This is a genomic window from Pseudomonas sp. FH1 (assembly GCF_000510895.2).
Lineage (GTDB): Bacteria > Pseudomonadota > Gammaproteobacteria > Pseudomonadales > Pseudomonadaceae > Aquipseudomonas > Aquipseudomonas azotoformans_A.
Genome location: NZ_AOHM01000125.1, coordinates 1 through 115343, shown reverse-complemented (window position 1 = coordinate 115343; position 115343 = coordinate 1). Strand labels below are relative to the sequence as shown.

The following is a 115343-nucleotide window of genomic DNA, read 5'->3' as shown; positions in this document are numbered from 1 at the left end:
AGCGTCAAATTTAAACACATGGCAATGTGATATCAATCTTTTTTCTTCTGCACATGCACAAACGCCAAACCACTCGAACGAGCCAGGCTTCGTTCCAGTGGTTTGGCGTCTGCTGGTGTGCAGGTTATTGCTGGGTTTTGTGATCCAGTGCGGCGTAGAAGTTGGCGCTTTGTTGCAGGTATTTCTGGGTGTAGGCGCTGGTGCTGGATTTTTTGCCGGAGACTTCCACACTGGCCGCGGCTGGCAGGGCAACAGTGGCGGAAACAGCGGAAGCGGCGATGATGGAGAAGAGATTCAGATTCATGTCGGTAACCCTTGTGTTCGTTTGGTTAAGTGGCCGGGGAAGGCCTTGGAACCAAACTTACGCCCGAGGGCTAAGCCTTAGAAATGCTTTGAAACAGTAGCCGCTATTAACAGAATTAATAGAAAGGCTCAGGCCCCGCATGACGGGGCCTGTGGCTTATTGACGCACCAGGAACTTGAGGTCGCTGGGCGCATCGATCGGCAATTTCTGCACGGTTTTACCCAGCAGGCCGGTTTTGGGGTCGCGTTCGACCACCACGATTTCGTTGCTGTTCTGGTTGGCGATCAGCAAGAACTTGCCGCTCGGGTCCAGGCTGAACTCACGCGGATGATCGCCTTCCACGGAGCGGCGCTGCAGTTCCTTGAGATGCGCGGTGGCCGGGTCGATGCTGAACACCAGCAGTTGATTGGCCGTGCCACGGTTGCTCAGGTACAGGAACTTGCCATCACTGGAGGCATGCAGCGCGGCACCGGCCTTGTCAGTCACCGGTTGCCCGGCGGCGAAATCCACCAGTTGGGTCTGGGTCAGTTGGCCGTCCTTGTAGTCGAACACCGCCACCTGCGCGCTCATCTCGGTGGTCAGCCAGGCATGCTTGCCATCGGCGCTGAACAACAAATGACGCGGGCCACTGCCGGGTGGCAATTGCACCGACGCCGGTTTCTCCGGGGTCAATGGCAGCTCAGGGTTGGCCTTCGGATCGTAGCGGTAGGCAAATACCTTGTCCGCCCCCAGGTCCTGCACAAACACGTATTTGCCATCGGGCGATGACACCACCGAATGCACATGGTTGGACGCCTGGCGCTCAGGGTTGACGCGACTGGCGGGGTGCCCGCTCAGTTGCACCGGAGCCGACAGCTTGCCCGTGGCATCCACCGGCAACACCGCCAGGCTGCCGCCCGGATCTTCCAGCACCGAATAGTTGGCGACAAACAGGTAGCGCCCATCGGCGGCCACGCTGGAATGGGTCGGCTCGTTGCCCAGGCTTTGCACCTGGTTGATCAGGGTCAGCTGATGATTCTGCGGGTCGATGCTGTAGCTGCTCACGCGCCCGACCGGGTCTTGCTGGCCGGGGCCGTTTTCGTTGACCACAAACAGGTGCTTCTGGTCCTTGGAGATCGTCAGCCACGACGGATTGTCCGCCTTGGCCGCCAGCACCGGCTGGCCCTGGAACTGGCCGGTACGGCTGTCGAATTGCAGGCGGTAGATCCCTTCGCTGCTGCCGGCGGTGTAGCTGCCCACCAAAAGTTCATAGGTCTCGGCCGGCGCGGCTTGCACCGACATGGCACCGACACTGCCCGCCATCAGCAGGGGCCAGAATTTACGCATCATCATCCGCTTCATCCTCATCGTTATTGTTGTCGCCCTTGATAGCGCTCAAGCAGACCAGACGGTGTTCGCCGTCTTCGTTGCGCAAGAGCCAGCTTTGCAAGCTGTCATCAAAGGTGGCGGCGTTCAGTTGTTCTGGACTGAACTTCCAACGCTTGAGTTCCCGGCCGTCCATGCTTTCGATCAGCAAGTGCTGGTCAAACGTGAAGTCGAAGGCGTGCAGCCCGTTGATGATCAGCATGTCGCTGTCGGTCAGGGCGGTGCTCAGGTTGGGTTGCGAATCGGTCATGATGTGAAGTCACTGCGGGGGAAAAGACACATGATAGGTCAATTCCCCCGCGGTGCCTTGCGGCAATGGTCTAATCGATCAATGCGCGAAGAGTGAATTGCCCTTCTGCCCTGCCAGTTTCTCCGGCTTGATCAGGAACCGCGCCAGCGCCGGCAGCAGCCACAGCGCGCCGAACATGTTCCACAGCAGCATGAAGGTCAGCATCAGGCCCATGTCGGCCTGGAACTTGATGGCCGAGAAGATCCAGGTGCACACGCCGATTGCCAGGCACAGGCCGGTGAACAGCACGGCTTTACCGGTGGACTTGAGCGTCTGGTAGTACGCCTCTTGCAGCGGCAAGCCGGCGCGCAGGAAGCTTTCCAGGCGGCTGTAGATGTAGATGCCGTAGTCCACGCCAATCCCCACGCCCAGCGCCACCACCGGCAAGGTTGCGACCTTGACGCCGATACCCATGAACGCCATCAGCGCGTTGCCCAGCACCGAGGTCAGCACCAGCGGCAGCACGATGCACAGGGTCGCCGCCCAGGAGCGGAAGGTGATCATGCACATGGTCGCCACGCACAGGTACACCAGGATCAGGATGGTCAGCTCCGACTCCTTGATCACCTCGTTGGTAGCCGCTTCGATCCCGGCGTTACCGGCGGCGAGGATGAATTCCAGGCCGTCCTTGTTGTTTTCCTTGGCGAAGTCCTGCACCGCATGCACCGCGCGGTCGAGGGTTTCGGCCTTGTGGTCGTTGAGGAACACCAACACCGGCGCCAGGGAGCAGTTGTTGTTGTACAGGCCATCGGCACGGGCGATGGAGTTGTTCAGCACGTCCGGGTTACGCGACAGGGTTTCCCATTTCAGGTTGCCCTCGTTCATGCCCTTGATCATCTGCTTGGACACGGTCACCAGCGAGATCGCCGACTGCACGCCCTCGGTGTTCTGCATCTTCCACATCAACTGGTCGATGGGCGCCATGGCTTCATAGCGCGAGCAGCCTTCGGCCTTGGTCTTGACCATCACCACCAGCACGTCGGAGCTGGTGGAGTAGTTGCTGATGATGAAGTTGTTGTCTTTGTTGTAGCGCGAGTCCGGGCGCAGTTCCGGCGCGCCCTGGTCAAGGTCGCCGATCTTGAGGTTCTGGCTGTACCAGAGGCCGCCACCAAAGGCGATCAGGGCCAGGAAGATCGAGACCGGCGCGACTTTGGGGCTGGCGAATTTCGACAGCAGGCGCCAGAACGGGTGTTCGCGGTTCGCGTCTTTCTTGCTCTTGGCGATGGCGCGTTTACTGATGCCGACGTAGGAAATCGCCACTGGCAGCAGGATCAGGTTGGTGAACACGATAACCGCCACGCCGATAGAGGCGCCGATGGCCAGTTCGCGGATCACGCCGATGTCGATGATCAGCAGCGTGATAAAGCCCACCGCATCGGCGAGGATCGCGATCATTCCCGGCAGAAACAGCTGGCGGAAGGTGCGGCGTGCGGCCGTCAGCGCGTTGTCCGCTTCGCTGGATTGCAGGGCGATACCGTTGATCTTCTGCACGCCGTGGGAAATACCGATGGCAAAGATCAGGAACGGTACCAGCATCGAGTAAGGGTCCAGCCCGAAACCGGCGGCATGCATCAGCCCCAACTGCCAGACCACCGCCACCAGGGTGGTGCTCAATACAGCAATGGTGCTGCGCAGGCAGTTGGTGAACCACAGCAGCAGGACCAGGGTGATGCCGAACGCCACGCCGAAGAACAGCACCACCATGATCAGGCCATCGATCAGGTCGCCGACTTTCTTGGCGAAGCCGACGATGTGGATCTGCACGTTGGGGTTCTGCTCCTGGAACTTGGTGCGGATCTTGTCTTCGAGTTCATGGGAGAACTTGCGGTAGTCCAAGGCCAGCAACTTGCCCTGGTCCTGTGGGTCCGGGTAAGACTCCAACAGCGGGATGTCGACGATGCTCGACTTGAAGTCGTTGGCCACCAGGCGCCCGACCTGGCCGGACTTGAGCACGTTGTTGCGCAGTTGATCGAGGCTTTCCGGCGAGCCGTTGTAGCTCTGCGGGATCACTTCACCGCCGGCAAAGCCTTCTTCGGTCACTTCAGTCCAGCGGACGCTGGGGCTCCACAGCGACTTGAGGCCCGAGCGGTCGACCCCGGAAATGTAGAACACTTCGTCGTTGATCTGACGCAGAGTCTCCATGTACTCCTTGGTGAAGATGTCTCCGTCCTTGGCCTCCACCGAAATGCGCACCGTGTTGCCCAGGTTCGCCAGGTCATTGCGGTGCTCCATCATCTTCTCGATGAAGGGGTGCTTGAGCGGGATCATTTTTTCAAAGCTGGTGGACGGGCGAATCAAGGTCGCCTGCCAGAACAGGAAAATACTCACCAGCAGGCAGATCACGATCACTGCCGGGCGGTTGTTGAAGATCAGGCGCTCAAGAAAGGTCGCTTTATCGTTGTGATGACTGCTCATTCTTTCCCCGCCTTCTTATTGTTTTGTCGGTTCGGCGCCATCGGCTTTAGCGACGCGAACGCCCCCCTGCCCGGCCAGAATCAAGTTGCCATTGCCTGCCGCCGTGACGGACGAAAGCGAAATGCGGTCCGCACGGTTGAACACGCTGAAGGTCACGCCGTCGTCATGGCTGACCACCACGCTGCCGCCGTTGCCGACCACGACAATCGAGCCGTCCTCCAGCAAAGTCGCGCCGGACAAACCAAACTCCAGCGCTCCCCGCGCAGCGTTCAGTTCAACTTGCTCCCAGGTATTGCCGAAATCTGTGGAGCGGTACAGGTTGCCGCGCAAGCCATAGGCCAGCAGGGTTTGCGGCTGGGCGGTGCCGATCACGCCAAACAGCGAGCCCTCGTAGGGGCCTTCGAGTTTTTCCCAGGTCTGGCCGTCGTCGCTGGAGCGGAACATGCTGCCCTGCTCGCCAACGATGAACAGGCCGGCGTCCTTGATGTGGGCAATGGCGTTGAGGTGGTATTGGTCTTCGTTGTCGAGGCGGTCGCTGACGTCGTCCCAGGTCTTGCCGCCGTCGGTGGTTTCGATCAACGCACCGTAGGCGCCGACGGCCAGGCCGTGGTTGGCGTCGTTGAACCACACGTCGAGTAGCGGGGCTTCGCGTTTGAGGTCCTGGTACTGCTGGGTCCAGGTGGCGCCGCCGTCGGAACTGGCAAGAATCTGCGCATCATGGCCCACCGCCCAGCCCTGCTTGTCATCGACGAAAAACACTGCCGTAAGCAACTGTCGGGTGGGGACTTTGGCTTGGGTCCAGGTGCTGCCCTGGTCATCGGAATAGAGGATGTGCCCGCGATCACCGACCGCCACCAGGCGCTTGCCCGCGTGGACCACATCGATCATCAGGCCTTTGGCGGCCTTGGGGGATTCAATCGCAAACGAGGTATCGCTGGCGGCCTGGACGGCTGCCGGTAACACGACAGCGCCAAACAGCGAGAGCGCTGCGGCCAGCATCGCAACCCTGCGTGCGGCGCGTGGGCGGCAAACAACCCAACCCATGACAGGCTCACTCATAGACCTTTCTCCCATTTATTATTGTTATCGCTGCCTTCCGGGGCCTTGAAACCTGCAATCTAGAGCGCCTGGAGGAAGCAGGGGCCATCCTATCGGGCTTTCGAATCGTCTGACAATCGGCGCTACGTTATCTTTTGTTAACTGACGCCCTTTCGTCAGCGCCTGAATATAGCTGTATTCGCCGGGGTGATCGCCGAGGCAGCAATGAATTTTTATTCCATCTATTGAAATGTGGGAATTTTTATTCCATTAATAGTGTTCCTGAAAACAATAATCCAAAGGACCACGGCGATGCGTGAACTCGGAATCGGCTTGATCGGCACAGGCTTCATGGGGCGCGCCCACGCCTTGGCCTTCAATAACGCCCGCGCGGTATTCGAGCTGCCGCTGCACCTCAAGCTGGCAGCACTGGCCGACGCCGACACCGAACGCGCCCACCGCTGCGCCAAGGATTGGGGCTTTGCCCAGGCCCATGGCGACTGGCAGGCGTTGATCAATGATCCCAATGTCGACGTGGTGGCCATCACCACGCCCAACCATTTGCACTACCCCATGGCCATGGCCGCCATCGCAGCGGGCAAGGCGGTGTATTGCGAAAAACCCCTGGCCGTGAGCCTGGAACAGGCCGACACCATGCGCCGCGCCGCCAGTGCTGCGGGCGTGGTGACGCGGGTGGGCTACAACTACCAGCACAACCCGATGATCACCCTGGCACGGCAGATGATTGCGAGCGGCGAGTTGGGCGAGATCATCAGCTTCCAGGGTGAGTTCAGCGAAGATTTCATGGCTGATCCGGCCTCGCCATGGTCGTGGCGTTGTGAAGTGGAACACGCGGGCGGCGCCTTGGCAGACTTGGGCAGCCACTTACTGTCGATGGCGCGCTATCTGGTGGGCGACGTAGTGAGTGTGTGTGCCGACACCCAGACCGTCCACGCCCGGCGACCTGCCGTCAAAGGCAGCACCGACCTTAAATCGATTGCGGTGGATGACCAAGTGCACGCCCTGCTGCGTTTTGCCAATGGCGCACGCGGTACGGTGAGCAGCAGCTGGCTCAAGCAGGGCTACAAGAACCACCTGAGTTTCGAGATCAGCGGGACGAAAGGCACCTTGGCGTTCGATCAAGAGCGCTTGAATGAATTGCAGGTCTGTCGCGTTGGCCAGGACGGTTTCCAGCGTTTGCTCGCAGGCCCTGCCCTGCCGGGTTATGCGGTGTTCAGCCCGGCGGCGGGGCATCAGTTGGGCTACAACGAGCTGAAGACCCTGGAGGTGCAGGAGTTGATCCTGGCGCTGGCCGGTCAAGGTGCGGATGGCACGGACTTTGAGGCGGCATGGGAAGTGGAGCGGCTGGCGACGGCGATTCGCGTGGCGGCCAGAGAAGAACGCTGGGTACAGGTCGAAGAGGTTTAACAGCGCCGAACCTTGTGGTGAGCGGGCTTGCCCCGCGCGGGGCAAGCTCGCTCACCACAAAAAGAGAAGTCTAGCGCAGTGCCCGGCGCAGGACTTTACCGACGGTGGTCTTCGGTAACTCAGTGGTGCGGAACTCCACGTACCTGGGTACCTTGTACCCCGTCAGGTACTCCCGGCAATGCGCAAGAATCTGCTCCTGGGTCAGGCTCGGGTCCTTGCGCACCACGATGATCTTGACCTTCTCCCCGGTCACGCCATCTTCTACACCAATGGCCGCCACTTCGGCCACGCCAGGGTGCAGCGCTACCACGTCCTCGATTTCATTGGGGTACACGTTGAAGCCGGAGACCAGGATCATGTCCTTCTTGCGGTCCACCAGGCGGATATAACCACGCGTGTCCATCACGCCGATATCACCGGTCGACAACCACCCCTCGGCATCCAGCACTTCGGCAGTGGCCTCCGGTCGTTTCCAGTAGCCCTGCATCACCTGTGGCCCGCGCACTTGCAGTTCGCCCTGTTCGCCAATCTCAGCCAACTCACCGTCTTCGCGCACAAACCGCACCCAGGTCGAGGGCAATGGCACGCCGATGCTGCCGGTGAATTCCATCTCGCGCATGCGTGCAATGTTGATCGGGCTGATGCTCACCACCGGCGAACATTCGGTGAGGCCGTAGCCTTCGATGATCGGCAGCCCGGTGACTTCCTTCCAGCGCTTGGCCACCGCCGTGTGCGTGGCCATGCCGCCGGCGATCACCATGCGCAGGTCGGAAAAGTCCCGTGCGCAGAACTCCTTGTTCTCGAGCAGGCCGTTAAACAAGGTGTTGACCCCGGCAATCCCGTTGAAGCGCTCCTTGCGCAGGATCATCTGCACGCGTTTCACGTCCCGTGGGTTGGCGATCAGGATGTTGCGCCCTCCCAGGCACATGAACATCAGGCAGTTCACCGTCAGGGAAAAGATGTGGTACAGCGGCAGCAAGGTGACGTTGGTTTCTTGCTTGTCCTGGTCCAACTGATCACCGACCCAAGCCTTGGCTTGCAGCAGGTTGGCGATGATATTGCGGTGACTGAGCATCACACCCTTGGCATCGCCGGTAGTGCCGCCGGTGTATTGCAGGAAGGCCAGGTCGTCGAGGTGCATCTCCACCGGGAAATGAGTGAGCGCCCGTCCCTGTTTCAGCACCTGGTTGAAGCGCAGCGAGCCGCGCAGATTGAACGCTGGCACCTGCTTTTGCACGCTACGCAGGATGAAGTTCATCGCGGCGCCCTTGAACGTCCCCAGCAAATCGCCGATGGCCGCGATCACCACGCGCTTGACGCTGCTGCCGGTGATGACTTTCTCCAGGGTGTGGGCGAAATTCTCGAAGATCACCACGGTTTCCGCGCCGCTGTCCTTGAGCAGGTGCTTGAGCTCATGGGAGGTGTACAGCGGGTTGACGTTGACCACCACCGCGCCGGCCAGGATCGTACCCAACAGGCAAATCGGATACTGCAAGCAGTTGGGCATCATCAGCGCAACACGATCACCCTTCTTGACGCCCTGCCCCTGCAGCCAGGCGGCAAAGGCATAGCCTTGCACCTGCCAGTCGGCGTAGGTCATTTCGGTGCCGATGCTGACGTACGCCACCCGTTCGCGAAACTTCTCCAGGTGCTCCAGGAACACCTCGCGCAGCGAAGGGTAGTCCTCGATAGCGGCGTCGATATCTGCCGGGACGCCGGGCAGGTAAGCGTTCAACCAGATCCGTTCGGTGTGTTCCAGGCTTACAGCGTTCATGGCAGTCTCCTTGTTGTTGTTTTTGATAGAGCTACTTTTCGACGATGGCGGTAATGCCCAGCCCGCCCGCCGCGCAGATGGAAATCAGGCCGCGCCCGCCGCCGTTCTCATGGATGATCTTGGCCAACGCCGCCAACTGCCTGCCTCCCGTGGCGGCAAAGGGATGGCCGCAGCCCAGCGAGCCACCGTTGACGTTCATCTTCGCGCGATCAATGGTGCCCAGCGGCGCCTCCAAGCCAAGACGTTCGCGGCAATAATCCGGGTCTTCCCAGGCCTTGAGCGTGCACAACACCTGGGCGGCAAAGGCTTCGTGGATCTCGAAGAAGTCGAAGTCCTTGAAGCTCAGGCCTTCGCGTTTAAGCATGCGCGGCACGGCGTAGGCCGGGGCCATCAGCAAGCCTTCGGTGCCGTCGACAAAATTCACCGCTGCGGTTTCGCCGGTACGCAGGTTAGCGAGCACCGGCCAGCCGTTGGCGGCGGCCCACTCTTCACTGGCCAGCAGCACCACCGAGGCGCCGTCGGTCAACGGAGTGGAGTTACCGGCGGTAAGGGTGCCGTTCTGGCGGTCGTAGGCTGGAGACAGGCCGGCGAGTTTTTCCAGGCTGGCATCGGCGCGCAGGTTGTTGTCCCTGGTCAGGCCGCGATGGGGGCTGATCAGGTCGTCGAAGAAGCCGCGTTGGTAGGCCGCCGCCAGGCGCTGGTGGCTGGTGAGGGTCAGCTCATCCTGGGCCAGGCGCTTGATCTGCCAGCGCTTGGCCATTTCTTCGCAGTGCTCACCCATGGATAGGCCGGTGCGCGGCTCGCCGTTGCGCGGCAGCAACGGCTTGAAGAACATCGACGGCCGGACCTTGAGCAACGTCTTCAGCTTGTCGCCCATGCCCTTGGCACGATTGGCCGCGAGCAAGGTGTGGCGCAGGGATTCATTAATGCCGATGGGCGCGTCAGAGGTGGTGTCGGCCCCCCCGGCAATGCCCACCTCGATCTGGCCGAGGGCAATCTTGTTCGCCACCAGCAACGCCGCTTCCAGCCCGGTGCCGCAGGCTTGCTGCACATCGTAGGCCGGCGTATCCGGCGACAAGGTGGTGGACAGCAACGACTCACGCGCCAGGTTGAAATCCCGCGAGTGCTTGATCACCGCGCCAGCGGCAAACTCACCGAGGCGTAGGCCGTGCAGGTTGTAACGGTCGACCAGCCCTTGCAGCGCGGCGACCAGCAGGTCCTGGTTGCTGTCGTGGGCGTACACCGTGTTGGAGCGAGCAAACGGGATGCGGTTGCCGCCGATGATCGCCACACGACGGACCGGGGCCGGGTTGAAGCTGTAGTCACTCATTCCAGGTTCTCTTTCCAGATGAAAAGGCCACGCATATGGGGTTTGTCACCGGCAAAATTGCCCACTTCGAATTCGCGGCGCGGGCCAGTCACCGGATGGCTCCACAGCGCGACCTGGCCGGGCAGGAAGATCGGCAGCTTGAAGTCACAATGGGCCTCGGCCTGGTCCAGGCCACCGGGCGGTTGCTGGGCGGCGAGCGCGCGGCCCAGGGCCCACATGCCATGGGCGATGGCACGGCGAAAGCCGAACAGCTTGGCGCCGATCACCGAGGTGTGAATCGGGTTGAAATCCCCTGAGACCTTGGCAAAACGTCGGCCCAGGTCGGCGGGCAGCACCCAGCGCTGGGTGCGTAACAAGCCTTCTTCCTGCAGCGACAACGCGTCACCCCACGGTTCGCCAACCGGGTCCTTGACGTCCCGGCGCAGGTACAGGCTGTCGCTTTCCCATACCAGCGTGTCGGCACCGTAGGCACGAGTGGCGATGCTCAATGCCTGGCCCTTGGGATGGGCGACCCAACGCTCGCAATACACCTCAATGCGCAACGCCTGGTCTTCGTGCAAGCGCTGGTGCTGACGGATGCGATTGGCCAGGTGCACCATGCCGCTGGCCGGGTACGGAAAGCTGGGGCGGGTCAGCAGCATCAAGTGCAAAGGGAACGCCAGCACGTGGGGATAGGACAACGGCACGCCCTGCTCGCGGCGAAAACCACAGGCACGGCCATAGGCGGCGATGTCGGCGGCAGACAACCCCACCGCCGAGCGCACCAGGCGCTCCTTGGGCAGCACAGGCGCACCGTCTAGCTTGGGTTTACGCAGGGCGCGCACGCCATCCAGCAGCAAGCGGCTGCGTGAAGGCGGCGGATCAATGATCTGCGTCACGTAGTCCATGGCTCAGGCTCCCAGCAGACTTTGGCCGCACACCCGTACGACTTGGCCGTTGACCCCGCCGGATGCCGGATGCGCCAGCCAGGCAATGGTCTCGGCCACGTCGATCGGCTGGCCGCCCTGGGACAGCGAATTCATGCGCCGCCCAGCCTCACGGATCATCAGCGGGATCTTGGCGGTCATCTGGGTTTCGATGAACCCCGGCGCCACTGCATTCACCGTCACCTGCTGCGGCGATGCACGCGGTGCCAGGCCCTGCACCAGGCCGATCACACCGGCCTTGGAGGTGGCGTAATTGCTTTGCCCGAGGTTGCCGGCGATACCGGAAATCGACGAGACACAGACAATTCGCCCTCCCGGTTTGAGGCCTTGACTGTCCAACAATGCCTCGCTGAGCTGCAAAGGCGCTTCGAGGTTAACCGCCAGCACGCTACGCCAGGCGGCCTCAGTCATTTTGGCGATGGTCTTGTCGCGGGTGATGCCGGCGTTGTGCACCACCACGTCAAAGGCGCCGTATTGGCTGACGTGGGCCTGCAACAGTGCGGCCGCGTCCAGCGCGGTGATGTCCAGGGGCAGCGCCGAACCGCCGACGCTGTCCGCCGCCTGTTGCAACGCTGCCTGGGCATGGGGCACGTCCACGCACACCACATGGGCGCCGTCCCGCGCCAATACCTGGGCGATCGCCAGGCCGATGCCACGGGAGGCGCCGGTGACCAGGGCGCGACGGCCGGCGAAGGGTTTGTCCCAATTGACCGTGACGTGGCCGTCCACCGGTTTTTCCAGGCGCACCACTTGCCCCGACACATAGGCCGAACGGCGCGACAGGAAGAAACGCAAGCTGCTGTCCAGCGCGTCTTCGGCACCCGGCGCCACGTAGATCAACTGCACCGTGATCGCCCGGCGCAGCTCCTTGGCCAGCGAGCGCACCAAGCCTTCAAGGGCGCGTTGGGCGATGGCCTGGGGCAAATCCTGGCAATGTTCCGGCGCGGTGCCGAGCACCACGACGCGGCCATGGTGGCCAAGGCGCTTGGCGTTGGCGTGGAAGAACACATACAGCTCGTCCAACTGTTGCAGGTCGGCCACGGCACTGGCGTCAAACACGGCGCCTTGCACTTTCACCGTGGACGGTGCCTTGAGCGTCGCCGGGGTGGCGGCAACGGTATCGGTGGCCGCGAAAATCCGCCGTACCTCGGCGGCCAGGCGCCCTGCCCCGGCGATGATCACCGGGTTGACCAAGCCCTGCTGGCCGCTGCGGTGGCGTTGCAGTGGCAGGGGCTGCGGCAAGCCGATGGCTTGCGCCAGGCGACGGCCCCAAGAGGAATTGACGAAGGAAAGGTAGCTGTCACTCATTGATAGATTCACTCACAACACGGTGTTGGCTAATTGACCGAGGCGTTTTCGCTTTGGCTGGTACGACGTTTCGCCGTCGGCTCCAGCGCTTGCTTGCGCTGCTGCAACGCCTCCAGCAAGCCGAAGTCCTGCGGGAAGTCGTCCACCTGGATGCCGTGGTCCGCGTATTCCACGTAGCGGCCGAGCAAGGTGTCTTCGTCGTCGCTGATCAGGTCCAGCGCCCGCGCCTTGACGCGCCAAGCGGTGAAGGCCGTGGCGGAGATCGGCATCGGCTCGATCAGGCCCTGCTTCACGGCGGGCTTGAGCCGGGCGTCGATCAGCTCGACTTGGGGCAGCAGACGGAAACCCAGTTCGCCGTAGGCCAACTTGTCGATTTCCGGACGTGGGATGTAAGAGTTGGCCAACAAGCGGTCGCGGGTTTCGCCCGGGGTCTGCACCACGTCGGCCACCTGGGCCAGCAGACGGTCCGACGGTTTGCGCAGTGGAATCCCGAACGGGAATGTCAGGCCACGTAGCACCGCCGCAGCGGGTTTCGAGGGGTAGTTATCGAGCACTTCCGCCAGTGCTTCGTGGGCCCGCAGCAATGCATCCTGCGCCGCCCAGTGCACCAACGGCAGGTCCGCCTGGGGCCGGCCGTCGTCTTCAAACCGCTTGAGCACGCAGGACAGGATGTACAGTTGCGACAGAATATCGCCCAAACGCCCGGTGATACTTTCCTTGCGCTTGAGCGCACCGCCCAGTACGCCCATGGAAATGTCTGAAATCAGCGCGAGTACCACTGACAGACGATTGGCCTGGCGGTAGTAAGACGCCAGCGCAGGGTCGGTCTTGGCCGGAACGGAAATCAACCGCCCGCCTGTCAGGGAATGCACCGCCGCTCGGACGGTATTGGCCAGCACAAAGCTCACATGGCCAAACATGGCACTGTCGAAGGCTTCCAGCGCTTTACGTCGGTCCGGGTTACGCGCTGCTTCCATTTCGCGGAACACATAAGGATGGCAACGGATCAGGCCCTGGCCAAAGATGATCAGGCAGCGCGTCATGATGTTCGCGCCTTCCACGGTGATGGCGATGGGGCTTTGCTGGTAGGCACGGGCCAGGAAGTTGTTGGGGCCCATGCAGATGCCCTTGCCGGCAACGATGTCCATGCCGTCATTGACGATGATCCGCGCGCGCTCGGTGACGTGGTACTTGGCAATCGCCGAGATCACCGAGGGTTTCTCACCCGCGTCCAGGGACGCCACCGACACCTTGCGCACCGCATCACAGGCATACAGGTGCCCGGCCATGCGCGCCAGGGGCGCCTGCACGCCTTCGAATTTGCCGATGGGCAGGCCGAACTGTTTGCGCATCGCGGCATAGGCGGTGGTGCCGCGCACCGCCACCTTGCCCAGGCCAACGTTGGCCGACGGCAGGGAAATCGCACGGCCGGCCGCCAGGCATTCCATCAACATGCGCCAGCCGTTGCCGACTTGCTCGCGGCCGCCGATCACCCACTCCAGCGGAATGAACACATCCTTGCCGGTGGTAGGACCGTTCTGGAAGACGGCGTTCAGCGGCCAATGCCGGCGGCCGCTGTTGACGCCGGGATGGGAGGTTGGGATCAGTGCGCAGGTGATACCGAGTGAACCCGGAGCGCCGAGCAACCCGTCCGGGTCTTCTGCGCGGAACGCCAGGCCGAGCACCGTGGCAATCGGGCCGAGGGTGATGTAGCGCTTGTCCCAGGTCACGCGAAAGCCCAGCACTTCCTCGCCTTCATGGGTGCCTTTGCAGACGATGCCCAGGTCGGGGATCGCCCCGGCATCGGAGCCGGCATACGGGCTGGTCAGGGCAAAGCATGGGATGTCTTCACCCCGCGCCAGACGCGGCAGGTAGTAATTGCGCTGGGCATCGGTGCCGTAATGTAACAACAGTTCGGCCGGGCCGAGGGAGTTGGGCACCATCACCGAAATGGCGGCCGCCGAGCAGCGCGTCGACAGCTTCATCACCACCTGCGAGTGCGCGTAGTGGGAGAAGCCTTTGCCGCCGTATTGCTTGGGAATGATCATGCCGAGGAACCCGGCGTCCTTGGTGTACTGCCAGCCTTCGGGCGACATGTCTTGCCAGACCTGGGTGGTTTCCCAGTCGTTGGCGATGTCGCACAGGGTTTCCACTTCGTTGTCGAGGAAGGCTTGTTCCTCTGCGCTCAGGCTGGCCGGTGCGGCTTGCAGCAGACGCTGCCAATTGGGCTTGCCGCTGAACAGCTCGGCGTCCCACCACACGGTGCCGGACTCGATGGCGGCGCGTTCGGTGTCAGACATCGCCGGCATGATCGTACGAAACAGGCCCAAAGCCCTGCTGGTCAGCAAGGTGCGGCGCAGGGGTTTGATGGTCATCAGCAACGCGGGCGCCACCACCAGTATCGCCGCGACTGTGGCGCCGAAACCGGCCACGACGTTGAACAGGTAACCCGCTGCCAGCCAGATCAGGCCTGCGGCCAACCACAGGGTGGCGACAGCTTGTCGATATGCCAGAGCGATCGCTGCTGCGAAACCCACCAGTAACCAGATAACCATGGAGATACCTCGATTCGATTCAGGGTACGGCCTACGTGCGCCAGGTCGGATGACATGCGGCGTAACGCCACACTACAAAATTCGAAAACTATATTCAAATTTTGTTTTGAAATTATTATTTAGTGCCTGGGCAAAAAAATGGCGGCTGAACGAGCCGCCTGGTCAAGTCATCACCAAAGGGGAATACAGCCTTGAAACATCAGAACGTATAGGTGGCCGACAGGCTGACGACATCACCGGACGCATTCACCTTGCCATCGAGGCTCGCGGCCCCCAGCCGGTCGACGTTCTGGGTCTTCAACTTCACCGTCTGAGCGAACTGGTGGGAATAGGCAACGTCGAGGGTCAGGCCCTCGATTGCCTTCACGTCGTACCCGGCGCCGAGGGACACAAAGGTGCGATCACCATCCGGGATGCGCGGGTCACGGGTGGAATTGCGGGTTGGCGTCTGGTCAATGGCCACACCTGCACGCAAGGTCAGCTCATCGGTCGCACGGAAGTCGCCACCGAGGGAGTACATCCAGGTGTCCCTGTAGTTGTAGGGAATAGACACGATGGTGATGTCACCCGACTTGAGTGTCAGGTCCTTGAACGAGGACCACTGCGTCCAGACCACACTCGCGCCCAGGGTGAGCCGATCATTGAACGGGTGCACCCAGTCCAAGCCTACGGTGGCAGGGATATCCAACCGGGTGCTGGCATGGGCCCCGTCCGGAAACAGCTCAAGCCCCGGATAGGCCGTGCCCACCAGCGTACCGCTGCCGCCGAAGGGGCTTGGTTGGGTCATGAGGTTGTAGGAAAAGTTATCGGCATGGATGTTGTACTTGCCGGTCATCTTGTTCTTGATCCTGGCGTGGTAGTTCAACCCCAGCGTGTCTTTGTCCGTGGGTTTCCACACCACACCGGTAAACCAGCCGGCTGACACATTGTCGACCTTGACCCGCATCAGCGCGCCGCCGACGTCCGACGGGAAAGCAATACCGCCCAGTTCAGAGTCCGATACCGCCGCCGCCGACAACAAGTCGATGTTCTGGCTGACGAACCCCTTGCTGTGCTGGACGATCACCCCACCGCCGACGGAAAACTGGTCATTGACCTTGAACGACAAGGCGCCGGTCAAACCCACGGTTTCGCTTTTTGGTGTCCACTGCAAACCCACGCAGTTTCGAATCCTGGTCCCAGGTGGAACGCATGCCCTGGGGCACGACCTGGCTCAGGCCGAAGGCAAACCGGTCGCCCAGCGGCATGACCATGAAGCCTGTGGGCAGCCAGGCGGAGAAGCCCCCTTGGCCACCGTCATTGTGGTTCGCGGTCGTCGCGGTGGAATCAGGAAAGCCGTTGTCATCCAGCGGCGTGCTGGAAATCGGCTTGCCAGCATAATCATAGGCGTCGCCTTTGTACTTGATGTTGATGCGCGCGTAATCGACCGTGAACTGCGCAACATTGCGGTCGACAAACGCCATGGCAGCCGGATTGTTATACGCCGAACTCGGATCGTTCTTGAACAGCGAGCCACCCGCGAAGGCCCTGCCCCAACCGGGGGCGCCATAGGTCGGGGTGGAGAAACCACCGGCCTGCACAGGAGCGGCCACCATCCATCCGCCCATTAACGCCAGGCCCAGCAGCACTTCAATCTGTCGTTTATTTAACTTCACACGGCACCTCTACTGCGCTCTTAATCAGCCAGCCGCAACAGACGCCTCATGGGAGGCGCCTGCCTTTTAACGGGCGCTCAGCCCCTTGTATTCACGCCATCCTCAAGGAACAACGGTGAACGCTGGCGTTGGCTTGACGCTCAGGCTTACCGGTGCAGTTGCCTGCCAGGGATTGATTGGTAGCCGTCAACACACCACCGCTGTAGTTGGCGGTGATAGTGGAAGCACCACAATTGGAGACGGGGTACAGAATCGAACCCGCGATGGTGTATCCGACGTTGGTCACCGAACCTGCGGTAGCACCGGTCGAGGTCAACGTCCATGGCAAGCCGGTGATCTTGGGCAGGCTGCAAAGCCCGCCACCCGTGATGGCAACGTCAGTGATTTTGGCAACGCCAGCGGCATCGACATTACCGGTGAAGGTCGCCCCGCAATTGACCGCAGCCTGATAGGAGGATGGCGATTTCACCGAGATCGTGCCGGGTGCGGTGAAGTTGGTGTTTACAGGGGTGATGCTGTAGGCATTGGCCATGGAGGCGGCCCCCATCAGAACAGCCAAGGCAGACAACGATACGACAGTTTTAAAGTTCGTCATTGTTATTCCTCACATAGAAAGGCGAGTTAGTCGCCAGGGACAATGACCATGACTGAGGTGTTGAGGTGAAACTGCAAAACTCCTCGGCCAGGCCAAACTTCAAATTAATGACCGATACCGATGAGAGGGGAACCTTGTAGGAAGTTGCACAGTTAGCGTTCATCCCTTCAAATTGTTTTTTGTTCGGGTAGAACAACTTTCCTGCAACTAAGAAGGCGCCGGTATAGGACTAATCCGAGCGAGGAGAAACATCGTTTTTTTCAGGAAACAATGACGGAATCAGGCAGGAGCTTGAGTACTTGCGAGGGATGATGAAGCGAGAGGTAGAGAATGCCTCAGTGACAATCGAAACGGGTCGCACAGGCGACCCGTCGATGCAGTAACTGCGTGAAACAGCAGAAAGATGCGCTGACTGCCTGTTCCACTACCGCATGCATTAGAACCTGTAAGTGGCCGACAGACTGACAACCTCGCCTTTACTGTCCACTTTGCCATCCAGGCGCCCACCGCCCAAGCGATCAACGTTAACGGTCTTGAGCTTGACCTGCTCGACAAATTGCCGCGAGTAAGCACCGTCGACACTCAAGCCCGGTATGGCCTTGATGTCATAACCAAAGCCAAGCGATGCGAAGTAACGGTCACCATCGGGGATGCGCGGGTCGCGAGTCGAGTTGCGGGTAGGGGTTTGGTCATAGGCTACGCCCGCCCTCAAGGTCAGCTCATCCGTGGCCTTGAAATCGCCCCCCAAGGAGTACATCCAGGCGTCCTTGTAGTTGTAGGGAATGGCGACAATCGTCGAACCTTCGGACTTGAGCGTCAGGTCCTTGAAGGAAGACCATTGCGTCCACATGGCACTGACGCCTAATGTCCAGCGGTCGTTGAGCTGGTGTACCCAGTCGATGGCGGCGGTTGCCGGAATGTCCAACTGAGTGCTGGCATTGGCGCCATTGGGGTACAGCTTGAGCCCAGGATAAGCTGTTTCAACCAGCGTCTTGCCATCACCGAAGATCGTATCGTCTGTCATCAGGCCGTTGTTCAGCGCATCCGCGCGGATCTTGTACTTGCCGGTCAGCTTGTTTTTGATTTTGGCGTGATAGTTCAGGCCCAATGAGTCCCTCTCAGTCGGTTTCCACACCACGCCGCCAAACCAGCCGACGGACACATTGTCCACCTTGACCCGCATCAGCGCGCTACCAACGCCCGACGGGAACGCGCCGTTGCTCAGGCCTGGAGAGACCGACGCGGCCGAGAACAGGTCGATGTTCTGGCTGACGAAACCCTGGCTGCGCTGGACGATCATGCCGCCACCGAGCGAAAGGTTGTCACGCACCTTAAAGGACAGCGAGCCCGTCAAACCGACGGTTTCAATCTTGGTGTCCACGGCGAAGTCACGGAACTTGGAATTCTCATCCCACGTGGTACGCATGCCTTGCGGCACGACCTGACTGAGGCCGAAGGCAAAGCGGTCATTGATCGGGATCACCAGGAACCCGGTTGGCAACCAGGCGGTGAAACCACCCTGACCACCGTTGTTGTTGTTGACGGTGGCCGTGCTCGGATCAAAGCTGCCATCGGGCAATACCGCGGTATTGCTGGCCGGGGCACCGGTGTAATCGTAGGAGTTACCCGTGTATTTGATCTTGATCCGCGCATAATCGACGGTTTGTTGAACCACTGATTGGTCGACAAACGCCATGGCGGCCGGGTTGTTGTACGCAGAACTTGGATCGTTCTTGAACAGAGAACCGCCGCCGAACGCCCGGCCCCAGCCTGGGGCGCCGTAAGTCGGCGTGGAGAAACCACCCGCCTGCACGGGCGCAGTCGTCATCAGCCCCCCCAGTATTGCCAGCCCCAGCAGTGTTCGAGCCTGTTGTTTCTTAGTGATCATGCGGCACTCCTTATTATTATTCGCTTCCGGCATGGCCGGCTTTCCACGGCAGCCGGCACCTCTTTCGAGGCACCGGCCTTTCAGCGGGTGATCAACCCTTTGTTCCGTGACCCATCCCCGTTATGGGTTAACGGTCAGACCTGTGGCAGTGGTGGTCAGCGAGACAATGTTGCAGCCGCCGCTCAGAGGCTGGTTGGCAGCCGTCAGCGTGTGCGTGGTTGGGTTCCAGTCCACGTCGATGGTGGAGATGCCGCAATCAGTAGCCGGAATAACGATGGTTTTTTTGATGGTGTAGCCGACGTTAGCCACCTTGCCCTTCTTGCCATCAGTGCCCGCCGATGCAGTCAGCACCCAACCGGGTGCCGGAATGCTTTTAAGCGTAGGCAAGCCACACAGACCGCCGCCGGTGAGGGCAGCGTTGGTAATGGTGGCAACACCGCCAGTGACCGTGCCGCTGAAAGTAATGCCGCAGGTCACGCTGCCGCCAAATGAGGACGGCGACTGCACCACGATGGAGCCAGCAGTCGTGGTGAACGGACCTTCAGGGCTGATCGAAGCGGCATTCGCCAGAGAGGCTGCGCCCATGCAAACAGTCAAAGCAGTCAACGACACGAGGGTTTTCAAGCTTTTCATTGTTTTTCCTCACATGTTATGGCGAAGTCATTTCGCCAGGGGTAATGGCCATGATCGAGAGGTCACGGTGAAACTGCAGAACTTCCCTTTCCAGCCAAATCTCAATTCAATTACCGCAATAAAATCAGGTAGTTACTCAACAACCTTAAAGTTAGGTGGCATCTTGATAGATACCGTCTTGATCGTGCAGTCTTCGCCGATCGGTACATTGGCGGCCTCCAACTTGCCGGTGGCGTTGTCCCAGGTGCCATCGGCGGTCGAGGGTCCGCATTTGCCGCCCAAGCCAAATGCATGGACATCCACGCTGATCTTCGACATGGAACCGCTCTTGGTGTCTTTGGCGACCAGTACCCAAGGCAGGTTGATGGCTTCGACCCGGCTGCACTTGAGGCCGCCGTCGAATTCGACTTTGTCGACATTCACCGATGAGCCATCCGCCGCGACTTTGCCGGCCACCTTGATGGTGCAATCAGCGCTGATCAGCGCACCTTTTGAAAAGCTGATGGGGCCCTGGGCGGTAAACGTACTGCCAGCCGGTTCGATACGGGCGGCCTGGGCCTGGTGATAGGCAATAAGGCCCAGTGCAGCCAAAATGATATGGGTGGTGAACTTGGCAGGTGCTTGCATGGTGTACGTCCTTCCCTTTAATTATTTTTGTTCGGGTCAAACAACTTTCTGGCTATCGAATTGGAAACTTCCGGGCGATAGAGGCCTGCGCGGCACGCAGGCCCCGAGTACGCAAACGGTGTGACTTGAACTTAAAAAGGCTTGGCGCTGTTGCTGTACTTCTCCAGGTACTTCAACCGTTGTGAGGGCTGAAGATTAGTCAGCGTAATATCTCCCGCATAATGATTCAGTACCCGATGGTCCATGCGCCGCCGCCATAAGTAAGGCACATAGGCCCAGACAATCATGCTCGCATAACCATAAGGAAGTTGCGGCGACTCATCAAAATGACGCAACGATTGATAACTACGAGTTGGATTGGCATGGTGATCGGAGTGCCGTTGCAATTGAAACAGGAAGATATTGGTAACAATCCGATTACTGTTCCATGAATGCCGTGGCGAACAACGCTCATAACGACCATTGGGCAACTTCTGACGTTTAAGCCCGTAGTGTTCTACATAGTTCACGACTTCCAGCAGCGAAAACCCGTAGATGCCTTGGATAATCAGGAACGGAATCACTGCCGCTCCCAGCCAAGCGATCATCGCGCCCCACAGCACCACGCTGTACATCCAGGCACTGAGCACGCCGTTCTGCCAATGCCAGGCCGGCAGGCCGACCTTGCGCAGGCGTTCGCGCTCCAGGTTCCACGCCGAGCGGGCACTGAACCACACCGAGCGCGGCAGAAAGGCCCAGAAGCTCTCCCCCAGCCGCGAGCTCGCCGGATCTTCCGGCGTGGCGACACGGACGTGGTGACCACGGTTGTGTTCGGTGTAGAAGTGACCGTAGAAGGTCGGCGCCAAGGTGACTTTGGCCAGGAACACTTCCAGCGCATTGGGCTTGTGACCCAGTTCATGGGCGGTGTTGATCGCGATGCCGGTGGCGGCGCCGGTCGACATGGCCATGCCCAGGTAAGTGAACCAACTCACTTCGCCATGCAGCTGGGTGCGTGCGGTGATGTAGCTGGCCGCATGGGACAGCCAACTCGACGGCTCCAGGTTCGCGGCAGCCTGCAACAGCCCGCCGTGGATGATCCAGTCGATACCGCCAGCGGCCAGCCAACCGGTGATCACCACCGACGAAATGACAAACAGTACGCCGGTGTAGACGATCCAGCGGTAGTAGCTTTGCGATTCAAGGTGGCTGACGGCGGATTCGGGCGGGTTGCTCACGTCTTCACCGAGCAAACCATCGATCAGCGGGATCAGGCCGAAGATCACCAATACGCCGACCCACCAGAGTTGCTGGATACCGGTGGTGATGGCCAGGGCGCCGGACAACAAAGGCGTGGCCAAGGGCATGATGCCCAACCACCACAGGTGGCGCTTGCCGTCGGTCCATACGCTTGGCGCTGCCAGTGTCTGATTCATGGCAGCCACCGTTGCTGGGCAGTGCAAAACAGGTTCAGGGAGCGTTGAATGCTCCAGGAAATCAACCATGCGATAAAAGACGTTTTTTTCATTTTTATTCGCTCTTAGGCATTTCAAAAATCATTTCAAAATAAACATTGAAATATTTTTTTAAAGAAATAGCGCGGAATCGTTAGGTCGTCAACTACTTTTTCGAGGCCTTTTTTACGTGACCGGACAGTCTCTTTTTCATCCGCTGGGTCAGGTCTCTAGAGCAAGCATTTCGGACGGTACAACCCGCAGTGAGTGCCACGACTATTTGCTTGCCAACGCAAAGGGCGGATGCAGGACCGTAGCGGATTGCGCTGGCCGCGCACGCTTGGCCAGGTGGTGCACCGCCTCTACCACCCGCGCGGTGGCGGTGATCGGCAGCATATGCCCCCGCCCCTCCACCACCTGCAATTTCAGGCCCGGAACCTTGTCGGCCAGGGCCTGGCCGTGCTTGCGAAAGTCCAGGACCTTGTCCTGCGCGCCATAGATCAGGCTGATAGGCAGCGTCAGTTGCGGGTAGCGCTTGACCATGCCCGGTAGGACATCATTGACCAGGGCGATCTCACTGGACGCGGCATAGAAGTTATCGGGGCGCATGCCCAGCAGCCCTCCGCCACGGGTGGCGAAATCGTCAGGGGCACTGTCCGGTGCGAACACCCCTTTGACCACCGCGCGGCGCGTCAACAGGCCAATCGGCACCGTGAGGGTGTGAGACACCCAGCGCCGCAGCCAGGCCGGGCGCACCGCCAGTGACCAGAACACCACGGGCAAAGTCGGTTGTGGATGGGTCAGTGGCGCCACCAACACCAACCCCGACACCGCGTGGGGGTGGTCGAGGGCCAGCGCCAGGGAAATCGCCCCGCCCAGGGAATGCCCCAGCACCACGGGTTTATCCAGGCCCAGCGTATCGATAAACGCCGCCACTTGCCGCGCCTGGGCTGGCAGGTCCGCAGCGGTGCCTTTGTGGCGTGTGGAATAACCCGATCCAGGGCGGTCGAGCGTGATGACACGGAACTGGTCACGCAATTGTCCGGACAAGGCATACGTCAGGTTGCGACTACTGCCCATAAGCCCGTGAATCATCACCAACGGCGGGCCCTTGCCCTCTTCGTAATAATGAAAGCGCTCGCCATTCACCTCCACAAAGCGCCCGTTGTTCGGAACGGCGGCTTCAAACCGTCGCGTCATCCACGCGCTGAATCCCCACAAAACGGCGCTTGCGCCTATCAATACAGCCGCAGCGATAACCCATTCAACAGCCATAGCTCGGTCCTCTGCATCCCTGCGGCTGGCGACCTGACCGGAATTGATCAAGGCCTCAGCCATCGTCCACACCCTGGACCTGAACGTCGTGCCTGTCCGTCGGACAAGTCGCACATGAGGAACCTGGCACTAGCGTAGGCGATATTTTCAGGTAGATTATTTAAAATCTTTTTTAAAATAAGTAATTCAATTTTTCTTTGCAATGGTGTTCTATCTAAAAGACACAACAAGAAAAGGAGCACACCCGATGCCCATGAAGGAATGCTTATGAATGCCCAGCGCGACGCCATCGACATCGCCATCATCGGCTCCGGCTTTGCCGGCCTGTGCATGGCGATCAAGCTCAAGGAGGCCGGGTTCACCGACTTCTTTATCGCCGAGCAGGCCGACACCCTCGGCGGCACCTGGCGTGACAACCACTATCCGGGCTGCGCCTGCGATGTGCAGTCCCACGTGTATTCGTTTTCCTTCGCGCCCAACCCGGACTGGACTCGCCAGTTCGCGCCGCAAGCGGAGATCCGCGCTTACCTGGAGCAATGCGCCACGCGTTTCGGGCTCGCGCCCTACTTGCGTTTCGGCATGGGCCTTGAGCGGGCGGTCTTCGATGAGCAACACCAGCGCTGGCAATTGCGCTTCAGCGATGGTCGCCAGGTCAGTGCACGGGTTCTGGTCTCGGGCATGGGCGGCCTGTCGCGCCCGGCGCTGCCGGATATTCCGGGGCTCGACAGTTTCAAGGGCAAGCGCTTCCACTCACAGCAGTGGGACCACGACTATTCCTTGAAGGGCAAGCGCGTGGCAGTGATCGGCACCGGCGCCAGCGCCATTCAGTTTGTGCCGCAGATTGCGCCGCAGGTGGCTCATCTGGACTTGTTCCAACGCACTCCACCCTGGATCATGCCCAAGCCCGACCGGGCGATCTCGCCTTTCGAACGCTGGTTGTTCAAGTATCTGCCCTTCACCCAACGCCTGGTACGTGGCGCTTTTTATTGGGCGCTGGAAGGCCGCGTGGTCGGCTTTGCCCTGCACCCACGGCTGATGAAAATGGTGCAGAAAATCGCCCTGCGCCACCTGCACAAACAAGTGGCGCGCCCTTCCCTGCGCAAGACCCTGACCCCGGACTACACCATCGGCTGCAAGCGCGTGCTGATCTCCAATGACTACTACCCCGCGCTGTCGCGCAGTAACGTCGAGGTGGTCACCGACACCGTGCAGCGCATCGAAGCTGACGGGGTGATCACCGCCGACGGTATCAAGCACCCGGCCGACTGCCTGATCTTCGGCACCGGCTTCCAGGCCACCGATCCCCTGCCCCGCGACTGCATCATCGGGCGCGGCGGCGTCGACCTGATGGACACCTGGCAAGACGGCGCCCATGCCTACAAGGGCACCACGGTGCCCGGCTATCCCAACCTGTTCCTGATCGTCGGCCCCAACACCGGCCTGGGGCATAACTCGATGATCCTGATGATCGAAGCCCAGGTCACTTACATCCTCGATGCACTCAAGCAAATGCAGCGGCATCGCATCGCCAGTGTGGACGTCAAACCCAGCGTGGAAAGCGCCTTCAACCAACAGTTGCAAGACAAACTCAAGCGCACCATCTGGAATACCGGCGGTTGCCAGAGCTGGTACCTAGACCCTCGCACTGGCAAGAACACCACGTTGTGGCCCGGCTCGACTTGGCGCTTCAAGCAGGTCACGCGCCAGTTTGCGCTCAAGGATTACGTGGCCAGCCTGGTGCCGATCAATGCGCCCGACCGTCCTGTGCCCGCCGCCCATTCCGCTGCCGAAGGAAGCCTGTCATGAAGTCATTCAACGGCCGCGTGGCGGCTATTACCGGCGCGGCGTCGGGCATGGGTCGCGCGTTGGCATTAGCTTTGGCACGAGAAGGTTGCCACCTGGCACTGGCGGATAAAAACAGCCAGGGGCTGGAACAGACGTCGGCGCTGATCAAAACGTCGACCCTGGCGCCTGTGCTGATCACCACCCAGGTACTGGATGTGTCCGATCGCCAGGCCATGGAGGACTGGGCTGCACGCTGCGCGGCCGATCACGGACAGGTCAACCTGGTGTTCAACAATGCCGGGGTGGCCCTGTCGAGCACCGTGGAGGGTGTGGACTACGCCGACCTGGAATGGATCGTCGGCATCAACTTCTGGGGCGTGGTCTACGGCACCAAGGCGTTTCTGCCGTACCTGAAAGCCTCTGGCGACGGCCATATCGTCAACACCTCCAGCGTGTTCGGCCTGTTTGCCCAACCGGGCATGAGCGGCTACAACGCCACCAAGTTTGCCGTGCGCGGCTTTACCGAATCCCTGCGCCAGGAGCTGGACCTGCAACGCTGCGGTGTATCGGCCACTTGCGTGCACCCTGGCGGTATTCGCACCGATATCTGCCGCAGCAGCCGTATCGACGCGAACATGACGGGGTTCCTGATCCACAGCGAACAGCAAGCCCGCGCCGACTTCGAAAAGCTGTTTATCACCGACGCCGACCAGGCCGCCAAAGTGATCCTGCACGGGGTACGCAAAAACAAGCGACGTGTGCTGATCGGCCGCGACGCGTATTGCCTCGACCTGCTCGCCCGCTGCCTGCCGGCGGCCTATCAAGCCCTAGTTGTAACGGCTTGCAAACGAAAACGTCCCGACCTGCAATCAATACGATTTTCGACCGGAATTAACTGCGACTGACCGGCCCGGCAAACCAGTATTAGCTGCGAATGAACCTGCATTTATCCGCGCTGACCTGCATTCCATGGCTACCAACCAGCATTAATTGCAAATGACGGGGCTTATAGGTAGTGAATCGATTGCCTCGTTAGAGCGCATGTCTGCTTGGCATGCGGGAACATCTAGTCTCTTCCGCCCACGAGCCAGATCATTCCAGGCAAACACATGGGGCCTACAGCTTTGAGGCCCACTACGCTATGTGCGGGCTCGGTCTCGCCCAAAGGGTTCGGTCAACTGACCAAGGTAACCCTTGGGATAGTCCCTCTCACGCAAGCCGACATTGGCGTCGCCCTGCTTTCCTGTACTGTCGTAGAACGTCCCGAATAGCCGATCCCACACCATCAGAAATTCGCCGCAGTTCACCTGGGCATCTTCGAAGTCGCGCTTGTGGTGCCAACGATGAATTTCAGCCACCCCGATGACATGGCGCAGCCAACCCAGCCGGTAATCCAGGTTCGAGTGCTGAAAGCCCAAGTGAACGGTCAGAATGCCGAACCAGGTGGCAACCACTGCCGAAGGCGCGCCGGATGCAAACAGCAGCACCAATCCCGGGCCAGCCATGAGCATCGCATGTAGGGGATGCCGGCGCTCCCCATTCATCCAGTACAAGCGCTCGGCGCTGTGGTGAATCATGTGAAAACGCCACAGCCAGGGTACGTGGTGGCTGATGCGGTGCATGGCATACAGGCTCAGATCGAGCACGACGGCGACCAGCAGCAGCTGAACCCAAAGTGGACTCTCGACTGGGAAGAGACGAACTGTAGCCGGCACTGCATCGCCCAGCCTGGCCAGGATTTCGGCGGTGAACTGGATGACGGAAAGATTCACCAGCATATGCACCAGGTCGGTCAGGGTGTCCTGGTGATCCTCCAGCCAGCCCTCCCGGAAAGGCTGGATACGCTCCAGCCCCGCGACGGCCAATAGACCGACTGCGGCTACCAAGGGTGTGCTGGGCCAGTACGGCACCCCGGCGTACAAGGCCCAGACCATGAAGGCGGCGCTGCCACCAAACACGAGCGGATAGCTCAACCAGCGTAGGGCGAATCGAAGAGAAGTGGACATCGCTCAGCTCCTATGTAGAGAGCCTTCACGGTAGGTGCAGAGGACGACGTTCGACTTGAACGAAAGAGCTATGACTTCTGGAGATCGACCGCAGCCAGGGCGGAGGACGGATCGATGCCCAGCAGCGCCCTGAATGTCCGGGAGAAATGCGCCGAGTCGGAAAAACCTGCCGCATGCGCGGCTTCGGTCAGCCGTCCCCCTTTGGCCAGGTGTTGCAGGGCTTGGGTGAGGCGCAGCCATTTGACATAGCTGCGCAACGGCAGGCCGGTTTGCTCCACGAACCAATGGGAAAAACGCGTGGGTGACAAATGCACCAACGCGGCCATTGCCTCACGCCCCATTTGGCCTTCGCGCAGCGCTGCGGTGACCTTGGTCAAGCGCGGATCAGGGATTGGTGGATCGGCAAGCCGCAACAGCCGACGTACCTGCGCCTGCAACTGGACAGGCGAATGCCCCGACGCCCTCAGTGCCTCGACCATCGCAGCAATATCGGCCGCTACGATCTCCATCAGCCTCACGGCTCCGCTCACCCGCAAGGCACGCGCCTCATCGGACAGCACATCCAGGTAGATCGACAGGACATGCCCAGCACTGAGCCGGTGCTTCAAGCCTGCCGGAATCAAGATGGCAGCCCCAGATTGCCCACCCAACGGCGTTTCAACCGTTATCGCGGCGTCGAGCCCCACTGCAATTTGATGTGCTTGATGATGGTGCCAATCCTGGTGGGCGGCATGGCCGAGAAAGACGCCGATACCGGGGCCGACCCAGGCATGGCCTGACCAGCGAGCCACTTCTGCGGCATCCGAGCTTCGCATTATCTGCCCCGGTCCAGTTCCGCGCTTGGACTCAGCACACTGCTCAGGAGCAACATGGCGGCACCGCCCACGATGCCGATGTCCGCCAAGTTGAATGCAGGCCAATGCCAGGATTGCCAGAAAAAATCCAGATAGTCGATCACATGGCCTCGGAAGCTGCGATCGATCAGATTCCCCACTGCCCCTCCCAGTATGAGGCTATAGCCCAGCGCTTCGAGCTTGGCCCTGGGCTTACGCAAGAGCAACGCGAGCCCAATCGAAACAACCAGTGCGAGGAGAATGAAGAAGTAGCGCTGCCAACCGCCCGCGTCAGCTAGGAAGCTGAACGCTGCGCCGGTATTCCAGAAATGGACCAGATTGAAGACTGGGGTCAGAGGAACCACGGCGCCGACCGAGAGCGAACCCTCAATTACATATTTGATCGCCTGGTCGGCCAGGGCAACGGCTAGCGATAGCGTCCACCAGAGCCCGGGAGTGATACGGTGCGCCATTCCAAGTGGCGATTTCATTGTTTCGCTCCCTGAAACAGTCGCTGCAATCCGGGTGAGACGGGCATCGGCGCGAATGCACTGATCCTCGCGCGTCCGGTATTGCCGAGCGGTACCCAGATCTTCGAGAACAACACGGCAGCGATGATCCGTGGTGCTTGGCCGAACATTTCCCGGTAGTCGCGCAACTGCCAGCCAGCCCTTAGCATCAACCAATGGCTCCGCGCATGCAGGACGGGCATGTGCTGGCTCAAGATGTGGGCGCGCTCGAGCCAGGGGAATGCCTCGGTTGGCGCCTTTTCACGGAGTGCTGTCCTTGCCTGGAAAAAGGCTTCATCGATGGCATTGCGGAGGGCGGTATTCATCTGGAACTCACTTGCGCAGCAGTTGGAAGGCCATGATTCTGGGCCGATCGTGCAAGTGAACACCCTGTAGCCGCTATAGGGTCAAGCTCTACGCTTTGAGCAGAAGCGAATGGCACTTTTCTAGCGCGCCTTATGGAAGCCGTTTGCCTCCCTCCACTAGACCCGAAAGTATTCCGCAGTCCAGGCTTTGTCGTTCGTCATCGCAGCAGCTGCGTAACGTCACCAACTGGTTTTCCAGGGCTTGCAAGGATGCGATCTGGGCCCTGACCTGGGCGATATGGCTATCAAGCAGCGTATTGACCGCCGCGCACGGTTGCTGCGGCTGTGCTTGAACGCTCTGCAAAACACCAATTTCGTCCAACGACATGCCAAAGGACCGGCAACGGCGGATGAACAGCAGTTTCTCCACATGATCCGCTTCGTAGGCTCGGTAGCCATTTGCCTGGCGATTGGGCGATGCAAGCAGGCCCTGGCGCTCATAGAAACGAATGGTCTGAATGTCCGCTCCCGTCAGCTGTGCAAGTTGACCAATGCGCATAGGCTGCTCCTCGATAAACAGCCAGTATATCCAGGCTTGACCCTATACCTGCTATATGGTTTTCAATTGCCAGAATTGAACCTGATAGGAGAGGCGGATCATGAGCTCGTGTGAAAAATCCTGTGGCTGCGGTTCAGTGTCAGCGCCTGCTGAAGCAGCGAGCGCGCCCTCGACCGAAGGAGCCTGGGTCAGCCATTTTTCTGTACCCAAGATGGATTGCCCTTCGGAAGAGCGAATGATTCGGCTCGCGCTGAATAGCTTGCCTGAGCTTCGTTCGTTGTCCTTTGATCTGAGCAGCAGGCAGGTACTCGCTTTCCATGACGGGGCGGTTGACCCAATCACTACCAAGCTGGAGTCCCTGGGTCTAGGGGCAGCGCTACTGGGGACTCAACCAGCTAGTCAGGAAGCAGCCTCGACCAATCGCGCTGATGAGGAATTAGCGGCGTCGAAAGAGGCGAGCACCCTGAAAATTTTGCTCGGCATCAACGCTGCCATGTTTGTTATCGAGATGGGCGCAGGGTTGATCGCTCAGTCGACGGGCCTTATTGCCGACTCGCTGGACATGTTTGCGGATGCTGCCGTCTATGGCTTGGCTCTCTTTGCCGTCGGCCGCAGTGCACAGCTGCAAGTTCGCGCTGCGCACCTGGCGGGTTTCTTTCAGATCCTGTTGGCACTGGGCGTACTCGTGGAGGTGGCTAGACGCTTCCACTATGGCAGCGAACCTGAGTCGATGCTGATGATGGGGATTGGCTTAGTTGCACTCGTCGCAAACGCCAGCTGTCTCTTGATGATCTATGGCCATCGCGAAGGCGGTGCACACATGAAAGCGAGCTGGATTTTTTCGGCCAACGATGTGCTCGCGAACATTGGCGTTATCGTCGCCGGCGCGCTGGTTGCGTGGACGGGCTCTCCCTACCCAGACTTGGTGATTGGTACGGTCGTTGGCCTCATCGTATTGAACGGTGCGCGCCGAATCCTGGCATTGAAAGCCTGACCAACCGATCCTGTATTCCATCGCGATGGGCTCACTTTCTACAAGTGAACATCAATGGTACGGACAGTCCAATAAACCTTCGTTTGATAGACGCCTCTGGCGAGGTGTGCTGGGTGCACTCCTGGAAGGATTGAGCTACAATGTAGCTCATCAATCTGGAGGATCAAACCATGTCCGCAAATGCTGTAGTCCGTGCCCGTATCGACGAGCACATCAAGGAAGAGGCGACCGTCGTGCTGGCAGCGATGGGACTCACCGTGTCTGACGCCTTCCGCATCATGTTGACCCGAGTCGCCCGCGAGAAAGCCTTGCCGTTCGAGCCGCTGATTCCGAACGCCACCACCATCGAGGCGATGAAGGAAGCGCGCCGTGGCGGCTTGAAGTCGTTCGCTTCCGTCGAGGATCTGATGGCGGATCTGAATGCGGACGATTGAACAGACCAGCCGGTTCAAACGCGATTATAAACGCGAAGCCAAAGGCCCGCATCGTCAGACGCTGGCGAGCGATTTCATTGCCGTCGTCACAGCCCTGGCGAATAACCAGCCTCTGGCCGAGAAGCACCGTGACCACGCCCTCACCGGCGACTGGAAAGACCACCGGGACTGTCACATCAAGCCCGACCTGGTGTTGATTTACCGCAAGCCGGATGACGCCGTGCTGCAACTCGTGCGTCTCGGATCGCATAGCGAGCTTGGCCTGTAACGCCGGGGTCTGCCCAGGACAAGGAAAGAAGCTACATGACAATCAGCATCACCGACGACGATTGGAACGAACTGACTCCCGAGAGTTTCGATACCACCGCACTGCTGCGGGCAGTCGATGCCGTGGACGAGCTGCGCGGCGATTGAGTGACAACGCAGACGGCGGGCCTCCGCAACTGCGCACCGACCTGTTGAAGCTGCATCAACTGGCGATGAGGTGATCCAGGTGCGGATTCGAGAGCACGTCATCGCCACCAATGACATGCGTCTGTTCGGTCTGCACCTACTGGGGCAGGCGTCGCTGCGCATGGAGCAAGCGCTGTGGCCAGAAGAATATGAGCGGATGACCCGCGAGGTCGAAGAAGCTCTCCGTGAGGCCGACGACCCCAACGCCAAGTCGTACACCCACGAGAAGTCATGCAGGCGATGCAGGAACGAATCGACCAAGCACGAGACAAGCCATGTTGATCGGCCCTGCCCCAACTCCCTCGAACTCGGATGAGTCGGACCTAGCAACGTGGTGACACCGATCATCTAGGGCCGGAGCAGAGCCTGTGTCAGCCCGCGAGGCGGTGCGTCACTTCGCTGAGCTGGGCCGACAGCGTATGCAGGTTCTGGCTGGCTGCCTCGGTACGCTCGACATTGTCCTGGTTGGTGGTGGCGATGGCGGTAATTTCGGTCAGATTGCGCGAGATATCTTCCGCCACGGACGTCTGCTCTTCGGCAGCGGTAGCGATCTGACGGTTCATGTCGCGGATCGCTTCGACTTCTTGGGTGATGCGCTGAAGCATGCTGCCCGCTTCCGTAACCTGTTCGACACCTTCGTTGCTGCGGGTTTGTCCATTTTCAATCGCACGCACCGCATCCACCGCGCCGGTCTGCACCGTGTCGATAATCTGATGAATTTCAGCGGTGGAGTCGGCGGTGCGCCTGGCCAGCGTGCGCACCTCGTCGGCAACGACGGCAAACCCGCGTCCGGCATCGCCCGCGCGGGCGGCTTCGATGGCTGCGTTTAGCGCCAGCAGATTGGTCTGGTCGGCGATGCCGCGAATAACTTCCAGCACCTTGCCAATGCGACCGCTATCGGTCTCCAGACGGCGTATTACCTCGGCGGTGTTGCTGATCTCGCCGCGCATGTGGGTAATGGTCTGGATAGTCGAACGCATCATGGTCTCACCCTGCTGCGCCGAATGATCGGCCGCATCCGCTGCACGCGCGGCTTCGGCGGCGTGACGGGCGACTTCCTGCGCCGTAGCGGACATTTCATGCATGGCGGTAGCGACCTGATCGGTGCGCGAGAACTGCTCGCGAGTGCCTTGGCCCATCAGTGCGGCGATGGCGCTCAATTCACCACTGGCGCTGTCCAGGTCCGAGGTGTTGCGTTGCAGGAGGGTGAACGTATCGGCAAGGAAGTCACGCAGGATATTCGCGGCAACTGCCAGACGTCCCAATTCGTCAGCACGGGACGCATCGACGCGCTGTGCAAAGTCGCCCTGGCTGAGCTTGGCGATGTGGTCGATCAGGTGACGGATGGGGGCGATCAGATTGCGGTTTACCAACCATAGGCTGAGCAAGGCGATGAAAACGCCAGCGGCTAGCATTACCAACGAGCCGACGACTATTTTACGATCTGCGGCTTCGCTGATGGTTTCCGAACGATGCAGCGCCGAATCGCGCTGCTGGATGACCAAACCACTGAGCTGTTCGCTGGTGGCACGGTCGATGCCTTGAACCGCCTCGTCGCCGGCGAATGGATCGTTTCCGCCGGCGATGTAGGCCGCACGGCCCGCGCGGTAGGCGGCGCCGAGGCGCCGGTGCTCCTCGTGCAGGTCGCGGAGCTGCTTTGACAGGGCAGGGTTGTGCTCGCTTCGCTCAACGAGTCTGCCCAGGATGTCCTGGACCTTTCGTTCCTGGTTCTCGAAGCTTTGCCAGTACTTGCTCAAGGCTTCAGGTGATTTGCCACGCAGCAAGACGTTCTTCCACTCCTGCACCTGCACTTTGAATTCCACGTTGGCTTCGTCGATCAGGCGCGACGTTTCGATCGGACCCTTGAGTAGTTGTTGATACTTGGAAATGTCATCCGACAAGAAGGAAAAACTGGCGAAGGCGATCAGCAATATCACCAACAGGCTGCCGCCGATCAGTGTGAGCAGCTGAGCGCGCAGGGATTTTTTCAAGAGCATCTGGGCGGTCTCGTATCGAAAGGGGGGCGCTTGAGTCATACGCAAGATTGAGCGAGCGGTCAGCCAAATGACCGTTCGTTCGCCCCCTTATGTCGGCGTACCGCTGCGATACTTGAACGCTTTCAGACCAGACGCAGATGGTTGTCCCAGAGCCCTGCCGGCAATTGCAGCGCGGTGCTGACGAAGCCCCCGCTGGCGGGGTCGACCGTTAGGACAAGATGTCCGATCCGCGCTCATCGAAGCCTCCGCGCCTGGCCGGGGCACTTCTACCCGTGTGTTCGCGCAGTTGCGACAGCCAACCCGCAGGGAGTTTTTGCGGTTCATCCGCGTGGCTTGAGGAGACCAAGTTTCCGTCGCGGTCAAATAAGCTCATGCGCTTGAAAACCGGGTCCTCGGCGAGCATTCGCGCGGCTCGTCTCTGGTTTGGCCTTAAGCTACCGGCGCCCCTATCTGCCTGGTCTGCACTCTTTACTATACCGAACGACGAATGTCAGATCGAGCGCTCGGCGATCGGGAATATTTTTCGCCAAGCAAGGGCTACGCATGTCGCGAGATTCCAGCGCCTACGACTGGTGTTTAGAGTCGGCCAATACTCCTGTCCGGCCGGTCAGCCATGCGTCCTTGAGTCGTCGTGAATCCTGGCGGGATCGGACCTGGGCCCACAACCGTTCCCACCGAACATTTTCCCCGCCGGCGAGCGGCTTTCTCGCGCAACAAATTGTTCGGAGCTCAAGGTCCTTCTCTACGTTTCGGCTGCATTGGCAGTGCGTTCGGCCCTCACCCGCCGATCGGCTCACAACAAGGACGCGATGGGCGCGACCATGAATCCGAAAGGAGAACACCATGGCCATCATCGGCATCTTTACCACCTCTAAAGACGGGGCTAGTTGCAGTTAATGTGAGTAGGGAACGATGGAATGCAAGCCGGCGCGGCTGAATGCAAGCTCGCTCGCAAATAATCTGAGCCAGACGGCTCCGTCAGTCGCAGTTAATCTGAGCCGGAAATTGCGCTGATTGCGAGCACGGCCGTTTTCGATTGCAAGCCGGTACAGCTACCTGCTCACCCGGAGCGAAGGCACCATCGGCGAGCTTGCACATCTGCTGGTGGCGGCGGCCGTCGCCGCCGTGGAGAGTGGCGAGGAAGCGATCAACCACCGCACGCTCAGCATGGCCGACTACATCGGCCCCAGTGAGCGGCGGCGACAGTTCGAGCGGGAACTGATGTGAAGTCCGCGCCGCGCTGGCCGCTGCATCCGGCACCCAAGGAAGGCGAAGCCCTGTCCTCATGGCTCAACCGGGTCGCCGCCTGCTACCAGATGGACGTGCACGAGCTGCTGGCCCACGATCTTGGTCACAGCCAACTTGATGACCTGGATACCGCACCATCCTTGTCGTTGCTGACGGCGCTCTGCCAGCGCAGTGGCGTCGAGCTGGAGCGGTTGCGCAGCATGAGTCTTGCAGGCTGGGTGCCGTGGCTGCTCGACAGTCTCGACGATTCGGTACCAGCAGCCTTGGAAACCTATACATTCCAATGCGCGGTGCTCCTGCCCAAGCGCACCCGCAAGGTGCGGTCCATCACTCGCTGGCGTGCCTGGCTACCGAGCCAGACGATTCGCCGGGCGTGTCCGCAGTGTCTGAACGATCCAACGAATCAAGCTGTGCTACTCGTCTGGCAGCTCCCCTTGATGCTGAGCTGCCCGCAGCATGGCTGCTGGCTGGAGTCCTACTGGGGCATGCCCGGCCGGTATCTTCAGTGGGAAATCGCCGATGCTGCGCCGCGCCCTGCCGATGACGCAATCGCCTGCATGGACCGGCGCACCTGGCAGGCGCTGACGACGGGTTTTGTGGAGCTGCCGCGTCGGCGTGTCCACGCCGGCTTGTGGTTCCGGCTGCTGCGCACCCTGCTTGATGAGCTGAACACGCCGCTCTCGCACTGCGGCAGTTGCTCGGCGAGCATCCGCCATGTCTGGGAGCGCTGCGGCCATCCGCTGCGCGCCGGGCAGAGTCTGTGGCGTCCCTACGAGATTCTGGCCCCGGCGGTGCAGTGGCAGATGCTGGAGGCGGCGGCCACCGCCATCACGCTGATCGAGTCAAAGGCGCTGATCCCGCGCGGGGAACAGGCCGCGCTGTTTCAGACGGAGCCGCACACTGGTTTCACCAACGGCCTGCCGGCGAAGGTGCCGAAGCCGGAACCCATCAACCACTGGCAACGAGCAGCCCAGGCCATCGATGAGGCCATCATTGAAGCGCGACACAACCCGGAGACGGCCCGCTTGCTGTTCACACTGGCGTCCTACGGGCGACGCGACCCCGAATCCCTGGAACGTTTGCGCGCCACGTTCACCAAGGAGGGCATCCCGCCGGAGTTTTTGTCACATTACGAGCCTGAATGGCCGTTTGCAGGTCTTAGACTAAATGACGGGTTAAGTGACAGTTTTTGACGGCGAGAACTTTCTGGCTCACACTGTCACATAATCGAACGTATATGTGACAGGTACGACATGCTGATAGGCTACATGCGGGTATCGAAGGCGGACGGCTCCCAGGCTACCGATTTGCAGCGCGACGCGCTGATTGCCGCCGGGGTCGATCCAGTACATCTTTACGAGGACCAGGCATCCGGCATGCGCGAGGATCGGCCCGGCTTGACGAGCTGCCTGAAGGCGTTGCGAACTGGCGACACACTGGTCGTGTGGAAACTGGATCGGCTCGGACGCGACCTGCGACATCTCATCAACACCGTGCACGACCTGACTGGGCGCGGCATCGGCTTGAAGGTATTAACCGGGCACGGCGCGGCCATCGACACCACGACCGCCGCCGGCAAGCTGGTCTTTGGCATCTTCGCCGCCCTGGCCGAGTTCGAGCGCGAGTTGATCGCGGAGCGCACGATTGCCGGCCTAGCCTCGGCCCGCGCGCGCGGGCGGAAAGGCGGCCGGCCGTTCAAGATGACCGCCGCCAAGCTGCGGCTGGCGATGGCGGCAATGGGTCAGCCAGAGACCAAGGTCGGCGACCTGTGCCAGGAACTTGGCGTCACGCGGCAGACCCTGTATCGGCATGTTTCACCCAAGGGTGAGCTACGTCCAGATGGCGAGAAGCTACTCAGCCGAATTTGATGCCGGCATGAGGCAACGTAGCGACAGCGTGGTTTGTCTCAATGGGAAGCGCTCATGATCGATCTTTGAAGGCCCGCAGCAGTCGTGTCACAGACAGGACGAACAAACCGGTCAGCGTGAGGGCTGCGATACCCCAGTACTCTCCGATGAACGCGCCGGCCGTCGTGCCGGCCAGCACAATGGCGAGAATCGGCAAATGGCAGGGACAGGTGAGCACGGCCAGCGCGCCCCACAGGTAGCCGGTGATCGGTTTGTGCGTCTCGGACGGCAAGCGCTCGGGGCTGTTCATGGCAGACTCTCCGCGTGCTGTGCCGGCTCGGTCGGCATGGTGGCCAACTGCACCTCCAGATCGGCCAACGCTTCGCGCCGACGCTCGACGAACTGGCGCAGAACGGCAAGCTGCGCGGCCGCTTCATCGCCGTCCGCAGCATCCAGCGCCCGGCACAGCCGCGCCAGCGCGTCCAGGCCGATGCCCGCCTCGAAGGCCGCCCGCACGAAGCACAGCCGTTGCAAGGCGGCATCATCGAACAGGCCATAGCCGCCCGGGGTGCACGCCACCGGACGCAGCAATCCGCGCAGCAGGTAGTCGCGCACGATATGCACGCTCACCCCGGCATCAAGGGCCAGCCGGGACACGGTGTAGGCGCTCATTGAAAACCTCCTTTTTTTATCCAGCGCAGCAGGAAAGCTGCTTCACGTCCTTGTTGAAGGTCTGCGCCGCAAGCTTCAACCCCTCGACCATTGTCAGGTAGGGGAACAACTGGTCGGCCAGTTCCTGCACCGTCATGCGGTTGCGGATGGCGAGCACCGCCGTCTGGATCAGTTCGCCCGCTTCCGGGGCCACCGCCTGCACGCCGATGAGCCGTCCGCTACCTTCCTCGATGACCAGCTTGATGAAGCCGCGTGTGTCGAAGTTGGCAAGCGCTCGCGGAACGTTGTCGAGTGTCAGCGTGCGACTGTCGGTCTCGATGCCATCGTGGTGCGCTTCCGCCTCGCTGTAGCCCACGGTGGCGACTTGCGGGTCGGTGAACACCACTGCCGGCATCGCGGTCAGATTGAGGGCTGCGTCGCCGCCGGTCATGTTGATCGCGGCACGGGTGCCGGCGGCCGCTGCCACGTAGACGAACTGCGGCTGGTCGGTGCAGTCGCCGGCCGCGTAGATGTTCGGGTTGCTCGTGCGCATGCCTTGGTCGATAACGATGGCCCCTTGCGCATTGACAGTGACCCCCGCCGCGTCCAGCGCGAGGCTGCGCGTATTCGGTGCCCGACCGGTGGCAACCAGCAACTTGTCAGCGCGCAATTCACCGTGTCCGGTGGTCAGCACGAATTCGCCGTTCACATGGGCGACCTGGCTGGCTTGCGTGTGCTCCAGCACCTCGATGCCCTCGGCGCGGAAAGCGGCTGTCACGGCCTCGCCGATGGCCGGGTCTTCCCGGAAGAACAAGGTGCTGCGTGCCAGGATCGTGACCTGGCTGCCGAGCCGGGCAAAGGCTTGCGCCAGTTCCAACGCCACCACCGACGAACCGATCACGGCCAGGCGTGCGGGAATGGTGTCGCTGACAAGCGCTTCGGTGGAAGTCCAGTAGGGTGACTCTTTCAGGCCCGGAATCGGCGGCACGGCCGGACTGGCACCGGTGGCGACCAGGCAGCGGTCGAACGTTACCTCGCGCTCGCCACCCTCGTTCAAACGGACGACCAGGCTCTGGTCGTCCTTGAAACGCGCTTCACCGTGCAAAACGGTGATGGCTGGATTGCCGTCCAGGATGCCTTCGTATTTGGCGTGCCGCAGTTCATCGACACGGGCCTGCTGCTGGGCCAGCAGTTTGCTGCGGTCAATCGCAGGCACAGTTGCCGCAATACCGCCGTCGAACGGACTTTCCCGGCGCAGATGGGCAATATGGGCAGCGCGGATCATGATCTTGGACGGCACACAGCCGATATTGACGCAGGTGCCGCCGATGGTGCCGCGTTCGATCAGCGTGACCGTCGCGCCTTGCTCGACGGCCTTCAGCGCCGCCGCCATCGCGGCCCCGCCGCTGCCAATGATGGCGATATGCAAACCGGCGCCCTCAAGTGCATCACGGATTTTTGGTTCATCTTTGAAATCACCAACCCGGATCGAGCCTTGATAACCCAATGCGGCGATGGCGGCCAGCAGTTGGTTGTGGCTCACGGCGGTGTCTGCCATGACTTGCGCGCGGCTTTCTGGATAGGACACCACAGCGGCATTCACGCCGGGAATCTTTTCCAAAGCATCTTTGACATGGGTGGCGCAGGATGTGCAGGTCATGCCATTCACGGTGATTTCGGTCATTTTTTTACTCCATTGAATTTCGGGGTGCAGCAGGCATCGGCTTGGCGTTTTCGTTGGATGGCGTAGATGGTCAAGCCGATGAAAATCGCCAGCGCAGGCAGCAGCACATAGTCCAGATAGCCGGTCAGCGCGGACAAGCCGACCACACCGAGCAAAATGACCAGAACAGGGGTGAAGCAACACAGCGCCACGAGGGTTGTGCCAATGATGCTGACCCGCAGCAGTGTCTTCGGGTCTTTCATGATCAGTTCTTGACTGATGATGGGTAGCCCGCATCCTCGGTAGCCTTGGTCAGTTTCTGCACGCTGGTCTTGGCATCATCGAAGGTGACCACCGCTTCGCGCGTCTCGAAGGTCACGTCAACTTTACTGACGCCATCGACCTTGGAAATCGCCTTCTTGACAGTGATCGGACAGGCCGAGCAGGTCATGCCCGGTACGGACAGCGTAACGGTCTGGGTGGCGGCCCACACGGGGGCAACAACGGCAGCGAGGGCAAGGGCGGAAAGCAGCTTTTTCATGGTGAACTCCTGTGATCAATAGAAAAATGGCACGACGTAGGGAAATCCGAGCGCGACCAAAACCAGCACGGCCACGCCCCAGAAAATGAGCTTGTAAGTAGCTCGCACTTGGGGAATCGCGCAAACCTCACCCGGTTTGCAGGCGGCTGACGGCCGGTAGATGCGCCGCCAGGCGAAGAACAACGCCACCAGCGCCACGCCGATAAAGATGGGGCGATAGGGTTCCAACACCGTCAAGTTGCCGATCCAAGCGCCGCTGAACCCCAAGGCGATCAGAACCAGCGGCCCGAGGCAGCAAGCCGAGGCGAGGATGGCGGCCAGCCCGCCAGTGAAGAGCGCGCCGCGCCCGTTTTGAGGTTCAGACATACGTTTGTCCTTTCGAATCTGAATTGGATAGCTTAAGCTTACTTCCGTAGTTATGTACGGAGTCAAGCGATATGGAAAACAATTTGGAGAACCTGACCATTGGCGTTTTCGCCAGGACGGCCGGGGTCAATGTGGAGACCATCCGGTTCTATCAGCGCAAGGGCTTGCTCCCGGAACCGGACAAGCCTTACGGCAGCATTCGCCGCTATGGCGAGACGGATGTAACGCGGGTGCGCTTCGTGAAATCAGCCCAGCGGTTGGGCTTCAGCCTGGATGAGATCGCCGAGCTGCTGCGGCTGGAGGATGGCACCCATTGCGAGGAAGCCAGCAGCCTGGCCGAGCACAAGCTCAAGGACGTGCGCGAGAGGATGGCTGACCTGGCGCGCATGGAGGCCGTGCTGTCTGATTTGGTGTGCGCCTGCCATGCGCGGAAGGGGAACGTTTCCTGCCCGCTGATTGCGTCACTGCAAGGGAAGAAAGAACCGCGCAGTGCGGACGCGGTGTAGCCCGAGGGAACTACGCCTTAGCGTGCTTTATTTTCCGTTTTCTGAGGCGACTCCAACGTCAGAAAAGACCGTGCGGTCGACTTTTGATATTTCGTGCTGTCGCCTTCTGAAAGTGACACAATTCCCACGCAAACCCGCATCGTTGGCATCCAACTACAGTCTCCATCTTTCAGTATCCGACTACACTGAACTATCGCTGAATAGTTGGACAACGCCATGTTGATTGGATATGCCCGCGTCTCGACCGACGACCAACTCCTCGATCTGCAACGCGATGCTCTGGCGAAGATCGGCTGCGAGCGGGTGTTCGAGGATACCGCCAGCGGTGCCAAGGCTGAGCGGGTTGGCTTGACCGCTTTGCTGGCCACGCTACGCCGTGACGACACCGTGGTGATTTGGCGCCTGGATCGCCTCGGCCGCTCGCTGAAGGATCTGATCCGGCTGGTTGAGCAATTGGACGCCGCCGGCGTCGGCTTGCGCAGCTTGCAGGAAAACATCGACACCGCCTCGATTGGTGGCCGCCTGGTGTTTCACCTGTTCGGTGCCTTGGCCGAGTTCGAACGCAACCTAATCCGCGAGCGCACCCAAGCCGGCTTATCCGCTGCACGGGCGCGAGGCCGCAAGGGCGGACGCAAGAAACGGCTCGACCCGGCCAAGCAGGAGCTTGCCCTGCGCCTCTACCATGAGCGGAAACATACCGTGGCGGAAATCTGTCGGATGATGGGCATCGGCCGCTCGACGCTCTACAACTATCTCACCGAGGCCGAGCGTGATGCCCAGCGGGCGGCGTAAAGCCATCCCGACCGATTCGCTGATGCAGTTGCGGCAGCGGCTCGACCGTCTGCCCAAGAAAAGCCCGGAACGGATTACTCAGGTGGCCGCGATAGCCGAGTTGTACGGCGTGTCCCCAAGCACCGTATACCGGGCGCTGAACCTCATCCATAAACCCCACGCGGCTCACCGCGCCGACCATGGTAAGCCGCGGGTATTGCAGCAGGCCGAGCTGGAGCGCTACTGCGAGCTAATTGCCGCGCTGAAACTGCGCACCACCAACAAACAAGGGCGGCACCTATCTACCCGCCGTGCCATCGAGCTGCTGGAGGGCTATGGGGTGGAAACCGAGCAAGGCTTGGTCAAGGCGCCCAAAGGGGTTCTGACCCGCAGCACGGTGAACGAGTACCTAAGCCGCTGGCACCTGGACCAGTCGCGGCTGTTGCGGCAACCACCGGCCACCCGCTTTCAGGCTGCGCACAGCAATGACTGCTGGCAGTTCGACCTGTCGCCCTCCGACCTCAAGCACATCGATAAGCCGGACTGGATCGATCCGGCTAGGGGCATGCCGACGCTGATGCTGTTCAGCGTGGTGGATGACCGCAGCGGAGTGGCCTATCAGGAGTACCACTGTGTATATGGCGAGGACGCGGAGTCAGCGCTGCGCTTCCTGTTCAACGCCATGACGCTGAAGGCGGACCCGACTTTTCCCTTCCAAGGCCGCCCGAAGATGATCTACCTGGACAACGGCCCGGTGGCCAAACGCCGAGTATTCCAGAACGTCATGCAGGCGCTGGACATCGAATGGCAGACACACATCCCGGCCGGCAAGGATGGCACCCGCACCACGGCTCGCTCGAAAGGCAAAGTGGAGCGCCCCTTCCGCACGGTGAAGGAAGCCCACGAGACGCTGTATCACTTCCACAAACCGGAAACCGAAGCGCAGGCCAATGAGTGGCTGCTGCGTTATCTGGTGCGCACCTACAACGTGCAGGATCATCGCTCCGAACCGCATTCGCGGATTGAGGACTGGCTGGCCAACCTGCCCGTCGAGGGCCTGCGCGAAATGTGCACCTGGGAACAGTTTTGCCGCTTTGCCCGCGAGCCGGAACGACGCAAGGTCGGCGTCGATGCCCGCGTCACCATCGACGGCACGGCCTACGAGGTGGAGCCCGACATGGCGGGCGAAACCGTGGTGTTGCTCTGGGGCTTGTTCGATGACGAACTCTATGCCGAGTTCGAGGGGGAGCGCTTCGGACCTTACTACCCCGTCTCCGGGCCAATTCCCCTACATCGTTACCGCGCCTTCAAACGCGGCAAGGCGGATGAGCGCTCTGATCGCATCCGCTTGCTAGCCGGCCAGCTTGGCCTGCCTATCGCCGCATTGGCTGGCGACGATGTGCGACTCACACCCTCTATTATTCCGACGGCACTGCCACGCCAACCCTTCGATGCCGAGGCGCACGAATACCGGTTTCCCAATGCCATCGCCGCCAAGCTCGCCATTGCCGATGACCTAGCGCAGCCGTTGGCTAAGCTCTCTCCCGACGATCAAGCCTTCATCCATCAGGTGCTGAGCGAAACCCTGACACGCCGCATTGTCTTGGAGCGCGTGCGGGGCTACTTCCGCCATAAGAAAACAGGAGAAGAACATGCGGGCTGAAGTAATGCAGCACTACGGACTGGCGTTGCCACTGAACCAGGCCGGCTATTTTGAAACCGCCCACCATCAGCAGTTGATCAAGGACATCAAGGGGGCGATCTTCGAAGGACGGCTGATTGCACTGTGCGGCGTCATCGGCAGCGGCAAGACCGTAATGCTGCGCCGGCTTCAACAAGCGATGGAAGAGGAAAAGAAGATCACGGTCTCCAAGTCTCTCGCCATTGAAAAGCACAGCATCAAGCTGGCCACTTTCATCGCAGCGCTCTTCTATGACCTCTCCACCGAGAAGCAGGTACGCATCCCCACCCAGGGCGAAAAGCGTGAGCGTGACCTACGCGAGTTGGTGAGGAAGAACAAGCGCCCGGTCGCCCTGTTCGTCGATGAGGCCCATGACCTCAACGGCCATACCCTGACCGGTCTTAAGCGTCTGATGGAGCTGGTGGAGGACGGTGACGGGCGGCTGTCGATCGTGTTGGCCGGGCATCCCAAGCTGCGTAACGACCTGCGCCGACCGACGATGGAGGAAATCGGCTACCGCACCGACATCTTCTCGCTCGATGGCATTGCTGGCAGTCAGCGGGAATACATTCAGTGGCTGCTGGAAACCTGCACTGCGGGGAAGGTCGAACCCGAGTCGATTCTGACCGAAGACGCGATCGACCTACTCGCCACTAAACTGCGCACGCCACTGCAAATCCAACTGCACCTCAGCCTGGCACTGGAAGCCGGCTACCTGACCGGCGAGAAACCCGTTTCGGCGGAACTCGTGCAATCGGTGCTGTCGCGCCAACTGGATGATCTGGAGCCAACCCTCACTCGTCACGGCTACCGCATCAAGGATCTAGTGGAGCAATTCGATGCCAAACCCACCGAAATCAAGGCTCTGTTCAGTAATGCGCTAGACCCGGCGCGGGCGGTTGAGTTACGTGACAAGATGCTGGCAGCGGGCTTGCCTATCTGAGTCCTGTCATTTGCAAATAATGCAGGCTGGCGACGATGGAATGCAGGTCGGCGCGGATCAATGCAGGCTCATTCGCAGTTAATGCTGGTTTGCCGGGCCGGTCAGTCGCAGTTAATTCCGGTCGAAAATCGTATTGATTGCAGGTCGGGACGTTTTTAAATGCAGGCCGCTACACCTAGTGGTGTTTGCCAGCAAACGCATGGCGCCAAAGCCCCGCACGCCGGTACTTGAACCCAACGACGAGCCCCGCCTCTGAACAGGAGCACGCACCATGTTGCCGATCCGCCGTGACATCCGTTTCACCCTGCCCGCCGAGCGCATCAAGGACTGGCATGAACAGGGTCCGTTCATCACGCATTTCTTCAATGCCCTGTCGCTGCTGTTCCCTCAGGGCGAGCTGTTTTTCATGGACAGCGTGCGCCACTACCGCCAACGCATCGACGACCCCGTGCTGAAGAAAGAGATCCAGGGTTTTATTGGCCAGGAGGCGATGCACAGCCGCGAACACGTGGCCTACAACGACTTGCTGCAAGCCGCCGGCTTGCCCGCGCATACCCTAGACCGCCGGCTGAAATTTATCCTGGACCTGCAGAAAAAACACCTGCCAGCGTCCTTCAACCTGGCCGTGACCATTGCCCTTGAACACTACACCGCGATGCTGGCCGAAATCCTGTTGAGCGACCCGTCCCGCTTCGGCGAGTCACTCAAGGGCTACCAACAGATGTGGTACTGGCACGCGCTGGAGGAAACCGAACATAAGGCGGTGGCCTTTGATGTCTGGAACACGGTGATCAAGCCCGGACCCAAGCGCTATTTGCTGCGCACCGGGACCATGCTCACCACCACGGTGTTTTTCTGGCTGGTGGTCTTCGACTTCCACCTGCGCCTGCTGATCGCCGACCGCAAGTGCGGCGGACACCTGAAAGGCTTCTGGCGCATGCTGAAATTTCTGTATGGGCCCAAGGGCGTTTTCCCACGGATGCTGGTGCCGTGGCTGCATTACTTCAAACCCGGCTTCCACCCCTGGGATCATGACAACCGTGCGCGCCTAGCCGGGATTGACGACCTGGTCGAGGAGATCGAGCAGACCCAACGCGGGTATTAGGCTTGCGCCAAGGCGGCGCGTTCACGCACAAAGCCTTCCAACTGATCGCCCGGCAGTGCCTTGCTGAAATACCAGCCTTGGATGATCAATTCGGCGCCGGTGTTGAGGAAGGCCAACTGCTCGGCCGTCTCCACGCCTTCCACCACCACGCCCAAGTTCAGCGCCTCACAGAAGCGCAGCATGCCAGTCATGACCTGGGCCCCCTTGGGGTCGTGCTGGGCCACCACGAAACTGCGGTCGATCTTGATGAAATCCACCGGAAACTGATGCAGGTAACTCAAGGCCGAAAACCCGGTGCCGAAGTCATCGATATAGACCTTGGCGCCAATGGCTTGCAGCTTCTGGATGGTCTGGCGCGTGACTTGGATATCGCTGACCAGTGCGTCTTCGGTGATTTCCACCGAGACCTGCCCGTGGGCCTGGGCCAGGATTTCCACAAGGCGCTCGCCATAGGCGGCGTCGGTCAGGGTCGCGCTGGATATATTGATGGTCATCGGCAAGGCAAAGCCGAGTTTCTGCCACTTCTGGTATTGGCGGACCGCCTGGGACGCTACCCACACATCCACATCCGGCATCAACCGCGCCTGGGCCAGCCATTGCAGGAACTCCCACGGCGAATGCACCTTGCCCTGGGCATCGCGGGCGCGCATCAGTGCTTCACAGCCCGTGCACAAGCCGGTACGGGTCGAGACCTGCGGCTGGAATTCGAGGTAGAACTCGTAGTCACTGATTTGTTGGATGCGGCTCAATTCATTGGCCTGGCGCGCCAGTGTCTTGTGGGACGCGAGCACCGGGTCCAGTTCACGCAGCCGGCCCTTTTCTTCAAGACCCCGGAAAGTCATGTCCAGAGACTTGAGGTAGACCGTGCCCCCCTCGGTTGCCTGGCGATGAATCGCGCGCACATAGGGCGCATACACCAAAGTGCCCAGGCCCAGCAGCGTCAGTTGCAGCGCCACTGCCGCGAGGTCGCCGTGCGTGCTCAAGTAGGCATTGAGTAGAACAGGCGCTGTGAATGGAACGCTGACCACCGCAGGCGACACCCAGCCCATCTGCACCACCGTCAACGCCACCATGGCATTCAATGCGGGTACGATCAGAAACGGGATGAACAAGCGCGGGTTGAGGATGATGGGCAAACCGAACAACAGCACTTCGCTGACGTTGAACAGTGACAGCGGCAGGCTCGCCACCGCCAACAAGCGCATGGACTGGCTTTTGGAAAACAGCAGGATCGCCAGCAACAGGCACAACGCACCGCCGGAACCGCCGATAAACGCAAAGCTGCCGAGCAGCCCGCTGTTCAACATATATTTGATGGGCTCGCCCGCTGCCAGCGCCGTACTGTTCAGCACCACCGCCTGGTCCAGCACATCGAACAGCGGTTGCATGGCGTACACGCCATGAATGCCGAAAAACCACAGCAACGAATTCATCAGGGTCACGAACAGCCCGCTGCCGTAGGGCGACTCCAGGGCATCGAGTACTTGGGGCCCCTGCAGGTGCGCCACATACGGCACCTGCAACAGCAAGGACAGCACCACCACCAATCCCAGAGCGGTGATGGCGCCCGGCACCACCATATTGATCGTGCCCCGCAGGTTGTGGCCTACCAAATCTTCGTTGACCAAGCGAGTCCAGCGGTAACGGTGCAGCCAGGCAATCGCCGGCACATTCAACAGCGGCGAAGCAATCGCAATAAACAGGACGAAGGTGGCCGAAGCACGAGGATATTCGCGCAGGATAAACGTCGCCACCACCACATGGGCCAGACACAGGAACGCCACCGGCAGTTGTGGCAGGCGATACTGGATTGCCAGCATGTAACCGATGGACGCAGCGACCAACAGCGGGATCACTGAGCTGATTTGATTGTGCAAGCCTGCAAGGAACGTCACCACTTGCGGATCGAATCCCAGCACCCGTGCGCATTCAGACAGGATCAGGAAGCCGGCAGACACCAACAGGCATGGCAGGATCCACAACAAACCTTCGCGGATCGCTCGAAGAGACTCAGTGCTGGCCAAGGCGGCCAGACGTTGGGTGAAGAAAAGCTTGAACAGCGTTTGCGCCATGACCCATCCCTCTGCCCATCGCCCACTGTCCCTGGAAGGCAGGGCCGGAAACACGGGGCTAACGCTACACGTCCTGGCACAGTGAGCGAAAGCCTTTTGCCATTCAACCAGGTGTTTTTTCCGTAATAGATGACAGGCAAACCCCTGGATTTTAAAAATAATTGAGTTTTCTGACCTGGGCCAACCGCCGAATCTGCTTCAATGAGTATTATCGGCGCCTGTATTACGCAATGGATTCGCCGTATTCATGGACGGCTGCCTGCGAAGGAAGCAGGCACCAGGGAGAGAAGCTGGATATGCAAGACAAGCTGTCAATAAACGTACGCCCGCTGTTTTTCAACATCCTGCTGTGGGTATTCGGGGTTACGCTGCTGTTGATCAGCAAGGGCGTGATCGAACGAATGACGGGATCCACCGACGAGGGTTCCCTGGACCTGCCCCTGGTGTTGATCGCCTATCTGTTATTGTTTTTACTCACCCCCATACGCGCCTGGACCCACCGCCGACTACGCAAGCGCGCCCGCCGCCTTAGCGCCGGCCACCGTCCAAAGCCTGGCCATTGATTGGAGCAAGCCTTTGTCACCACCCGGCGATAACCACCAACTGGCATTGGACCGGTTTCTCAACGAACACCCCGATGTAGCCGTGGAACTCAACACCCTGAACCCGCTGGCGGCTCAAGCCAAGGGCGAAACCCTGGCGCACTATCGCGCCGAACGGCTGCATGAGGCCTTCGAAGCAGAGGCCGAACGCCAGGGCCTGTTTGCCTGGGAGTTGACCCTTAAACTCACCGCCGAATCCCCCGAAGACTTTGAAGCCCAACGTCTTGAAGTGCATAAGGAAGTGGCACAGATGGCCGGCCTGAGCTGGGACGAATACCGCCAGTTGCATGATTTGGCCGGTTGACCCATCACCCCACGAACCACAAGCGCCGTCGATTGGCCAACCCTTCGCGCAGCTCAGCGACCCCTAAGGTGCGCTGCTCGGGGTCCATGGCCAATGCTGAACGTAACGAAGGCCAGTACTGCCTGGGCAATTGCCTGGGCCGAGGCAGTCGCTGATGACATTGGCACTCCCCAGGCCGCCGGCCCTCTGCCAGCTCATAGAGCACACAGGCCGCTCCGTACAGATCGGCGCTGGCGGACGGCAATCCTCCGACCATCAACTCCGGCGCCGCATACGCAGGGGTCCAGGCATTCAGGCGGCTTCGGCTCAAACCCGGTAATCCTGACCTGACCTGGGCCTCGGCGTGACCCAAGCCAAAATCAAACAGGCGCACGCCCTGCTCGCTCACCATGATATTCGAAGGCTTCACGTCGCCATGCAGGACACCTTGCCGATGGGTGTAGGCCAGTGCATCCAACAGTTGCAGGGCCATGGGCTGCAGCTCTTGCCAGGGCAATCCCTGCGGACACTCCGGGAGCATGCGGTCCAGCGTCAGGCCGGGCATGACTTCCATGGTAAAAAATGCCACTTGGTGCGCCGTGTCCACCTCAAAAGAGAATGCCCGCACCACATGATCATGTCGCAGGCTTCGGGTCAGGGCGAATTCACTGTAGAGAAGCACATGAGCGTCAGCCGACGCGGACAGGCTCTCGCCCAGCAACTTCAGCGCCACGCGGCAGTCTGGCTCGCCAAATGCTTCATGCAGCAGGTCCCGGGCGCGATAGACCACGCCCATCCCCCCAGTACCCAGGATGCGTTCAAGCTGATAACGCCCCGCAAGCAGATTCGGTGGGCCTACCGTCGCGTTCATGGCTGGATCACCACAGCGGTAAGGTCATCTCTCGAAGCGCCGCGCAATACGTCGTGGAACAGCCGGTCCACGACCTGCCGTGGCGTACCGGCGCTCATGGCACGCCCCAACTCCCTATGACTGAGCCCCTGGTACAAGCCATCGCTGCATAACAAAAACACGTCCCCGGGTTGGGTGCATAACTCCAATACTTCCAGCTTCAGCGGCTGCCGGCCTCCGACCGCTCGGGTCAAGGCCCTGCTGCCTGGGTGAGCCTGGGCCAGTTCTGGACTCAACTGCTGGCGGTCGATTAGTTGCTGCTGCAAGGAGTGGTCGCGTGACAGTTGATACAGCCGCTGACCCCGCCAGAGATAGCATCGACTGTCCCCAGCCCAGATACAGGCCGCGCGGTTGGGTTCGAGCAACAGCACAACCACCGTACTGCCCATGATGCCCGCCCCGCCATCGACGGGTTGCAACTGACTGTCGAGGCCACGCAGGCAAAGGCGGACGGCCTCGATCCGTTGGTCAAAGCCGCCCTTGCCTGGCAGTGCGGCAAGGCTGTTGACCACCCACTGGCTGGCGACATTCCCGGCCTGATGACCGCCCATGCCATCAGCGACCGCCCAACAACCCCGTTGTGGACAATCGAGAAGAGCATCTTCGTTGCGCGCACGGCTTTTGCCTTGTGCCGTGCGCCCGGCACTGCGCCATGCGTACGGCCCAGTCACAATTGTTCCGGCAGGCGGAACGTGCGCCATGTCGCCATCTGGAACGGGCTAGGGTTGCGTTGGCTGGTGAGCAGGTAATTGGCCCGCAGGCCTGCCAGGTCAGCCTTGAGAATCTGCGCATCCCGGCCGCTGGCAGACTCGCTTTGCATCAGGTCGAAAAACCGGAACAACGACCAGGCGCCACTGTCCTTCTCGATCCCCAGCGGCCGCTCTGCACCGCGCTCCAGCACCAGGCTGCTGCGACCATTGTCGGCTTCGATCGGCCAGCGGAATGCCATTGGCACGATCGGGCCGTGGCGGTACTCCAACTGCTGATCGCCGACGCGCAACGTCGCCCGGCTGACGGCCTGGTCCAGACTATAGGGCGCCAACGTGAACCGTACAGCCCATTCACCCTGGTCCTCGGTGAAAAAACCCTGGCGAATGGTCTGGGCCCGGGTCAGTTGGTCCAGCACCGAACGCGACATTGGCAGGCTGCGCCCCTCCAGGGCCCGCATGCGATAACGGTCGCCCTCGACACTGACAAATGGCCGCAGGTACCCCTCATAAAAGCGCGCCAGCGCGCCCCGTGGCTTGAAGAACGCCTGAAAATCGCCCAGGGCGACGTCGCTGCCGGTGTGGGCATCGAACGGGTATCGGCGTTGGATGGCTTTCGCATAGAGGCCGTAGACCTCGCTTTGATAACGCTGATTCACGTACCCATACGCATCATCAAGCAGGTGGCGCCAAGTTTGGTCGGCAATACCCTCGAACCAACCTTTGAGCGGCTGCGGGAAGCGGGCCGCCGTATCACGCAGTTTGCCCAACAGCGGCTGCTGCCCATCCATCCGCTGCCTGGCCATTTTGAACGCGGCCTGCTCCGGCGAGCTATCCCGGTTGAGCGCCAGCAATTGCAACTGCAGCTCATCAAGCAAGCGCAATGCCTGTGTCAACTCGCCGCCTGGGTTCTGCTCTTCGTCGAGCAATTGGTGCAAGGGTTCGAAGCGGCGTTGCAATGCACGCCGGGCCGTATCTGGCAGTGGTGTTCTGGCCAGAACCTTGGAAGTCGCAGCGCCCAGTTCGCCAACGTGCGAGCTCACCGCCTCAAACCGATCGGGGATCGGCACTAACCGCGTGTTTTCGCGCACTTGCTGCAGCAACTGCACCAAGGCCGACTGCGCTGATGTGAGGCCCGCAAGTTGCTCCGCGCCTTGGCGCAGGCTGCCGGTGTCCTGCAGCCTGACCCGACCCAGGGCGTCACTCCAGGCATCGGCGTATTCACTGAAATAGCGTTGCTCCAGCGCCAGCATCAACCGGCGTAGTTCCGTGGTGCTGAGGTCGGAGTTTTCCCCAAGTACCCAATTGTCCTGGGCGATGGCATTGACCCATTGAGCGCCCTGTGTTTCGAAAACCTGCAGGTATTTTTGGGTGTAGAACCCCGGTATAGGGGGCCCTGAGCTGGAAAACGCCGGGCCTTCGACTAGACGGTAAGGCTCCAGGCTCCGCGCTTGTTCCCGCAGCGCCCGGTAGACCACCTCTGCCAGCGACTCACCACGCAACACCAAGCGAGCCTGGGCGACCAACTCTTCATTCAATGGCACCAGGAATGGTCGCTCAAGGAGCCGCATAAAGTGCTCGTTCAGACGCTTATGTGTCGAAGTGTCCCCCCGCCACTGACCTGCCACGTGCTCTGCCAGCCACCCCACATCACGCCGCTCGCGCAAATTAAGCATCAGGTAGGCACGCAGGCTGTCCAGCAATTGCCCTCGGTCACCCAGGCTGCCTCGTACTCGTCCTTCGAGCAGCCTGGTCACGTACGGCAGTAAATGTTGCTGCAAGGCTTGGTCATAGGCGCTGGCCAGCAGCGGATAACTCACCTCTCCCTGATACAAGCCAGCCCGATCAATCCAACGTGCTTCGGCCAGCGATGGAAACACTTGCGTTGCAGCCAGGCGACTGTCCAGCAGCGTCAACAGTGCGAGGCTCTCGTCGTCTCCTTGTTGAATAGAGGGTTGGGTGTTGATCAATCCCAGTAGTTGCACCAACCGCTGATGGTTGAAGGTGTAACTGTGCGTCCACAACGCCCCCGCCGTGCCCATGACCACCGACGCAGCCAGCGCCATCAGCCCATGACGCCGATGTATGCGCTGCCGCTCAGGGCTACGCAGTCCGGCAAGATCGGCTTCGGCAAAAATCACGCGATTGAACAGGCCTTGGACAAAATGAGGCCGTACATCGGCAGTCTTCGCACAGGTCAGGTAGAACCCTCGCAAACCATTGATGTGTGGGTAGCGATAGGCGGAAAATCCAGTCTCGATAAACAGGCACAGGCGATCACCGATGTGTGCAACCTGTCGGGGAAAGTCCAGTATCCGGCGCCGACGCGCGATATTTCGCTCCTGATGCAAGCGCGGGATCAGCTCCGCGCCCAGACGCTGCAAAAGGTTCTCGAACGCCTCTCTGACCTGAGCGATGTCTGTGCCGGCGGTACCTGTCACCAGGTGCCCACCCAAGACGACTTCTGCGCTGTCGCCCTGCTGAGCGTCAAAGAACTCGGCAAACCCGGCCAACCGATCAGCCTGGGTCAACACCAGATAGACCGGAACATCCGCATGCAATGTCTGCTGGATGTCCTGCAAGCGGCTACGTACATGACGCGCATGACGCTCCAGGTCGTGCTCATTGCTGCTTGAAAGTGTATCGACAGACAGCGTGACCACCACGCCATTGAGTGGCCGCGCCCGGCGTCGCGACTTGAGCAGACCCAGGAGTGTCATCCATCCCGCAGCATCAACCGAGGGGTCTGGCTGGCCCAAGTAGCGGCCGGCCGTCTCGACCATCACGGCGTCTTCGGCAAAATACCAGTCACAGTAAGGCGTAGTGCCTGGGAGCACGGTTTCTGGTCGCCCGAACAGAGACTGCACGCCGCTGGCAGCCAACAGGCTGGTCTTGCCACTGCCTTGATCGCCAATCAACAGGTACCAGGGCAACTCGTTTCGCCAGCGCTCGCTGCGGTCACCATAGTGTCGGGAGCTTTTCAGCGTGTGCAGGGCCTCCTTGAAGCGCCCCTGCACCTGCTTTGTTTCGTCATTGATCAATGCCTGACGCTGATGTTGCTCGTGGTGCTCGTGTTGACTCAAACGAGCGGTACGGCGAGTACCCACCACGACCATCGACAGTCCCCACAACAGCAGCAACCCGCTGATGGTCAGTAACCGGGATGTCGGGCTCTGCCAGAAACGGTAGTCATCCACCGCCAGCAAAGGCCCGAAAAACCAAATCAGCAGTGCGCTGGACAACACCAGCAACAAGCTCCACAGCCAACTTTTGCGCAGCACCGTCCCCACGCCCTTGAAAAATGCGTTCATCCATTGCTCCCAGCGTTATGAGTGCGTCCGAAACAAACCTGGCACCCAGGATTGAAGAGGTTGCAGCATCGTCTTGCGTTCCTGGCCCAGTACCCAGGCAAATCCTGAATACATCACCAGCAAACAGACCAGCACGCAGATGGCGACCCCTGTGCCGGAGGCAATACGTATCCGTGACCGGGATGCTCTCCCTGCCTCTGGCGAAATGGAGACCGGCAAACGGTCCCCGCGCACATGCCTGATCTGGCGGTACAGAGCGTCATGAAGCGCTTCAAGTTGCGCCCTTCCCCGCTCCATGACGCGGTATTTGCCTTCGAAGCCCAACGACAAGCACAAGTACATGAGTTCCAGCATGGCCAGATGCTTGAAGGGATCGCGGGACAAACGCTCCAGCAATTGGAAAAACTTTTCCCCCCCGAAGGTTTCGTTGTGAAAGCGGCTCAACAGGCTTCTCTTCGACCAATCGCTACTACTGCCCCAAGGCGTGGTCACGACGGCCTCATCAATGACACTGCACAACACGTAACGCGCCGAGATCACCTGACTGTTCTCTACCCCCAAATGCAAGGCATGGGCCTCAAACGCGGTGACACCCGATGAAAGCTGGTCATTGAGCGTCTGCAGGCTTTCCCGACCGGGGCTGGCCTTGAGCAGGGCAACCTGCGACAGCAGTTCCCAGGCTGCGGCCAACAGGCTGTTGGAGCCCATCTTGAAGCTCTGAGCCCCCTGCAGCTGGGCGGTGTAGATCATGCGGTCTTCCAGCTGCTCGAAGCGTGGCGGCGTTGGAAAGTCCGTGACGGGCCCCTGTGCCGGACCGAACCCTTCACGATCAAGCAATATGGTTTTTTCATCCTGCGGGTATTCACTGTCCATCGTCATGGTGTTCAGTTCCTGATAGCCCAGAAGTGGAGTTCCAGCTCGGCGAACTCGCCACTGGCGTGGAAGGCGAAACCCCCCGATTGCTCCAACTGCGAGATGTCACGTGGACTGAGTTCGAGCATGAAATAGGTCTTGCCGGCGTGATACGGAATCTGTCGAGGTGCTACCGGCAGCGGCTTGACCTTGATACCTGCGAGATGCAGGTTCACCAGCTCGCGGATACGTTCCACAGGGCCGATCTTGAGATGCGCCGGCAGGCGATGACGCAGCTCCTCCGTATCACACTGGGCGGTCGCCGCTAAAATGAATGTCGCAGTGCCGAGCAATTTGAGATCGCTGACCGGGCAGACCAGTACCCCGTACTGGCGCTGTTGCAACATCAGCTCGATGGCGTGTTGCTCCAGCACCGACGACAAGACGGTGCGAAGCCCCTCCATCAGCCCGCGAAAGCTCGCCCCCTGGTCGCCGTGTTGGTACTGCACCGCCAATTGCGCACGTTTGTTGTCGCAGGCGAACGTCGAGAGTTCCCCGAGAATCGCCAACAACTCCCGATACAACAACTCCGGCCGCACCTGGGTTTGCCCCTGGTAATGACGCAATATCAACTCAGCACGGTTGATCAGTTGCAGCATCAAAAAGTCGCCAACCTGTGCCCCAGCCGAGGCGCCACTGCCCTGGATGCGTGATGCGATCGCATCGCCACGCGCTGCCAGCAGACTGATCACCTCCTTGAGGCATGAAGACACATACCCCGAACCTTGGAGATAGATGAACGTCGGTACAAAATCCGCCTCCAGCTTTACGCCCCCCTCCTGGGTCGAATCCTGCACCTGGGCGACCTGGAGTCTCACGTAGAACGGATCGCTGGGCCCTTCCCCCAGCATCAGGCGCAAGTCCGGCCGTGCACAGTGGATCTGGCAACGAGCGTCGACGCCGGCATTGGAGTCCCCTATCTCCGTTTCACAGGCGACGTAGCGAGCCAGGACATCGCCTTGCTCCTGCCTGCGCACTTCAACCTGATTCTCTGTTGCCAGCGGCAGCGCCAGGTACACAGCTTGTCTGCCTGCATTGGCAGGCACCTGCAACACCAAAGGCTCCATCGCGCCACTCAGCTCGAACAAACTGCCATCCGGCAAGACACCGCTGGCCCGGTTGACCACGACCTTGCCCAGATTGAGGTACTGCACATCAACTTCCAAGGTCAGAAAACCCCAGGCATCACTGCTCAGCAGGCGGGTACGGTTGAGCTGTCGATGGTAGTAGCGGTCGTTATGCTGCAAGTGCTGGGGCCGCAGCAGCATGCCCTCCTGCCAGATCACGTTATGGACATTCATTTCAATCCTCCGTCCTGTCAGTTTGAGGCGCGACCAGGCGGAGGCCCGTCTGGTCCAGCGCAACTTCGGCCCGCGTCAGTTGCCCTGGCACCACTGGCAGCACCAACCGCCATTGCACGTGGGGCAAGTCGCGGTAGGCCGCCAGCACGCCGACATAACGGCTATGCGGCTCGACACTGAGCTTGAGCGGCACCTGCTCGCCGGGACGCAACTCCCATTCCTCGCTGCTGACCCAATCTTTGGCGAGTGTCTGCTCGGCCCGGCTGTAGAGGCTGAAGAAGTCGGCGTTTTCAAAGGCCACGGGATGCCGCAGCTCCAGCAGTTGCACCACCACGGGTGAGGGACGACCGTGCAGGTCGGGGTTGACTTCATCGCCAGCGGTCAACGTCAAGTCCAGTTTGGTCAACGTCGAAAAAGGTGAAAGCGTGCTACAGCCGGCCAATAGGCCAAGTGCTGACAGCGTTGATATGACAGCGATCCGATACATGAACATCATCCTGGGCACCCGACGTGCAAGGTAGAGACCAGGCGCACCTGCTCCTCGTAGGCTTTGGAAAAATCATTCAGCAACCCCTGCTCGCCCAAGGGCTCTTCGGACGTCAACCGTTGATAGTGGCGTTGATACGCCCGCCAATGGGCGCCATCGCTGAAGAACCTGGGTGGCTTGCCCTCGCGTTCGAAACACAGCAGCAAGTGGCCTGGCGCAAAGGCTGCCAATGCACTGCGCACAGCGGCCCGACTGGCCACGACCAAGGCCAGTTGGTGCACTTGCAGTTCACGACAGACCTGGGCGACGGCGTATTCGGCAGAGTGTTCACCCAGCTCGCCAACACCCAGCAATGACGTCATGGCAGTTGGGCCGTCGGCACAGGCTTTTAACGGGTTGCGGGTATCGAGTCCTGGAGCGGTCAGTGCAGAGTTGATTTCACTGTTCAGCTCGTCGCGGGTTCGCAGGCTCTGCTGCAACCCATCGATGGTTAGCCTGAGCAGACCTGCCACTTTGATCGCCAGGGCCTCACGGCCCAGCGTATCAAGCGTGTCCAGTTGCACGCCCAGCGCTTGCGCGAACTGTGACCAGAATGTTTCCGAGCCACCCGGCGCGGGCGCAGCGGGCACGGTAGGTAGGAGCTCCCTGACGGGGTCAGCCCACTTCGGCACGACCAGATGATCACGATCCACGGCCCCCTGACATAGCGCTTGGGACGGCACCTGCATGGCTGTATCCAAGGCATCAAGCTCTGCCGATGAATCAGCACGCAGTGGCTCGCGATCCAGTGCATCGACAGGGTCAAGTCCCAGGAACGCATCGTCTGGGATCGCGTCATCCCGGGCATATGACCGCCGCTCATTTGCCAGCAAGCGAGCGCGGATCTCCAGCCCGCCCAATTGGTACACGTCACCCTCACTGATCAGCCGTGCCTGCCCCTTTTCCAGGCGTTCCATGCTGCCTGATACACCGATGCCGTTGCTGCTGATATCGGTCAGGAAGTAGCGGCCTTCTCGGTAACTGACCAAGCCGTGATGACTGGAGATCAGGCGATTGGCATCAGGAATGATCCAGTCACAGCCCACCCCACGGCCGATCACGCCACCGACGCCCTCAAACGTCTTGCGAGCAGGCGTCGCAGCGCCTTCGGTACCACAGACTTCAAACACTAGTTGCATGGCGGAGCTCCCCTGCTCACTGCCCACGTCGGGTCGCCTGGGGGTCACCCAACGGACGGTAGTCGGCATCATCAAAGACATAATTGGCGTTACAGCCACTCAACAAACACAGCACCAGCAAAAGGCCTTGCCACGCACGAAAAAACATCAGGTATCTCCCATGAAAATCAGGTGCCAACACGCCCCCATTCAGCCCCCCTCGCAGACATCACCCAGGGGGATCTTCAGGCGCGCCAGGCGATAGAGCAGCGTGCGGCGAGCGACGCCCAACTCACGTGCGGTACGGGTGCGATTGCCACGGTTTTTGTGCAGGCAATCGATCAGGAATACTCGCTCGACCCGCTCCAGGCGTTGACGCAACGTTGCATCGACGGACTCATCGGTGGGGGGTGCAGACAAGGACAAATGCTCGGGCAGGATCACACCGTCATCGCAGAGCAGTACCGCACGTTCCACCAGGCACTTGAGTTCACGGACATTGCCGGGAAAGGCGTGACTCGACAGTTGGTCAAGGGCTGCGCTGGACCACGACACCGGTTCGCGCTCAAGGGCAAGAGAGGCCTTTCGCGCAAATTCACGCGCCAACAACAACACATCGTCGTCGCGCTCGCGCAAGGGCGGCAGTTCGATGGGAAATTGCGCCAGCCGGTAGTAAAGATCTTCGCGAAAACTGCCTTGGGCGACCATCGCGGCGAGATCACGGTGAGTCGCGGCGATGATGCGCACATCCACCTTGTGTGCCGCGCTGGCGCCCAAGGGGCGGACTTCGCCCTCCTGTAGAACCCGCAGCAACTTGGCCTGCAGCGACAGCGGCATGTCGCCGATTTCGTCCAGGAGCAGCGTGCCGCCGTGTGCCGCATCAAACAGCCCGGTGTGGTTGCGTTCAGCCCCCGTGAAAGCACCTTTGCGATAGCCAAACAGCTCACTTTCCAGCAGGCCTTCGGGAAATGCCGCACAGTTCTGCACCACGAACGCTTTGCTGCGGCGCGCCCCCGCAGAATGGATAGCCCGCGCCACCACTTCCTTACCCGTTCCCGTCTCCCCTCGCAGCAATACGGTGTAAGAGGTATGCATGACCTTGCCAATCAGGCGGTATGTCTCATCCATGGCCGTACTGTTACCGACCAAGCCAAATTCTGCACGGGGAGCCGGTGTGCATTGATTCTGTCGGACGACACTTCCCAAGGATGGCTGACAACGCAGCAAAGCCAATTGCATCAAGGTAAAACTACCCAGTTGGCTCAGGGACACGGAGTAGTCCTGCAAGTGTTTCCGGCATTGGCTGGCGCACAGCAACACGCCGCTGATGGCCTTGTCCCGGTTGAACAACGGCACACATGACAGCGCTTCCCAGGCTGTCGCCATGGCTGGCAGGAAGCCGTATTCGTACACGCTGCTCGATAGGTCCTCCAGGCTAAGGGCCGTTTGATGGCTGAGTACGTAGTGCAATACCTGCTCGTGCTGGAAGTCCTGGGTGCCGACCGGATCACCGGGGCACAGCTCCCCGGATAAATGCTGGGCAATCAGTTCGAGTCGGCCTGTAGACTCATTTCGCCAGTACAACTGGCTGAGTTCGCACTGGCTGAGTTGCGCCACCGCCGTCACACACAGGCCGGGCAACGAGGCTTCGACGCCATCGATGCCTAAGCGAATGAACCAGCCGAGCAACACGTCGGCGAAGGCCAGGGGATGGGATAGTTGAGTGGACCGATTATCCCTCATTGGCTGAGCTCACAAATGGGATAGCCGCTACCCTCCAGACGCGCATGCACATTCGCCAAGCATTCACCTTGGGCCATGGCCGACAGCAGCCGATCCGCCACCTGCGGCAACAAACGGAGCTCGATCCACTGGTCAATGTAACGAGCGCCGCTATCTCCGTGGGCACAGTGTTCGGCCATGTGTGCAACCAGCTCTGGCGTATAGCTGAAAGCCAGCTTGCGAAGACGCAACCGTTGTCCCAAGCGTTCCAGCTTGAGTCGCGCCAGGTCATGCAGAACCTCACCCTTGATCGGGTAATACGGCACCACACGCATGCGGGCCAGCAATGCCGGTTTGAAGTGGTCGCGCAACAGCGGATGGATCGCCTCTTGCAGCACTTGCACGTCAGGCCGTTGATCGCCAGCACACAGCTCACCGATACACTCACTGCCGAGGTTGGAAGTCATCAGGATCAGTGTGTTGCGGAAGTCGATTTCCCGGCCTTCCCCGTCATTGACCAGACCCTTGTCGAAAATCTGATAGAACAGGTTCAACACTTCCGGGTCGGCTTTCTCGACCTCATCGAGCAGCACCACCGAATACGGTCGTTGGCGCACGGCTTCGGTCAGTACACCGCCCTCGCCGAAACCGACATAACCGGGCGGTGCGCCAATCAACCGCGACAGGGAGTGTTTTTCCTGGAACTCCGACATGTTGAGCGTCGTGACGAAACGTTCACCGCCATACAGTAGATCGCCAAGGGCAAGTGCTGTCTCGGTCTTGCCTACACCGCTTGGGCCGACCAGCAGGAACACACCGACCGGTGCGTCGGCTTTGTTGAGCCCCGTGGCAACGGCGCGCAAGTTGCGGTCCAGGGCCTGCACCGCCTGTTCCTGGCCAAGAATGCGCGCGCGCAGCGCATCGGCAAAGCCCAGCGCCCGTGCGCTGTGCTCGAGTGCCAGTTGTTCAACCGGGATACCGGTCCAGGCACTGATGACCTGGGCCACCATGCGCGGGCACACCTGCTGCGGCACGGCCTGTTGCTCAAACCAGCGCTGTTCCAGCTCCAGGCGCTCACTTTCCATTGCATCCCTGCGCAGTTTCAACGCGTGCAAGATCTGCTCATCCACGGCAAACCCTGCGTCCCTGTCACGACTTAATGCCTGATGCTGCCGCATACCTTCCGCCTGCTCCGCGTACAGGCGTTGTAATGCCTCCGGTGCGGTCTCCCGTCGGGTACGCAAGCGAGCACAGGCCGTGTCCAATACATCCACCGCCTTGTCGGGCAACTGGCGCCCGGACAGGTAACGAGCGCTCATTTGCGCCGCCGCCACGACGGCATCGTCACGCACATAAACGCCGTGGCTGCGCTCATACACCGAAACCAGTCCGCGCAAGATGGAAACCGCCTGCTCGACGCTGGGCTCGCCCACCCGTACAGGCTGGAAACGCCGCGCCAATGCCGGGTCCTTTTCGAAGTATTTTTTGTATTCCGACCAGGTAGTGGCAGCGATGGTGCGCAGTTCGCCACGCGCCAGGGCTGGCTTGAGTAGATTGGCGGCGTCGGACGCGCCTGCCTGGGCGCCTGCCCCGACCAAGGTATGCGCCTCATCGATAAACAGGATCACCGGCGGCACTGAAACGTTGACCTCATCGATCAAGCCCTTGAGGCGCCGCTCGAATTCACCCTTGATACTGGCACCGGCCTGGAGCAAGCCCATGTCCAAGGTCAGCACCCGGACATCCTGCAGTGGTCCCGGCACCTGCGCAGTGGCGATGCGTAGCGCGAGGCCTTCGACAACGGCCGTCTTGCCGACCCCGGCTTCGCCGACGAGTATTGGGTTGTTCTTGCGGCGGCGCATGAGGATGTCAATCAACTGGCCGATCTCGACATCCCGGCACAACACCGGATCAATACGCCCTTCATGGGCCTGGCGCGTCAGGTCGTGGGTGAAGCGTTCCAGCAGTGACTCACCCTTCGGGGCAGGGTCAGTACCAGGTGCCTGGCTCCGCACAAAGTCGAGCACACGCTGCGCATCCAACCGATTCAATAAAACCTGATAGACACTCCCCGCGTGGTGCAGCGGATGACGCAGCAATGCCAGCAACAGGGCGCCGTGATCGACCTCGGTCTGTCGCAGTTCCAGATGGGCAACCATCAGGGCCTGTTGCAGCCACTCTACAAGCGCCTGGGCAAACACCGGATTGCGCGAAGCACTCGCCTCCCCTTTGGGTTGCAGTGCAGCTTGCAGCTCGCCGGTTTCGATGCTCGCATCTGCCAATGCCCTTGCCAGAAGGCCGTCGTGATGCTCCAGCAGGGCCAACAGCAGGTCTTCCACCAATACCTCCCGGCCGCCGCGCGTTACGCAGCGTTCAGCAGCGCGCACCAAATCGCGACGAGCCTGGGGGGTCAAGGTCTGGATAAGTTGTTGCAGGTCCACATTCATCATAATGATTCATCCCTCATGAGCGTTGCTCGGCACCATGACCACACCATAGGCGTACTCATGTGCCAGCCAGCTGGTCCAGCCGAGACGACAGACGTTGTGCTCGCCAATGTGCAACGGTCGGATCTCTTCTTTGGCAAGCACCAGGCGCAGGTCATATTCCAATGGGTCCCGCGCCGTCAGCCGCACCAATGAGCACAGCAGCGGGTAGTCCGCACCCGTGGGCAGAAACCCATGGAGTTGCTGCCAGCGCAGGCCCTGCAGATGCACCCTGAACTTGCCACTGCGGTCGGCCACCTGGCTGCCCAATACCTGGTCATGGCCAAGCACACTGTTCGCGACGCCGAGCCGGTTTCGCTGTGAGTCGGCGATGACAACCGTGCGCAGCACCCATTGCTCGATGAACAGCCGGTTGTGCTTGAAGTAGTAGCGCAGCACCGTCTCGATCAAGGCTGCCGAATGTGCCCGCAGGCCTAGCAGCCCCAAGTAGGGCAACAGCCGCTGGCAGTTCAATTGCGCGACACTGCGAATCTGCCGCCCCCTCAGCCCGATCAACGCAAACATCTGCTCGGAAAAGGCGTCACGCGCGCCCGCCTGGAAACACGCCCGATAACGATATTTGCGCCAGATCGGCAGCATCAGTCGTTGCAGGCGGTGATGAAACACGTCCAGGAAATCTCGCGTAGCGTTGCCGCCCACCCCGTCGCCATAGGCCTGCTCGCCATAAAACGCAGGTAACGGCGACCCCGCGCCACACAAGCCCAAGACGTTGAGGCGAAGGCGTGCGCGCAGCTGTTCGTGCTCGACAAAAAATTCCACGCGATCAATATCGTGACCGGGAAAACCGAGGCCAGGATTGGCTTGAAACTCCAGCAAGTCATACAGCGCGTCGTCATCCAACAGAGGATGGGCATCGCGCAGACGCTTGATCACCTGCAAAACCGCCTGGAACAGCGAATATTCGCGGATGATCCGCGACAGTCGCGTCAAAGCAGGGGCTGCTGCCCCATCCGTGGTGGCCATAGATACACGTCTCCTTGTGTGCTGATGACTCTTAGTTCGTGATAAGCATTGAGGCTGGCGTAGAGCGCAAAGAACTCGTTGAGTACTGACGCAAAAATGAACACTTCGCCCGGCCCCAAGAAACCCTGGGGATCAATCTTCAAATCAATTCGTACTCCGCGACACGGCAAGCCGCGGTGCAATCGGTCGACCGATGAATGACTGACGGATCGCATTGCACCCAACTTCCTCTCACTGACCTTTTGCGCCAGTCGGTCGTGATAGCGCGGCAAGTCATAGGTTTTGAGAATCACCTTCAAGGCGTCGATATCGCTCAATGACAGGTAGTTGAGCGACATGTTGCTGATAAGCCGCCAGAGAAAATCCTGGTCCAGAGGCGGAGACAGACTGGCTGTCGGCGCGCAGATATTGCGAAACGACAGCCCCTCTGGCGTCTGCTCGCAAGGCCGGTTGATGTCGCCTAACTGCAACAGTCGAGGTAGGTTGTGATTGGTGCACGTCAACTCGATCGACAGTGTTTGCTGGTCCGACTCGAGGCCGTTGCCAATCCCAAGCCAGGTTTCCAGCCCGGCATGCTGTGTCGATGGCCGTTGGCGAACGCTGTAGCTGGGCGGGTTTTCCGGTACGTCGGTATCGCCACCATGTTCAAAGGATTCGAACGGCACATAGGCCTGGTATCCACGCCCACCCGGCTGCCAACCCGTTACACGGTCTACGGAAAACACACTCGCGTTCTCCCGCGAATACTCGCCGGGAATGAGCAGGTACTCATCCTGCTTCCCGTCCAGGCGAATGGGCACCGCGTCATGCTTGAACAGATTCACGATGGGCGTGCAGTAGAGCTTCACGTTATCCAGGGTGGGCTGTTGGGACTCACGCCATGGCGTGCGTAACTCAAAGCGCATTATCAGGCCACGTACCTGCTTGAGCTGCTCACCGGGCAATCTGTGCAGCACGTCCATGCCCCCCACATCGACAAACAGGAACTTGTCAGGAAAGGCAAAATACTCCTGCAGATGGCGATACCCCGGGAAGGTATTCTGCGGATAGGGGATCAACGCCTGTTCCTCACTGAAACCCACCGGCTGTACCTGTTCGGCACCCAGTCGCAGTGATATTGCCTCACCGTCGGGCCCGCTGACGGGCAGTCCATCGTGGCCCAAAGGCAACAGCTCGATACCTTCGAGGTGGCGCAGCAGGCTCAGGTATAACGCCTGGCTGATGTAGCTATCCCCGGCCAGATGCAGGCGCAACTGATCAAAGGCCCAGTCACTGAAATTACCGGCGGCGCTCATGTGCAGGCGCAGACTCAACACGCCCTGCCCTGCCTGTGCGCTGTACTCCAGGACGCTCAGTTGCAGCGGTAGAACCTGTGTGGCGTAGCAGGTACGAAAACGGCATCGCTCACCGTTGACTGCGGCGCTTTCCACCGGTGTATCACGCGCCACCCACACACCGGGACCTGAGTGCTTCAACGGGTCAAATTGCAGCATGCTGAACGCTGGCATTGGGCGCATGTAGTTGGGCCACAGCAAATGCATCAGCGAGTGCGTGAGCTCTGGAAATTCGTCGTCGAGTTTTTGCCGCAAGCGCCCCGTGAGAAATGCAAACCCCTCCAGCAGCCGCTCGACATCGGGATCCTGGCCAGACTCTGCGAGAAAAGGGGCCAGCGCAGGATTGCGCTCGGAGAACTGCCGTCCGAGCAGTCGCAACGCACTGAGCTCACTTTGGTAGTAACGGTTAAAAGACATCCGGCAAAACCTCTACCTGACCGGCGTCACAGAGTCGCGCGGTAAACACAACAGGTTGCTTGATACCCTTGACCGTCAGTGTGCCTTCGATAGCGAACGCCAGCGCCAATGGATCCTGGTCCCGCGGCAACGTCGTGACCCGCACATGCTTCAAGCGTGGCTCGTACGCCCGGATAAATCGCTCGATCAACAAACGCGATTGAGTCAATGACTCATGCAAGCTCTGGTTCATGTCGTTGAGGTCGGGCAACCCGTAATCCGGAAGTGTCTGCACGCTGCCGGCACGGATACTGAGCATTTTTCCCAGATGCATCGCGACAGATGTCACGCCACACGCGGGAGTAGCCGCCGGACGTTCAAGACGCTCGAAAAGGCGTTGGTGGTGGGACACTCCCTGGCCGCTGCTCATTCTTTATCGAGCTTGCCGACCAGGGACAGCGTGAAGTCGGCCCCCATGTACTTGAAGTGCGGCCGTACACTCAGGTTGACGCGGTACCAGCCGGGCTCGCCGTCGACATCACTGACAACGATGCGCGCCGCGCGCAATGGCCGTCGTCCACGCACTTCGGCACTGGGGTTTTCCTGATCGGCGACGTACTGGCGAATCCATTTATTGAGTTCCAGCTCCAGGTCTGTGCGCTCCTTCCACGAACCCAATTGCTCGCGCTGAAGAACCTTAAGGTAGTGGGCCAGGCGATTGACCACCATCATGTAGGGCAATTGGGTACCCAAGCGGTAATTCAGCTCGGCTTCCCTGCCCTCGGGACTGAGGCCAAAGTGTTTCGGCTTCTGCACCGAACTGGCGGAGAAAAACGCGGCATTATCGCTGCCTTTGCGCATCGTCAAGGCAATGAAGCCCTCTTGCGCCAGCTCGTACTCACGGCGGTCGGAAACCAGCACTTCCGTCGGGATTTTGGTTTCGATCTCACCCATGCTCTGGAAGTGATGCAGCGGCAAGTCTTCCACCGCACCACCGCTTTGCGGGCCGATGATATTCGGGCACCAGCGAAAGCGCGCGAAGCTGTCAGTCAGGCGCGTGGCAAAGGCGTATGCCGTGTTGCCCCACAGGTAATGTTCATGGCTGTTGACCACGTTTTCCTGATAAGCGAAGGTCTTGACCGGACACTCAACTGGATCGTAAGGCGTACGGAGCAGAAAGCGCGGCACGGTCAAGCCGATATAGCGTGCGTCTTCGCTTAGGCGAAAACTTTGCCATTTGGCAAATTGAGGACCTTCGAAGTGGTCCTTCAGGTCTTTCAGGTCCGGCAGGCCGGTAAAACTCTCCAACCCGAAGAACGCCGGCCCGGCAGCGGCGATGAATGGCGCATGGGCCATGCAGGCCACGCTGGATGCGTACTGCATCAGTTTCACGTCGGGTGCACTGGGAGACAGAAAGTAGTTGGCGATAATCGCGCCCACAGGCTGACCACCAAACTGACCATACTCAGCACTGTAGATATGTTTGTACAACCCGGACTGGGTCACTTCCGGTGAATCCTCGAAATCTTCCAACAGGTCTTGCCGGGAGACGTTCAGCAGTTCGATCTTGATGTTCTCGCGGAAGTTGGTACGGTCAACCAACAACTGCAATCCCTTCCAGGCGGCTTCCAGGGCCTGGAATTGCGGGTGGTGCAAAATCTCATCCATCTGCAGGCTGAGCTTCGTGTCGATCTCGGCAATCATCCGGTCGACCAAGCGTTTCTTGACGGGCTCACCACGATTCTGCGGTTTGATCAGCTCTTCGATGAACGCCGAGACGCCCCGCTTGGCAATGCCATACGCCTCGTCGTCTGCACTCAGCAGAGTCTGGGCAACGATGTTGTCGAGAATGCTGAATTGATCATCGGTGGGTGCTGGCAGTGTGTGTTGTTGTGTCGTCATGCGGTCAGTGTCCTTTTACTGAAAAATGTCAGGCGTCGGGGCTGTCCAGACCCAGCTCAGCCAGTACCCTGGCGCGGGACTCGTCATCCGCCAGGGCCTGCTCGATAGCCTTGCGAAAGCTCGGGGTGTTTCCCAAGGGTCCCTTGAGCGCCATCAGTGCCTCGCGCAACGCCATCAACTTGTGCAATTCGGGCACCTGCTCAACCAGGTTCGCGGGATTGAAGTCCTTCATTGCATTGATGCGCACCTGAATGGCCAACTCCTCAACACCTGAATCCTCCTGCAGGCGGTTGGGCACGTTCAGCGTCAGGCTCAACGCCTGCTTGGCCAGCACGTCATCAAGGGTGTTCTTGTCGATCGCGATGGGCTTGCGATCTTCGAGCTTGCGCACGTCCTCACGTTGGATGAAATCGCCCAGCACCAACAGTTTCAGTGGCAGTTCGACTTCTTCCTGCGCTCCGCCGATAGCGGGTTTGAACGTGATATTGATGCGTTCCTTGGGGGCGACCGAAGCTTCTTTGGCCATGGTGTCTCTCCTTTTTCAAGTGGCTCGAAAGCCTATTCAAGTACCGCTTCCAGATCGAAGAGGCACAGCCTGCGATGGGTGTCTTCCTTGCGCTCGCGCACGGCGTGGTTTTGTGGCAGCAGGTCGCAGCAGCGATACAGAAGCTGGGCAACTTGAAGTGCCAGCTCCGGTTCCCGGCGCTCAAGGCCTGTGCGTTGCAGTTCGTGGTCCAGGTGTTCGAGCTGGATCTTCGCCAGCTCATGCTTGCCCGCCTGCACACACAGGCGCGCCTGTGCCAGCCGCCAGTGAAAACGCGCGCGATCACTGCGAGCGGCGAGGCTGCCTTGCTTGAGTTCATGGATCGCGGCCTTGAGCCCATCCTTGCGCAACCTGGGCGCTACCGCCTGCAAGGCGAGCTCCCAGGGCTCGGCTTCGGAATCCACCACGGCGGCTGATTCGGGTACTTGCAAATGCCGGCTGACCTGCAGCGTGATCCAGTCACGGCTGGCGGCGTCGGCAAAAGGAACGCGGTCGTGAAAGCAGAACGACGGCAGGTCCGGCAAGCGTTGCAACAACAAGGCGAAGACAACTTCCAACTCGAGCATGGCCTGTTCGGCCTGCAAGGCTTCCAGGCATTGCCAGAGCATGCGCAACCCATCGAACCAGAACATGGCACCGGCCAGACTGGCCTCGAGTTCAAGTACCAGGTCGGCGTAATGCCCTTGGGCAAAACGCTCCTGATAACGCTTGAGCTTGTCAGGGGCAGGCCCGCGCAACGCGGTCACCCGTTCGTTGTCGGCATCCGGGTAGCTGGCCAGTACCAACCAATTCAATGTTCGGTTGAGGCGCAAGGCGCGCAGGTCGGTAGCGTTCTGGCGCAACCACCAGGTACACAACGGGCGGGCCTGCTCCTGCAAGGTACGTAGCAACTTGCTGGCGTCTTTTTCGTTATTCACAACGGCTTCGGGTTTGAGCAATTGGCTGGCCGCTTGCTGGACCTGCGCAATGACACCGCTTAACCCCGCCGCCGGGGTATCGTCCTGAGCCGCACGCTCCAGTCGTTGAGCCAATTGCCTGCGAATCGGCAGCAGCAACGGCGCGTCATCCGCGAAGTGCTTGGCCCATAGCTCATCGAGACCTTTGAGTTGCTCCAGTACAGCGCGAAACAAGGGCTGCTGGTTCTGCAACGGCAAGCCTTGCGCGAACAAAGGCTCGAGGCGCAACACCAACCAAGCGAATGCTGCGCCACGGGTACGCAGCTTTTCGGGGTAGGCCACCGACCAATGATGCTCGCAGAGATAGCGCAACATCCCGAGCCCCGCCAGCAGCCCTGGATAGGATTCGCGCTGGTGCAAGGCCCAGGTCAACCAGACCGCCACGCGTAGATCCTTGGATTGTTGCCGTAACAGGCCTTCGCTGGTTTCCAAAACCTTGTGCCAATCCGGCTGACTGCTGCCATGGATCGATTGCGCCTTTGCCAGCTCGGACTCCAAGGTTTCATACTCACTCGAAAAGCGCATATCGCTGCCCGCAAAACTTGTTTGCGCACAAGGCAACCTTGCAACTTCAAGATAGTAATCACACAGCTTGTCCGAATACGACATTCAACACCTGGCGCAACTAACCAAAACAGGGAAAAGCCAACTAGCGACACTTAAAAAGCACACCAACAGGCCATCTTAACCTTGCTGTAATTCCTGCAAAGCTCCCAAACCTTAGCCACGCCAAAAGCATTCAGCAAGCGACAGAATAATACTTAATCCTTTTCCTACAACCCCGCAAACAAAGCCACTGCGCAGCATTTTGCGCACTGACGCAGGGGTGCGATTTAAACTCTATTACGACCTCCCTATTTAACCCGCGTGTGCACCGAGCAATTAAATGCACACCTCTGCGCAACTAAATACGCCATATAACAACCAAAACCATCTCGTTTGATTAGCACCCCAGACTTATTTAGCGCCAACCCCCCGTATTTATTAATCCACCCACTTTCAGGCACGCTTCTTGTAGTAACAGGGACTTGCCCAACCGGTGTCATGATCGGTTGGGACTACCTCTTCAATCAGACAAGGAAACCCGTCATGCCAACACCCGCCTATCTTTCCATCACCGGTGTCAAACAAGGTTTGATCACGGCAGGCACGTTTACCCAGGACTCGGTAGGTAATATTTACCAGGAAGGCCATGAGGACCAGATCCTGGTCCAGGCGTTTGCTCATCAGGTGATCATTCCCCGCGATCCTCAATCCGGCCAGCCCACCGGCCAGCGGGTCCACAAACCCATGATGATCAGCAAAGTCTTCGATAAATCCTCCCCATTGCTGTTCAGCGCACTGACCAGCGGCGAAGAGGTCAAGTGCCGGCTGGAATGGCTGCGCACCTCGTCCGCCGGCACCCAGGAGCACTACTTCACCATCGAACTGGAGGGCGCGACCATCGTGGATATCCAGTCACGCATGCCCAACTGCCAGGACCCGGACAACGCCCACTTCACCCACTTGGAGGATGTGTATTTCACCTACCGCAAGATCGTGTGGACCCACGAAGTGTCCGGCACTTCCGGGTCCGATGACTGGCGCAGCCCGGTTACGGGTTAAACCGGATTAACCAGGGAACGGTGCCAAGGGAGGCGCCGTTCCTGACCGCGGGCTAAACCATCGCCAGAGGGTGCTTGCGCTTGGGTGCGCCAAACACGCGGTCAATCGCGTCGAGGTCGTGCTCATCCAGCACCAGCTTGGCGGCGGCTGCGTTGAGCCGCACGTGCTCTGGGGTGACCGCCTTGGGGATCGCGATCACACCGTCTTGGCGCAACACCCAGGCCAGTGAGACCTGGGCGGGCGTGACCTCATGTCGACGGGCGATCTGCTTGAGGGTCGGGCTGGACAACAACTCGCCACCCTGGGCAATCGGACAGTACGCCATCAAGGGCAAGTGATGCTGTTGCCACCACGGCAGCAGGTCAAATTCGATGCCGCGCTCTTCGATGTTGTAGAGCACCTGATTGGTGGCGCACGCCGGGGATGCGAGTTCCTGCAGATCGGCCACATCGAAATTGGAGACGCCCCAGCGGCCGATCTTGCCGACTTCACGCAGGCGTTCGAAGGCTTCGACGGTTTCCTCAAGGGGGTGTTGGCCGCGCCAGTGCAACAGATAGAGATCAATGTAGTCCGTGCCCAGGCGCTGGAGGCTGGCTTCACAGGCCCGGGGCACGCCCTTGTGGCTGGCATTATGCGGGTAGACCTTGCTCACCAGGAACACCTGGTCGCGCCTGCCGCGAATGGCTTCGCCGACGACCGTTTCGGCGCCGCCCTCACCGTACATTTCGGCGGTATCGATCAGGGTCATGCCCTCGTCGATGCCCAGTTGCAAGGCCGCGACTTCGGCGCGGTGCTGGTCGGGATTTTCGCCCATGCGCCAGGTTCCCTGGCCGATGACAGGGACGGGGACGCCCGCCAGATCAATGGTACGCATGACAACCTCCTGATGAGTTCGCGGATTAACAGTGTGGCATTGACCGGACAAAAGGGTTCAATCGAAGTAAGGTTAGCCTCTGCCAAGCCACCAGGAAGAACCTGTAATGCTGTTTGTCGTCATGCTCGGGGGCAAGCACCCACGGGCAAAGATTGAAGTGCACGATGTGGTGTTTGCGGTCGCGGACACGCTGGAAGCGACCTACCCGCAACTGCGCGCCGACTGGTTCGGCAGCCCCAAGGGTGTACATATCGATGCCTGGATGGCCGTGGAGGGCGTCGACGGCTGGAAAGTCGAACTCAGCCATCTGGCCCCTGCTGCTGGGGCGCACCACCTGTACTTCATCAACCTTGGCGGTTACGAGTCCAATAGCTTTGGTGAAGCCCACCACTACCTGCTGGTGGTCGCCCGCAACAAACAGGAAGCCATGAGCAAAGGCAAGCAACAGATGCTGCGCCACTGGTCCCAAGCCCACACCGATGGGGTGCTGGACATCGACGACTGCCTGCCCATTGATCTGGTGAGCGGTCGCTATATTCATCTGGTGCAGGGCCCGCACCGGCCGATCATCCAGCAGAACGACTACATCGTCCTGAGCTGAACCCTACCCGAACGGGGTATGGCGCCCACCGGCCACCTGCCTGACAGTGCAATCAGTCCCTCAGCCTGATAACAAGCACAACTCAAGGTGGGTCCCCATGCGTAAAGCCTTTATCGCCCTGTTCAGCGCCGCATTGCTTGCATCCTGCACCTTGAGCCAGGCCGCCGACGACCCAGGCAATACCTTGCGCATCTACAACTGGGCGGACTACATCGGCGACACCACCCTGGCCGATTTCGAGAAAGCCACGGGGATCAAGGTGGTCTACGACACCTACGACTCCTACGAAACCGTGCAGGGCAAGTTGCTTTCCGGACGCTCCGGGTATGACCTGGCCCTGCTCAACGCTTCCCTGGTACCGCTGCTGATCAAGGGCGGCGTCTTCCAGCCACTGGACAAGTCCCAGTTACCCGACTGGAAGAACCTTGATCCATTGGTGCTGAAAAGCCTGGAAGCCCACGACCCCGGCGTCACTTATTCCGCGCCCTACACCTGGGGCAGCAATGGCGTGACCTACAACGTCGACATGATCAAGGCGCGCATGCCGGACGCGCCTATCGGCTCCCTGGCGATGATTTTTGACCCGAAAGTGGTGTCGCGCTTCGCCGATTGCGGCATCACGTTCATGGACTCCCCCACTGACATGATTCCCCTGGCGCTGACCTACCTCGGCCTGGACCCCAACAGCGTCGCCCCAAAAGACCTCAAGGCCGCCCAGGACGTGTTGATGGCGGTGCGCCCGTACATCCGCAAATTCGACTCCAGCGGTTTCATCAACGGTTTGGCCAATGGTGATCTGTGCCTGGCCACCACCTGGTCCGGCGACTACGCCACGTCTCAGGCACGGGCAACGGAGGCCGGGGCCAAGATCACGCTGGACTATTTCATCCCCAAGGAAGGCTCGCTGATCTGGTTCGATAACTTCTACATCCCCGCCGATGCGCCCCATGTGGCCAACGCCCACCGGTTCATCGAATTCCTCCTGCAACCCAGCACCATGGCCGGCGTCAGCAACACCATCCACTACGCCAACAACAACCTGGCCGCCAAGCCCTTGGTGAATGCCGATATCCGCGACAACCCGGCCATCTACCCCGATCCGACGACGATGCAGCGCCTGTTCACCCAGAAAAGCCAGCCGCCGGCCGCTGTACGCCTGATCACCCGCACCTGGAACGCCGTCAAGACCGGCAAGTGACCCCCAGCCATTGAAGGTAAATGCCATGACTCTGCCAAATCCCGCTTTCTTCGCCCAGTTCGACCACGACAAACTGGACGCCGCCGACAAAGCCCACTACATGCACGGTTTCCACATGTTCGACGAACACCGTGAACAAGGCTCGTTGAACATCGCGATGGGCGACGGCGCCTACATCTATGACACTCACGGCAACCGTTACCTGGATGCGGTCGGCGGCATGTGGTGTACGAATATCGGCCTGGGCCGCGAGGAAATGGCCGACGCCATCGCCAACCAGGTGCGCCAACTGGCGTACTCCAACCCGTTCTGTGACATGGCCAACGTCACCGCCATCGAACTCTGCGCCAAGCTCGCCAGCCTGGCGCCCGGCGACCTTGATCATGTGTTCCTCACCACTGGCGGCTCCACGGCGGTGGACACGGCCTACCGACTGGTGCAGTTCTATCAGAACAGTCGCGGCAAACCGACCAAGAAGCACATTATCTCGCGCTTCAGCGCCTACCACGGCAGTACGTTCCTGACGATGTCGATTGGTAACAAGGCCGCTGACCGCGCGCCGGAATTCGATTTCATGAGCGACCTGTTCCACCACATCTCCTGCCCCAACTACTACCGGGCGCCGGAGGGGATGAGCGAGGCTGACTTCCTCGACTTCCTGGTGAACGAGTTCGAAGACAAGATCCTCACCCTCGGCGCGGACAATGTGGCGGCGTTCTTCGCTGAGCCGATCATGGGCTCCGGCGGCGTGATCATTCCGCCGCAGGGCTACCATCGGCGCATGTGGGAAATCTGCCAGCGTCATGACCTGCTGTACGTCGCCGATGAAGTGGTGACCTCATTCGGGCGCCTCGGTGCGTTTTTCGCCTCCGAAGAGGTGTTCGGCATGCAGCCCGACATCATCACCACCGCCAAGGGCCTGACCTCCGGCTACCTGCCGCTGGGCGCGTGCATTTTCTCGCAGCGTATCTGGCAAGTCATCGGTGAACCGGGCAAGGGTCGCTGCTTCACCCACGGTTTCACCTACAGCGGGCATCCGGTGAGTTGTGTGGCGGCACTGAAAAATATCGAAATCATCGAGCGGGAAAACCTGCTGGCCCATGTCGAAGAGGTTGGCGTGTATCTGGAACAACGCCTGAAAACCCTGGCCGACTTGCCCCTGGTAGGCGACATCCGCTGCCAGCGCCTGATGGCCTGCATTGAGTTCGTGGCGGATAAACGCACCAAGGCGCTGTTGCCGGACGCGGTCAACATCGGCGAAAAAATCCACCTGCGCGCCCAGGCCAAAGGCTTGTTGGTGCGCCCCATCGGCCATCTGAACGTGATGTCACCGCCACTGATCATCACCCACGCCCAGGTCGATGAGGTGGTGGAGACCCTGCGCCAGTGCATCCTCGACACGGCAGCCGAACTGCGCGCCAGCGGCGAGTACCAGGGCCGATGACCTATAGCGCCGAGCCCGTCTCGGCGTTGTGGCCTGGGCATCGACGGCCGGGTAGACTGGCCGTCATGACAACCACCAGCCCCGCCCCCTCCCTGCAGCAACTGGAAGCCTGGCACCACGCCCTGGGCCAGGCGCTTATTCATGTGGACGAGGCTTCGTTCCTCGAACACCTGGCCAGCGCGCTCTGCACGCTCACGCCCATCGAATCGATGATGATCAGCCTGGAGCGTCAGGGCCTGCCGCCGCACTTGCTGTACCAGCAAGGCATTCCCCGCACCTACCAGGACGAGATCATCCACCGCTACTTTTCCCGTGGCTACTTGCTCGATCCCTTTTGCCTGGCAGTGGACAAAGGCCTGGCCGAAGGTTTCTACCCCCTGGCCGAGATTGCCCCGGACGATTTTTTCAACAGCGAGTACTACAAGACCTATTACCTGCGCAGCGGCGGCGCCCAGGAGAGCTACTACATTGTCGACCTTTGTCCCCAGAGCAAGATTTCTCTGTGCATGTTCCAAGGCTTGAGCGCCGGGCAATTCACTGAGCCACAACTGGCGCTGCAGAAAGCCACCCAAGCCATGGTCCGCGAATTACTGCGCCGTTTCGGCACGAGCGGTGGCCTGACCAAAGTGATCAGCGACGACGCCTTCACCCAGACCCAAGCCCATCAGCAGATTGAAGCTGCATTCATGGAGTTCGGCAGCGGCGTATTGACCGTGCGGGAGCGTGAGATCGCCCACTTGATCCTGCGCGGGCATTCGGTGAAATCCACCGCGCAAGTGCTGGGCATTTCGCCGGAAACCGTGCGCATGCACCGTAAGAATCTGTACACCAAGCTGGCGATCAATTCCCAGGCCGAGCTGTTTGCGCTGTTTATCGAATGGCTGACCCGCAGTGGCGCCATGGCCCGCAGTTGAACCACTCAGGCAATCGGCGGGAACTTTGCCAGGAAATAACCGCCTGAATCCGGTAGGCTCACCCTTTTCATTCAAGGAGTTACTTCCCATGGCCAAAGCCACCGCCCGTCACATCCTCGTTTCCACTGAAGACAAGTGCAACGAACTCAAGGCCCAAATCGAAGGCGGCGCCGATTTCGCAGAGATCGCCAAAGCCAACTCCAGCTGCCCGTCCAGCCGCGACGGCGGCAACCTGGGTTCGTTTGGTCCAGGCCAGATGGTCAAGGAATTCGACACTGTCGTCTTCAGCGCCCCGGTCAACACCGTGCAAGGCCCTGTGAAAACCCAGTTCGGCTACCACCTGCTGGAAGTCACCAGCCGCCAGGACTGATCCAGTCCGCGCTGATGCTTTAAACAACGGCCCGCCTTTTGGTGGGCCGTTGTGCATGTGATGACTGGCGACGCTGATGCCGTTAGCGTACAAATCCCTTTTCTACTTCACACGGCGTTCAAGGCTGACAATGCGATTGGCTTTTTCCTACATTTTGAGTTCGACCCTGGCCCTGCTGCTGGCCAGCACCGCCGTGATCGCGGCACCTCAACCGTACCTGACCGTGTACGGCGAACCGGCCAAATACCCCGCCGGCTTTACCCATTTTGACTATGCCAACCCGAACGCCCCCAAAGGCGGCAGCCTGCGCCGCTCGGCCATCGAGATCGGGCGCTTTGACCACGTGTTGCCCTATATCGACAAAGGCATCGGCGTTTCCCAGGTCGACGGCTGGCTGTATGCGCCCCTGGCCCAGCGCTCCCTGGACGAGCCCTACACCGTTTACGGCCTGGTGGCCGAAAAGATGGAGCGCGCCGACGACGGCCTGTCGCTGCGTTTTTTCCTCAACCCCAAGGCCCGCTTTGCCGACGGCAAGGCCATCACCGCCGAAGATGTGCGCTACAGCTTCGACCTGCTGATGACCCAAGGCAGCCTGCGCTTTCGCACCCTGTTTGCCGACGTCAAGCACGTCGAAGTCGAGGGCGAACGCCAAGTGCGTTTCGATTTCTCCAGCAATGAAAACCGCACCCTGCCCCTGGACATCGCCACCCTGCCGGTCTTCCCGGAACACTGGTGGAAGACCCGCGACTTCGCCAATGGCGGCGGCTATGAAGCGCCTCTGGGCAGCGGCCCCTATAAAGTCAGCAAGATCGACTCCGGCAGCACCATCACCTTTACCCGCGATCCGAACTGGTGGGGCAAGGACCTGCCCGTCAGTCGTGGCCTGTATAACTTCGATCACCTGAGCCTGGAGTACTTCGGCGACACCGAAGTGGCCCGCCAGGTATTGCGCGGCGGTGCCTACGATTTCAACCGCGAGTTTTCCGCCACCGGTTACTCCATCGGCTACAACGGCCCGGCCTTGGATGACGGTCGCCTGCAACGCGCGCACCTGGCCAAGGAAATGCCGCAACCGGCCCAGGGTTATGTGTTCAATGTGCAAAAGCCGATGTTCAAGGACCGCCGCGTGCGCCAGGCCCTGGCGATGCTGTGGGACTTCGAATGGGCCAACCGACAGATGATGCGCAACATGTACATCCGCCAGCAGAGCTTCTTCTCCAACAGCCCGCTGGCGGCCAGCCAGCCGCCGACCCCAGAAGAACTGGCGATTCTTGAACCCTTGCGCGGCCAGGTGCCGGACGAAGTGTTCACCCAGGTGTTCAAGGCGCCGGTCACCGACGGCAGCGGCATGATCCGCGACAAGCAATTGCAGGCCCTGGCCTTGCTGGAGGAAGCCGGCTGGAAACCGGACGGCGACAAACTGGTGAATGCCGAGGGCGAACCGCTGGAATTCACTTTCCTTAATGCCCAAAGCGGCATGGAACGCCTGCTGCTGCCGTACAAGCGCAACCTGGCGCAAATCGGTATCACCCTGAATATCCGTCGTATCGACTCCTCCCAGTATGTGAACCGCGTGATGGCACGGGACTACGACATGATCGTCACCGGTTTCCCGGTCACCACCTCGCCCGGTATGGAGCTGTACAACTACTTCGGCTCGGCCGCCGCGTTCGATCCCGGCGCCAACAACTACATGGTGCTCAAGGACCCGGCCGTCGATAGCCTGATCAAGGGCCTGGTCAAGGCCGACACCCAGGCGCAGATGCTCACCTACGCCCATGCGCTGGACCGGGTGCTGCAATGGAATTACCTGTGGATCCCCAACTACTACCCGCCCGGCACGTCCGCCGCGTGGTGGAACCGCTTCGGCCGCCCGGCCATCGAGGCGAAAAACGACGAAGCCCTGGAAACCTGGTGGGAAATCAGCCCCACCCCACTGACCAACGAACAAATGAACGCTGAGCTGAAAAAACGCGGAGGGGCGCGCTGATGTTTGCCTATATCGTGCGGCGCCTGCTGCTGATCATCCCGACGCTGGTGATCATCCTGCTGGTGAATTTCGTGATCGTACAAGCGGCCCCCGGCGGCCCGGTAGAACAGGCCATTGCTCACTTGCAAGGCATTGGCGGCGGTGGCGTCGGTGGTTCCTCCGGCGAAGGCATCAGCGGCGGCTCCCGCGCCAGCCGTGGCCTGGACCCGAAGTTGATCGCGGACATCGAAAAACAATACGGCTTCGACAAGCCGGCACCGGAGCGCTTGTGGCTGATGCTCAAGAGCTACGCGCAGCTGGACTTTGGTAACAGCTTCTTTCGCGGCAAGACGGTGATTGACCTGATCCTGGAAAAGATGCCGGTGACCATCTCCCTCGGCCTGTGGGCCACGCTGATCACCTACCTGGTGTCGATCCCCTTGGGGATTCGCAAGGCGGTGCGCCATGGCAGCAGCTTTGATGTGTGGAGCAGCACCGCGATTGTCATCGGCTATGCGATGCCCGCGTTCCTGTTTGCGATGTTCCTGATCGTGGTGTTTGCCGGCGGTACCTCGCTGAACTGGTTTCCGGTGCGCGGGCTGGTGTCGGAGAACTTCGAAGAACTCAGCACCGTGGGCAAGATTGCCGACTATTTCTGGCACCTCGTATTGCCAGTCACCTCGCTGGTCATCGGCGGGTTTGCCACGCTGACCATCCTCACCAAAAACTCGTTCTTGAACGAAATCACGCGCCAGTATGTGGTGACCGCCCGTGCCAAGGGCCTGAGCGAACGGCGCGTGTTGTACGGCCATGTGTTCCGTAACGCGATGTTGCTGGTGATCTCGGGGATTCCCCAGGCATTCATCGCCGTGTTCTTCGCCGGTTCCCTGTTGATCGAGGTGATCTTCTCCCTCGATGGCCTGGGCCGCATGAGCTACGAAGCCGCCGTCTCCCGTGATTACCCGGTGGTCTTCGGTTCGTTGTTTATCTTCACGTTGTTCGGCCTCTTGATAAAACTCATCGGTGACCTCTGCTACACCCTGGTGGACCCGCGTATCGACTTTGCCGCGAGGAACGCCTAATGCTTAACCTGTCTCCGGTAGCGCGCCGCCGTTTCGAACGTTTCAAGAAAAACCGACGCGGCTGGTGGTCGCTGTGGCTGTTTATCGGCCTGTTTATCCTGACCCTCGGCGGTGAGTTGATCGCCAACGACAAACCCCTGGTGCTGAGTTTCAAGAACGAACTGTATTTCCCGGTGTTCAAGCGTTACACCGAGCAACAGTTCGGCGGCCAGTTGCCCTTCCAGACTGACTACCGCAGTGACTACGTGAAAAAGCTGATCGAGCAGGACGGCGGCTGGATGCTGTTCCCACCAATCCCGTTCAGCGACGACACGCCCAACTACGAACTGACCCGCCCTGCCCCCAGCCCACCCTCGGCGGTGAACTGGCTGGGCACCGACGATCAGTCGCGGGATGTGTTGGCGCGGGTGATCTTTGGTGCGCGGGTGTCGATCCTGTTTGCCCTGGCGCTCACCGCGATCAGCGCCGCCATCGGTATTGCAGCCGGTGCGTTGCAGGGTTATTACGGCGGCTGGGTGGATTTGATTGGCCAGCGCGTGCTGGAGGTGTGGTCCGGGCTGCCGGTGCTGTACCTGCTGATCATCCTGTCCGGTTTTGTCGAGCCCAATTTCTGGTGGCTGCTGGGGATCATGGCGCTGTTTTCCTGGCTGGCCCTGGTGGACGTGGTGCGCGCCGAGTTCCTGCGCGGGCGCAACCTGGAATACGTCAAGGCCGCACGGGCCTTGGGTTTGGGTGATGGCAAGATCATTCGCCGGCATATCCTGCCCAATGCCATGACCGCGACCTTGAGCTACCTGCCGTTCATCCTGACCGGCGCGATTTCTACCCTGAGCGCCCTGGATTTCCTCGGTTTCGGCATGCCGGCAGGCAGCGCCTCCCTGGGCGAGCTGATTGCCCAGGGCAAGCAGAACCTGCAAGCGCCCTGGCTGGGCCTGACGGCGTTCTTCACACTGGCGCTGATCCTGTCGCTGCTGGTGTTTATCGGCGAGGCATTGCGTGATGCCTTCGACCCACGCTCATGAGTGACCGCCTATGAACCTGATCGAAATCCGCGACCTCAGCGTCGCCTTCAGCGGCCAGACCGTGGTGCGCAACCTGAGCCTGGACGTACGCCCCGGCGAGTGCCTGGCGCTGGTGGGCGAGTCGGGCTCGGGCAAGTCGGTGACCGCCCACTCGATCCTGCAATTGCTGCCCGAAGCCGGCACCGAAACCACCGGCTCTATCCGCTACCGCGGCCAGGAACTGATCGGCGCATCGGCGGCGACCCTGCAGAAGCTGCGCGGCAACCGCATTGCGATGATCTTCCAGGAGCCGATGACCTCCCTGAACCCGTTGCACAGTATCGAAAAGCAGATCGGTGAAACCCTGCTGTTGCACAAGGGCCTGGGAGGCAAGGCGGCCCAGGCGCGCATCCTCGAATTGCTTGACCTGGTTGGCATTCAGAAACCCCAGGAACGGCTCAAGGCCTATCCCCATCAACTGTCCGGCGGGCAACGCCAGCGCGTGATGATCGCCATGGCCCTGGCCTGCGAGCCGGAACTGCTGATCGCCGACGAACCGACCACCGCGTTGGACGTGACCGTGCAGCGCAAGATCCTGCTGCTGCTCAAGTCCCTGCAACAACGCCTGGGCATGTCGCTGCTGCTGATCAGCCACGACCTCAACCTGGTGCGCAGCATTGCCCAGCGCGTGTGCGTGATGCGCGCGGGTGAGATTGTCGAGCAGGCCGACTGCCAGAGCCTGTTCAATGCGCCGCAACATCCGTATAGCCGTTTGCTGCTGGATGCCGAGCCGGACGGTGATGCGCTGTGCAGCGATGAGCGCGAAACGGTGTTGCAGGTAGACGACCTGACCGTACAATTCCCCCTCGGCGGCGGCTTGTTCCGGCGCAAGACCTACCTGCGTGCAGTGGACGGCATCAGCCTCAGCGTGCAACGCGGCAAAACCCTGGGGATTGTCGGTGAGTCCGGCTCGGGCAAATCCACCCTGGGCCAGGCGATCCTGCGGCTGCTGGACTCCACCGGCAGCATCCGCTTCCAGGGTGAAGCCCTCGACCCGCTGAGTAACCAGCAGATGCGCCCATGGCGCAAGCAGATGCAGGTGGTGTTCCAGGACCCTTACGGCAGCCTCAGCCCACGCATGACCGTGGAGCAGATCATCAGCGAAGGCCTGGAAGTGCACGCGCCGTGCAGCCTGGCCGACCGCGACGCGCAAGTGGTGCAGGTGCTCAAGGATGTGGGCCTCGACCCCGCCAGCCGTCACCGCTACCCCCATGAGTTTTCCGGCGGCCAGCGCCAACGCATTGCCATCGCCCGCGCCTTGGTGCTCAAGCCGGCGCTGATGCTGCTCGACGAACCCACCTCGGCCCTCGACCGCACCGTGCAGAAGCAAGTGGTGGCGCTGCTGCGTGAACTGCAGGAGAAATACGGCCTGACTTACCTGTTCATCAGCCATGACCTGGCGGTGGTGCGCGCGATGGCCCACGACATGATCGTGATCAAGGACGGCAAGGTCGTTGAGGCTGGCGCAAGCCATCGGGTGTTTGACGCGCCGCAGCATCCCTACACCCAGGAATTGCTGGCGGCCGCCTGCGGATTATCCTCATGAGTACCAGCCTCACGGATTACCAACAGGTTCGCGGCCTGGCCATCCAGTCGCTGTTCGAGATCATCGAGCAGTCCAGCGAAGGCACGGTGATTGTCGACCGCGACGCGAACATCGTGTGGATGAACGAGCGCTACGCCAAACGCTTTGGCCTGAAAAGTGCCGACGAAGCCATCGGCCAGCCCTGCGAGCAGGTGATTTCCAACAGCCTGTTGCGCCAGGTGGTGCGCAATGATCAGCCGATCCTGTTGGACATCCAGGACACGCCCAAAGGCCCGCTGGTGGTGATGCGTTTGCCGATCCACAACGATGCCGGCGCGGTGATCGGCGCGATTGGCTTTGCATTGTTCGATGAACTGCGCAACCTGTCACCGCTGATCGAGCGCTACCTGAGCATGCAGCAGGAGTTGGCCTCGACACGCTCGTTGCTGCGCTCGCGCCAGAGCAAATACAACTTCGCGCACTTTATCGGCACCAGCGCCGCCAGCCTCGAAGTCAAGCGCCGGGCGCGGCGCAGTGCCAGCGCCGAGTCGCCGGTGTTGCTGCTGGGCGAGACCGGCACCGGCAAGGAATTGCTGGCCCAGGCGATTCACGGCGCTTCAAGCCGTGCGCATAAGGCCTTTGTCAGCATCAACAGTGCAGCGATTCCCGCTGACCTGCTGGAGGCCGAGTTCTTCGGCACCGCACCGGGCGCGTTTACCGGCGCCGACCGCAAGGGTCGTGCGGGCAAATTCCAGATTGCCCAGGGCGGCACGCTGTTCCTCGATGAAATCGGCGACATGCCGCTGCCGCTGCAAAGCAAATTGCTGCGGGTGTTGCAGGAGAAGGAATTCGAGCCGGTGGGCTCCAACGAGATGCTGCACAGCGATGTGCGGGTGATTGCGGCCACGTCCATGGATCTTGAAGCGGCGATCAAACGCGGTGAGTTTCGCGCCGACCTGTATTACCGGCTGAATGTGCTGCCGATCCAGGTGCCGCCGTTGCGTGAGCGGCTGGAGGATATTCCAGCGTTGAGCGAGGCGATTCTTGAGGAGTTGCGCAGCCAGCATGAGTTGGACCGCGAAGCCTTGGCCCTGCTGGCGCAGCATGCGTGGCCGGGAAATATCCGAGAGCTGCGCAATGTGTTGGAACGCGCGGCGCTGCTGAGTGATGACCTGGTGCTGAATGCCAGGGAAATACGGGCGGCCATTGGTACCTTTACGCCGGTGGCGCGTAGCAGCGCCGTCGCGACGGTTGAGGGGGAAAGTTTCAACACAGCGCGGGAACGGTTTGATCGGCAGATCATCACGGCAGCGTTGAGGGCATGTGAGGGCAATGTGGTGGAGGCAGCCAAGCAGCTCGGGCTTGGGCGGTCGACGCTGTACAAGAAGATGGTGGCGTTGGATCTTGCCCAGTCTCAATAGAGAGACACAATTCCATATACGAAGACATTTCAATGTGGGAGCGGGCTTGCTCGCGAATACGGTGTGCCAGCCGCCTGATTCTTGGTTGATACAGCGCATTCGCGAGCAAGCCCGCTCCCACATTTGATCTTCATAAGTCTCAAATAAGGGACAAATCTGATAGCGCCAATCCAATATCTGAAATTTATTCATATATTTCAAAAGCTTAGCTAGTTGGCACATATCTCGCTATAGCCCCTTCCTACAGCAACACCCCACAAAAATAACAATCCGATGGAGACACACCATGAGTGTGATCATTGCCCTGGCAGCGCTCGCGTTGCTGATGCTGGCTGCCTACCGTGGCTATAGCGTTATCCTGTTTGCCCCCATTGCCGCCCTAGGCGCTGTGCTGCTCACTGACCCCTCCGCCGTCGCGCCTGCCTTTACCGGGGTGTTCATGGAGAAGATGGTCGGCTTTATCAAACTGTATTTCCCGGTGTTCCTGCTCGGCGCGGTGTTCGGCAAGCTGATCGAGCTGTCGGGCTTTTCGCGCTCCATCGTTGCCGCAGCGATCCGCTTGCTCGGCACGCGCCAGGCGATGCTGGTGATCGTCCTGGTCTGCGCCCTGCTCACCTATGGTGGCGTGTCGCTGTTTGTGGTGGTGTTTGCGGTGTACCCGTTCGCGGCGGAGATGTTCCGCCAGAGCAATATCCCCAAGCGCCTGATCCCGGCGACCATCGCCCTCGGCGCGTTCTCGTTCACCATGGACGCCCTGCCCGGCACGCCGCAGATCCAGAACATCATCCCCAGCACCTTCTTCAACACTACGGCCTGGGCCGCGCCATGGCTGGGCCTGATTGGCACGATCTTCGTGTTCTGCGCCGGCATGCTGTACCTGGCACGCCAGCGCAACAAGGCGCAACGGGCCGGTGAAGGCTACGGCACCGAGCTGCGCAACGAGCCGGAAACGGCCGACAACCTGGCGCTGCCCAACCCCTGGATCGCGCTTTCGCCGCTGATTCTGGTGGGCGTGATGAACCTGCTGTTCACCCATTGGATCCCGCAGTGGTACGGCAAGACCCACAGCCTCGCCCTGCCAGGGATGACCACGCCGGTGACCACCGAAATCGCCAAGCTCACCGCGATCTGGGCGGTGCAAGCGGCGTTGCTGGTGGGCATCGTCATGGTGTTGGTGTTTGGCTGGTCGGCCATCAAAAGCAAACTCGCCGAAGGCAGCAAAAGCGCGGTCAGCGGTGCGTTGCTGGCGGCGATGAACACCGCTTCCGAATACGGCTTTGGTGCCGTGATCGCCTCGCTGCCAGGCTTTCTGGTGTTGGCGGACTGGCTCAAGGGCATCCCTAACCCACTGGTCAACGAAGCGATCACCGTAACCCTGCTGGCCGGTATCACCGGCTCGGCGTCGGGTGGGATGAGCATCGCCCTGGCGGCCATGTCCGAGAGCTTTATTTCGGCGGCCCATGCGGCCAATATCCCCCTTGAAGTGCTGCACCGCGTCGCGGCCATGGCCAGCGGCGGCATGGACACCCTGCCCCACAACGGCGCGGTGATAACGCTGCTGGCGGTCACCGGCCTGACGCACCGCGAAGCCTACAAGGACATTTTCGGCATCACGATCATCAAGACCCTTGCGGTGTTCGTGGTGATCGGTACTTTCTACGCCACCGGCATTGTGTGAGGTTTTCATGACGACATTGAACGGCAAGACCGCCCTGGTCACCGGCTCCACCAGCGGCATCGGCCTGGGGATTGCACTGAGCCTGGCCAAGGCCGGCGCCAACCTGATCCTCAACGGCTTCGGCGACGCCAGCGCGGTGATCGCCCAGGTACAGGCGTTCGGCGGCAAGGTCGGCCATCACCCGGCGGACGTCAGCGACCCGGCGCAAATCGCCGACATGATCGCCTACGCCGAGCGTGAATTCGGCGGCGTGGATATCCTGGTGAACAATGCCGGCATCCAGCATGTGGCGGCGGTGGAAGACTTTCCGGCCGAGCGCTGGGACTCGATCATTGCGATCAACCTGTCGTCGGTGTTCCACAGCACACGCTTGAGTTTGCCAGGCATGAAAGCCAAGGGCTGGGGGCGTATCGTCAATATCGCCTCGGTGCATGGCCAGGTCGGTTCGGTGGGCAAGGCCGCCTATGTGGCAGCCAAACACGGTGTGATTGGCTTGACCAAGGTCGTCGGCCTGGAAACCGCCACCAGCAACGTGACGTGCAACGCCATCTGCCCCGGCTGGGTGCTGACGCCGCTGGTGCAGAAGCAGATTGATGACCGTGCCGCCGCCGGCGTTGACCCGCAGCAGGCGCAGCATGATCTGCTGGCGGAAAAGCAGCCGTCCCTGGAGTTTGTCACGCCGCCGCAACTGGGCGAGCTGGTGCTGTTCTTGTGCAGCGAAGCCGGCAGCCAGGTGCGCGGCGCCGCGTGGAATATCGACGGCGGCTGGCTGGCACAATAACAAGAGGCCCACTATGTCCGAGATCCTCTGGCAACCCTCCCCGGAACGCATCGCCCACACGCGGATGGACCAGTTCCGGCGCTACATCAACCAGCGCTACAGCGTGCAACTGAGCGACTACCCGGCGCTGCATCAGTGGAGCATCGACCAGCGCGCGGATTTCTGGCGGGCGATCGTGGAATACTTCGACGTGCAATTTCGCAATCCGCCCACGGCGGTGCTGATCGAAGACGCCGAGATGCCCAGCGCCCAATGGTTTCCCGGCGCGACCCTGAACTTCGCCGAACACCTGTTGCGCCGCCGCGACGATCACCCCGCTGTGGTCGCCCTCAGCGAAGACGGCCAGCGCGAGCAATTGACCTACGCCGAACTGGCGGCCCATGTCGCCGGCCTGCAAAACAGCCTGCGGGCCGCCGGTGTCGTGCAGGGTGACCGCGTCGCGGCCTGCATGCCCAACACCTGGCAAACCCTGGTGGGCATGCTTGCCACCACCAGCCTGGGCGCGATCTGGTCATGTTCGTCGCCGGACTTCGGCACCCAGGGCGTGATCGACCGGTTCGGCCAGATCGAACCCAAGGTGCTGATCACTTGCGCCGGTTATCGTTATGCCGGCAAAACCATCGACCAGACCGCCAAGCTCAATGAAATCCTCGAACGCCTGCCGTCCCTGGAGCAGTTGATCGTCGTGCCGTACGCGCGGCACCAGGCAAGGATCGAGGACTATCAAACCCACGCCCGCGTCGCGCTGTGGCCGGACTTCTACCAGCCCGGCGGCGCGCCTGAATTCGTCGCGGTGCCGTTCGACCATCCGCTGTACATCCTCTATTCCAGCGGCACCACCGGCGTGCCCAAGTGCATCATCCACGGCACCGGCGGCGTGCTGCTCACCCACCTCAAGGAACACGGCCTGCATGCCGACCTGTCCCGCGAGGACTGCCTGTTCTACTACACCACCTGCGGCTGGATGATGTGGAACTGGCTGGTTTCGGTCTTGGCGATCGGCGCCACGGCGGTACTGTATGACGGTTCGCCGTTTCATCCGGGGCCCGAGCGTTTGATCGACCTGATCGATGTCGAGAAGATCAGCGTGTTCGGCACCAGCCCCAAGTTTCTCGCCACCTTGGAAAAGGCCGGCTTGCAACCGCGCCTGAGCCACGACCTGAGCAGTCTCAAAGGCTTGATTTCGACCGGTTCGCCCCTGTCGCCGCAGAGCTACGACTACGTGTACCGCGAGATCAAGGGCGAGCTGTGCCTTTCCTCCATGTCTGGCGGCACCGATATCGTCTCCTGTTTTGTGATCGGCAATCCGGTGCTGCCGGTGCGTCGCGGCGAAATGCAGTGCAAGAGCCTGGCGATGGCCATTGAGGTGTGGGACGACCAGGGCCAGCCGTTGGTCGGCGAAAAAGGCGAACTGGTGTGCACCCGGCATTTCCCGGCCATGCCGATTGGCTTGTGGAATGACCCGGAGCGTAAAAAACTGCGCGCTTCGTATTTCAGCCAGTTTCCCGGCGTCTGGGCCCAAGGGGACTACGCCGAACAGCGCCCCAACGGCAGCCTGCTAATCCACGGGCGCTCCGACGCCGTGCTCAACCCCGGTGGCGTGCGGATCGGCACGGCCGAGATTTATCGCCAGGTGGAAAAAGTCCCACAGGTGCAGGAAAGCCTGGCCATCGGCCAACGCTGGCAGGACGACGTGCGCGTGGTGCTATTCGTACGTCTCAACGAGGGTGTCGAGCTGGACGACGCGCTGGAGCAGCAGATCCGCCAGGTGATCCGCGCCAACACCACACCGCGCCATGTGCCGGCGAAGATCCTCGCTGTCACCGATATCCCCCGCACCATCAGCGGCAAGATCGTCGAATTGGCGGTGCGCAATGTGGTGCACGGTGAGCCGGTGAAGAACACCGACGCCCTGGCCAATCCGCAGGCGCTGGAGCAGTTTCGCGACCGGCCTGAACTGGCGAACGGATGAAAGGTTTCAGCGCTGACGCACTCATTTGAAGACAAACCCCGAATGCATGCTATTTTTCGGGGGTAGTCACCCATTCCCAAGTCACGGGATAATGGGTGTTGTCATCTTTCAAAGCGTTACGCTCAGGGCTTTTTCATGATTGGAACATCCACCGGTAGCGAAGCCGCTGCATTGATTGCGCGGCTGGACTGGGCGCAAAGCCCGCTCGGTGAGGCCACTGATTGGCCGCAAAGCCTGCGCACCGCCGTGGATATCGTTGTCCACTCGCCGATGCCGATGCTCCTGCTGTGGGGCAGCCAGCTCACGCAGCTTTACAACGACGGCTTCGCCCAACTCGCCGGCAACAAACACCCTGAAGCGATGGGCCAGCCGGCGCATCAGACCTGGCCGGAGCTGGAAAGCTTTACCGCGCCGATCTACGACGCCGTTCTCAGCGGCCAGGTGCGCACCTTCAGCGAGCAGCGGTTCGTGCTGCAACGCAACAATCGCGACACGGAAATCTGGCTGGACCTGACCTACAGCCCGATCCGCGATGAAAGCGCGCGCGTGGCCGGGATTCTGGTCACCGCCATCGAAACCAACGAACGCCGCAAGGCCCAACACAACACCGAACAACGCTTGCAGTTGGCCTTGGCCGCCACCGACGCGGTAGGCACCTGGGATTGGGACATCGGCGAAGACCGCTTCATCGCCGACGCGCACTTCGCCTACTTGCACGGCGTCGACCCCAGCGATGCGCGTTCGTTGCCGATCAGCGATTACCTGCACGGCGTGCACCCGGAAGACCGTGGCATGGTGGCGCGCAGCATCAAGCACTGCATCACCTTTGGCACCGAGTACGCCGAGGAGTATCGCTTGCTGCAAGCCGACGGCCAGGTACGCTGGGTGTTCGCCCGTGGCCGTTGCTACAAGGATCATCAAGGCCGCCCGGCACGTTTCCTCGGGGCCGCGCTGGACCTCACCGAGCGCAAGAACACCGAGCAGGCCTTGCGTCAGAGCCAGACCGAATTGCAACTGATCATCAACGCCATGCCGGTGTTGATCGGTTATGTCGACCATGCACAGCGCTTTCGCCTGAACAACAGCGCGTACCTGGAATGGTACGGCATGACGCCCCAGGAGCTGTACGGCAAGACCATCCGCGAAGTGCTCGGCGAGGAGGTGTACGCCGGGCGTGAAGACAAGATAGCCGCCGCGCTCAAGGGTAAGGCCTGCAGCTTCATGACCATCACTCCGCACCACGATGGCCGTCCGCGCCATGCGTTGATGAAGTACCTGCCGCGTTTCAGCAATGACGGTTCAGTCAATGGTTTCTACATCTTCGTGATCGACGAGACCGAACGCAAACTCACCGAAGAAGCCCTGCGCCACCTCAACGAAAACCTTGAAGAGCGGGTGGCTCAGCGCACCCAGGCCCTGGCCGAAGCCAATCAGCGCCTGCAAAACGAGATGTACGAGCGTGAGCGTGCCGAAGACGCGTTGCGCCATGCGCAAAAGATGGAAGCCGTGGGCCAGCTCACCGGTGGCATTGCCCATGACTTCAACAATATGCTCACCGGTATCATCGGCAGCCTGGACCTGATGCAGCGCTACATCGCCGCCGGGCGCAGTGACGAGATCGGCCGTTTTACCGATGCCGCCGTGTCCTCCGCCCATCGTGCGGCCGCTCTCACCCATCGGTTGCTGGCGTTCTCGCGCCGTCAGTCGCTGGACCGACGCCCGCTGGACCCCAACCAATTGGTCGCCTCCCTGGAAGACTTGTTCCGTCGCACCAAAGGCGCGCACATCGGGCTCAAGGTGCAACTGGGCCACGACATCTGGCCGGTGAACACCGACGCCAGCCAACTGGAAAACGCCCTGCTCAACCTGGTGATCAACGCGCGCGACGCCATGCCCGACGGCGGCGAACTGCTGATCGAAACCGCCAACAGCTACCTGGACGGCACCGACATCACCACCCTTGAACCGGTCAAGGCCGGCGACTACGTGATGCTCGGCGTGTGCGACAACGGCACCGGCATGGCGCCGAAAATCCTGGCCAAGGCGTTCGACCCGTTCTTCACCACCAAACCCATCGGCCAGGGCACTGGCCTGGGGCTGTCGATGATCTACGGGTTTGCCCAGCAGTCCGGTGGTCATGTGACCATTCATAGCGAGCCGGGCCAAGGCACGTGCGTACGTCTGTACCTGCCGCGCCTGTATGGCACGGCGCTGGAAAGCAGTTTACCTGCCAGCCTCGGTGAAGCACCGGTGGCCCTGGCCGGCGAAGCGGTGGTGGTGGTCGAAGACGACCCGGCAGTGCGCATGCTGGTGGTCAATGTGCTCGACGAACTGGGCTACACCGCGCACCAGGCGGCGGATGCGCGGGCGGCACTTCCGCTGCTGGAGTCGGACCTGCGCGTCGACTTGTTGGTCACCGATGTTGGCCTGCCGGGCATGAATGGCCGGCAATTGGCGGAGATTGCCCGCCAACACCGGCCTGGCTTGCGCGTCTTGTTCATGACCGGTTATGCCGAAAAAGCCGCCGAACGCCAGGGATTCCTGGAGGACGGCATGGACATGGTCGCCAAACCGTTCTCCATCGACCTGCTGGCCACCAAAATCCGTAGCATGATCAGCGTCGACGCATGAGTTCAGGCATAATCGCGCGCCGTCGCACACCTGGTAGAGATCAATGAAAGCCCAAGCCCGTCACATCCTGGTGAAAACCAGCGAAGAAGCCGAACAACTCAAGCAGCGCATTGCCAAGGGCGAAGCCTTTGATGTGCTGGCCAAGAAGTACTCCACCTGCCCGTCCGGCAAGCGTGGCGGCGACTTGGGTGAAGTGCGGCCGGGGCAGATGGTGGGGGCGATTGATGCGGTGATCTTCAAGAAGCCGGTGAAGGTGGTTCACGGGCCGATCAAGAGCAAGTTCGGGTATCACTTGGTGCAGGTGTTTTACCGCGACTGATAAACCGGTGCCAAACCTACCTTTTGTGGTGAGCAGGCTTGCCCTGCGCAAGCCCGCTCACCACAAGGGTTCGGTCTACACTTTGGGGATGAGTGCGCCAGGCACTTGGATGACCCGGCTTGCCAACCGATGTCCCGCTAACGCGGCTTGCTCAGGCGAACAACCTTTAAGCCGACTGGCCAAATACGCCGCACTGAACGAATCCCCCGCCGCTGTCGTGTCCACCACCTTTTCCACCTTCAGCGCCGGCACCGCAAAGTGCTCGCCGTTGCAACGGATCAGACATTCATCCGCCCCACGCTTGAGCACCACTTCTTCAATCCCAGGATACGCCGCGAACACCTGCTCGCTGTCGGCATAACCAAACAACGCACGCTCGTCGTCCTCGGTCAGCAAGGCGATATCCACCTCGACCAACACACGGTGATACGCCGTGCGCGCCGCGTCCACACTGGCCCACAGACGCGGCCGATAGTTGTTGTCGAACACCACCTTGCCCCCTCGCCGACGGGTCTCGACCAAGGTTTGCAGCAAACGCTCACGGCCGATATCACCCAACACCGCCAGGGTGATGCCGCTGAAATACACCACGTCGTAGTCCGGCAAAGCGGCCAGGATCGGCTCGGCGGCGGGCGTGGTGAAACAATCACGCACGGCGGCTTCGTTGCGCCAGTAGAGGAATTTGCGTTCGCCATTGGCGTCGGTCTGGATGCAGTACAAACCCGGCAGGCGTCCGGGCAGGCGCTGGACCCTTTCCAGGCCCTGGCCTTCCTGCGCCCATTGCTGGCACATGGCATCGCTGAAGCTGTCATCGCCCAGGGCGGTGACGTAATCAACGTTGCCCGTTTCGCCCAGCTCGCGGCGCAGGTACACCGCCGCATTTAAAGTGTCGCCGCCGAAGCTCTGGTGCAGGCTGCCATCGGCGCGGTGTTGCAGTTCGATCATGCATTCGCCGATGAGGGCGATGCGTGGGGACAAGCGGGTCATGGCTTTACACTCAGAATCGGGTTTCCAGGGATTCGATCACCTGCAACTGCTCATCCACCAGGCAACCCACCTGCCACTTGTCGAACGTCAGGCAAGGATGGGAAGTACCGAACGAAATGATGTCGCCAATACGCAACTCAACCCCCGGCGCCACGGTCATGAACGCATGCTGGTCCATCACCGCCGTGACCTTGCAGGTCCCCACGTCATCACCTTCCGCCGGCAAAATACCGGCCTTGTAGCGTTTGAGCGGCACCGGCAAACCGGCGTCGTAGGCCACGTCACGTTTGCCCAGGGCGATCACCGCAAAGCCCGGTTCGGGCAACGATTGCACATGAGCCCAGACTTCCAGGGCCGGGCGCAGGCCTTCGCTGAGGTCGCTGCGACGGTCGAGCACGCAGCATTGCGCCTCTTTGTAGATGCCATGGTCATGAGCTACGTAGCTGCCAGGGCGCAATACGCTGAGGAAGCGGCCAGCAGCGTTCTGCTCTTCGAAAGACTCGGCAATCAGGTCATACCAGGCTGAACCCGATGCCGTGACGATGGGCTTGGGCAGGTCGAAAGAACCGTTGTTCTGCAGGTCTACCGCCAGCCGCACCAGGCTGGCGGCGAAATCGCGAATGCCGCTGATGGCGTGTTCGCCATGAATAACCCCTTCGTAGCCTTCGATACCGGTGAGGGCCAGGGCCGGTTGGGCCTTGATCGCCTTCGCCAGGTCACGCACTTCCTGCTCGCTGCGGCAGCCGCAACGACCGCCGACCACACCGTATTCGATCATCACGTTCAGGCGCAGGCCACGGGCGGCGAAGAACAGGCCCAGGTCGGCGACGTTGTCCGGGTGATCGACCATGCAGTGGAAGTCGAAGTCCTTGTCGGCCAACAGGTCAGCGATCAACGCCATGTTCGGCGCGCCTACCAGTTGGTTGGCCATCAGCACGCGACGCACGCCACCGGCATAGGCGGCACGGGTCTGCACGGCATTGGCCAGGGTGATGCCCCAGGCGCCCGCCTCGATCTGGCGCTGAAACAGTGCCGGCATCATGCTGGTCTTGCCATGGGGCGCCAGCTGCGCGCCGCTGTTGCTGACGAAGTCCTGCATCCAGCGGATGTTGTGTGCCAGGGCGTCACGGTGCAGCACCAGGGCAGGCAGGCTGACGTCACGGACCAGGTGGGCCCCAAGGGCGGCGGCGCCCTTTTCAACGGCATTGATGGCAGACATGGAAAACTCCTATTCGTTGATACGCCGGGCCAGGTTGTTGGCGCTGTCGATCAACACCCGGCGATAGTCGTTGTAGTTTTTTGTGGCATCGGCGCGTGGGGCGACGATGCACAGCGTCGCGATGCTGATACCTTGCGCGTCCCGTACCGGGGCGGCAAAGCAATGGGTAAAGGTGTCGGCTACGCTGTCGAAGGAAAAGAAGCCATCGAGGGTGGCCTGACGGATTTGCGCCAGGAAGGTCTCCAGCGGCAGGCGCTGGCCGTCCGGCAGGATGAAGTCATCGTGATCGATCAGGTGGATGATCTGCTGGTCGCTCAAGTGCCCCAGCAACAGGCGTCCGGAAGCGGTCCACGGAATGGGAGCGTTTTCGCCGATGTCCGAAGAAATACGGAAATGCCGCTCGCCCTCACGCATCAGCGCCACCGTGTATTTGCGCCCGTTGAGCAGGCACATCTGCGCGGTTTCGTGGGTCTGGCTGACGATCTCCTGCAGGGCGTGATCGGCCTCGCGGGTCAGGTCGAAATGACGCAGGTGCGCCTGGCCGAGAAAATACAGCTGGCGGCCGAGGTAGACGTGACCATCCTTGCCCACCGTTTCCAGGATGCGCCGCTCAAGCAGCGACGCCACCAGTTCATAGACGGTGGACTTGGGGCTGCCGATGCCGCTGGCAATATCATTCGGGCGCAGGGGCTGGCCGATTTCCTTGAGAAAATCGAGGATATCGAATGCACGGTCCAGGCCTTTGGCGCGGCGTTTGATGGTGTCTTCGGTCATGGCAGTTGTCGGTCCGGTCAGAAGGTTGCTATCAACACATATCCCCTGTGGGAGCGGGCTTTAGATCCAGGCATTTAGCCTTTTTTCTTGTACGCCACGCAATCGATCTCCACCTTGCAATCGACCATCATATTGGCCTGCACGCAGGCCCGCGCCGGGGCGTGTTCCGGGGTGAAGTACTCACCGAAGACCTTGTTGAAACTCCAGAAGTCCCGCGGGTCTTCCAGCCACACGCCGACGCGCACGACATCCTTCAATTCGTAGCCGGCTTCTTCGAGGATCGCCACCACGTTGCGCATGGTCTGGCGGGTCTGTTCGATGATGCCCCCAGTGATGATTTCGCCGTCCACCGCAGGCACTTGGCCTGAGACGTACAACCAACCATCGGCTTCCACCGCACGGGCGAAAGGACGGGGCTGACCACCGCCGGCTGTGCTACCGGCACCGTAACGAGTAATGCTCATAAAAAAGGCTCCTGATTAAAAACGAATGTTCTTGAGAAATTCCGCCAGGCGCGGCGATTGCGGGCGTTCGAAGATGTCCTTCGAGGTGCCCTGCTCTTCAATGCGGCCCTGGTTCATGAAAACGATCTTGTCCGAGACTTCGTAGGCAAAACGCATTTCGTGGGTGACCAGCAACATGGTCATGCCCTCTTCCGCCAGGCCCTTGATCACGCTGAGCACTTCGCCCACCAACTCCGGGTCGAGGGCCGAGGTGACTTCGTCGAACAGCATCAGGCTGGGGTTCATGGCAATGGCGCGGGCAATCGCCACACGCTGTTGCTGACCGCCGGACAGCTGACCGGGGAAGTGATTGCGACGTTCCAGAAGGCCGACGCGGTCCAGCCATTTTTCCGCCAGTGCGACGGCTTCGTCCTTGCCCATCTTCTTGACCTTGAGCAGGCCAAGGGTGACGTTCTGCAAGGCCGTCAGATGCGGAAACAGGTTGAATTGCTGGAACGCCATGCCGGTCATCGCACGGTGCTGGGCAATCACCCGTTCGGGATGGCGCACGCGCTTGCCGGCGATTTCGCTGTAGCCGATGGACTCGCCATCCAGGGTGATCTGCCCGCCCTGGAACTCTTCCAGCAGGTTCACGCAGCGCAACAGCGTGGTTTTGCCCGAGCCGCTGGAGCCGATCAAGGTCACCACGTTGCCGCGCTGCATGGACAGGTCGACGCCCTTGAGTACTTCCACTTGGCCGTATTGCTTACGCAGGCCGCGAATGTTCAGCAGCGGTTGGTTGGTTTGAGATTGATTCATGGCAAGGCCACCCGCTTTTCAATGTAGCGCCCGAATAACTCGATGGCGTAGTTGATGACAAAGAACATAAAGCCTGCGAACAGGTAGAACTCCAGGGTCATGAAGGTGCGCGCGATCACTTGCTGGGTACTGAGCAGCAACTCGGCCACGCCGATCACCGACAGCAAGGTCGAGGCCTTGACGATTTCCGTGGAGGAGTTGACCCAGGTCGGCAAAATCTGGCGCAGCGCCTGGGGCAGCAGCACGTAGCCCAGGGACTGGTAGAACGTCAGGCCGATCGCCTTGCCCGCTTCCAGTTGCCCACGGGGAATGGCTTGCAGCGCGCCGCGCACAATCTCGGAGACGTGGGAGCCACAGAACAGCGTCAACCCGACCGCACCGGCCTGGAACGCGGTGATCTGCCAACCGAGCGCCGGCAGCATGTAGAAACACGCGAGCACCAGCACAAACACCGGCGTACCACGGATCAGGTCGACATACAGCCGGAATGGCGCACGCATCCAGAACTTGCCGTAGGTCAGGATCAACCCGGCGACAATGCCGATCAGGGTGCCAAAGATAATTGCCAACGCAGGCACATAAACGCTGGCTTGAAAGCCCGCCCAGAGGGTGTCCCGGGCGATCCACAACTCATGCAGCCAGCTTGGGGACTCGTACATGAAAGCCCTCCTTAACGACGGATCGCCAGACGCTGTTCCAGGTAACGGAGCAGCATGGCAATGAGGTAACAGGCAGCCACGTAGAGCGCGGTCGTGACCAGCCAGGTTTCAATCACCCGGTAGCTTTCGACGTTGATCTTGCGGGCGTAGTAGGTCAGCTCCGGCACCGCGATGGCGGCCGCGAGCGAGGTGTCCTTGAACAGCGAAATGAAGTTGTTCGACAGCGCGGGCAGTACGTTGCGCAGCATCACCGGTACGGTGATATAGGCGCGGATACGCCACTCACCCAGGCCGATGGCCAGCCCGGCTTCGCGCAAGCCCTTGGGAATATTCAACAGCCCGGCGCGGAACACTTCGGTCAAGTAAGCGCCGGCGTACAGCGACAAGGTGATGATGAACGACGGGATTTTGTCCAGACGGATCCCGAGGCTGGGCAACGCAAAGTAGATCAACAGGATCAACACAAGGATCGGCGTATTGCGCACCACCGTCACGTACACCGAGGCAAAGACCCGCAACGCCCGGTGCTTGGACAGCATGGCAAAGGCCATCATCAGGCCGATCACACAGCCGATGGCGATCGACAGCAGCGCCAGCTCAAGGCCCAGGCCGAGCCCCGCCAGCAAGCTGGGGAAGTCGCGCCACACGGCGGCAAAGTTCAACTGATAGTTCATGGTCAGCAGTACCTGATTGGGGCGCCGTCAGCGACGCCCCAGGGTTTCGATTTACTTGAACTCAACCGGGAAGCCGATCGCAGGTTCCGGCAGGTCGACACCGAACCATTGCTTGAACGAGGCCTTGTAGGTCGGGAACTCGACACCGGTCATGGCTTCATGCAGCGCAGTGTTGACGAAGTTCAGCCAGTCCTGGTCGCCACGCTTGACGGCGCACGCGTAGGTCTGCGGGCTCCAGGCGTACGTCGGGCTGCGGTAGCGGCCTGGGTTCTGCACCATCAGGTACTTGACCGAGGACTGGTCGGTGGCGGCAGCATCGGCGCGACCGGAGTTCACGGCCTGGTACATCAGGTCGACGCTGTCGTACTGGTCGACCTTGGCCTTGGGCAGCGCCTGGTGCACCAGTTCTTCGGCGTATACGTTTTGCAGCACAGCTACGGTGACGCTGTCGCCGGCGGCTTGCAGGTCTTCAATCTCTTTGTACTTGCTGTTGTTCGGCAGCAGCAGGCCCACGCCTTCGCGGTAGTACGGCAGGGTGAAAGCCACCTGCTGGGCACGGCTGGCAGTGACGGTAATGAACTGGCAACTCATGTCGACCTTATTGGTCAGCAGGTTGGGAATCCGTGCGTCAGACGACTGCACCACGAACTCGACTTTGCTCGGGTCATTGAACAAACCCTTGGCCACGATGCGGCCGATGTCGATATCAAACCCCTGCAACTTGCCATCCGCTCCCTGGAAGTGCCACGGCGCATTGGTACTGCCTGTACCCACGATGAGGTGCCCACGTTTGAGCACATCATCGAGCTTGCTGTCCGCCGCCTGCACGATGCTGGCGAGGGAAGCCGATGCGGCGAAGAGAAAAACACACGCTTTAAACACGGAAGGTCGGTGATGCATGACAAGCACTCCAGGAGTTGTGTATTCCGCTATACCGGAACCTAGTATGTAACAACGGAATAGACAGCAGAAAGTGTGCCACACGCGGTAACAGAAAAAAACGATATGGATAAATTTGTTTTAAATCAGATAGATAAAAGATTATGTGGAGTAAGGCGTTGAGCCAGCACCTGAAATCACTTTGCTACCCAAGGCCCCACACAGCGGTGACAGCCCCACTTGCGTGCGCCACAAAGGCGTTACCGCGCACCGTTGCAGTGCGCTTGGCGCGTGGAAAAATCCCCACGCTGGGCTAGCCTTGGCACATTCATTTCGACAAGGACTCCGCCCTGATGAAGTTGCGCCTCACCCTGGTTTTGCTCTCCTTTCTGGTGGCTGGCAGCGCATTGGCCAGTAACGACCGCCGCGAGTGCAAGGAAGAACTACGCAAGCTCAACGCAGCCCTGAGCACCAATTACACCAGCCAGAATCATCATGGCTATCGCCAGGCAAAGGCTTCGAGGGACAACCTTGAATACAAGAAATGCGCAAGCCAGGCGCGCAAGGCACGGGAACGCCTGGAGCGCGATAGCGACCTGTGAAGGTTGACAGTAGACGGTGATGATCCCTCGACTTAGCGTTGGCAGACACCAGCGCTATCTAAAGAGGGATCACCATGGGGACTGCTACCTGGAAAATTGCCGATGCGAAGGACTTTCAACGAATCCTCAATACACCACGCCCCGTGTTCATCCTGTTTGTTTCAGAACACTGCCCCGCCTGTGGAGAGTCCGCCCCCTTGTTCGAACAGGCCGCCTGGAAGCACCCATGGATAGTGAGCCTGGTAGTGGATTGCGCGAGCACACCCCGGCACCCCGACGTCACGGGCACTCCAACGCTACTAATCTATTGGAACGGCGTATTGAAGGAAAAACTCAAGGGCTTCGGCCCACGGGAGAACCAGGCGCAAGTGGTTGAGGCTACGTTCAAGCGCTACAACCGCATCCACCGCCCCACCACATCCGCGCTTGCACACCCTTGACCACGGTCTACGCTGCTGAGTGCCGTCTCAGCCGAACCAGGGTCAGCAATGCTCAAGACCATTGAAGCCGAAGTCCTGAAGAAACACCCCTCACCCGCCCTGCAACGTGAGTTCGCCCAGCATGATTTCGAGCGACTCAAGCCTTTCTGCCTGCTGATCTACACCGCGAGCATCTGCATCTGGCTGGTGTTCGACCTGATCGTCAGCTTTCCGGGCGGCCAGGGTTTTACCGGGCTTTCGATGCTCTTTCTCGCGCTGCTGACCATCAACACCATTACCTTGGGATTTACCCGCGACGCCCAGCACTTCCAGTGGATCAACCTGATATTCGTCGCGATCATCGCCCTCGGCACCCGCCTGCTGATCGAAGGCTTACCGATGGACCTGCACCCCAGCTGGTTGATCCTGGCCGCTTCGAGCATCCTCTATAGCGCATCGGTGCTACCGCTCAAGCATTGGTCGTTCGTCACGACGATGCTGATCACCTGGGCATTGCTCAACCCGTTTCACCTGGCCCAGCTCTCATTGCTGGAAGTGCGTGGCGCCCTGGTGACCTTCTATTCGGTGTTCCTGACCTTCCTGACGCTCTACAGCTTCCTGAAACTGCGCCAGGCCAAACTGCATAACTTCATCATGTCCAAACTGCTACTGGAACAGGCCTACCTCGACACCCTTACCGAAATCCCCAACCGTCGCGCCTTCATGACCAGCGCCGGGAAAAAGCTCAGCCAACAGCCCAAGGCGCACGATCACTACCTGGCGATGATCGACATCGACAACTTCAAGAAAGTGAATGACGTGTATGGCCACGACATCGGCGATGACGTCCTCAAGCGCGTGGCCCAGGACATCAAGACGGTCATGATCGACTTCGATTACGCCCGGCTGGGCGGCGAAGAGTTCGGGATCTACTTGGCGGGCGTGCGCCGCGAGGACGCGGCGCACTTGGCGAACCTGCTCTGTGCCCGAGTGCGTGAGGAAGCGACCCAGCACCCGGTGACCATCAGCATCGGCCTGGCCCGGGTGGAGGACGGCGAAACCCTGAACCAGGCACTGATCAAGGCGGACCAGGCGCTGTACGTATCAAAGCACTCGGGCAAGAACCGCTTTACGTTTCACGCACCATAGACACCTGGGTCACGCGCCGCTCCTCGACGGCCGCCACACTCAGGCGCCAGCCTTCATGCACCAGGCTGTCGCCCACCACGGGCAGGCGGTCCAGCAGGCTCATCACCAGGCCGGCCAAGGTCTGGTAATCGTCGGTCGCAACCGCGTTGAAACCCGTGCGCTGACGCACCTGATTGAGGTTCAGCGCACCGTTGGCGCGAAAACCTGCGCCCTCTTCGACGATATCCGGCCCCTCGATTTCGCTGGCGTCCGGCAGTTCACCGGCGATGGACTCGAGAATGTCGGTCATGCTCAACACACCCATGAAGTCACCGAATTCGTTGATCACGAACGCGATGTGGGTAGATTCCTGACGCATCTGCTCCAGGGCGTTGAGCACCGAAAAGCTGTCCAGCAGGTTGATCGCCCGGCGTGCCAGGTTCTCCAGGTTCGGCTCGTGACCGGCCAGGTATTCCTTGAGCAACTCCTTCTTGTGCACAAAGCCTAGCGGCTCATCGACCGCGCCATTGCGGATCAACGGCAGTCGCGAGTAGGACGAATGCATCAGTTTCAGGCGAATACTCTCGGGATCGTCCGCCAGGTCGATGCAGTCGACCTTGGCCCGAGGTGTCATCAGCGTGCGGATCGGCCGTTCGGCCAGTTGCAGCACGCCACTGATCATCACGCGCTCGCGTCGATCAAACACCGGGCCTTGCGCCGCATCCGGCTCGCCCAGCAGATCGGCAACCTCATCGCTCACCTCTTCCACCGCCAGACTCCGACCACCCAGCAAGCGCATCACCGCATGAGCCGTGCGCTCACGCACCGGCAACACACCTTGCGCCGACTTCTTGCGGCGGGCCCGTGCGATCTGGTTGAACAATTCGATCAGGATCGAGAAGCCGATCGCCGCGTACAGGTAGCCTTTCGGGATATGGAAGCCCAGGCCTTCGGCGGTCAGGGCGAAACCGATCATCATCAAGAAGCCCAGGCACAACATGATCACCGTCGGGTGCGCATTGACGAAGCGAGTCAATGGCTTGCTCGCCACGATCATCACACCGATGGACACGATCACCGCGATCATCATCACCGCCAGTTCGTCCACCATGCCCACGGCGGTAATCACCGCGTCCAGGGAGAACACCGCATCGAGCACCACGATCTGCGCCACGATCGGCCAGAACATCGCGTAGGCGGCATTGCCTGTGCGCTGGGCCACGTGACCTTCGAGGCGTTCGTGCAATTCCATGGTGGCCTTGAACAACAGGAACACACCACCGAACAGCATGATCAGGTCACGGCCCGAGAAGCTCTTGTCGAACACCTCGAACAGCGGCTGGGTCAGGGTTACCAGCCAGGAAATACTCGCCAACAGGCCCAAACGCATCAGCAATGCCAGGGACAGGCCAATCAACCGCGCACGGTCACGCTGCTCCGGGGGCAGCTTGTCCGCCAGGATCGCGATAAACACCAGGTTGTCGATGCCCAGTACCAGTTCCAGCACAATCAAGGTCAACAGGCCGAGCCAGGCCGTTGGATCCGCTAACCATTCCATTTATTAAGTCTCTTCAGTCATCGATTTTCAGAATGCCGGACACGGCAAGGCGCGGTCAGTGGACCGGTACAAGGTTAGCAGTCGGAATACGGGGTGCTTCAGAGGGAACAGCGGCAGCGGTTGTCTTGGAGAAAGACGACTGGGAGGCTCCGAGAGGGTGTTCATGCAAATCCTGCGATGACAAAAGGACTTGAATCGTACAGCCGAAACAGAAAATTCCCACAACGCAAAACTATTACAAGATCTGTAACTGTTGCCAGATCTGTACGATCATATGATCACCTATTGAATTTTATATCACACAAACAACAACAAAATGCATGCCACAAATCGCCACCCCATTCATGAAAACCCACAAAACACGCTATTTAAGCATTTTTAGCGAAAGCGTTTGACTGATCAGATTTTCATTTGATAAACATATGATCAGTGCAAGGCAATGAATGACCGACTGACTACAACAATAAATGGGGTGCTCATCATGAAACTCGGTACGACCTTCGCCGCCGCTGCGGCCCTCTCCCTCCTCGCCAGCAGCATCGCCCTGGCCGCCGACGGCAAGACCTACAAGGTCGGCGCGGCGGTCTACGGCCTCAAGGGCCAATTCATGCAAAACTGGGTGCGCGAGCTCAAGGAGCACCCTGCCGTCAAAGATGGCACCGTGCAGCTCACGGTGTTCGATGGCAACTACGACGCGCTGACCCAGAACAACCAGATCGAAAACATGGTGACCCAGCACTACGACGCCATCCTGTTCGTGCCCATCGACACCAAGGCCGGCGTGGGCACCGTCAAGCAAGCCATGAGCAACGACGTGGTGGTCATCGCCTCCAATACGAAAGTAGCCGATGCCTCCGTGCCTTATGTGGGCAATGACGACGTGGAAGGTGGCCGCCTGCAGGCCCAGGCCATGGTCGACAAGCTCAACGGCAAGGGCAATGTGGTGATCATCCAGGGGCCGATTGGCCAGTCGGCACAGATCGACCGCGAAAAAGGCGAGCTGGAAGTGCTGGGCAAGCACCCGGACATCAAGATCATCGAGAAAAAGACCGCCAACTGGGACCGCGCCCAAGCCCTGACACTCACCGAGGACTGGCTGAACGCCCACCCCAAAGGCATCAACGGCGTGATCGCACAAAACGACGACATGGCCCTCGGCGCCGTGCAAGCGCTCAAGTCCCACGGCCTGACTTCCAAGGATGTGCCAGTCACGTCCATCGACGGCATGCCGGACGCGATCCAGGCGGCGAAAAAAGATGAAGTCACCACCTTCCTGCAAGACGCCCAGGCCCAGTCCCAAGGCGCCCTGGATGTGGCCCTGCGCGCATTGGCCGGCAGCGACTACAAGCCGCAATCGGTGATCTGGGAGCGCTACGCCAAAGACGTGAAATGGGGTGACGGCACCGCGAAAAACTACATCCTGCCCTGGGTGCCGGTCACCAACGCCAACGCCGACGCGCTGTACAAACAAGTCAGCGGCGCCAAGTAAGTCGTGTCGAATTATCGCTCCCCGCGCGGGAGCGATAGGTTCATCTTTGTTGTGAGGCCAGCCATGTCCACCGTCACCGAACGCCCGCAAGAACAACTGTCCCCGATCATTCCGAAAACCATGCAGGCCGTGGTCTGCCATGGCCCGGAAGACTACCGGCTGGAAACCGTCGACGTGCCCACGCCCGGCCCTGAGGAAGTCCTCACCAAGGTCGAGCTGTGCGGCATCTGCATGGGCGACATCAAGACCTATCGCGGCGCGCCCTCGTTCTGGGGTGATGCCGAACAACCGCGCTATGTGAAACCGCCAATGATCCCCGGCCATGAGTTCGTCTGCCGCGTGGTCGCCCTCGGCCCTGGCGCGGAAAAACGCGGCGTGAAGATTGGCGACCGGGTCATTTCCGAGCAGATCGTGCCGTGCTGGGGCTGCCGCTTCTGCAACCACGGCCAGTACTGGATGTGCCAGAAACACGACCTGTATGGCTTCCAGAATAATGTGCAGGGGGCCATGGCCCAGTACATGATCTTCACCAAGGAAGGCATCATCCATAAAGTCCCCGACTCCATCGCCCCGGACGAAGCCATCCTGATCGAACCGCTGGCCTGCTCGCTGCACGCCGCCGAACGCGCCAATGTGGATTTCGATGATGTGGTGGTGGTCGCCGGCGCCGGCACACTGGGCCTGGGCATCATCGGCGCGGTGCGCATGCGCAACCCGAAAAAGCTCATCGTGCTGGACATGAAGCCCGAACGCACCGCCCTCGCCCTGCGCATGGGCGCCGACGAGGTGTGGAACCCCGCCGAAGTCGACGTGCTGGCCAAGATCCGTGAAATCACCGACGGCTACGGTTGCGATATCTACATCGAAGCCACCGGTCATCACAAGGCGGTCAACCAGGGCCTGGCGATGCTGCGCAAGCTGGGGCGCTTCGTCGAGTTCAGCGTGTTCAATGACGAGGCCACGGTGGATTGGTCGATCATTGGCGACCGCAAGGAGCTGGATGTACTCGGCTCGCACCTGGGGCCCTACATGTACCCGCGCGCCATCGACTTTATCGGCAACCGCAAGATCGACATGCGCGACGTGGTCACCCACAAGTTCGCCCTGGCGGATTTCAAGGAAGCCTTTGCCGTGATGGAGCGCGGCGACAAATCCCTCAAGGTTGTGCTTGAGCCCTGACCTGCTGGATGTACCGCACCACCGCCGGCGCTTTTTCGAAGCGCCGGTGAATCAACGACAGCCAGGACGACGCGTCACTGCCTTGGATCGTGCGATACACCACGCCCGGCAAGCTGGCATGCCCCACCACCGACGCCGGCACCACGGCCACGCCCTGCCCCAATGACACCAATGCGACCACCGCCACCAAACCTCCGGGTTGCGGCCCCAGGCGCGGCGCAAAATCGCCTTGGGCGGCCACGTGCAGCGTGCCGCTGATCTGTTCCGGCAGGATGAAGGTTTCGTTTTGCAAATGCTCACAGTGGATGGCTTTCAACCCCAGCAGCCACGAATCCTGCGGCAGCGCCAGCACAAAGCCTTCACTGTCGAGGCGTAGCGCTTCCACACTCTCCGGCAAGGTCATCGGTGAGCGGATATAGCCGATATCGCAGCGCCCGTCCGCAACCGCACCCGGCAACGTGGCCATGGCGCATTCGCGTACGTTCACGCTGACATCGGGAAACGCCTGGCAAAACCCGCGCATCTGCCGCTGCAGCACCCCGGAATACACCGCCGATGCCACATAGCCCAGCTCAATGTGGCCGATCTCACCACGCCCGGCGCGCTGGGCATTGCGCTGGGCGAACTCGAACTGACGCACCGTCGCCTCCGCCTCGATCAACAACGCAGCACCCGCCTCGGTGAGGCTGACTTCGCGTTGCTGACGGATAAACAGCCGTGTGCCCAGGCTGGTTTCCATGTCCTGAATCTGTCGACTCAACGTCGGCGGAGCAATCCCCAGTTGCTCGGCAGCGCGGGTGAAATTGCGCTGCCGGGCGACGGCCAGGAAGTAGCGAAAGTGGCGGATGTCCATTGCTGGATTAGCTCAAAGGTAATGAAGTGGTTCCGCCTGGCTAACAAGGACTTTGGGCAGCGCGGATATGCTGGAGCGACTAGAACAGTAGAGAGCCCTTGCGATGTCCGTCAACTGCATTTTCTTTGTTGCCTTTGAGGTAATTCAATCATGAGCCGGGTCAGCCCACGCCTTACCTTGCTGACCGCTTCCGGTGTTTGCTCACTGATTGTGCTCGACACCAATATCGTCGCCGTGACCCTGCCGAGCATTGCTCGCGACCTGGGGGCAAACTTTGCCGACATCGAGTGGGTGGTCAGCGCCTATATGCTGGCGTTTGCCGCCTTACTACTACCGGCGGGCAGTATCGCCGACCGCTTCGGGCGCAAGAAAACCCTGATCTGGGGCTTGAGCCTTTTCATCCTCGCGTCACTGGGTTGTGGTGCAGCGCCCACTGCGCTGTTGCTGGATATCGCTCGTGCCATCAAAGGCGTGGGCGCGGCGCTGTTGCTGACGTCAGCCCTGGCATCCATCGGCCACACCTTCCACGATGAAGCGGAACGGGCCAAAGCCTGGGCCTTCTGGGGCGCGTGCATGGGCGTGGCGATGACTGCCGCACCGACACTCGGCGGCCTTATTACCCAGTATTTGGGCTGGCGCTGGATCTTCTACCTCAACCTGCCAGTGGGCCTGGCGCTGATGAGCCTGGTGCTGCGCGCCATTCCGGAATCCCGCGATACCCAGTCCGCACGGCTCGATCCTTGGGGCAGCCTGGCGTTCAGCGCGAGCCTGTTGTGCCTGATCTGGGGGTTGATCGAGGCCAATCGGATTGGCTGGGATAACCGGCTGACTTATGCGCGGCTGATCGGCGGCGCGGCATTGCTGGGCGTGTTCGTACTGGTTGAACGCCTGCAGCAGCGGCCCATGGTCGACCTGCAATTGTTTCGCCACCCACGCTTTATCGGCGCTCTGCTGGGCATGTTTGCCTACGCCGGTTGCGCTCAGGTGATGATGACGTTGCTGCCGTTTTACCTGCAAAACGGCTTGGGTTTCTCCGCAATTGCCTCGGGCCTGGGCATGCTGCCGTTTGCCTTGACCATGCTGGCCTGCCCACGCATTGGCGCGCGCCTGGCCGAACGCTTTACGCCCGCGACGATGATGTCCACCGGATTGACCCTGGTGGGTTGCGGCAATTTGCTGAGTGCCTGGGCGGTCAATCTGGGCGGCTACCTGCCCTTTGCCCTGGCCATCGCCGTGACGGGCGCCGGTGCGGGCCTGCTCAATGGTGATACGCAGAAAAACATCATGGCCTGCGTGCCTCGGGACCGCGCAGGGATGGCTTCCGGCATGAGCACCACCATGCGTTTCAGCGCGATCATGTTGGCGATTGGCGTGTATGGGGCGTTGCTGAGCAGCCACAGCGAACAGCTGCTGAGTGCAAGCATCGACACGCAATGGCAGGCGCACGTGAACGGGATTGCTTCACGCGTGGTGGCCGGGGATATGCCGGCGGCGATGGGATTGCTACCGGAGTCGGCGCGAGAGGTGGTGCAACCGCTGGCACGGCAGGCATTTGTGGGTGGGTTCAGTGGTGTGCTGTGGGTCGCGGGCTTGCTGGGTTTGCTGGGGGCTCTAGTCGTAGGGACATTGATGAGAAACCCAATACCAGCGGTGCAACAGGCCTCCACGAAACCTGTACACCGCTGATCAGCCTTACCAGAACCGCTGCTGGGTCAACCGGCTCCACCAGGTCAACAGCACGCGGTCCACCGAGCCACTGGCGGCCAGGCCCACGCGCTCCTGCAAACTCTTGCGCTCGGCATAGTGCAGGTGGAACACCTCGGCGGTCTTGGCCTTGGTGGCCAGGTATTCGTCGCTGGTTTGCAGCTCATCGACCAGTTGCTTGTCGAGGGCTGCAACACCCAGCCACACTTCTCCAGTCGCAACATCGTCGATCGCCAGCTGCGGGCGGTAACGCGAGACAAAGTTCTTGAACAACTGGTGAGTGATGTCCAGGTCTTCCTGGAACTTCTCGCGACCCTTCTCGGTGTTTTCGCCAAACACGGTGAGGGTGCGTTTGTACTCACCGGCGGTCAGCACTTCAAAGTCGATGTCGTGTTTTTTCAGCAGGCGGTTCACGTTAGGCAGCTGTGCGACCACGCCGATGGAACCGAGGATGGCAAACGGTGCGCTGATGATCTTCTCGCCGATGCACGCCATCATGTAGCCGCCGCTGGCCGCGACCTTGTCAATGCACACGGTCAAGGGCACGCCCGCCTGGCGGATACGCGCCAGTTGCGACGAGGCCAGGCCGTAGCTGTGGACCATGCCGCCGCCACTTTCCAGGCGCAGCACCACTTCATCCTTCGGCGTGGCCAGGCTCAGCAAGGCGGTGATTTCATGGCGCAGGCTTTCAGTGGCCGAGGCCTTGATGTCACCATCAAAATCCAGCACGAACACCCGTGGCCTGGCCTCGGCTTTCTGCTTGCCTTTCTTCTTTTCAGCCTTGCCTTCGGACTTGCGCAGGGCCTTGAGCTGATCCTTGTCGAGCAAGGTCGATTCCAGGCGCTCACGCAGGCCTTTGTAGAAGTCATTGAGTTTGCTGACCTGCAATTGGCCGGCGGATTTGCGACGACCTTTGCTGCGCAGCGACGCAAAGCTGATCAGTACCACCAGAATAGCGACCACCAGGGTGACGGTCTTCGCCAGAAAGCTCGCGTATTCGGCCAAAAAATCCATGGTTCTCCTTACAAGTGCAGTGCGCCAGGCGCGGATTGACCAAGCATACCGACGGGGCTTGCCGGGAGCCAGTGCTCAAACCGCCACCAAGCGCCCTCTAACGAGCTTTTAAAACAAGCGTATGTTTTTTCATTGACAGCTCGCAGGCATCCTCATAACCTCGCCAGACTTTCAACGTACCGGGAAAACGGACGTGGGCAGCATCTATCTGATTCGACATGGCCAGGCCTCCTTCGGTGCAGACGACTATGACGTCCTGTCGCCCGTCGGCGTGGAACAGGCACAGGTACTCGGCCGCCACCTGGCGGAAATGGGCCTGGTGTTCGACCGCTGTGTGGCCGGCGACCTGCGCCGCCAGCAGCACACCGCCACCGCTGCGTTCGATCAGTACAGCGCCCTGGGCCTGCCGGTACCGGCACTGGAAACCGACAGCGCCTTCAACGAATTCGATGCCGACGCAATCATCCGCGCCCTGCTCCCCGACCTGCTCACTACCGAACCCGAAGCCCTGGAGATCCTGCGCAACGCCGCGCAGAACCGCAGCGAATTCCAGCGCATTTTCGCCCTGATCATCGAGCGCTGGCTGGCCGGCACCTACGACCCGCCAGGGCTGGAAAGCTGGCTGGGCTTTGTGGAACGTGTCCAGGGTGGCCTGCAACGTACTCTTGAAGCGGCGGACAACGCGCAGAAAATCGCCGTGTTCACCTCCGGCGGCACCATCACCGCCCTGCTCCACCTGATTACCCGGATGCCTGCTGCGCAAGCGTTCGAACTGAACTGGCAAATTGTTAACACCTCGCTCAACCAGCTGAAATTCCGCGGTCGCGAGGTGGCACTGGCTTCCTTCAACAGTCATGCCCACTTGCAACTGTTGAAGGCGCCGCAGCTCATCACGTTCCGATGAGCTGCGGCCAACCGTGACCCCAAGGTCACTGGACTCTACCCTAAAGGATCGAAACCATGACTGACGTAGCCAAAGCTGTAGAAGCAATGAAAGCCAAATTCAACCCAGCCGCCGCCGACGGCCTGGACCTGGTGTTCGGTTTCCGCATCGACGACACCCAGAACTTCTCGCTGGTGGTGAAAGACAACACCTGCGAACTGCTGGAAGGCGAAAACCCAGACGCCCAGGTCACCCTGGTGATGGACGCTGACACCATGAAAGGCATCGTCAGCGGCGAGACCGACGGCATGCAGGCCTTCATGGGCGGCAAGCTGCGCACCGAAGGCGACATGATGCTGGCGATGAAGCTGAGCGAACTGTTCCCGGCTTGATTCACGGGCAACCCTGAATCCGATCCCGCCTTTACAGGCGGGATTTTTAGTTGGGCTGTAGCAACAACACAACCAACGCACTCCATCCCGTCTGATGCGAAGCCCCCAACCCGCGTCCGGTCTCGCCATGAAAATACTCATGGAATAACACCAGGTCGCGACTCTCCGGGTCAGCCTCCAGCTGCGCATACCCGGCCATCGACGGCCGCAGGCCATTCTCATCGCGTAGAAACAACCGGGTCAGTCGCTGACTGAGGCTGTCAGCCACTTCCTCCAGGGATGACAGATAACCACTGCCCGTCGGGTACTCCACCGAGAAGTTATCGGCGTAATAGCGGTGAAATTCGCGCAACGATTCGATCAGCATGTAGTTCACCGGCATCCACAACGGCCCGCGCCAGTTGGAGTTGCCGCCGTACAGCCGCGAGTCGGATTCGCCCGGCTGGTAACTCGCACACAGGGTATTGCCGTTCATCTTCAACGCCAGCGGTTGTTCGGCGAACGCCTTGGACAAGGAGCGCACGCCAAATGCCGACAGGAACTCATTTTCATCCAACATGCGTCGCAACAGGTCCTTGGTGCGTTCACCGCGCAGCAGCGCCAGCAACAGGCGATTGCCCTGCCCCGGCTCGTTCCAGCGCGAGACCAGTTTGGCCAGGTCCGGCCGGTGCTTCATGAAGCCCAGCAAACGCTCGCGCAACCCTTCCAGGCCTTCATGCTCACGCTGCTCCAGCACCAGCACCGCAAACAGCGGCATCAGCCCGACGATGGAACGAAGGCGCACCGGCTCGTTCTGGCCATCGGGGCGGTGCAGCACATCGTAGAAGAACAGGTCCTGCTCATCCCACAGGCCTTCGGCGCCGTCGTCGACGCGGTTGATGGCGCCGGCGATATACAGGAAGTGCTCGAAGAACTTCACCGCGATGTCGACATACACTCCGTTGCGCTTGGCCAGCTCCAAGGCGATGCGCATCAAGTCCAGCGCATACGCCGCAACCCACGCCGTGCCGTCGGCCTGATCCAACTGGTAACCCGGTGGCAACGCGGCCGAGCGGTCGAACAAGGCGATATTGTCCAGCCCGAGGAAGCCGCCCTGGAACAGATTGCGCCCCTCGGCATCCTTACGATTGACCCACCAGGAAAAATTCAGCAGCAGCTTGTGGAAAATCCGCTCCAGGAAATCCATATCGCCGACGCCGGTCAGCGCCTTGTCCTGCTGATAGACGCGCCAACTGGCCCAGGCATGCACCGGCGGGTTGGCGTCGTCGAAGCGCCATTCGTAGGCCGGCAACTGGCCGTTGGGGTGCATGAAGCGGTCTTTCACCAGCAACAACAGTTGCTGCTTGGCATAGCCCGGATCGATCAATGCCATGGCCACTGCCTGAAAGCCTTGGTCCCATGAGGCGTACCACGGGTATTCCCAGGTGTCGGGCATGGAAAGGATGTCGAAATTCGACAAGTGCCGCCAATGGGTATTACGGATATGCAGGCGTTCGGGCGGCGGCGCGGGTTGTGCCGGGTCGCCGTCGAGCCACTGGTTCACATCGAAATAGTAAAGCTGCTTGGACCACAGCAACCCGGCCAGGGCCTGACGCTGCACATTGCGCGCGTCCTCATCGGCGATACCGTGTTGCAAGGCGGCGTAGAAGTCATCGGCCTCTTGGCGGCGTTGCTCGAACAGCTTGCGGACGTTGACTGGCGGCGCGTCGGCCGGCGCAAAACGCAGGTAGAGGGTTTTGCTTTCCAGGCCTGCCAGGTCGAGGATGAAACGCGCGGCGACTTTAGTCCCGCTGTCGCGTCGAATCGCAGCGTGGTCACCGCCGACTACGTAATCATTGATTCCGTCCTTGAACGGCCCCGGCGCCGCCTGCCCATCCAGCCGGGAAATATTGGTTTCGTTCTCGCAGAATAACCACTCCATCCCGTCCTGGCCCCAGGCGCTGAGATGGCGATCCGCCAACTCATGATGACGCGCCAGCACCTGCTCGCCGTCCAGCGTCAATTGCGGCTTGGGTGCGTCGAAGGTCCAGCTCCAGTCATTGCGCGCCCACAGGTGGGGCAACACCTGCACACGGGTTGGCTGGTCAGAACGGTTGTGTACGGTGACACGCATGAAGATATCGTCGGGCTGATGCTTGGCATATTCGACGCTGACATCGCAGTAGCGGTTGTCTTCGAACACGCCGGTATCGAGGATCTCGTACTCGGCATCCGCCAGGCCACGGCGGGCGTTTTCGCTGATCAGGTCGGCGTAGGGAAAGGCGGCATGGGGGTATTTGTAGAGCATGCGCATGTAGGCATGGCTCGGTACTCCGTCGACGAAAAAGTACAGTTCCTTGACGTCTTCACCGTGGTTGCCCTCGGCGTTGTTGAGGCCGAACAGACGCTCCTTGAGGATCGCGTCACGCTCGTTCCACAGGGCCAGACCCAGGCACCAGCGTTGCGCCTTGTCGCTGAAACCCGCCAAACCATCCTCGCCCCAACGATAGGCGCGGCTGCGCGCGTGTTCATGGGGGAAGTAGGTCCAGGCATCGCCATCGGCGCTGTAGTCTTCGCGCACCGTGCCCCATTGGCGTTCACTCAGATAAGGGCCCCACTCGCGCCAACGCTCGGCATCCGGCTGCGCCAGGCGTTGGCCTTCGAGGGTTGCACGTATTCGGTTGTCGGGTGTGGCCGTCATCGGGTCCTCCATCGCCTACCAGATGAGAGGCAGTGTAGAGCCCAATGACGCCCGGGTGCACATGAAGACTTAGAAGATGGCGTAGGTGTAGTTGAAGATCAGGCGGGTCTGGTCCTGGTCGGCGGTGCCGGTGTTCTTGCCGTGATAGGTGCCGGTACGGAAAGTCGTACCGAAGCCTTTCAGAGGACCGGCCTGCACGACGTAGTCCAGGCGGAAGTCGGCTTCGTTTTCTTTCTGGTCAGGGCCACCGGCTACCTTCGACTTGATGTCCCGGCCATCCAGGTAAGCCACGGATGCCTTCAGACCCGGTACGTAGGCCTTGAAGTCATACGAGTACTGACCAAAATTGACCTGCTCGCCCGCGCGGGAGAACTGGCCCACCACAGCATCGGTGAACAGGTAGAAGTCGCTACCGCCGGCGCCTTGTGCATGCGGATCGGCCAGGCTGCCCTGGTTCACCCACACAAAGCCGCCGTCGTCGCTCACGCCAATGTGGCCGAGCATCAAGCTGCTGCCGCCCAACTGGTAGGTGAAGGCCGCACTGTAGGTTTTGTTGTCCACTTCGCCGGCGTGCTTGGCGTAGCCGCCGTTGTTGTTGAACTGGTAGCCGCTCTCACCGTTCTTGCCGTCGCTGCTGCTGTCGAAGTAGCGCAGGTCGGTCTTGAACGACTGGTCATTGCCCAGCGGCAAGACGTGGACCAGGCCGAAGTAGTTCTGTTTGTAGAAGTCTTGCAACTGCGCGTAGTAGTACTGCAACGTCAGGTTTTTCGCGATGACGTTGTCGGAAGAACCAAACGGTTTGTAGTCCACCCCACCGAACTTGAAGCTGTCACTGTCGCGCGTCCCACCGGCCACGCTCAAGCCTGTGGAGTTGCTGGAGGCTCGGCCTTCGGCACGGTTCAGCTCACCGCCGGTAAAGGTGACGTTGGGAATGTCGTTGGAGGTCAGGATGCCGCCGTCAAAGGTCTGCGGCGCTACGCGGCTGTCGTTGGACACCAAAATCGGCAGCACCGGCGCCAAGCCACCACCGACATGCAACTCGGTCTGGGAAACGCGGAACTTCACATTGCCCGCCGCACGACCAAAGGAATCGGCGGGTTCGGTGCCGTTGTTCTTGGTCGGGAAGAAGCTGTTGCCGTTACCCGACAGGCCCGCGCCCGCTGTGTGGCCATCGCCGCCGTCCAGGCGCAGCGCGCCGAAGGCCATGACGTCAAACCCCAGGCCGACGGTGCCTTGGGTGAAGCCGGACTTGTAGTCAAAACGCAGCGCAGTTGCAGTTTCGCGCAGGTCGTTGTTGGTCCCCGAGCGGTTATCCGCGCTGTAGTACATGGTCCGCGAGCTGATGGCCGCGTGACTGTCTTCAAGGAAACCGCTGTGACCGTTGCCCGTGCCCAGCGAACCGAGCCCGAAATCATCAGCGAATGCCTGTTGTGCAAGAACGGCGGCGGTGATCGACAACGCCAGTGTAGAAATTTTCATTAACGACAGCCCCTAAACATTTTTTTATGTGTCTGGTGTGCATAACGGCGTTTTCATCCTTGCAAACGTGACGATTCTTTCATGCCGACCGGGGCAGACTCCGTGAAGAATTAGTTAGGAAAATCGCCCTTAAATGAAATTTCTCACGGGCTGTTTTTTGTCATATTCACGTCATCTCATTCATTTGCAGAATGAAGTCCTGAGGATTCTTCGTTTGCAAGCGTGCCTTGCGCTCAACAAAATCCAGACAAAGGTCACCTCTATCGTCATCGCCATCAGGAATTTTTCTATGCCCAGCACCGCACATGTCAGCCCAGACGAGATCCGCAAGGGCTTTTCCAAGGCCATGTCCGACATGTACCGAGATGAAGTTCCCCTGTATGGCGCGCTGATGGAGCTGGTGGCCGAGACCAATGCCCACGTGCTCGACACCCAGCCGCACCTGGCGCAGCAGCTGCAACGCACCGGCGAAATCCAGCGCCTGGACATGGAACGCCACGGCGCGATCCGCCTGGGCACGGCAGAAGAGCTGGCGACCATCAGCCGCCTGTTCGCAGTGATGGGCATGCAACCGGTGGGCTACTACGACCTGACACCGGCTGGCGTACCCGTGCACTCCACCGCATTTCGCGCCGTGCATGAGCAGGCGCTGCAAACCAGCCCGTTTCGCGTGTTCACCTCATTGCTGCGCCTGGAACTGATCGAGAACCACGACCTGCGCGCCTTTGCCGAAACCGCCCTGGCCAAACGCTCGATCTTCACCCCTGGCGCCCTGGCGCTGATCGAACAAGCGGAAAAAGACGGCGGCCTCAACGTTGCGGACGCCGATGAGTTCATCCGCCAAGCCCTGGAAACCTTCCGCTGGCACCACACCGCCACCGTCACCGGCGCGCAGTACCAGCAACTGAGCGACCAGCACCGCCTGATCGCCGACGTGGTCGCCTTCAAAGGCCCGCACATCAACCACCTGACCCCGCGCACCCTGGACATCGATCAGGTCCAGGCCGCGATGCCCGGCAAAGGCATCACGCCAAAAGCCGTGATCGAAGGACCCCCTTGCCGCCAGTGCCCGATCCTGCTGCGCCAGACCAGCTTCAAGGCCCTCGACGAACCCATCGCCTTCACCGACGCCCAAGGCAGCCACAGCGCACGCTTCGGCGAAATCGAACAACGCGGCGTGGCGCTTACGCCCAAAGGCCGTGCGCTGTACGACCAGTTGCTGAACGCCGCGCGCGACGAATTGGGCGCTTTCCCCAATGAGGGCAACGCCGCACGTTATATGCAATTGATGGAACATCACTTCCAGGCCTTCCCGGATAACCACGCGCAGATGCGTGAACAGGGCTTGGCGTACTTCCGCTACTTCACCACCGCACATGGCCTGGCTGCGCGCGGAACGGCCGAGCAACCGCGTACTCTTGAAGCACTGATCGCAGCGGGCCACATCGATGTGGAGCCGTTGGTGTATGAAGATTTTCTGCCGGTGAGTGCGGCGGGGATTTTCCAATCAAACCTGGGGGATGCGGCGCAGAGTCACTACGCGGCTAATTCGAACCAGGCCGAATTTGAAAAGGCGCTGGGCCGTCGGACCATTGATGAATTGAAGCTGTATGAAGAGACGCAGCAGCGCTCTATCGATGCCTGCACAAAGGCACTGCTGAGTTGAAATGAAGTACCCACCCGGCTCACCAGCGCAATCCTTGCGCCGCAACAGTCCCCAGAGCCGGGTGCCCCTCAGTTGTGAATCCCTCCTAATATCCCGGAAAGGTCGTTGCCAGAAACAACCTACACGTTTTTAGGAAGCCCATGGTTTGAGATAAATCCTAATCGAGACGAAGCTGAAAGTACGTGATCCCCCGTACAGCGTTAATCGTGTCGAACAGGAGATATCATGACAACAGCCACGAATATTCTGATGTACCCCATGATAAATGAGGAAGAATATTTTGGTCACGCCACACACAAACTCATAAAACAAAATAATAAATCATGAACCCAAGGAAGATAGACCAACAACACCTGGCAGCAGGTCTATCCGGACTTGCAAACTTGCTCCTCGGTGCATCTTCTCTTTACTGGAAAGCACTTAGCGATTTTTCATACATAACATTACTTATATACAGAGTCACGTTATCCAGCGCCACTCTCGCTTTGCTCCTCCTTGCATTCAGGCGACTTGGCAACTTCAAAAACATTACAACAGGATTAATCCTCACGCACTGCGCAGCCGCAACAATGATTGCTTTCAACTGGGGAGCCTTCATTTGGTCATCCCTCAATGGACATCTATTAGAAAGTGGTCTCGGGTACCTTCTAGCTCCTTTCATCTCCATTGGGATGGGCTGCTTGATTTACCATGAACCCATCACACCGCGAAAAATGCTGTCCACCATCGTTGCGCTAAGCTCGGTCGTATCTCTCGTTCTCCTCAGTGAAAACCTAAATCACTGGACCTACCTGCTGATCGCCACGACATGGGGCTCATATACATATCTAAAAAAAACCACCTCATTAGACGCAGTAAGTGGGTTATTTCTAGAAACGCTTTTTTTGTCCGCGTTTCTGACTCTCGCTATTTGGGCATTCAACCTCACCATCATTCAACCCAATGAATCCCCTTACCAAAACTTATTAATCTTGCTCGCTGGCGTGGTATCCGTAACGCCATTGCTGATGTTTTCTTTCGCCACCAACAAAATACCACTATCAGCAACTGGGTTTTTACAGTTTATATTACCGCTCACACTGTTCAGTATCGGCATTATTTTCTACGAGCAGACAATACCCAAGTTATCCCTGGCACTACTCATGGCAACAGCCAGCATACTAGCAATACTCCTTGCTTACGACTTATCCACCGCCACATCATTAAATGCAAAAAAAATTAGAGACGAAAAACATCTATGAAAGCATCATTATGCGAAATGAGATGAAAGCAGCATTCGAGTCAAGTGCATTGCTCTATCGCTTGCGATGCCAGATTGGGCATGCTGAAGAGGCTATCCGTTCGGTGGGGGCCGTAGCTCAATTTTGGTGGCAGGGTTGAGATCTCGGGAGTTCTAGTCTTGGCGTTCAAGCACTAGCACGCGGCCGCCAAACCTATGTCAGATCAGCGTGCTCAGGGCACGGATTTAAACCCGACCGATTCGGCTCAACGTCGCCCCGATAAAGTACCCACCCGGCTCACCAGCGCAATCCTTGCGCCGCAACAGTCCCCAGAGCCGGGTGGGCGGTGGGCATCATAGGCAGTGAAAGCCGCCCTGTCCTTCAGACAATTCTGAACAAATGTGTCCGCGCCCTGTAGGAGCGCGGACCATCGCCTAACCCAACTTCGCCACAATGTCGTCTTTGATCAACAGCCGTTTCTTCTTCAACTTCTCCACATCCTCATCGCTGGCGCTTGCCGATTCAGCCTTCAGCACCTCCTTGTCAGCGTCATCGTATTGAGTGAGCAGCGAGTCCAGGCGTTTGTCGCTCGCCCTGCGTTCGTGAACGACTTCCTTGCTCAACCCCAAGTCCTGATACAGGTCGTGTTTCACTGGCATGGCGTACCTCCGCACGTTGATCAATGGCTTACGCCCTAGAAGCTAGACCATTGCGAGGGGTCTTGTCATGTCCGGGGTCAATACAGCCCCGTTCGTCGCGGCGCAGGTGTTTGGATCAAACCTTTGCGGCGCCCTGCCCTCCACTCTAGATAGCCATTCGAGGGAGACCGGTTTCATGACTCATGCCGCCACCGCTGTCGACACCCAATGCATCAACACGATCCGCACCCTGGCCATGGACGCCGTACAGAAGGCCAATTCCGGCCATCCGGGCACGCCCATGGGCCTGGCGCCAGTGGGTTACACGCTGTGGAGTCGGTTCCTGCGTTATCACCCGGAGCATCCTGACTGGCCTAATCGTGACCGCTTTGTGTTGTCGGTGGGGCATGCGTCGATGTTGCTGTACTCGCTGTTGCACCTGGCCGGTGTGGTGGAGATCGATGCCCATGGCAAGCGCACTGGCCAGCCGGCGATCAGCCTGGACGATATCAAGCAGTTCCGGCAGGCCGATTCAAAAACTCCGGGCCATCCCGAGTACCGCATGACCACTGGCGTGGAAACCACCACCGGGCCACTCGGCCAGGGCTGCGCCAACAGCGTCGGCATGGCGATGGCCGAGCGCTGGTTAGCCGAGCGTTTCAACCGTGATGGCAAGGTGTTGTTCGACTACAACGTCTACACCCTGTGCGGTGACGGCGACATGATGGAAGGCATCAGCAGCGAAGCCGCGTCGATGGCCGGGCATTTGAAGCTGGCGAACCTGTGCTGGATCTACGACAACAACACCATCAGTATCGAAGGGCACACCGAGTTGGCGTTCAGCGAAGACGTGATCCAGCGCTTCCAGGCCTATGGCTGGCACACGCTGCACGTGACCGACGCCAATGACTTACAGGCCTTGAGCGGGGCGCTTGAGACCTTCAAAAGCAATACCGGCGCACCGACCCTGATCGTGGTCGACAGCGTGATCGGCTACGGCTCTCCCCACAAGCACAACACCGCCGCCGCCCATGGCGAACCGTTGGGCGATGAAGAAATCCGCCTGACCAAGGCCGCTTACGGCTGGCCGCAGGATTCAAGCTTCCTGGTGCCCGATGACGCGCGTTCTGTTTTGCGTGACGCTCTGCTGGAACGCGCCGAACCGCTGTATCAACAGTGGAACCAGACGCTGTCCGACCTCGACCCGCAATTGGCCGATGAGCTGCGCCGCATGCGCGCGGGCGAAATGCCGGAACAGTGGCAGGCGCAACTTCCCAGCTTTGAGACCGATGCCAAGGGCGTAGCCAGCCGTGCATCAGGTGGCGAGGTGCTCAACGCCTTCGCCCAGCAAATCCCCTGGCTGCTTGGCGGCTCGGCAGACTTGTCGCCGTCGACCAAAACCAACCTCACCTTCGATGGCGCCGGGCGTTTCAGTGCCGATGACTACAGCGGGCGCAACCTGCATTTCGGCATCCGCGAACATGCCATGGGCGCGATTGCCAATGGCATGGCGCTGTCCTACCTGCGGCCCTACACCTCGACCTTCCTGGTGTTCAGCGACTATATGAAACCGCCGATCCGCCTGGCGGCCATCATGGAGTTGCCGGTGGTGTTTGTGTTTACCCATGACTCGATTGGCGTGGGTGAAGACGGGCCGACGCACCAGCCGATCGAACACCTCACGCAACTGCGCGCCACACCGGGGTTGCTGACGCTGCGGCCCGGCGATGCCAATGAAACCCTGGAACTGTGGAAGGTCGCCTTGGCGCAAACCCATCGGCCAAGCTGTGTGGTGTTGTCGCGTCAGCCGTTGCCGACATTGAATCGTACGAAATATGCGGCGGCGTCCGGGGCCGCCAAAGGGGCTTATGTGTTGGCGAGTGCGGACGAGCCCAAGGTGATTCTGTTGGCGACCGGCAGCGAGGTCAGCCTGGCGGTGGCGGCGTATGAACAGTTGAAAAGCGAAGGGATCGCTGCTCGGGTGGTCTCGATGCCGAGTTGGGAGTTGTTTGAAGACCAGGACCAGGCGTATCGCGACAGCGTGTTGCCGCCAGCGGTGAAGGCGCGGGTCGTGGTGGAACAGGCTGGGCCATTGGGTTGGGACCGGTATGTCGGGCAGACCGGGGCCAAGGTGGTGATGAACAGCTTTGGCGCGTCGGCGCCGTTGGCCAAGTTGCAGGAGAAGTTTGGGTTTACTGTGGAGAATGTGGTGGAGCAGGCTTTATCGCAGGTTCAACTGATTCAGGGTTGAGCTGAAAGTGGGATTGCGGACGAATGCGGGGGGGATTTTTTGATCGGGTACATATCCGTTTCTTTGGTAACGGCTGGTATTGGTTCCGCTCTTACAGCGGCTCACTTTTGAAAAGCCGGAATGCCGGCCCAGCCAAAAGTAAGCATGGACTTGTTCCCTCAAAACGTACGCCATGAAGCGAGTGTTAAGCA

The 115343-nt window shown here is 60.3% G+C and carries 101 protein-coding genes and 4 pseudogenes; 44 read left to right on the top strand and 61 right to left on the bottom strand.

The window, feature by feature from the left end; all coding sequences use genetic code 11:
- Positions 1-124: 124 nt before the first annotated feature.
- From H096_RS27080 to H096_RS27060, 5 genes are all read right to left on the bottom strand, one after another.
- Positions 125-304 (bottom strand): hypothetical protein, encoded by a 180-nt coding sequence (locus tag H096_RS27080; RefSeq protein ID WP_016980181.1) that lies wholly within the window; start codon positions 302-304, stop codon positions 125-127.
- Positions 305-460: 156 nt separating this feature from the next.
- A complete protein-coding gene (locus tag H096_RS27075) occupies positions 461-1636 on the bottom strand; it encodes a lactonase family protein (protein ID WP_033902393.1) in 1176 nt (391 codons plus the stop codon).
- Positions 1623-1919: a DUF5629 family protein gene (locus tag H096_RS27070; protein WP_033902392.1), complete on the bottom strand. Its 297-nt coding sequence runs from the start codon at positions 1917-1919 to the stop codon at positions 1623-1625. The genes H096_RS27075 and H096_RS27070 overlap by 14 nt, the downstream gene beginning before the upstream one ends.
- Positions 1920-1997: 78 nt before the next feature.
- Positions 1998-4373 carry an RND family transporter gene (locus H096_RS27065; protein ID WP_033902391.1) on the bottom strand — a complete coding sequence of 792 codons (2376 nt, stop codon included), beginning with the start codon at positions 4371-4373 and terminating at the stop codon, positions 1998-2000.
- Positions 4374-4388: 15 nt separating this feature from the next.
- Positions 4389-5417, bottom strand: a complete 1029-nt coding sequence (locus H096_RS27060; RefSeq protein ID WP_191983023.1) for a YCF48-related protein — start codon at positions 5415-5417, stop codon at positions 4389-4391.
- Between the two features lie 306 nt (positions 5418-5723).
- Between H096_RS27060 and H096_RS27055 the strand changes: the two genes are divergently transcribed.
- Positions 5724-6839, top strand: coding sequence for a Gfo/Idh/MocA family oxidoreductase (locus H096_RS27055; protein ID WP_033902389.1), 1116 nt, complete (start codon positions 5724-5726; stop codon positions 6837-6839).
- A gap of 70 nt (positions 6840-6909) precedes the next feature.
- On the opposite strand, the gene H096_RS27050 is transcribed toward H096_RS27055, so the two are convergent.
- The 12 genes and pseudogenes from H096_RS27050 to H096_RS26995 form a co-directional block, all read right to left on the bottom strand.
- On the bottom strand, positions 6910-8613 hold the full coding sequence (locus tag H096_RS27050; RefSeq protein WP_033902388.1) for an AMP-binding protein: 1704 nt from the start codon (positions 8611-8613) through the stop codon (positions 6910-6912).
- Between the two features lie 31 nt (positions 8614-8644).
- Positions 8645-9943 (bottom strand): acetyl-CoA C-acetyltransferase, encoded by a 1299-nt coding sequence (locus tag H096_RS27045; protein WP_033902387.1) that lies wholly within the window; start codon positions 9941-9943, stop codon positions 8645-8647.
- The gene (locus tag H096_RS27040) at positions 9940-10830 is read right to left on the bottom strand and encodes a MaoC/PaaZ C-terminal domain-containing protein (protein ID WP_033902386.1); all 891 of its coding nucleotides are present in this window, start codon (positions 10828-10830) and stop codon (positions 9940-9942) included. Before H096_RS27040 ends, H096_RS27045 begins: the two co-directional genes overlap by 4 nt.
- A gap of 3 nt (positions 10831-10833) precedes the next feature.
- Positions 10834-12177 carry a 3-oxoacyl-ACP reductase gene (locus H096_RS27035; RefSeq protein ID WP_033902385.1) on the bottom strand — a complete coding sequence of 448 codons (1344 nt, stop codon included), beginning with the start codon at positions 12175-12177 and terminating at the stop codon, positions 10834-10836.
- 29 nt (positions 12178-12206) lie between these two features.
- Positions 12207-14732 carry an acyl-CoA dehydrogenase gene (locus H096_RS27030; RefSeq protein WP_033902384.1) on the bottom strand — a complete coding sequence of 842 codons (2526 nt, stop codon included), beginning with the start codon at positions 14730-14732 and terminating at the stop codon, positions 12207-12209.
- 199 nt (positions 14733-14931) lie between these two features.
- Positions 14932-16387, bottom strand: a pseudogene (locus H096_RS27025) (outer membrane protein transport protein).
- Positions 16388-16489: 102 nt separating this feature from the next.
- Positions 16490-16982, bottom strand: a pseudogene (gene praB / locus H096_RS27020) (alkane oxidation protein activator PraB).
- A 436-nt stretch (positions 16983-17418) separates the two neighbouring features.
- Positions 17419-18870 (bottom strand): outer membrane protein transport protein, encoded by a 1452-nt coding sequence (locus H096_RS27015; RefSeq protein WP_033902383.1) that lies wholly within the window; start codon positions 18868-18870, stop codon positions 17419-17421.
- Positions 18871-18990: 120 nt separating this feature from the next.
- Positions 18991-19503, bottom strand: a complete 513-nt coding sequence (gene praB, locus H096_RS27010) for an alkane oxidation protein activator PraB (RefSeq protein ID WP_033902382.1) — start codon at positions 19501-19503, stop codon at positions 18991-18993.
- A gap of 132 nt (positions 19504-19635) precedes the next feature.
- The gene (praA, locus tag H096_RS27005; RefSeq protein ID WP_033902381.1) at positions 19636-20130 is read right to left on the bottom strand and encodes an alkane oxidation protein activator PraA; all 495 of its coding nucleotides are present in this window, start codon (positions 20128-20130) and stop codon (positions 19636-19638) included.
- Between the two features lie 131 nt (positions 20131-20261).
- Entirely contained in the window at positions 20262-21542 is a 1281-nt protein-coding gene (locus tag H096_RS27000) for an alkane 1-monooxygenase (RefSeq protein ID WP_033902380.1), read from the bottom strand.
- A gap of 294 nt (positions 21543-21836) precedes the next feature.
- Positions 21837-22898: an alpha/beta hydrolase gene (locus tag H096_RS26995; protein WP_082461884.1), complete on the bottom strand. Its 1062-nt coding sequence runs from the start codon at positions 22896-22898 to the stop codon at positions 21837-21839.
- A gap of 204 nt (positions 22899-23102) precedes the next feature.
- Between H096_RS26995 and H096_RS26990 the strand changes: the two genes are divergently transcribed.
- Positions 23103-24641 carry an NAD(P)/FAD-dependent oxidoreductase gene (locus H096_RS26990; RefSeq protein ID WP_033902378.1) on the top strand — a complete coding sequence of 513 codons (1539 nt, stop codon included), beginning with the start codon at positions 23103-23105 and terminating at the stop codon, positions 24639-24641.
- Positions 24638-25525 carry an SDR family NAD(P)-dependent oxidoreductase gene (locus H096_RS26985; protein ID WP_033902377.1) on the top strand — a complete coding sequence of 296 codons (888 nt, stop codon included), beginning with the start codon at positions 24638-24640 and terminating at the stop codon, positions 25523-25525. Before H096_RS26990 ends, H096_RS26985 begins: the two co-directional genes overlap by 4 nt.
- 234 nt (positions 25526-25759) lie before the next feature.
- Here the strand turns inward: H096_RS26985 and H096_RS26980 are convergent, their stop codons facing one another.
- The 5 genes from H096_RS26980 to cadR all read right to left on the bottom strand — a co-directional run bounded on the left by H096_RS26980 (position 25760) and on the right by cadR (position 28832).
- Entirely contained in the window at positions 25760-26626 is an 867-nt protein-coding gene (locus tag H096_RS26980; RefSeq protein WP_024015049.1) for a sterol desaturase family protein, read from the bottom strand.
- Between the two features lie 68 nt (positions 26627-26694).
- Entirely contained in the window at positions 26695-27441 is a 747-nt protein-coding gene (locus H096_RS26975) for an AraC family transcriptional regulator (RefSeq protein WP_024015048.1), read from the bottom strand.
- Positions 27441-27950 carry a signal peptidase II gene (gene lspA, locus H096_RS26970; protein WP_003452327.1) on the bottom strand — a complete coding sequence of 170 codons (510 nt, stop codon included), beginning with the start codon at positions 27948-27950 and terminating at the stop codon, positions 27441-27443. Before lspA ends, H096_RS26975 begins: the two co-directional genes overlap by 1 nt.
- The gene (locus H096_RS26965; protein WP_024015047.1) at positions 27947-28294 is read right to left on the bottom strand and encodes a DUF3703 domain-containing protein; all 348 of its coding nucleotides are present in this window, start codon (positions 28292-28294) and stop codon (positions 27947-27949) included. Before H096_RS26965 ends, lspA begins: the two co-directional genes overlap by 4 nt.
- A gap of 130 nt (positions 28295-28424) precedes the next feature.
- Positions 28425-28832: a Cd(II)/Pb(II)-responsive transcriptional regulator gene (gene cadR / locus H096_RS26960; RefSeq protein WP_024015046.1), complete on the bottom strand. Its 408-nt coding sequence runs from the start codon at positions 28830-28832 to the stop codon at positions 28425-28427.
- 97 nt (positions 28833-28929) lie between these two features.
- Between cadR and H096_RS26955 the strand changes: the two genes are divergently transcribed.
- From H096_RS26955 to H096_RS26935, 4 genes and pseudogenes are all read left to right on the top strand, one after another.
- Positions 28930-29826: a cation transporter gene (locus tag H096_RS26955; protein WP_085986662.1), complete on the top strand. Its 897-nt coding sequence runs from the start codon at positions 28930-28932 to the stop codon at positions 29824-29826.
- Positions 29827-29996: 170 nt separating this feature from the next.
- A complete protein-coding gene (locus H096_RS26950) occupies positions 29997-30260 on the top strand; it encodes a type II toxin-antitoxin system RelB/DinJ family antitoxin (protein ID WP_020303033.1) in 264 nt (87 codons plus the stop codon).
- Entirely contained in the window at positions 30247-30528 is a 282-nt protein-coding gene (locus H096_RS26945) for a type II toxin-antitoxin system YafQ family toxin (RefSeq protein ID WP_011282522.1), read from the top strand. The genes H096_RS26950 and H096_RS26945 overlap by 14 nt, the downstream gene beginning before the upstream one ends.
- Before the next feature lie 219 nt (positions 30529-30747).
- Positions 30748-30995 (top strand): annotated as a pseudogene (locus H096_RS26935) (hypothetical protein); the annotation flags it as partial.
- Between the two features lie 89 nt (positions 30996-31084).
- Here the strand turns inward: H096_RS26935 and H096_RS26930 are convergent.
- Positions 31085-32710 carry a methyl-accepting chemotaxis protein gene (locus H096_RS26930; protein ID WP_020301382.1) on the bottom strand — a complete coding sequence of 542 codons (1626 nt, stop codon included), beginning with the start codon at positions 32708-32710 and terminating at the stop codon, positions 31085-31087.
- Between the two features lie 1053 nt (positions 32711-33763).
- On the opposite strand from H096_RS26930, the pseudogene H096_RS26920 reads away from it, so the two are divergent.
- The 3 genes and pseudogenes from H096_RS26920 to H096_RS26910 form a co-directional block, all read left to right on the top strand.
- A pseudogene (locus H096_RS26920) lies at positions 33764-33937 on the top strand (transposase); the annotation flags it as partial.
- Positions 33934-35151 (top strand): TniQ family protein, encoded by a 1218-nt coding sequence (locus H096_RS26915; protein WP_003465063.1) that lies wholly within the window; start codon positions 33934-33936, stop codon positions 35149-35151. The pseudogene H096_RS26920 and the gene H096_RS26915, both read left to right, overlap by 4 nt.
- Before the next feature lie 60 nt (positions 35152-35211).
- Entirely contained in the window at positions 35212-35826 is a 615-nt protein-coding gene (locus H096_RS26910; RefSeq protein WP_000904941.1) for a recombinase family protein, read from the top strand.
- A gap of 52 nt (positions 35827-35878) precedes the next feature.
- Here the strand turns inward: H096_RS26910 and merE are convergent, their stop codons facing one another.
- From merE to merT, 6 genes are read right to left on the bottom strand one after another with little or no spacing between them, the layout of a single operon-like run.
- Complete coding sequence (gene merE / locus H096_RS26905; protein ID WP_001087809.1) at positions 35879-36115, bottom strand: broad-spectrum mercury transporter MerE; 237 nt, start codon at positions 36113-36115, stop codon at positions 35879-35881.
- Entirely contained in the window at positions 36112-36477 is a 366-nt protein-coding gene (merD, locus tag H096_RS26900) for a mercury resistance co-regulator MerD (RefSeq protein WP_003465059.1), read from the bottom strand. Before merD ends, merE begins: the two co-directional genes overlap by 4 nt.
- 16 nt (positions 36478-36493) lie before the next feature.
- Positions 36494-38140, bottom strand: a complete 1647-nt coding sequence (gene merA, locus H096_RS26895; RefSeq protein WP_000136268.1) for a mercury(II) reductase — start codon at positions 38138-38140, stop codon at positions 36494-36496.
- Complete coding sequence (merF, locus tag H096_RS26890; protein ID WP_000654684.1) at positions 38137-38382, bottom strand: mercury resistance system transport protein MerF; 246 nt, start codon at positions 38380-38382, stop codon at positions 38137-38139. The genes merA and merF overlap by 4 nt, the downstream gene beginning before the upstream one ends.
- 2 nt (positions 38383-38384) lie before the next feature.
- Positions 38385-38660 carry a mercury resistance system periplasmic binding protein MerP gene (merP, locus tag H096_RS26885; protein ID WP_000735441.1) on the bottom strand — a complete coding sequence of 92 codons (276 nt, stop codon included), beginning with the start codon at positions 38658-38660 and terminating at the stop codon, positions 38385-38387.
- A 15-nt stretch (positions 38661-38675) separates the two neighbouring features.
- On the bottom strand, positions 38676-39026 hold the full coding sequence (merT, locus tag H096_RS26880) for a mercuric ion transporter MerT (RefSeq protein WP_001294667.1): 351 nt from the start codon (positions 39024-39026) through the stop codon (positions 38676-38678).
- A gap of 71 nt (positions 39027-39097) precedes the next feature.
- Between merT and merR the strand changes: the two genes are divergently transcribed.
- The 5 genes from merR to H096_RS26855 all read left to right on the top strand — a co-directional run bounded on the left by merR (position 39098) and on the right by H096_RS26855 (position 44032).
- Positions 39098-39532, top strand: a complete 435-nt coding sequence (gene merR, locus H096_RS26875; RefSeq protein WP_000429838.1) for an Hg(II)-responsive transcriptional regulator — start codon at positions 39098-39100, stop codon at positions 39530-39532.
- Positions 39533-39748: 216 nt separating this feature from the next.
- Positions 39749-40324 carry a recombinase family protein gene (locus tag H096_RS26870; protein WP_033902375.1) on the top strand — a complete coding sequence of 192 codons (576 nt, stop codon included), beginning with the start codon at positions 39749-39751 and terminating at the stop codon, positions 40322-40324.
- A gap of 4 nt (positions 40325-40328) precedes the next feature.
- The gene (locus H096_RS26865; RefSeq protein WP_200876640.1) at positions 40329-41966 is read left to right on the top strand and encodes a DDE-type integrase/transposase/recombinase; all 1638 of its coding nucleotides are present in this window, start codon (positions 40329-40331) and stop codon (positions 41964-41966) included.
- Positions 41956-42927 carry an AAA family ATPase gene (locus H096_RS26860; RefSeq protein ID WP_024015038.1) on the top strand — a complete coding sequence of 324 codons (972 nt, stop codon included), beginning with the start codon at positions 41956-41958 and terminating at the stop codon, positions 42925-42927. Before H096_RS26865 ends, H096_RS26860 begins: the two co-directional genes overlap by 11 nt.
- A 271-nt stretch (positions 42928-43198) precedes the next feature.
- A complete protein-coding gene (locus H096_RS26855) occupies positions 43199-44032 on the top strand; it encodes a metal-dependent hydrolase (RefSeq protein WP_033902374.1) in 834 nt (277 codons plus the stop codon).
- Here H096_RS26855 and H096_RS26850 read toward each other — a convergent pair.
- Complete coding sequence (locus H096_RS26850; RefSeq protein ID WP_033902373.1) at positions 44029-46104, bottom strand: EAL domain-containing protein; 2076 nt, start codon at positions 46102-46104, stop codon at positions 44029-44031. The genes H096_RS26855 and H096_RS26850 overlap by 4 nt on opposite strands.
- 161 nt (positions 46105-46265) lie before the next feature.
- Between H096_RS26850 and H096_RS26845 the strand changes: the two genes are divergently transcribed.
- On the top strand, positions 46266-46667 hold the full coding sequence (locus H096_RS26845) for a hypothetical protein (RefSeq protein WP_241495547.1): 402 nt from the start codon (positions 46266-46268) through the stop codon (positions 46665-46667).
- Between the two features lie 13 nt (positions 46668-46680).
- On the top strand, positions 46681-47010 hold the full coding sequence (locus H096_RS26840) for a DUF6388 family protein (RefSeq protein WP_033902371.1): 330 nt from the start codon (positions 46681-46683) through the stop codon (positions 47008-47010).
- 4 nt (positions 47011-47014) lie between these two features.
- On the opposite strand, the gene H096_RS26835 is transcribed toward H096_RS26840, so the two are convergent.
- Genes H096_RS26835 through tssA form a run of 16 tightly spaced genes read right to left on the bottom strand, consistent with a single transcriptional unit; the run spans position 47015 to position 66707 of the window.
- Positions 47015-47860 (bottom strand): serine/threonine-protein kinase, encoded by an 846-nt coding sequence (locus H096_RS26835; protein ID WP_033902370.1) that lies wholly within the window; start codon positions 47858-47860, stop codon positions 47015-47017.
- Positions 47857-48600 carry a PP2C family serine/threonine-protein phosphatase gene (locus H096_RS26830; protein WP_082461879.1) on the bottom strand — a complete coding sequence of 248 codons (744 nt, stop codon included), beginning with the start codon at positions 48598-48600 and terminating at the stop codon, positions 47857-47859. The genes H096_RS26835 and H096_RS26830 overlap by 4 nt, the downstream gene beginning before the upstream one ends.
- Positions 48567-51917 (bottom strand): type VI secretion system membrane subunit TssM, encoded by a 3351-nt coding sequence (gene tssM / locus H096_RS26825; RefSeq protein ID WP_033902368.1) that lies wholly within the window; start codon positions 51915-51917, stop codon positions 48567-48569. The genes H096_RS26830 and tssM overlap by 34 nt, the downstream gene beginning before the upstream one ends.
- A gap of 15 nt (positions 51918-51932) precedes the next feature.
- Positions 51933-52796, bottom strand: coding sequence for a type IVB secretion system protein IcmH/DotU (gene icmH / locus H096_RS26820; RefSeq protein WP_033902367.1), 864 nt, complete (start codon positions 52794-52796; stop codon positions 51933-51935).
- 5 nt (positions 52797-52801) lie between these two features.
- A complete protein-coding gene (tssK, locus tag H096_RS26815; protein WP_033902366.1) occupies positions 52802-54130 on the bottom strand; it encodes a type VI secretion system baseplate subunit TssK in 1329 nt (442 codons plus the stop codon).
- 1 nt (position 54131) lies between these two features.
- Positions 54132-54617 (bottom strand): type VI secretion system lipoprotein TssJ, encoded by a 486-nt coding sequence (gene tssJ / locus H096_RS26810; RefSeq protein WP_033902423.1) that lies wholly within the window; start codon positions 54615-54617, stop codon positions 54132-54134.
- 5 nt (positions 54618-54622) lie between these two features.
- A complete protein-coding gene (tagH, locus tag H096_RS26805) occupies positions 54623-55795 on the bottom strand; it encodes a type VI secretion system-associated FHA domain protein TagH (RefSeq protein WP_033902365.1) in 1173 nt (390 codons plus the stop codon).
- A gap of 16 nt (positions 55796-55811) precedes the next feature.
- Positions 55812-55943, bottom strand: a complete 132-nt coding sequence (locus H096_RS26800; protein ID WP_033902364.1) for a hypothetical protein — start codon at positions 55941-55943, stop codon at positions 55812-55814.
- 41 nt (positions 55944-55984) lie between these two features.
- Entirely contained in the window at positions 55985-57517 is a 1533-nt protein-coding gene (locus H096_RS26795) for a sigma-54-dependent Fis family transcriptional regulator (protein WP_033902363.1), read from the bottom strand.
- Positions 57514-59946: an AAA family ATPase gene (locus H096_RS26790; protein WP_033902362.1), complete on the bottom strand. Its 2433-nt coding sequence runs from the start codon at positions 59944-59946 to the stop codon at positions 57514-57516. Before H096_RS26790 ends, H096_RS26795 begins: the two co-directional genes overlap by 4 nt.
- 6 nt (positions 59947-59952) lie before the next feature.
- Positions 59953-60966 carry a type VI secretion system baseplate subunit TssG gene (tssG, locus tag H096_RS26785; RefSeq protein WP_033902361.1) on the bottom strand — a complete coding sequence of 338 codons (1014 nt, stop codon included), beginning with the start codon at positions 60964-60966 and terminating at the stop codon, positions 59953-59955.
- A complete protein-coding gene (gene tssF, locus H096_RS26780; protein WP_033902360.1) occupies positions 60930-62717 on the bottom strand; it encodes a type VI secretion system baseplate subunit TssF in 1788 nt (595 codons plus the stop codon). Before tssF ends, tssG begins: the two co-directional genes overlap by 37 nt.
- A complete protein-coding gene (tssE, locus tag H096_RS26775) occupies positions 62707-63108 on the bottom strand; it encodes a type VI secretion system baseplate subunit TssE (RefSeq protein ID WP_033902422.1) in 402 nt (133 codons plus the stop codon). The genes tssF and tssE overlap by 11 nt, the downstream gene beginning before the upstream one ends.
- A gap of 14 nt (positions 63109-63122) precedes the next feature.
- Positions 63123-64598, bottom strand: coding sequence for a type VI secretion system contractile sheath large subunit (gene tssC, locus H096_RS26770; RefSeq protein WP_033902359.1), 1476 nt, complete (start codon positions 64596-64598; stop codon positions 63123-63125).
- 28 nt (positions 64599-64626) lie between these two features.
- Entirely contained in the window at positions 64627-65124 is a 498-nt protein-coding gene (tssB, locus tag H096_RS26765) for a type VI secretion system contractile sheath small subunit (RefSeq protein ID WP_033902358.1), read from the bottom strand.
- A gap of 32 nt (positions 65125-65156) precedes the next feature.
- Positions 65157-66707, bottom strand: coding sequence for a type VI secretion system protein TssA (gene tssA / locus H096_RS26760; protein ID WP_082461875.1), 1551 nt, complete (start codon positions 66705-66707; stop codon positions 65157-65159).
- A gap of 480 nt (positions 66708-67187) precedes the next feature.
- Here tssA and H096_RS26755 point away from each other — a divergent pair, with 480 nt between their 5' ends.
- Complete coding sequence (locus tag H096_RS26755; RefSeq protein WP_033902356.1) at positions 67188-67703, top strand: Hcp family type VI secretion system effector; 516 nt, start codon at positions 67188-67190, stop codon at positions 67701-67703.
- Positions 67704-67755: 52 nt separating this feature from the next.
- Here the strand turns inward: H096_RS26755 and H096_RS26750 are convergent, their stop codons facing one another.
- On the bottom strand, positions 67756-68577 hold the full coding sequence (locus H096_RS26750) for an aldo/keto reductase (RefSeq protein WP_033902355.1): 822 nt from the start codon (positions 68575-68577) through the stop codon (positions 67756-67758).
- A 106-nt stretch (positions 68578-68683) separates the two neighbouring features.
- Here H096_RS26750 and H096_RS26745 point away from each other — a divergent pair, with 106 nt between their 5' ends.
- The 15 genes from H096_RS26745 (at position 68684) to H096_RS26675 (ending at position 87543) form a co-directional block, all read left to right on the top strand.
- Entirely contained in the window at positions 68684-69178 is a 495-nt protein-coding gene (locus H096_RS26745; RefSeq protein WP_033902354.1) for a DUF1543 domain-containing protein, read from the top strand.
- A gap of 97 nt (positions 69179-69275) precedes the next feature.
- Positions 69276-70376 carry a polyamine ABC transporter substrate-binding protein gene (locus tag H096_RS26740; RefSeq protein WP_033902353.1) on the top strand — a complete coding sequence of 367 codons (1101 nt, stop codon included), beginning with the start codon at positions 69276-69278 and terminating at the stop codon, positions 70374-70376.
- Positions 70377-70401: 25 nt separating this feature from the next.
- A complete protein-coding gene (locus H096_RS26735; protein WP_033902352.1) occupies positions 70402-71820 on the top strand; it encodes an aminotransferase in 1419 nt (472 codons plus the stop codon).
- 65 nt (positions 71821-71885) lie between these two features.
- Entirely contained in the window at positions 71886-72734 is an 849-nt protein-coding gene (locus H096_RS26730) for a helix-turn-helix transcriptional regulator (RefSeq protein WP_033902351.1), read from the top strand.
- Positions 72735-72822: 88 nt separating this feature from the next.
- Complete coding sequence (locus tag H096_RS26725) at positions 72823-73104, top strand: peptidylprolyl isomerase (RefSeq protein WP_010210937.1); 282 nt, start codon at positions 72823-72825, stop codon at positions 73102-73104.
- Between the two features lie 130 nt (positions 73105-73234).
- Positions 73235-75094, top strand: coding sequence for an extracellular solute-binding protein (locus H096_RS26720; RefSeq protein WP_033902350.1), 1860 nt, complete (start codon positions 73235-73237; stop codon positions 75092-75094).
- Positions 75094-76155, top strand: a complete 1062-nt coding sequence (yejB, locus tag H096_RS26715; RefSeq protein WP_016976573.1) for a microcin C ABC transporter permease YejB — start codon at positions 75094-75096, stop codon at positions 76153-76155. The genes H096_RS26720 and yejB overlap by 1 nt, the downstream gene beginning before the upstream one ends.
- Positions 76155-77177 (top strand): ABC transporter permease, encoded by a 1023-nt coding sequence (locus H096_RS26710; protein WP_033902349.1) that lies wholly within the window; start codon positions 76155-76157, stop codon positions 77175-77177. Before yejB ends, H096_RS26710 begins: the two co-directional genes overlap by 1 nt.
- 10 nt (positions 77178-77187) lie before the next feature.
- On the top strand, positions 77188-78762 hold the full coding sequence (locus H096_RS26705) for an ABC transporter ATP-binding protein (RefSeq protein ID WP_033902348.1): 1575 nt from the start codon (positions 77188-77190) through the stop codon (positions 78760-78762).
- On the top strand, positions 78759-80162 hold the full coding sequence (locus H096_RS26700; RefSeq protein ID WP_033902347.1) for a sigma-54-dependent Fis family transcriptional regulator: 1404 nt from the start codon (positions 78759-78761) through the stop codon (positions 80160-80162). The genes H096_RS26705 and H096_RS26700 overlap by 4 nt, the downstream gene beginning before the upstream one ends.
- 286 nt (positions 80163-80448) lie before the next feature.
- A complete protein-coding gene (locus H096_RS26695) occupies positions 80449-81840 on the top strand; it encodes a GntP family permease (RefSeq protein ID WP_033902346.1) in 1392 nt (463 codons plus the stop codon).
- 7 nt (positions 81841-81847) lie between these two features.
- The gene (locus H096_RS26690; protein WP_033902345.1) at positions 81848-82621 is read left to right on the top strand and encodes a 3-hydroxybutyrate dehydrogenase; all 774 of its coding nucleotides are present in this window, start codon (positions 81848-81850) and stop codon (positions 82619-82621) included.
- Positions 82622-82634: 13 nt separating this feature from the next.
- Positions 82635-84593 carry an acetoacetate--CoA ligase gene (locus H096_RS26685; RefSeq protein ID WP_033902344.1) on the top strand — a complete coding sequence of 653 codons (1959 nt, stop codon included), beginning with the start codon at positions 82635-82637 and terminating at the stop codon, positions 84591-84593.
- Between the two features lie 135 nt (positions 84594-84728).
- Complete coding sequence (locus H096_RS26680; RefSeq protein ID WP_033902343.1) at positions 84729-87224, top strand: PAS domain-containing sensor histidine kinase; 2496 nt, start codon at positions 84729-84731, stop codon at positions 87222-87224.
- Positions 87225-87267: 43 nt separating this feature from the next.
- On the top strand, positions 87268-87543 hold the full coding sequence (locus tag H096_RS26675; protein WP_003174397.1) for a peptidylprolyl isomerase: 276 nt from the start codon (positions 87268-87270) through the stop codon (positions 87541-87543).
- Positions 87544-87618: 75 nt separating this feature from the next.
- On the opposite strand, the gene H096_RS26670 is transcribed toward H096_RS26675, so the two are convergent.
- From H096_RS26670 to H096_RS26635, 8 genes are all read right to left on the bottom strand, one after another.
- Positions 87619-88530 carry a sugar kinase gene (locus H096_RS26670; RefSeq protein ID WP_033902342.1) on the bottom strand — a complete coding sequence of 304 codons (912 nt, stop codon included), beginning with the start codon at positions 88528-88530 and terminating at the stop codon, positions 87619-87621.
- Positions 88531-88540: 10 nt separating this feature from the next.
- The gene (locus H096_RS26665) at positions 88541-89749 is read right to left on the bottom strand and encodes an amino acid deaminase (protein ID WP_033902341.1); all 1209 of its coding nucleotides are present in this window, start codon (positions 89747-89749) and stop codon (positions 88541-88543) included.
- Between the two features lie 9 nt (positions 89750-89758).
- Entirely contained in the window at positions 89759-90523 is a 765-nt protein-coding gene (locus H096_RS26660) for an IclR family transcriptional regulator (RefSeq protein WP_033902340.1), read from the bottom strand.
- 74 nt (positions 90524-90597) lie between these two features.
- Positions 90598-90987: a RidA family protein gene (locus H096_RS26655; RefSeq protein WP_010210958.1), complete on the bottom strand. Its 390-nt coding sequence runs from the start codon at positions 90985-90987 to the stop codon at positions 90598-90600.
- A 15-nt stretch (positions 90988-91002) separates the two neighbouring features.
- Positions 91003-91785 (bottom strand): amino acid ABC transporter ATP-binding protein, encoded by a 783-nt coding sequence (locus H096_RS26650; RefSeq protein WP_033902339.1) that lies wholly within the window; start codon positions 91783-91785, stop codon positions 91003-91005.
- Complete coding sequence (locus tag H096_RS26645; protein ID WP_033902338.1) at positions 91782-92444, bottom strand: amino acid ABC transporter permease; 663 nt, start codon at positions 92442-92444, stop codon at positions 91782-91784. The genes H096_RS26650 and H096_RS26645 overlap by 4 nt, the downstream gene beginning before the upstream one ends.
- Positions 92445-92455: 11 nt before the next feature.
- On the bottom strand, positions 92456-93118 hold the full coding sequence (locus tag H096_RS26640; protein ID WP_010210962.1) for an amino acid ABC transporter permease: 663 nt from the start codon (positions 93116-93118) through the stop codon (positions 92456-92458).
- Between the two features lie 51 nt (positions 93119-93169).
- Positions 93170-94018: a transporter substrate-binding domain-containing protein gene (locus tag H096_RS26635; RefSeq protein ID WP_033902337.1), complete on the bottom strand. Its 849-nt coding sequence runs from the start codon at positions 94016-94018 to the stop codon at positions 93170-93172.
- A 332-nt stretch (positions 94019-94350) separates the two neighbouring features.
- Between H096_RS26635 and H096_RS26630 the strand changes: the two genes are divergently transcribed.
- From H096_RS26630 to H096_RS26620, 3 genes are all read left to right on the top strand, one after another.
- Positions 94351-94599, top strand: coding sequence for a hypothetical protein (locus H096_RS26630; RefSeq protein WP_033902336.1), 249 nt, complete (start codon positions 94351-94353; stop codon positions 94597-94599).
- A 74-nt stretch (positions 94600-94673) separates the two neighbouring features.
- The gene (locus tag H096_RS26625) at positions 94674-95039 is read left to right on the top strand and encodes a thioredoxin family protein (protein WP_051422220.1); all 366 of its coding nucleotides are present in this window, start codon (positions 94674-94676) and stop codon (positions 95037-95039) included.
- Positions 95040-95087: 48 nt separating this feature from the next.
- Positions 95088-96167, top strand: a complete 1080-nt coding sequence (locus tag H096_RS26620) for a GGDEF domain-containing protein (protein WP_033902335.1) — start codon at positions 95088-95090, stop codon at positions 96165-96167.
- Here H096_RS26620 and H096_RS26615 read toward each other — a convergent pair.
- Positions 96148-97704, bottom strand: coding sequence for a TerC family protein (locus H096_RS26615; protein WP_033902334.1), 1557 nt, complete (start codon positions 97702-97704; stop codon positions 96148-96150). The genes H096_RS26620 and H096_RS26615 overlap by 20 nt on opposite strands.
- Before the next feature lie 481 nt (positions 97705-98185).
- Between H096_RS26615 and H096_RS26610 the strand changes: the two genes are divergently transcribed.
- Positions 98186-99193 carry a substrate-binding domain-containing protein gene (locus H096_RS26610; protein ID WP_033902333.1) on the top strand — a complete coding sequence of 336 codons (1008 nt, stop codon included), beginning with the start codon at positions 98186-98188 and terminating at the stop codon, positions 99191-99193.
- Positions 99194-99256: 63 nt separating this feature from the next.
- Positions 99257-100372, top strand: a complete 1116-nt coding sequence (locus tag H096_RS26605; RefSeq protein ID WP_033902332.1) for an alcohol dehydrogenase catalytic domain-containing protein — start codon at positions 99257-99259, stop codon at positions 100370-100372.
- Here the strand turns inward: H096_RS26605 and H096_RS26600 are convergent.
- Positions 100350-101225, bottom strand: a complete 876-nt coding sequence (locus H096_RS26600) for a LysR substrate-binding domain-containing protein (protein WP_033902331.1) — start codon at positions 101223-101225, stop codon at positions 100350-100352. The genes H096_RS26605 and H096_RS26600 overlap by 23 nt on opposite strands.
- A gap of 150 nt (positions 101226-101375) precedes the next feature.
- Here H096_RS26600 and H096_RS26595 point away from each other — a divergent pair, with 150 nt between their 5' ends.
- Positions 101376-102911: an MFS transporter gene (locus tag H096_RS26595; RefSeq protein WP_033902330.1), complete on the top strand. Its 1536-nt coding sequence runs from the start codon at positions 101376-101378 to the stop codon at positions 102909-102911.
- A 6-nt stretch (positions 102912-102917) separates the two neighbouring features.
- On the opposite strand, the gene sohB is transcribed toward H096_RS26595, so the two are convergent.
- Positions 102918-103943, bottom strand: coding sequence for a protease SohB (gene sohB, locus H096_RS26590; protein ID WP_033902329.1), 1026 nt, complete (start codon positions 103941-103943; stop codon positions 102918-102920).
- A 193-nt stretch (positions 103944-104136) separates the two neighbouring features.
- Between sohB and H096_RS26585 the strand changes: the two genes are divergently transcribed.
- A complete protein-coding gene (locus H096_RS26585; RefSeq protein WP_033902328.1) occupies positions 104137-104847 on the top strand; it encodes a histidine phosphatase family protein in 711 nt (236 codons plus the stop codon).
- A gap of 56 nt (positions 104848-104903) precedes the next feature.
- Positions 104904-105218, top strand: a complete 315-nt coding sequence (locus tag H096_RS26580) for an SCP2 sterol-binding domain-containing protein (protein WP_033902327.1) — start codon at positions 104904-104906, stop codon at positions 105216-105218.
- Positions 105219-105264: 46 nt separating this feature from the next.
- Here H096_RS26580 and H096_RS26575 read toward each other — a convergent pair whose 3' ends face one another.
- Together H096_RS26575 and H096_RS26570 are read right to left on the bottom strand one after the other, a co-directional pair.
- Positions 105265-107898 (bottom strand): glucosidase, encoded by a 2634-nt coding sequence (locus H096_RS26575; RefSeq protein ID WP_033902326.1) that lies wholly within the window; start codon positions 107896-107898, stop codon positions 105265-105267.
- Positions 107899-107967: 69 nt separating this feature from the next.
- Positions 107968-109377: an OprD family outer membrane porin gene (locus H096_RS26570; RefSeq protein ID WP_033902325.1), complete on the bottom strand. Its 1410-nt coding sequence runs from the start codon at positions 109375-109377 to the stop codon at positions 107968-107970.
- A 289-nt stretch (positions 109378-109666) separates the two neighbouring features.
- Between H096_RS26570 and H096_RS26565 the strand changes: the two genes are divergently transcribed.
- Positions 109667-111043, top strand: coding sequence for a VOC family protein (locus H096_RS26565; protein ID WP_033902324.1), 1377 nt, complete (start codon positions 109667-109669; stop codon positions 111041-111043).
- Between the two features lie 323 nt (positions 111044-111366).
- Positions 111367-112284 (top strand): rarD protein, encoded by a 918-nt coding sequence (locus tag H096_RS34065; RefSeq protein WP_156487826.1) that lies wholly within the window; start codon positions 111367-111369, stop codon positions 112282-112284.
- 413 nt (positions 112285-112697) lie between these two features.
- Here the strand turns inward: H096_RS34065 and H096_RS26550 are convergent, their stop codons facing one another.
- A complete protein-coding gene (locus H096_RS26550) occupies positions 112698-112922 on the bottom strand; it encodes a DUF465 domain-containing protein (RefSeq protein WP_010209888.1) in 225 nt (74 codons plus the stop codon).
- 175 nt (positions 112923-113097) lie between these two features.
- Here H096_RS26550 and tkt point away from each other — a divergent pair, with 175 nt between their 5' ends.
- A complete protein-coding gene (tkt, locus tag H096_RS26545; protein ID WP_033902323.1) occupies positions 113098-115152 on the top strand; it encodes a transketolase in 2055 nt (684 codons plus the stop codon).
- Positions 115153-115343 lie beyond the last annotated feature (191 nt).

Excerpts from the sequence above, each read along its gene's own strand:
- H096_RS26740 (WP_033902353.1), top strand. The coding sequence starts at position 69,276 with ATGCGTAAAGCCTTTATCGCCCTGTTCAGCGCCGCATTGCTTGCATCC.
- H096_RS26675 (WP_003174397.1), top strand. The coding sequence starts at position 87,268 with ATGAAAGCCCAAGCCCGTCACATCCTGGTGAAAACCAGCGAAGAAGCC.
- lspA (WP_003452327.1), bottom strand. The coding sequence starts at position 27,950 with ATGAAATCGCCACTTGGAATGGCGCACCGTATCACTCCCGGGCTCTGG.
- H096_RS26570 (WP_033902325.1), bottom strand. The coding sequence starts at position 109,377 with ATGAAAATTTCTACACTGGCGTTGTCGATCACCGCCGCCGTTCTTGCA.
- H096_RS26565 (WP_033902324.1), top strand. The coding sequence starts at position 109,667 with ATGCCCAGCACCGCACATGTCAGCCCAGACGAGATCCGCAAGGGCTTT.
- H096_RS27080 (WP_016980181.1), bottom strand. The coding sequence starts at position 304 with ATGAATCTGAATCTCTTCTCCATCATCGCCGCTTCCGCTGTTTCCGCC.
- tssG (WP_033902361.1), bottom strand. The coding sequence starts at position 60,966 with ATGGCCACCACGGATGGGGCAGCAGCCCCTGCTTTGACGCGACTGTCG.
- H096_RS26795 (WP_033902363.1), bottom strand. The coding sequence starts at position 57,517 with ATGAGGGATAATCGGTCCACTCAACTATCCCATCCCCTGGCCTTCGCC.
- H096_RS27035 (WP_033902385.1), bottom strand. The coding sequence starts at position 12,177 with ATGAGTGACAGCTACCTTTCCTTCGTCAATTCCTCTTGGGGCCGTCGC.
- H096_RS26995 (WP_082461884.1), bottom strand. The coding sequence starts at position 22,898 with ATGGCTGAGGCCTTGATCAATTCCGGTCAGGTCGCCAGCCGCAGGGAT.
- H096_RS26835 (WP_033902370.1), bottom strand. The coding sequence starts at position 47,860 with ATGAACGCGACGGTAGGCCCACCGAATCTGCTTGCGGGGCGTTATCAG.
- H096_RS26690 (WP_033902345.1), top strand. The coding sequence starts at position 81,848 with ATGACGACATTGAACGGCAAGACCGCCCTGGTCACCGGCTCCACCAGC.
- H096_RS26735 (WP_033902352.1), top strand. The coding sequence starts at position 70,402 with ATGACTCTGCCAAATCCCGCTTTCTTCGCCCAGTTCGACCACGACAAA.
- H096_RS27045 (WP_033902387.1), bottom strand. The coding sequence starts at position 9,943 with ATGAGTGACTACAGCTTCAACCCGGCCCCGGTCCGTCGTGTGGCGATC.
- H096_RS26870 (WP_033902375.1), top strand. The coding sequence starts at position 39,749 with ATGTTGATTGGATATGCCCGCGTCTCGACCGACGACCAACTCCTCGAT.
- H096_RS26645 (WP_033902338.1), bottom strand. The coding sequence starts at position 92,444 with ATGTACGAGTCCCCAAGCTGGCTGCATGAGTTGTGGATCGCCCGGGAC.
- merR (WP_000429838.1), top strand. The coding sequence starts at position 39,098 with ATGGAAAACAATTTGGAGAACCTGACCATTGGCGTTTTCGCCAGGACG.
- merE (WP_001087809.1), bottom strand. The coding sequence starts at position 36,115 with ATGAACAGCCCCGAGCGCTTGCCGTCCGAGACGCACAAACCGATCACC.
- H096_RS26615 (WP_033902334.1), bottom strand. The coding sequence starts at position 97,704 with ATGGAATGGTTAGCGGATCCAACGGCCTGGCTCGGCCTGTTGACCTTG.
- H096_RS26580 (WP_033902327.1), top strand. The coding sequence starts at position 104,904 with ATGACTGACGTAGCCAAAGCTGTAGAAGCAATGAAAGCCAAATTCAAC.
- H096_RS26745 (WP_033902354.1), top strand. The coding sequence starts at position 68,684 with ATGCTGTTTGTCGTCATGCTCGGGGGCAAGCACCCACGGGCAAAGATT.
- tssK (WP_033902366.1), bottom strand. The coding sequence starts at position 54,130 with ATGAATGTCCATAACGTGATCTGGCAGGAGGGCATGCTGCTGCGGCCC.
- H096_RS26720 (WP_033902350.1), top strand. The coding sequence starts at position 73,235 with ATGCGATTGGCTTTTTCCTACATTTTGAGTTCGACCCTGGCCCTGCTG.
- praA (WP_033902381.1), bottom strand. The coding sequence starts at position 20,130 with ATGCAAGCACCTGCCAAGTTCACCACCCATATCATTTTGGCTGCACTG.
- H096_RS26595 (WP_033902330.1), top strand. The coding sequence starts at position 101,376 with ATGAGCCGGGTCAGCCCACGCCTTACCTTGCTGACCGCTTCCGGTGTT.
- H096_RS26985 (WP_033902377.1), top strand. The coding sequence starts at position 24,638 with ATGAAGTCATTCAACGGCCGCGTGGCGGCTATTACCGGCGCGGCGTCG.
- H096_RS26930 (WP_020301382.1), bottom strand. The coding sequence starts at position 32,710 with ATGCTCTTGAAAAAATCCCTGCGCGCTCAGCTGCTCACACTGATCGGC.
- H096_RS26850 (WP_033902373.1), bottom strand. The coding sequence starts at position 46,104 with ATGGCGCAAACGCTGTTCAAGCTTTTCTTCACCCAACGTCTGGCCGCC.
- H096_RS26610 (WP_033902333.1), top strand. The coding sequence starts at position 98,186 with ATGAAACTCGGTACGACCTTCGCCGCCGCTGCGGCCCTCTCCCTCCTC.
- H096_RS27055 (WP_033902389.1), top strand. The coding sequence starts at position 5,724 with ATGCGTGAACTCGGAATCGGCTTGATCGGCACAGGCTTCATGGGGCGC.
- tssF (WP_033902360.1), bottom strand. The coding sequence starts at position 62,717 with ATGTCTTTTAACCGTTACTACCAAAGTGAGCTCAGTGCGTTGCGACTG.
- H096_RS26910 (WP_000904941.1), top strand. The coding sequence starts at position 35,212 with ATGCTGATAGGCTACATGCGGGTATCGAAGGCGGACGGCTCCCAGGCT.
- H096_RS26990 (WP_033902378.1), top strand. The coding sequence starts at position 23,103 with ATGAATGCCCAGCGCGACGCCATCGACATCGCCATCATCGGCTCCGGC.
- H096_RS26945 (WP_011282522.1), top strand. The coding sequence starts at position 30,247 with ATGCGGACGATTGAACAGACCAGCCGGTTCAAACGCGATTATAAACGC.
- H096_RS26640 (WP_010210962.1), bottom strand. The coding sequence starts at position 93,118 with ATGAACTATCAGTTGAACTTTGCCGCCGTGTGGCGCGACTTCCCCAGC.
- H096_RS26575 (WP_033902326.1), bottom strand. The coding sequence starts at position 107,898 with ATGACGGCCACACCCGACAACCGAATACGTGCAACCCTCGAAGGCCAA.
- H096_RS26635 (WP_033902337.1), bottom strand. The coding sequence starts at position 94,018 with ATGCATCACCGACCTTCCGTGTTTAAAGCGTGTGTTTTTCTCTTCGCC.
- H096_RS26830 (WP_082461879.1), bottom strand. The coding sequence starts at position 48,600 with ATGGCGCACGTTCCGCCTGCCGGAACAATTGTGACTGGGCCGTACGCA.
- H096_RS26685 (WP_033902344.1), top strand. The coding sequence starts at position 82,635 with ATGTCCGAGATCCTCTGGCAACCCTCCCCGGAACGCATCGCCCACACG.
- H096_RS26630 (WP_033902336.1), top strand. The coding sequence starts at position 94,351 with ATGAAGTTGCGCCTCACCCTGGTTTTGCTCTCCTTTCTGGTGGCTGGC.
- merT (WP_001294667.1), bottom strand. The coding sequence starts at position 39,026 with ATGTCTGAACCTCAAAACGGGCGCGGCGCGCTCTTCACTGGCGGGCTG.
- H096_RS26755 (WP_033902356.1), top strand. The coding sequence starts at position 67,188 with ATGCCAACACCCGCCTATCTTTCCATCACCGGTGTCAAACAAGGTTTG.
- tkt (WP_033902323.1), top strand. The coding sequence starts at position 113,098 with ATGACTCATGCCGCCACCGCTGTCGACACCCAATGCATCAACACGATC.
- H096_RS26620 (WP_033902335.1), top strand. The coding sequence starts at position 95,088 with ATGCTCAAGACCATTGAAGCCGAAGTCCTGAAGAAACACCCCTCACCC.
- H096_RS26730 (WP_033902351.1), top strand. The coding sequence starts at position 71,886 with ATGACAACCACCAGCCCCGCCCCCTCCCTGCAGCAACTGGAAGCCTGG.
- cadR (WP_024015046.1), bottom strand. The coding sequence starts at position 28,832 with ATGCGCATTGGTCAACTTGCACAGCTGACGGGAGCGGACATTCAGACC.
- H096_RS26660 (WP_033902340.1), bottom strand. The coding sequence starts at position 90,523 with ATGACCGAAGACACCATCAAACGCCGCGCCAAAGGCCTGGACCGTGCA.
- merP (WP_000735441.1), bottom strand. The coding sequence starts at position 38,660 with ATGAAAAAGCTGCTTTCCGCCCTTGCCCTCGCTGCCGTTGTTGCCCCC.
- H096_RS26600 (WP_033902331.1), bottom strand. The coding sequence starts at position 101,225 with ATGGACATCCGCCACTTTCGCTACTTCCTGGCCGTCGCCCGGCAGCGC.
- H096_RS26670 (WP_033902342.1), bottom strand. The coding sequence starts at position 88,530 with ATGACCCGCTTGTCCCCACGCATCGCCCTCATCGGCGAATGCATGATC.
- H096_RS26790 (WP_033902362.1), bottom strand. The coding sequence starts at position 59,946 with ATGATGAATGTGGACCTGCAACAACTTATCCAGACCTTGACCCCCCAG.
- tssJ (WP_033902423.1), bottom strand. The coding sequence starts at position 54,617 with ATGTATCGGATCGCTGTCATATCAACGCTGTCAGCACTTGGCCTATTG.
- yejB (WP_016976573.1), top strand. The coding sequence starts at position 75,094 with ATGTTTGCCTATATCGTGCGGCGCCTGCTGCTGATCATCCCGACGCTG.
- H096_RS27015 (WP_033902383.1), bottom strand. The coding sequence starts at position 18,870 with ATGATCACTAAGAAACAACAGGCTCGAACACTGCTGGGGCTGGCAATA.
- H096_RS27000 (WP_033902380.1), bottom strand. The coding sequence starts at position 21,542 with ATGAATCAGACACTGGCAGCGCCAAGCGTATGGACCGACGGCAAGCGC.
- H096_RS26710 (WP_033902349.1), top strand. The coding sequence starts at position 76,155 with ATGCTTAACCTGTCTCCGGTAGCGCGCCGCCGTTTCGAACGTTTCAAG.
- tssA (WP_082461875.1), bottom strand. The coding sequence starts at position 66,707 with ATGTCGTATTCGGACAAGCTGTGTGATTACTATCTTGAAGTTGCAAGG.
- H096_RS26855 (WP_033902374.1), top strand. The coding sequence starts at position 43,199 with ATGTTGCCGATCCGCCGTGACATCCGTTTCACCCTGCCCGCCGAGCGC.
- H096_RS26860 (WP_024015038.1), top strand. The coding sequence starts at position 41,956 with ATGCGGGCTGAAGTAATGCAGCACTACGGACTGGCGTTGCCACTGAAC.
- H096_RS27060 (WP_191983023.1), bottom strand. The coding sequence starts at position 5,417 with ATGGGTTGGGTTGTTTGCCGCCCACGCGCCGCACGCAGGGTTGCGATG.
- H096_RS26705 (WP_033902348.1), top strand. The coding sequence starts at position 77,188 with ATGAACCTGATCGAAATCCGCGACCTCAGCGTCGCCTTCAGCGGCCAG.
- merA (WP_000136268.1), bottom strand. The coding sequence starts at position 38,140 with ATGACCGAAATCACCGTGAATGGCATGACCTGCACATCCTGCGCCACC.
- merF (WP_000654684.1), bottom strand. The coding sequence starts at position 38,382 with ATGAAAGACCCGAAGACACTGCTGCGGGTCAGCATCATTGGCACAACC.
- tssM (WP_033902368.1), bottom strand. The coding sequence starts at position 51,917 with ATGAACGCATTTTTCAAGGGCGTGGGGACGGTGCTGCGCAAAAGTTGG.
- H096_RS26700 (WP_033902347.1), top strand. The coding sequence starts at position 78,759 with ATGAGTACCAGCCTCACGGATTACCAACAGGTTCGCGGCCTGGCCATC.
- tssC (WP_033902359.1), bottom strand. The coding sequence starts at position 64,598 with ATGACGACACAACAACACACACTGCCAGCACCCACCGATGATCAATTC.
- H096_RS26605 (WP_033902332.1), top strand. The coding sequence starts at position 99,257 with ATGTCCACCGTCACCGAACGCCCGCAAGAACAACTGTCCCCGATCATT.
- H096_RS26680 (WP_033902343.1), top strand. The coding sequence starts at position 84,729 with ATGATTGGAACATCCACCGGTAGCGAAGCCGCTGCATTGATTGCGCGG.
- H096_RS27050 (WP_033902388.1), bottom strand. The coding sequence starts at position 8,613 with ATGAACGCTGTAAGCCTGGAACACACCGAACGGATCTGGTTGAACGCT.
- H096_RS26975 (WP_024015048.1), bottom strand. The coding sequence starts at position 27,441 with ATGCGAAGCTCGGATGCCGCAGAAGTGGCTCGCTGGTCAGGCCATGCC.
- H096_RS26725 (WP_010210937.1), top strand. The coding sequence starts at position 72,823 with ATGGCCAAAGCCACCGCCCGTCACATCCTCGTTTCCACTGAAGACAAG.
- tssB (WP_033902358.1), bottom strand. The coding sequence starts at position 65,124 with ATGGCCAAAGAAGCTTCGGTCGCCCCCAAGGAACGCATCAATATCACG.
- H096_RS26965 (WP_024015047.1), bottom strand. The coding sequence starts at position 28,294 with ATGAATACCGCCCTCCGCAATGCCATCGATGAAGCCTTTTTCCAGGCA.
- H096_RS26980 (WP_024015049.1), bottom strand. The coding sequence starts at position 26,626 with ATGTCCACTTCTCTTCGATTCGCCCTACGCTGGTTGAGCTATCCGCTC.
- H096_RS26750 (WP_033902355.1), bottom strand. The coding sequence starts at position 68,577 with ATGCGTACCATTGATCTGGCGGGCGTCCCCGTCCCTGTCATCGGCCAG.
- H096_RS26800 (WP_033902364.1), bottom strand. The coding sequence starts at position 55,943 with ATGTTTTTTCGTGCGTGGCAAGGCCTTTTGCTGGTGCTGTGTTTGTTG.
- H096_RS26625 (WP_051422220.1), top strand. The coding sequence starts at position 94,674 with ATGGGGACTGCTACCTGGAAAATTGCCGATGCGAAGGACTTTCAACGA.
- praB (WP_033902382.1), bottom strand. The coding sequence starts at position 19,503 with ATGAAAAGCTTGAAAACCCTCGTGTCGTTGACTGCTTTGACTGTTTGC.
- H096_RS27065 (WP_033902391.1), bottom strand. The coding sequence starts at position 4,373 with ATGAGCAGTCATCACAACGATAAAGCGACCTTTCTTGAGCGCCTGATC.
- H096_RS27075 (WP_033902393.1), bottom strand. The coding sequence starts at position 1,636 with ATGATGATGCGTAAATTCTGGCCCCTGCTGATGGCGGGCAGTGTCGGT.
- H096_RS26695 (WP_033902346.1), top strand. The coding sequence starts at position 80,449 with ATGAGTGTGATCATTGCCCTGGCAGCGCTCGCGTTGCTGATGCTGGCT.
- H096_RS26950 (WP_020303033.1), top strand. The coding sequence starts at position 29,997 with ATGTCCGCAAATGCTGTAGTCCGTGCCCGTATCGACGAGCACATCAAG.
- sohB (WP_033902329.1), bottom strand. The coding sequence starts at position 103,943 with ATGGATTTTTTGGCCGAATACGCGAGCTTTCTGGCGAAGACCGTCACC.
- H096_RS27030 (WP_033902384.1), bottom strand. The coding sequence starts at position 14,732 with ATGGTTATCTGGTTACTGGTGGGTTTCGCAGCAGCGATCGCTCTGGCA.
- H096_RS26650 (WP_033902339.1), bottom strand. The coding sequence starts at position 91,785 with ATGAATCAATCTCAAACCAACCAACCGCTGCTGAACATTCGCGGCCTG.
- H096_RS27070 (WP_033902392.1), bottom strand. The coding sequence starts at position 1,919 with ATGACCGATTCGCAACCCAACCTGAGCACCGCCCTGACCGACAGCGAC.
- merD (WP_003465059.1), bottom strand. The coding sequence starts at position 36,477 with ATGAGCGCCTACACCGTGTCCCGGCTGGCCCTTGATGCCGGGGTGAGC.
- H096_RS34065 (WP_156487826.1), top strand. The coding sequence starts at position 111,367 with ATGAACCCAAGGAAGATAGACCAACAACACCTGGCAGCAGGTCTATCC.
- H096_RS26655 (WP_010210958.1), bottom strand. The coding sequence starts at position 90,987 with ATGAGCATTACTCGTTACGGTGCCGGTAGCACAGCCGGCGGTGGTCAG.
- H096_RS26550 (WP_010209888.1), bottom strand. The coding sequence starts at position 112,922 with ATGCCAGTGAAACACGACCTGTATCAGGACTTGGGGTTGAGCAAGGAA.
- H096_RS26665 (WP_033902341.1), bottom strand. The coding sequence starts at position 89,749 with ATGTCTGCCATCAATGCCGTTGAAAAGGGCGCCGCCGCCCTTGGGGCC.
- tagH (WP_033902365.1), bottom strand. The coding sequence starts at position 55,795 with ATGCAACTAGTGTTTGAAGTCTGTGGTACCGAAGGCGCTGCGACGCCT.
- H096_RS27040 (WP_033902386.1), bottom strand. The coding sequence starts at position 10,830 with ATGGACTACGTGACGCAGATCATTGATCCGCCGCCTTCACGCAGCCGC.
- icmH (WP_033902367.1), bottom strand. The coding sequence starts at position 52,796 with ATGACGATGGACAGTGAATACCCGCAGGATGAAAAAACCATATTGCTT.